This is a genomic window from Martinezella tropici (assembly GCF_003287875.1).
GTDB lineage: Bacteria > Pseudomonadota > Alphaproteobacteria > Rhizobiales > Rhizobiaceae > Rhizobium > Rhizobium tropici_C.
Window position 1 is genome coordinate 57,252 of the sequence record NZ_QMKK01000042.1, and the last position, 115,343, is coordinate 172,594.

The 115,343-nt window shown below is 58.7% G+C and carries 104 protein-coding genes, 4 pseudogenes and 1 riboswitch (2 of these 109 cut by a window edge); of the genes and pseudogenes, 47 read left to right on the forward strand and 61 right to left on the reverse strand.

Annotated elements, in window-relative coordinates; translation table 11 throughout:
* The 6 genes in view from trbJ to DQ393_RS16645 are tightly spaced (at most 10 nt apart) and all read right to left on the reverse strand, a layout consistent with a single transcriptional unit that may run on beyond the window.
* On the reverse strand, positions 1–455 hold the 5' portion of the coding sequence (gene trbJ / locus DQ393_RS16620; RefSeq protein WP_112342861.1) for a P-type conjugative transfer protein TrbJ. It extends 349 nt beyond the left edge of the window; the window shows 455 of its 804 coding nt (coding positions 1–455); its start codon is at positions 453–455; its stop codon lies off the left edge, out of view.
* On the reverse strand, positions 427–2,883 hold the full coding sequence (locus DQ393_RS16625) for a conjugal transfer protein TrbE (protein ID WP_112342862.1): 2,457 nt from the start codon (positions 2,881–2,883) through the stop codon (positions 427–429). The genes trbJ and DQ393_RS16625 overlap by 29 nt, the downstream gene beginning before the upstream one ends.
* 10 nt (positions 2,884–2,893) lie before the next feature.
* The gene (locus tag DQ393_RS16630; RefSeq protein WP_112342863.1) at positions 2,894–3,193 is read right to left on the reverse strand and encodes a conjugal transfer protein TrbD; all 300 of its coding nucleotides are present in this window, start codon (positions 3,191–3,193) and stop codon (positions 2,894–2,896) included.
* Entirely contained in the window at positions 3,186–3,569 is a 384-nt protein-coding gene (locus DQ393_RS16635; protein WP_112342864.1) for a TrbC/VirB2 family protein, read from the reverse strand. The genes DQ393_RS16630 and DQ393_RS16635 overlap by 8 nt, the downstream gene beginning before the upstream one ends.
* A complete protein-coding gene (trbB, locus tag DQ393_RS16640) occupies positions 3,559–4,536 on the reverse strand; it encodes a P-type conjugative transfer ATPase TrbB (protein ID WP_112342865.1) in 978 nt (325 codons plus the stop codon). The genes DQ393_RS16635 and trbB overlap by 11 nt, the downstream gene beginning before the upstream one ends.
* Before the next feature lie 10 nt (positions 4,537–4,546).
* On the reverse strand, positions 4,547–5,170 hold the full coding sequence (locus DQ393_RS16645; protein ID WP_112342866.1) for an acyl-homoserine-lactone synthase: 624 nt from the start codon (positions 5,168–5,170) through the stop codon (positions 4,547–4,549).
* A gap of 266 nt (positions 5,171–5,436) precedes the next feature.
* On the opposite strand from DQ393_RS16645, the pseudogene DQ393_RS33860 reads away from it, so the two are divergent.
* A pseudogene (locus DQ393_RS33860) lies at positions 5,437–5,660 on the forward strand (IS30 family transposase); the annotation flags it as partial.
* A 186-nt stretch (positions 5,661–5,846) separates the two neighbouring features.
* Here DQ393_RS33860 and DQ393_RS16655 read toward each other — a convergent pair.
* The gene (locus DQ393_RS16655; RefSeq protein ID WP_112343060.1) at positions 5,847–6,149 is read right to left on the reverse strand and encodes a hypothetical protein; all 303 of its coding nucleotides are present in this window, start codon (positions 6,147–6,149) and stop codon (positions 5,847–5,849) included.
* Positions 6,150–6,660: 511 nt separating this feature from the next.
* Between DQ393_RS16655 and DQ393_RS33865 the strand changes: the two are divergent.
* Both DQ393_RS33865 and DQ393_RS16670 read left to right on the forward strand, forming a co-directional pair.
* Positions 6,661–7,124 (forward strand): annotated as a pseudogene (locus DQ393_RS33865) (zincin-like metallopeptidase domain-containing protein); the annotation flags it as partial.
* Positions 7,125–7,760: 636 nt separating this feature from the next.
* Entirely contained in the window at positions 7,761–8,069 is a 309-nt protein-coding gene (locus DQ393_RS16670; RefSeq protein ID WP_112342867.1) for a DUF736 domain-containing protein, read from the forward strand.
* A 62-nt stretch (positions 8,070–8,131) separates the two neighbouring features.
* Here the strand turns inward: DQ393_RS16670 and DQ393_RS33480 are convergent, their stop codons facing one another.
* The 4 genes from DQ393_RS33480 to traC form a co-directional block, all read right to left on the reverse strand.
* Entirely contained in the window at positions 8,132–8,293 is a 162-nt protein-coding gene (locus tag DQ393_RS33480) for a hypothetical protein (RefSeq protein WP_181592384.1), read from the reverse strand.
* Between the two features lie 243 nt (positions 8,294–8,536).
* Positions 8,537–10,516 (reverse strand): Ti-type conjugative transfer system protein TraG, encoded by a 1,980-nt coding sequence (traG, locus tag DQ393_RS16675; RefSeq protein ID WP_112342868.1) that lies wholly within the window; start codon positions 10,514–10,516, stop codon positions 8,537–8,539.
* Complete coding sequence (traD, locus tag DQ393_RS16680; RefSeq protein WP_112342869.1) at positions 10,503–10,718, reverse strand: type IV conjugative transfer system coupling protein TraD; 216 nt, start codon at positions 10,716–10,718, stop codon at positions 10,503–10,505. The genes traG and traD overlap by 14 nt, the downstream gene beginning before the upstream one ends.
* 4 nt (positions 10,719–10,722) lie before the next feature.
* Entirely contained in the window at positions 10,723–11,031 is a 309-nt protein-coding gene (traC, locus tag DQ393_RS16685; RefSeq protein ID WP_112342870.1) for a conjugal transfer protein TraC, read from the reverse strand.
* A gap of 255 nt (positions 11,032–11,286) precedes the next feature.
* On the opposite strand from traC, the gene traA reads away from it, so the two are divergent.
* Genes traA through DQ393_RS16705 form a run of 4 tightly spaced genes read left to right on the forward strand, consistent with a single transcriptional unit; the run spans position 11,287 to position 16,945 of the window.
* Positions 11,287–14,610, forward strand: a complete 3,324-nt coding sequence (gene traA, locus DQ393_RS16690) for a Ti-type conjugative transfer relaxase TraA (RefSeq protein ID WP_112342871.1) — start codon at positions 11,287–11,289, stop codon at positions 14,608–14,610.
* Positions 14,607–15,173, forward strand: a complete 567-nt coding sequence (traF, locus tag DQ393_RS16695) for a conjugative transfer signal peptidase TraF (RefSeq protein ID WP_112342872.1) — start codon at positions 14,607–14,609, stop codon at positions 15,171–15,173. The genes traA and traF overlap by 4 nt, the downstream gene beginning before the upstream one ends.
* Complete coding sequence (locus DQ393_RS16700) at positions 15,163–16,326, forward strand: conjugal transfer protein TraB (protein ID WP_112342873.1); 1,164 nt, start codon at positions 15,163–15,165, stop codon at positions 16,324–16,326. The genes traF and DQ393_RS16700 overlap by 11 nt, the downstream gene beginning before the upstream one ends.
* A gap of 16 nt (positions 16,327–16,342) precedes the next feature.
* On the forward strand, positions 16,343–16,945 hold the full coding sequence (locus DQ393_RS16705) for a TraH family protein (RefSeq protein WP_112342874.1): 603 nt from the start codon (positions 16,343–16,345) through the stop codon (positions 16,943–16,945).
* Between the two features lie 2 nt (positions 16,946–16,947).
* Here the strand turns inward: DQ393_RS16705 and DQ393_RS16710 are convergent, their stop codons facing one another.
* The 3 genes from DQ393_RS16710 to DQ393_RS16720 all read right to left on the reverse strand — a co-directional run bounded on the left by DQ393_RS16710 (position 16,948) and on the right by DQ393_RS16720 (position 18,256).
* A complete protein-coding gene (locus tag DQ393_RS16710) occupies positions 16,948–17,322 on the reverse strand; it encodes a DUF5615 family PIN-like protein (RefSeq protein WP_112342875.1) in 375 nt (124 codons plus the stop codon).
* Positions 17,323–17,342: 20 nt separating this feature from the next.
* Complete coding sequence (locus DQ393_RS16715; protein WP_112342876.1) at positions 17,343–17,948, reverse strand: DUF433 domain-containing protein; 606 nt, start codon at positions 17,946–17,948, stop codon at positions 17,343–17,345.
* A gap of 86 nt (positions 17,949–18,034) precedes the next feature.
* On the reverse strand, positions 18,035–18,256 hold the full coding sequence (locus DQ393_RS16720; RefSeq protein ID WP_112342877.1) for a helix-turn-helix domain-containing protein: 222 nt from the start codon (positions 18,254–18,256) through the stop codon (positions 18,035–18,037).
* Positions 18,257–18,493: 237 nt separating this feature from the next.
* Between DQ393_RS16720 and DQ393_RS16725 the strand changes: the two genes are divergently transcribed.
* A complete protein-coding gene (locus tag DQ393_RS16725) occupies positions 18,494–18,814 on the forward strand; it encodes a transcriptional repressor TraM (protein WP_112342878.1) in 321 nt (106 codons plus the stop codon).
* Between the two features lie 3 nt (positions 18,815–18,817).
* Here the strand turns inward: DQ393_RS16725 and DQ393_RS16730 are convergent, their stop codons facing one another.
* Entirely contained in the window at positions 18,818–19,522 is a 705-nt protein-coding gene (locus DQ393_RS16730) for an autoinducer binding domain-containing protein (RefSeq protein WP_112342879.1), read from the reverse strand.
* A 575-nt stretch (positions 19,523–20,097) separates the two neighbouring features.
* Here DQ393_RS16730 and DQ393_RS16735 point away from each other — a divergent pair.
* The 4 genes from DQ393_RS16735 to DQ393_RS16750 all read left to right on the forward strand — a co-directional run bounded on the left by DQ393_RS16735 (position 20,098) and on the right by DQ393_RS16750 (position 24,096).
* On the forward strand, positions 20,098–20,817 hold the full coding sequence (locus tag DQ393_RS16735) for a LuxR family transcriptional regulator (protein WP_112343061.1): 720 nt from the start codon (positions 20,098–20,100) through the stop codon (positions 20,815–20,817).
* Positions 20,818–21,016: 199 nt separating this feature from the next.
* Positions 21,017–22,063, forward strand: a complete 1,047-nt coding sequence (locus DQ393_RS16740) for a class I SAM-dependent methyltransferase (protein WP_181592374.1) — start codon at positions 21,017–21,019, stop codon at positions 22,061–22,063.
* A 41-nt stretch (positions 22,064–22,104) separates the two neighbouring features.
* The gene (locus tag DQ393_RS16745) at positions 22,105–23,508 is read left to right on the forward strand and encodes a hypothetical protein (protein ID WP_112342880.1); all 1,404 of its coding nucleotides are present in this window, start codon (positions 22,105–22,107) and stop codon (positions 23,506–23,508) included.
* A gap of 69 nt (positions 23,509–23,577) precedes the next feature.
* A complete protein-coding gene (locus tag DQ393_RS16750; RefSeq protein WP_112342881.1) occupies positions 23,578–24,096 on the forward strand; it encodes a GNAT family N-acetyltransferase in 519 nt (172 codons plus the stop codon).
* A 132-nt stretch (positions 24,097–24,228) separates the two neighbouring features.
* Here DQ393_RS16750 and DQ393_RS16760 read toward each other — a convergent pair whose 3' ends face one another.
* Positions 24,229–24,702 (reverse strand): cupin domain-containing protein, encoded by a 474-nt coding sequence (locus DQ393_RS16760; RefSeq protein WP_112342882.1) that lies wholly within the window; start codon positions 24,700–24,702, stop codon positions 24,229–24,231.
* A gap of 474 nt (positions 24,703–25,176) precedes the next feature.
* Here DQ393_RS16760 and DQ393_RS16765 point away from each other — a divergent pair, with 474 nt between their 5' ends.
* A complete protein-coding gene (locus DQ393_RS16765; RefSeq protein ID WP_112342883.1) occupies positions 25,177–25,458 on the forward strand; it encodes a hypothetical protein in 282 nt (93 codons plus the stop codon).
* Positions 25,451–26,017, forward strand: coding sequence for a hypothetical protein (locus DQ393_RS16770; protein WP_112342884.1), 567 nt, complete (start codon positions 25,451–25,453; stop codon positions 26,015–26,017). The genes DQ393_RS16765 and DQ393_RS16770 overlap by 8 nt, the downstream gene beginning before the upstream one ends.
* Positions 26,018–27,914: 1,897 nt before the next feature.
* On the opposite strand, the gene DQ393_RS16785 is transcribed toward DQ393_RS16770, so the two are convergent.
* Positions 27,915–29,084: an FAD-dependent monooxygenase gene (locus tag DQ393_RS16785; RefSeq protein WP_181592375.1), complete on the reverse strand. Its 1,170-nt coding sequence runs from the start codon at positions 29,082–29,084 to the stop codon at positions 27,915–27,917.
* Between the two features lie 109 nt (positions 29,085–29,193).
* Between DQ393_RS16785 and DQ393_RS16790 the strand changes: the two genes are divergently transcribed.
* The gene (locus tag DQ393_RS16790; RefSeq protein ID WP_245430380.1) at positions 29,194–29,796 is read left to right on the forward strand and encodes a TetR/AcrR family transcriptional regulator; all 603 of its coding nucleotides are present in this window, start codon (positions 29,194–29,196) and stop codon (positions 29,794–29,796) included.
* A 199-nt stretch (positions 29,797–29,995) separates the two neighbouring features.
* On the opposite strand, the gene DQ393_RS16795 is transcribed toward DQ393_RS16790, so the two are convergent.
* Positions 29,996–30,289: a hypothetical protein gene (locus DQ393_RS16795; protein WP_112342889.1), complete on the reverse strand. Its 294-nt coding sequence runs from the start codon at positions 30,287–30,289 to the stop codon at positions 29,996–29,998.
* Complete coding sequence (locus tag DQ393_RS16800) at positions 30,270–30,638, reverse strand: winged helix-turn-helix transcriptional regulator (protein ID WP_112342890.1); 369 nt, start codon at positions 30,636–30,638, stop codon at positions 30,270–30,272. The genes DQ393_RS16795 and DQ393_RS16800 overlap by 20 nt, the downstream gene beginning before the upstream one ends.
* A gap of 126 nt (positions 30,639–30,764) precedes the next feature.
* Between DQ393_RS16800 and DQ393_RS16805 the strand changes: the two genes are divergently transcribed.
* Positions 30,765–31,349, forward strand: a complete 585-nt coding sequence (locus tag DQ393_RS16805; protein ID WP_112342891.1) for a glutathione S-transferase N-terminal domain-containing protein — start codon at positions 30,765–30,767, stop codon at positions 31,347–31,349.
* A 130-nt stretch (positions 31,350–31,479) separates the two neighbouring features.
* Here the strand turns inward: DQ393_RS16805 and DQ393_RS16810 are convergent, their stop codons facing one another.
* On the reverse strand, positions 31,480–33,105 hold the full coding sequence (locus DQ393_RS16810; protein ID WP_146758985.1) for a hypothetical protein: 1,626 nt from the start codon (positions 33,103–33,105) through the stop codon (positions 31,480–31,482).
* A gap of 490 nt (positions 33,106–33,595) precedes the next feature.
* Positions 33,596–33,844, reverse strand: a complete 249-nt coding sequence (locus DQ393_RS16820) for a helix-turn-helix transcriptional regulator (RefSeq protein ID WP_112342894.1) — start codon at positions 33,842–33,844, stop codon at positions 33,596–33,598.
* Between the two features lie 124 nt (positions 33,845–33,968).
* Here DQ393_RS16820 and DQ393_RS16825 point away from each other — a divergent pair, with 124 nt between their 5' ends.
* The 13 genes and pseudogenes from DQ393_RS16825 (at position 33,969) to DQ393_RS16885 (ending at position 50,525) form a co-directional block, all read left to right on the forward strand.
* On the forward strand, positions 33,969–34,544 hold the full coding sequence (locus DQ393_RS16825; protein ID WP_112342895.1) for a hypothetical protein: 576 nt from the start codon (positions 33,969–33,971) through the stop codon (positions 34,542–34,544).
* A 261-nt stretch (positions 34,545–34,805) separates the two neighbouring features.
* Positions 34,806–36,398 carry an ABC transporter substrate-binding protein gene (locus DQ393_RS16830; protein ID WP_112343062.1) on the forward strand — a complete coding sequence of 531 codons (1,593 nt, stop codon included), beginning with the start codon at positions 34,806–34,808 and terminating at the stop codon, positions 36,396–36,398.
* 5 nt (positions 36,399–36,403) lie between these two features.
* Positions 36,404–37,381 (forward strand): ABC transporter permease, encoded by a 978-nt coding sequence (locus tag DQ393_RS16835; RefSeq protein WP_112342896.1) that lies wholly within the window; start codon positions 36,404–36,406, stop codon positions 37,379–37,381.
* 11 nt (positions 37,382–37,392) lie between these two features.
* A complete protein-coding gene (locus tag DQ393_RS16840) occupies positions 37,393–38,268 on the forward strand; it encodes an ABC transporter permease (RefSeq protein WP_112342897.1) in 876 nt (291 codons plus the stop codon).
* Positions 38,265–39,938, forward strand: a complete 1,674-nt coding sequence (locus DQ393_RS16845) for a dipeptide ABC transporter ATP-binding protein (RefSeq protein WP_112342898.1) — start codon at positions 38,265–38,267, stop codon at positions 39,936–39,938. The genes DQ393_RS16840 and DQ393_RS16845 overlap by 4 nt, the downstream gene beginning before the upstream one ends.
* An 89-nt stretch (positions 39,939–40,027) precedes the next feature.
* Complete coding sequence (locus DQ393_RS16850) at positions 40,028–41,311, forward strand: CapA family protein (protein WP_112342899.1); 1,284 nt, start codon at positions 40,028–40,030, stop codon at positions 41,309–41,311.
* Positions 41,312–41,407: 96 nt separating this feature from the next.
* A complete protein-coding gene (gene pepT / locus DQ393_RS16855) occupies positions 41,408–42,652 on the forward strand; it encodes a peptidase T (RefSeq protein WP_112343063.1) in 1,245 nt (414 codons plus the stop codon).
* A gap of 580 nt (positions 42,653–43,232) precedes the next feature.
* Positions 43,233–44,216 (forward strand): LacI family DNA-binding transcriptional regulator, encoded by a 984-nt coding sequence (locus DQ393_RS16860; RefSeq protein WP_245430381.1) that lies wholly within the window; start codon positions 43,233–43,235, stop codon positions 44,214–44,216.
* A 24-nt stretch (positions 44,217–44,240) separates the two neighbouring features.
* Complete coding sequence (locus DQ393_RS16865; protein WP_112342901.1) at positions 44,241–45,560, forward strand: ABC transporter substrate-binding protein; 1,320 nt, start codon at positions 44,241–44,243, stop codon at positions 45,558–45,560.
* 51 nt (positions 45,561–45,611) lie between these two features.
* Entirely contained in the window at positions 45,612–46,457 is an 846-nt protein-coding gene (locus DQ393_RS16870; protein ID WP_112342902.1) for a carbohydrate ABC transporter permease, read from the forward strand.
* Entirely contained in the window at positions 46,454–47,287 is an 834-nt protein-coding gene (locus tag DQ393_RS16875; RefSeq protein WP_112342903.1) for a carbohydrate ABC transporter permease, read from the forward strand. The genes DQ393_RS16870 and DQ393_RS16875 overlap by 4 nt, the downstream gene beginning before the upstream one ends.
* A 28-nt stretch (positions 47,288–47,315) precedes the next feature.
* Positions 47,316–49,424, forward strand: a complete 2,109-nt coding sequence (locus tag DQ393_RS16880; RefSeq protein ID WP_112342904.1) for an ADP-ribosylglycohydrolase family protein — start codon at positions 47,316–47,318, stop codon at positions 49,422–49,424.
* Positions 49,424–50,525, forward strand: a pseudogene (locus DQ393_RS16885) (ABC transporter ATP-binding protein). The gene DQ393_RS16880 and the pseudogene DQ393_RS16885 overlap by 1 nt, the downstream one beginning before the upstream one ends.
* A gap of 493 nt (positions 50,526–51,018) precedes the next feature.
* On the opposite strand, the gene DQ393_RS16890 reads toward DQ393_RS16885, so the two are convergent.
* Positions 51,019–51,660, reverse strand: a complete 642-nt coding sequence (locus tag DQ393_RS16890) for an NrsF family protein (protein WP_112342905.1) — start codon at positions 51,658–51,660, stop codon at positions 51,019–51,021.
* On the reverse strand, positions 51,647–52,204 hold the full coding sequence (locus tag DQ393_RS16895; protein WP_112342906.1) for a sigma-70 family RNA polymerase sigma factor: 558 nt from the start codon (positions 52,202–52,204) through the stop codon (positions 51,647–51,649). Before DQ393_RS16895 ends, DQ393_RS16890 begins: the two co-directional genes overlap by 14 nt.
* A 261-nt stretch (positions 52,205–52,465) precedes the next feature.
* Between DQ393_RS16895 and DQ393_RS16900 the strand changes: the two genes are divergently transcribed.
* From DQ393_RS16900 to DQ393_RS16915, 4 genes are all read left to right on the forward strand, one after another.
* Positions 52,466–53,077: a hypothetical protein gene (locus DQ393_RS16900; protein WP_112342907.1), complete on the forward strand. Its 612-nt coding sequence runs from the start codon at positions 52,466–52,468 to the stop codon at positions 53,075–53,077.
* Between the two features lie 127 nt (positions 53,078–53,204).
* The gene (locus DQ393_RS16905; protein WP_112342908.1) at positions 53,205–54,065 is read left to right on the forward strand and encodes a cytochrome b/b6 domain-containing protein; all 861 of its coding nucleotides are present in this window, start codon (positions 53,205–53,207) and stop codon (positions 54,063–54,065) included.
* The gene (locus tag DQ393_RS16910; RefSeq protein WP_112342909.1) at positions 54,062–54,838 is read left to right on the forward strand and encodes a molybdopterin-dependent oxidoreductase; all 777 of its coding nucleotides are present in this window, start codon (positions 54,062–54,064) and stop codon (positions 54,836–54,838) included. Before DQ393_RS16905 ends, DQ393_RS16910 begins: the two co-directional genes overlap by 4 nt.
* 354 nt (positions 54,839–55,192) lie before the next feature.
* On the forward strand, positions 55,193–58,039 hold the full coding sequence (locus DQ393_RS16915) for an ATP-binding protein (RefSeq protein WP_181592376.1): 2,847 nt from the start codon (positions 55,193–55,195) through the stop codon (positions 58,037–58,039).
* Between the two features lie 252 nt (positions 58,040–58,291).
* Here DQ393_RS16915 and DQ393_RS16920 read toward each other — a convergent pair whose 3' ends face one another.
* From DQ393_RS16920 to DQ393_RS16930, 3 genes are all read right to left on the reverse strand, one after another.
* Entirely contained in the window at positions 58,292–59,527 is a 1,236-nt protein-coding gene (locus tag DQ393_RS16920) for an MFS transporter (protein ID WP_181592377.1), read from the reverse strand.
* A 351-nt stretch (positions 59,528–59,878) separates the two neighbouring features.
* On the reverse strand, positions 59,879–60,553 hold the full coding sequence (locus tag DQ393_RS16925; RefSeq protein WP_112342912.1) for a type 1 glutamine amidotransferase domain-containing protein: 675 nt from the start codon (positions 60,551–60,553) through the stop codon (positions 59,879–59,881).
* A gap of 99 nt (positions 60,554–60,652) precedes the next feature.
* On the reverse strand, positions 60,653–61,627 hold the full coding sequence (locus DQ393_RS16930) for an alpha/beta fold hydrolase (protein ID WP_112342913.1): 975 nt from the start codon (positions 61,625–61,627) through the stop codon (positions 60,653–60,655).
* Positions 61,628–62,238: 611 nt separating this feature from the next.
* Here DQ393_RS16930 and DQ393_RS16935 point away from each other — a divergent pair.
* The 3 genes from DQ393_RS16935 (at position 62,239) to DQ393_RS16945 (ending at position 65,618) form a co-directional block, all read left to right on the forward strand.
* The gene (locus DQ393_RS16935) at positions 62,239–63,705 is read left to right on the forward strand and encodes a mechanosensitive ion channel domain-containing protein (RefSeq protein WP_112342914.1); all 1,467 of its coding nucleotides are present in this window, start codon (positions 62,239–62,241) and stop codon (positions 63,703–63,705) included.
* Positions 63,706–63,929: 224 nt separating this feature from the next.
* Positions 63,930–64,679 (forward strand): alpha/beta fold hydrolase, encoded by a 750-nt coding sequence (locus DQ393_RS16940; protein WP_069610652.1) that lies wholly within the window; start codon positions 63,930–63,932, stop codon positions 64,677–64,679.
* Positions 64,680–64,703: 24 nt separating this feature from the next.
* Complete coding sequence (locus tag DQ393_RS16945; protein WP_112342915.1) at positions 64,704–65,618, forward strand: alpha/beta fold hydrolase; 915 nt, start codon at positions 64,704–64,706, stop codon at positions 65,616–65,618.
* Positions 65,619–66,176: 558 nt separating this feature from the next.
* On the opposite strand, the gene DQ393_RS16950 is transcribed toward DQ393_RS16945, so the two are convergent.
* From DQ393_RS16950 to DQ393_RS16995, 10 genes are all read right to left on the reverse strand, one after another.
* Positions 66,177–66,695 carry a Dps family protein gene (locus DQ393_RS16950; RefSeq protein ID WP_112342916.1) on the reverse strand — a complete coding sequence of 173 codons (519 nt, stop codon included), beginning with the start codon at positions 66,693–66,695 and terminating at the stop codon, positions 66,177–66,179.
* A 244-nt stretch (positions 66,696–66,939) separates the two neighbouring features.
* Positions 66,940–67,077, reverse strand: a complete 138-nt coding sequence (locus tag DQ393_RS34120) for a DUF2474 domain-containing protein (protein ID WP_281024015.1) — start codon at positions 67,075–67,077, stop codon at positions 66,940–66,942.
* Positions 67,074–68,087, reverse strand: a complete 1,014-nt coding sequence (gene cydB, locus DQ393_RS16960; RefSeq protein ID WP_112342917.1) for a cytochrome d ubiquinol oxidase subunit II — start codon at positions 68,085–68,087, stop codon at positions 67,074–67,076. Before cydB ends, DQ393_RS34120 begins: the two co-directional genes overlap by 4 nt.
* Entirely contained in the window at positions 68,088–69,524 is a 1,437-nt protein-coding gene (locus DQ393_RS16965) for a cytochrome ubiquinol oxidase subunit I (RefSeq protein ID WP_112342918.1), read from the reverse strand.
* A 100-nt stretch (positions 69,525–69,624) separates the two neighbouring features.
* On the reverse strand, positions 69,625–70,923 hold the full coding sequence (locus tag DQ393_RS16970) for a c-type cytochrome (protein ID WP_112342919.1): 1,299 nt from the start codon (positions 70,921–70,923) through the stop codon (positions 69,625–69,627).
* Positions 70,920–73,190 (reverse strand): xanthine dehydrogenase family protein molybdopterin-binding subunit, encoded by a 2,271-nt coding sequence (locus DQ393_RS16975; protein WP_112342920.1) that lies wholly within the window; start codon positions 73,188–73,190, stop codon positions 70,920–70,922. The genes DQ393_RS16970 and DQ393_RS16975 overlap by 4 nt, the downstream gene beginning before the upstream one ends.
* Before the next feature lies 1 nt (position 73,191).
* Complete coding sequence (locus DQ393_RS16980) at positions 73,192–73,635, reverse strand: (2Fe-2S)-binding protein (RefSeq protein WP_112342921.1); 444 nt, start codon at positions 73,633–73,635, stop codon at positions 73,192–73,194.
* Between the two features lie 223 nt (positions 73,636–73,858).
* Positions 73,859–74,620 carry a response regulator transcription factor gene (locus tag DQ393_RS16985; RefSeq protein WP_245430382.1) on the reverse strand — a complete coding sequence of 254 codons (762 nt, stop codon included), beginning with the start codon at positions 74,618–74,620 and terminating at the stop codon, positions 73,859–73,861.
* A gap of 296 nt (positions 74,621–74,916) precedes the next feature.
* Positions 74,917–76,293 carry an aldehyde dehydrogenase family protein gene (locus DQ393_RS16990; RefSeq protein WP_112342922.1) on the reverse strand — a complete coding sequence of 459 codons (1,377 nt, stop codon included), beginning with the start codon at positions 76,291–76,293 and terminating at the stop codon, positions 74,917–74,919.
* 145 nt (positions 76,294–76,438) lie between these two features.
* Entirely contained in the window at positions 76,439–79,315 is a 2,877-nt protein-coding gene (locus DQ393_RS16995; protein WP_112342923.1) for a winged helix-turn-helix domain-containing protein, read from the reverse strand.
* A gap of 303 nt (positions 79,316–79,618) precedes the next feature.
* Between DQ393_RS16995 and DQ393_RS17000 the strand changes: the two genes are divergently transcribed.
* The 3 genes from DQ393_RS17000 to DQ393_RS17010 all read left to right on the forward strand — a co-directional run bounded on the left by DQ393_RS17000 (position 79,619) and on the right by DQ393_RS17010 (position 82,451).
* Positions 79,619–79,918, forward strand: a complete 300-nt coding sequence (locus DQ393_RS17000) for a putative quinol monooxygenase (protein ID WP_112342924.1) — start codon at positions 79,619–79,621, stop codon at positions 79,916–79,918.
* A 123-nt stretch (positions 79,919–80,041) separates the two neighbouring features.
* Positions 80,042–81,271: an MFS transporter gene (locus DQ393_RS17005; protein WP_112342925.1), complete on the forward strand. Its 1,230-nt coding sequence runs from the start codon at positions 80,042–80,044 to the stop codon at positions 81,269–81,271.
* Positions 81,272–81,347: 76 nt separating this feature from the next.
* Complete coding sequence (locus DQ393_RS17010; RefSeq protein ID WP_112342926.1) at positions 81,348–82,451, forward strand: NADH:flavin oxidoreductase/NADH oxidase; 1,104 nt, start codon at positions 81,348–81,350, stop codon at positions 82,449–82,451.
* Positions 82,452–82,755: 304 nt separating this feature from the next.
* On the opposite strand, the pseudogene DQ393_RS33870 reads toward DQ393_RS17010, so the two are convergent.
* Positions 82,756–82,917: pseudogene (locus DQ393_RS33870) on the reverse strand (ATP-binding protein); the annotation flags it as partial.
* On the opposite strand from DQ393_RS33870, the gene DQ393_RS17020 reads away from it, so the two are divergent.
* Positions 82,908–83,090: a hypothetical protein gene (locus DQ393_RS17020; protein ID WP_112342927.1), complete on the forward strand. Its 183-nt coding sequence runs from the start codon at positions 82,908–82,910 to the stop codon at positions 83,088–83,090. The pseudogene DQ393_RS33870 and the gene DQ393_RS17020 overlap by 10 nt on opposite strands.
* A 111-nt stretch (positions 83,091–83,201) precedes the next feature.
* On the opposite strand, the gene DQ393_RS17025 is transcribed toward DQ393_RS17020, so the two are convergent.
* The 10 genes from DQ393_RS17025 to DQ393_RS17070 all read right to left on the reverse strand — a co-directional run bounded on the left by DQ393_RS17025 (position 83,202) and on the right by DQ393_RS17070 (position 94,260).
* A complete protein-coding gene (locus DQ393_RS17025; RefSeq protein WP_112342928.1) occupies positions 83,202–84,242 on the reverse strand; it encodes a 4-hydroxythreonine-4-phosphate dehydrogenase PdxA in 1,041 nt (346 codons plus the stop codon).
* Positions 84,239–85,354 (reverse strand): ABC transporter ATP-binding protein, encoded by a 1,116-nt coding sequence (locus DQ393_RS17030; RefSeq protein ID WP_112342929.1) that lies wholly within the window; start codon positions 85,352–85,354, stop codon positions 84,239–84,241. The genes DQ393_RS17025 and DQ393_RS17030 overlap by 4 nt, the downstream gene beginning before the upstream one ends.
* Complete coding sequence (locus DQ393_RS17035; protein ID WP_112342930.1) at positions 85,351–87,297, reverse strand: glycoside hydrolase family 127 protein; 1,947 nt, start codon at positions 87,295–87,297, stop codon at positions 85,351–85,353. Before DQ393_RS17035 ends, DQ393_RS17030 begins: the two co-directional genes overlap by 4 nt.
* A 32-nt stretch (positions 87,298–87,329) precedes the next feature.
* Positions 87,330–88,190: a carbohydrate ABC transporter permease gene (locus DQ393_RS17040; RefSeq protein ID WP_112342931.1), complete on the reverse strand. Its 861-nt coding sequence runs from the start codon at positions 88,188–88,190 to the stop codon at positions 87,330–87,332.
* Positions 88,190–89,116, reverse strand: coding sequence for a carbohydrate ABC transporter permease (locus DQ393_RS17045; protein ID WP_112343066.1), 927 nt, complete (start codon positions 89,114–89,116; stop codon positions 88,190–88,192). Before DQ393_RS17045 ends, DQ393_RS17040 begins: the two co-directional genes overlap by 1 nt.
* A 108-nt stretch (positions 89,117–89,224) precedes the next feature.
* The gene (locus tag DQ393_RS17050; protein WP_112342932.1) at positions 89,225–90,466 is read right to left on the reverse strand and encodes an ABC transporter substrate-binding protein; all 1,242 of its coding nucleotides are present in this window, start codon (positions 90,464–90,466) and stop codon (positions 89,225–89,227) included.
* Positions 90,467–90,535: 69 nt separating this feature from the next.
* On the reverse strand, positions 90,536–91,582 hold the full coding sequence (locus DQ393_RS17055) for a LacI family DNA-binding transcriptional regulator (RefSeq protein WP_112342933.1): 1,047 nt from the start codon (positions 91,580–91,582) through the stop codon (positions 90,536–90,538).
* Between the two features lie 294 nt (positions 91,583–91,876).
* A complete protein-coding gene (locus tag DQ393_RS17060; protein ID WP_112342934.1) occupies positions 91,877–92,650 on the reverse strand; it encodes an amino acid ABC transporter ATP-binding protein in 774 nt (257 codons plus the stop codon).
* An 87-nt stretch (positions 92,651–92,737) separates the two neighbouring features.
* Entirely contained in the window at positions 92,738–93,088 is a 351-nt protein-coding gene (locus tag DQ393_RS17065) for a RidA family protein (protein WP_112342935.1), read from the reverse strand.
* Entirely contained in the window at positions 93,088–94,260 is a 1,173-nt protein-coding gene (locus tag DQ393_RS17070; RefSeq protein ID WP_281024016.1) for an NAD(P)/FAD-dependent oxidoreductase, read from the reverse strand. The genes DQ393_RS17065 and DQ393_RS17070 overlap by 1 nt, the downstream gene beginning before the upstream one ends.
* A 238-nt stretch (positions 94,261–94,498) precedes the next feature.
* On the opposite strand from DQ393_RS17070, the gene DQ393_RS17075 reads away from it, so the two are divergent.
* Positions 94,499–95,500 carry an ornithine cyclodeaminase family protein gene (locus DQ393_RS17075; protein WP_112342937.1) on the forward strand — a complete coding sequence of 334 codons (1,002 nt, stop codon included), beginning with the start codon at positions 94,499–94,501 and terminating at the stop codon, positions 95,498–95,500.
* 8 nt (positions 95,501–95,508) lie between these two features.
* On the forward strand, positions 95,509–96,657 hold the full coding sequence (locus DQ393_RS17080; RefSeq protein ID WP_112342938.1) for an aminotransferase class V-fold PLP-dependent enzyme: 1,149 nt from the start codon (positions 95,509–95,511) through the stop codon (positions 96,655–96,657).
* Positions 96,658–96,667: 10 nt separating this feature from the next.
* Here the strand turns inward: DQ393_RS17080 and DQ393_RS17085 are convergent, their stop codons facing one another.
* The 5 genes from DQ393_RS17085 to DQ393_RS17105 all read right to left on the reverse strand — a co-directional run bounded on the left by DQ393_RS17085 (position 96,668) and on the right by DQ393_RS17105 (position 101,300).
* Positions 96,668–97,618: a LysR substrate-binding domain-containing protein gene (locus DQ393_RS17085; protein WP_245430384.1), complete on the reverse strand. Its 951-nt coding sequence runs from the start codon at positions 97,616–97,618 to the stop codon at positions 96,668–96,670.
* A gap of 39 nt (positions 97,619–97,657) precedes the next feature.
* Positions 97,658–98,344: an ABC transporter permease gene (locus DQ393_RS17090; RefSeq protein ID WP_112342940.1), complete on the reverse strand. Its 687-nt coding sequence runs from the start codon at positions 98,342–98,344 to the stop codon at positions 97,658–97,660.
* A 1-nt stretch (position 98,345) separates the two neighbouring features.
* Entirely contained in the window at positions 98,346–99,056 is a 711-nt protein-coding gene (locus DQ393_RS17095) for an ABC transporter permease (protein ID WP_245430385.1), read from the reverse strand.
* Between the two features lie 79 nt (positions 99,057–99,135).
* Positions 99,136–99,921 (reverse strand): transporter substrate-binding domain-containing protein, encoded by a 786-nt coding sequence (locus DQ393_RS17100; protein ID WP_112342942.1) that lies wholly within the window; start codon positions 99,919–99,921, stop codon positions 99,136–99,138.
* A 35-nt stretch (positions 99,922–99,956) separates the two neighbouring features.
* Positions 99,957–101,300, reverse strand: a complete 1,344-nt coding sequence (locus tag DQ393_RS17105; RefSeq protein ID WP_112342943.1) for an amidase — start codon at positions 101,298–101,300, stop codon at positions 99,957–99,959.
* Between the two features lie 315 nt (positions 101,301–101,615).
* Here DQ393_RS17105 and DQ393_RS17110 point away from each other — a divergent pair, with 315 nt between their 5' ends.
* Positions 101,616–101,870: a hypothetical protein gene (locus tag DQ393_RS17110; protein ID WP_112342944.1), complete on the forward strand. Its 255-nt coding sequence runs from the start codon at positions 101,616–101,618 to the stop codon at positions 101,868–101,870.
* A gap of 462 nt (positions 101,871–102,332) precedes the next feature.
* Here the strand turns inward: DQ393_RS17110 and ribB are convergent, their stop codons facing one another.
* From ribB to DQ393_RS17145, 7 genes are all read right to left on the reverse strand, one after another.
* A complete protein-coding gene (ribB, locus tag DQ393_RS17115) occupies positions 102,333–102,959 on the reverse strand; it encodes a 3,4-dihydroxy-2-butanone-4-phosphate synthase (RefSeq protein WP_112343067.1) in 627 nt (208 codons plus the stop codon).
* Positions 102,960–103,071: 112 nt separating this feature from the next.
* Positions 103,072–103,218: riboswitch (FMN riboswitch) on the reverse strand.
* A gap of 100 nt (positions 103,219–103,318) precedes the next feature.
* Entirely contained in the window at positions 103,319–104,101 is a 783-nt protein-coding gene (locus DQ393_RS17120; RefSeq protein ID WP_112342945.1) for a glucose 1-dehydrogenase, read from the reverse strand.
* Positions 104,102–104,178: 77 nt separating this feature from the next.
* A complete protein-coding gene (gene tpiA / locus DQ393_RS17125) occupies positions 104,179–104,916 on the reverse strand; it encodes a triose-phosphate isomerase (protein ID WP_112343068.1) in 738 nt (245 codons plus the stop codon).
* 4 nt (positions 104,917–104,920) lie between these two features.
* On the reverse strand, positions 104,921–105,709 hold the full coding sequence (locus DQ393_RS17130; RefSeq protein ID WP_112342946.1) for an SDR family oxidoreductase: 789 nt from the start codon (positions 105,707–105,709) through the stop codon (positions 104,921–104,923).
* A 20-nt stretch (positions 105,710–105,729) separates the two neighbouring features.
* Positions 105,730–107,208 (reverse strand): sugar ABC transporter ATP-binding protein, encoded by a 1,479-nt coding sequence (locus DQ393_RS17135; RefSeq protein ID WP_112342947.1) that lies wholly within the window; start codon positions 107,206–107,208, stop codon positions 105,730–105,732.
* A 28-nt stretch (positions 107,209–107,236) separates the two neighbouring features.
* A complete protein-coding gene (locus DQ393_RS17140; RefSeq protein ID WP_112342948.1) occupies positions 107,237–108,166 on the reverse strand; it encodes a sugar ABC transporter substrate-binding protein in 930 nt (309 codons plus the stop codon).
* A gap of 115 nt (positions 108,167–108,281) precedes the next feature.
* Entirely contained in the window at positions 108,282–109,262 is a 981-nt protein-coding gene (locus DQ393_RS17145) for an ABC transporter permease (RefSeq protein WP_112342949.1), read from the reverse strand.
* Positions 109,263–109,485: 223 nt separating this feature from the next.
* Here DQ393_RS17145 and DQ393_RS17150 point away from each other — a divergent pair, with 223 nt between their 5' ends.
* The 4 genes from DQ393_RS17150 to DQ393_RS17165 all read left to right on the forward strand — a co-directional run bounded on the left by DQ393_RS17150 (position 109,486) and on the right by DQ393_RS17165 (position 113,870).
* The gene (locus DQ393_RS17150) at positions 109,486–110,295 is read left to right on the forward strand and encodes a transketolase (protein ID WP_112342950.1); all 810 of its coding nucleotides are present in this window, start codon (positions 109,486–109,488) and stop codon (positions 110,293–110,295) included.
* Positions 110,295–111,251 carry a transketolase family protein gene (locus tag DQ393_RS17155; RefSeq protein WP_112342951.1) on the forward strand — a complete coding sequence of 319 codons (957 nt, stop codon included), beginning with the start codon at positions 110,295–110,297 and terminating at the stop codon, positions 111,249–111,251. Before DQ393_RS17150 ends, DQ393_RS17155 begins: the two co-directional genes overlap by 1 nt.
* A 177-nt stretch (positions 111,252–111,428) precedes the next feature.
* Complete coding sequence (locus tag DQ393_RS17160) at positions 111,429–112,895, forward strand: FGGY family carbohydrate kinase (RefSeq protein WP_112342952.1); 1,467 nt, start codon at positions 111,429–111,431, stop codon at positions 112,893–112,895.
* 21 nt (positions 112,896–112,916) lie between these two features.
* On the forward strand, positions 112,917–113,870 hold the full coding sequence (locus DQ393_RS17165) for a sugar-binding transcriptional regulator (protein ID WP_112342953.1): 954 nt from the start codon (positions 112,917–112,919) through the stop codon (positions 113,868–113,870).
* 228 nt (positions 113,871–114,098) lie between these two features.
* Here DQ393_RS17165 and DQ393_RS17170 read toward each other — a convergent pair whose 3' ends face one another.
* Entirely contained in the window at positions 114,099–115,205 is a 1,107-nt protein-coding gene (locus DQ393_RS17170) for an ABC transporter ATP-binding protein (RefSeq protein WP_112342954.1), read from the reverse strand.
* 9 nt (positions 115,206–115,214) lie between these two features.
* Positions 115,215–115,343: the 3' portion of a glycoside hydrolase family 127 protein gene (locus DQ393_RS17175; protein WP_112342955.1), read on the reverse strand. 1,815 nt of this gene lie beyond the right edge of the window; 129 of the gene's 1,944 nt are visible here — the last part of the coding sequence; the start codon falls outside the window, past its right edge; its stop codon occupies positions 115,215–115,217.

Sequence of the window (115,343 nt, forward strand, 5' to 3'; positions counted from 1 at the left end):
TGGTAGGTCGAGGAGAATGTGGCATTATCCGGCAAGTTGGTCTTGAGATCGGCATAGCTTTGAAAACGCTGCTGAAGAACGTCGTCGGCGTTGCCCATCGAAAACGCGATGCCCTGCCCCTGGTCGACGATACTGCGCAGCTGCTTGAGATCGCTTTCGACCTGTCCCCAGACATGACCAGGAAGCTGGGCCGTGTTTTGCAGCATGTTCTGGTAGATCTTAAGCTGGTTTTCGATCTGCTCAGCGAGCTGGCTGATCTGCGTCAGCTGATTGTCGACCTGGATGCCCGAACTCTTCATGAGGTCCACGAGTTGCGCATTGTTGGCGAGCTGCGTCCATTCCGTCGCAGCACCGGTGGCGGTCCCCGCCCGTGCTGAAGCGGCGGCTCCGATCGTCAGGGTAGCGACTGCCAGGCAGGCGAGCCAACTAATCGGACTTGAGTAGCGATTCGGCATCGTGAACTCCCCTCGTTTCAAGCCAGCGGATTGGCCAATCGCGGCCATGTTCGGATTTCAGTGCGCGGATGCGCTTCAGGTCTTCTTTGCCGGAGGCGCCGACGAAGCTCAGCGCGACCGGCCCAAGTGACATGTCGAAGAGGCGCCGGCCTTCCGGGGTTGCCACGTAATATTCGCGCTTGGCGATCGAGCCTGATACGATCTCGATCTGGCGCTCGTTGAAACCAAGCCGTTCATAAAACTCCCGCGTTCCCGGCTCACGAGCGGCCCCGTTCGGGAGGCAAATCTTGGTCGGGCACGACTCCTTCAGGACATCAATAATCCCGGAGCGCTCGGCGTCCGAGATGGATTGGGTCGCAAGGACCACTGCGCAGTTGGCCTTGCGCAGCACCTTCAGCCATTCGCGGATCTTGTTGCGGAACACGGGATGGCCGAGCATCAGCCAAGCCTCGTCGAGGACGATGAGACTGGGAGACCCGTCCAGGCGCTTCTCGATCCGGCGGAACAGGTAGGTCAGGACCGGGACGAGGTTCCGCTCGCCCATGTTCATGAGCTGCTCGATCTCGAAGGTCTGGAAGGCACCAAGGGTCAACCCGTCTTGCTCCGCATCGAGGAGCTGCCCCATCGGCCCATCGACGGTGTAGTGATGCAGTGCGTCCTTGATCTGGCGCAGCTGCAGGCCGCTCACGAAATCCGAAAGCGAACGACCGGAGGCACTCGCCATCAGTGCGATCTGACGGGAGATGGCGTTGCGATGATCGGGCGTGATGGTGACGCCCTGCAGGCCGACCAGCATCTCGATCCATTCCGTCGCCCAGGCCCGATCGGCGTCGCTTGCGAGTTCGGACAAGGGGCAGAAGGCTAAGGCCCTATCGTCTCCTTCGGCGTCGCCGCCAATCTCATAGTGATCGCCGCCAGCTGCGAGCGTCAGCGGCAAAAGCGAGCTTCCTTTGTCAAATGCAAAGGTCTGCGCTTGGCTGTATCGCCGGAACTGCGCAGCGATTAGCGCCAGAAGCGTTGACTTGCCGGAGCCGGTTGGTCCGAAAATCAGCGTATGGCCAACATCATCGACATGCAGGTTGAGCCGGAATGGAGTGGAGCCGCTGGCGACCTGCATCAATGGCGGCGAATTCGGTGGATAGAACGGGCATGGGGCGATCGGGTTTCCCGACCACACCGAGTTGAGCGGGATCAAATCCGCGAGGTTTCTCGTGTTGATCAGCGGTTCGCGTATATTGCAGTACCAATTGCCTGGCAGACTGCCGAGAAAGGCGTCGGTCGCGTTGAGCGTTTCGATCCGAGCGCCAAAGCCTTCAGCCTGAATCAGCCGGCGGATTGCTTCAGCCTTTTCCTGCAGCGCCTCGCGATCGCTGTCGAACAGCACGATGACCGGCGTGTAATAGCCGTAGGCAACCAGTTGCGATGAGGCCTGAGCGATGGCATCCTCCGTCTCGGCCACCATCGTCATGGCATCCTGGTCCATCGACCGGCTTTGCGTCTGGAATACCTGGTCGAAGAACGGCCGGACCTTCTGCTGCCATTTCTTGCGTGTACGCTCGAGCTTTTGCCGCGCCTCCTCCGCATCGAGAAAAATGAAGCGGGAGGACCATCTATAGGTCAGCGGCATGAGGTCGAGGCTATTCAGAATGCCTGGCCAGCTCTCCGCCGGCAGACCGTCGATCGCCACGACGCCAAGGCAGCGGTTTTCGACCTTCGGTGTCAGGCCGTGCTCAAGTTCGGCCGTCGCGATCCAGTCGACATACATGGGAATATTCGGAAGCCGGATTGGATGGTTCTCGCCGGTAATGCAGAAGCGGACGAACTGAAGCAGGTCGTCATAGCGGGCAACCCGCTCCCCTCCCCCCTCGATCGTCTCACGGGTTTCCATCCGTCTGATCGATAACGTGTTCGCGAAATACTGCTCGACTTCACGGACGGCGTTCTTGAAAACGAACAGCACCGTGTCCGCGTAGGATTTCTTCCGGCTCTCTTCATCCGAATAGATATATTTGCTGAGGGCGGTCTTCCTGGACTCAAGCGGCCGGTAGGTCAGGATGAGGGCGTGCTTGCTCTCGAAATGCCCCTGCTCGCGCTCGAAATGCGCCCGGCGTTCTGCATCGATCGCACGCGTGACCGGATCGGGGAAATGGCAACGATCTTCCGATGGATAGTCGACCGTCGGAATGCGGATGGCCTCGACCTGAATCATCCAGCCACTTCCAAGCTGCGACAGCACTGCATTGATCTGCCGCGACAGGTCGTTGCGTTCGAGGTCGGTTGCGCTTTCCGAATCCGGCCCGGCGAAGTACCAGCCGGCCATCAGGCTCCCGTCCTTCAGCAGGAGCACGCCATTGTCGACGAGGCCAGCATAGGGAACGAGGTCGGCGAAGGATGGACCGGTCGCGCGGAAGCGTTTGAGTGCTGCCATGGCCGTCTCCTCAATACCGGCGCCAAGGTGATGTGGTCGCCTTGTAATAGGGCCTGTAGGAAATATGCCTGATGTAGACCTGCCGCATGAACGGGTCGGACTTCGCCATCGTCCTGAGAAGTCCGACGACGACAATCCAAACTGCAACGCCGAAAAGCGCCGAATAAACGGTCAGCACCACGAAGATCAGGATGACTGCGGCCAGACCGGTGAGCAGCACCAGTTCGCGGTCGGCCCCCAGTAGGAGGTTCGGACGCGAAAGCGCACGGTGGATGCGGTTGCGCTGCAGGCTGGACAGGGAGTCAGCCATGAATCCTCTCCCCCTCTGAGGGCTGTCGGGTCGATGTGAACTGCCCATCAGGCAGTCCAATCGAAGCGCCGGTGGCGCCGAACAGGCCAACGATATTGGTGGCGCCGAGCAGGATGCCGGCGACGAGAACGACATAAACCAGTCGTCGCGCGAAATCGTTGAGCTCGCCGCCGAAGATCAGCATTCCGCCGGCGATGGCCACGGCGGCCAGTGCAATGGCGCCAGCGACCGGACCGGTGATCGATTCCTGGATTTGCTGCAATGGCCCCTCCCACGGCAGGCTGCCGCCGGAACTAGCGAACGCGGGCGCAACGGTGGCAAGAACGAAAGGCATGGCAAGCAGCGCAATGGTGAAACTCACGTTCTTAGGCGACATGGGGTGCTTCCTCTTTTTCGGTGAGCGGGTCGGATTCGATTTCGTATTGGCCGTTGGTGAAGCGCTCGACCTGGATGACGTCGCGAACGCGCCGTCCTCGCGGTGTCCGTTCGATGGAGATGACGAGATCGACTGCTTCGCCGATCACTTCCTGCATCGGCTGCTGGCTCATCTCGGCGGTGAGTTGCTCAAGCCGCCGCAACGCGGATATGGCCGTGTTTGAGTGAATGGTTGCCACGCCGCCCGGGTGGCCAGTGTTCCATGCTTTAAGCAATGTGAGAGCGGCACCGTCACGGACTTCTCCAACAACAATCCGATCGGGACGCAGGCGCATGGTGCTCTTCAAGAGCCTCGCCATGTCGACTGCGTCACTGGTATGAAGAAGAACGACATTCTCGGCCGTGCATTGGATCTCGGCGGTATCTTCCAGAACGACGAGCCGATCCTCCGGTGCGCTCTTGACGATTTCTTCGATCACCGCATTCGCGAGGGTTGTTTTGCCCGAGCCCGTGCCACCGGAAATGACGATGTTCAGCCTGGAGGAGATAGCGCTTCGGATCGTAGAGGCCTGATCCGGTGTCATCACGCCGGAGCGCACATAATCGTCGAGCGGGATCAGACGCGAGGCGCGCCGGCGAATCGTGAAGGCAGGCTTGGTCACCACCGGCGGCAGCAAACCTTCGAACCGATGACCGCCGATCGGGAGCTCGCCTGAGATGATCGGCTGTTGCGTGTCGACTTCCGATTGAAGTGCGTGGGCCACGGTGCCGATCACCATTTCAGCTGCTGCCGACGACATCTCGCCGGCCGGAGCGATACCGTGCCCCAGCCGCTCGATGAAAAGCTTTCCATCTGGATTGAGCATGATCTCGACGACGGTTGCGTCATCCAGCGCTACACAGAGCTGATCGCCGAGCGCTTCTTGAAGTTTGCGGACAAGCCGGGGGTGAGAACGAAGCTGGTTCACCGATTTCTCCTTACGCTGCCTGGCTGCTAGGGGTGAATTCCGAGCGGTAGCTGAAGGGGCGGAGCTTCTGAAACGTCCTGTCATTGGCAGGCAAGATACCGGCTACTGCCATGGTATCACCGATCTTCCTGGGTTCGTCCAAGCGTTGGAGCGGCCAACCGACACGAGCGAGTATTCGCTCGAAGCGGACATCGGTCACCGTAACGATTTCCGCGAAGTTGTTCGCCATGCACCATTCGATAATGCCTGCAAACATGGTCAGGGTCGCTTCATGCACTGAGCCCTCTCCCCTGCCCTCCTTAAGCGCAGTGTTGACGCAAAAGCGGGAGCTTTCGATCATTGCGTTATGCGCATTCAGCTGGCCGTTCGGGAGAAGCGAGGGAAAGACCTCCGTCACCATGGTCGGACCAAGCGCCGGGAGCAGCCTTGCACATCCCGCAACTTGGCCACCGTCAGAAATCGCGAGGACGTAAGTCGGCCCAAGAGCGTCGAATACATCTGACTCGCATCCCGCAGTTACCTTGACGTCCCAGCCTAAGCGACCGGAGAACACATGGGCACGAAGTTTGTGATGGCTGTGGAGGAGATGTGCCTCTTGGATCGTCCGGGGCGTTGAGAACGCGACAACTCGCATGAACTTCTCCGTCGTTGTTTCTTCTGCGGAGAAATCAGCACAGATTGGAATCGTGCGGCAGTTGTAGAATCCTACAATGCGGCGGTGCGATTCGCGGTCGCTGTATACTCGCGGAAAGTCGGTTCGAGTACGATTTGGCCTCTGATGTGAGCAGACTCTTGCAGGTAGCGTTTTCTGGCCAAAGTTGCCGCCGCCTTCAAACTGTTCCTCGCCACGCCTGCCACGCGGCGAGTAGGGCAGAATGGAGGCGTCAAGGCCGCTCCCAGCGACATGGTCAACGGCTTAGTCTGGAACTGAACATCCTGCGCCGCCCGGACGTCGTTGTGGATCACAAGCAGTTTGGCCATTGGAATGCGATCTAACCCAGTTCCGCAAGCATTTCGGAAAAACCAACATGACATTGCCTGTCGAGCGGGTCGCCACTTTGCGATCTTTGCGCAACGATGATCGGCAGTCCCGACCCGTGATGGATGACCTCGTCCAAGCCCTGCCCTACCACGTGGCGGTTAAACGCCCCTACCGTTCCCGGCGAGTCTTCTGGCTACGTCAGAGCTACCAATAACAAGTGCCGTCCAGCGGCAGACGAACGCGGACGGTCGTGAGGTTGAGACGATCCCGCCGGGCGACACCCTAGAAATGTTGGAAACAAACTCGTTCCGGGAGTGAGTAGCCGCGTTTACTGCGCCAACCACTGATATTCAGCGATCGAAGCCTTGCCTGATTTCTTGTCGTATAGGCAGATCATATTGACCATCTTCTTGGACTCCGGGTTCTTTTCGCGGAGCAGAATGGCAATCTTTCCGATGACATCATCGAAAACGACTGGTGCGGTCGCCTCGGGAGAGACCATGCGAGATTGACCGATGCAGGTGCCGTTCGCCTTAGCGAAGAGGGCATTCCAAGCGGCGTCGCTCGAGGCATTGGCAAGTGGAGCGAGAGCGAACATGCCAATTGCTGTGGCAATGGTGGTCTTCAGCATCGAGAAATTCCTCATGTCAATCCGAGTCATGCCGTATGCCGGCGATCCGTTGTTCATAACAAACGATGGCAACATGAGGGCTGCATCCTGCCGTCCTCGCTGGTCAGAGTAGCGAACCTGGGTTACATCCCATCCTAGATTCGGTCGAGGCCTCCGTCACCAGCGGAAGGCCGTTTTTATAGGTGTGCCGCAAGGGGATAAATCTATCCAACGCAGCGGTTTCGTCGCTGCGATCACCGCTGCTGCGGCCATATAACCAGTCGCTGAGCGCGATCCGTTCTCAAGCCGCGACATAGGCGGACCCGAAACGAGGGCGCTGGTGCTGAAGTTGCCTGACTTCGATGTCATCGGCATTGAGGGCTCGGCCACGGTCCTTCTCGTTGTTCGGGATTGGCATCGGACCCGTGCCGGACTGCCCTCCTTGTTCGCTGCGATCTGAACCGGCGGTCGGGCGTTTCAAGGCCTGTCGCGCCGAGTGGCGTCCGACCCAGCCTCTCTGCGCGAGGGCAGGCTCGAGCGGATCGCGAGCGCCGATTGCTTCTTCCCCGATATCGGCGCAGTCATTCGGCACGGCGGCAATCAGGCCCACTATCCCCGGTCATGGACTACATCCAGATGCCGCCCTTTGAGGCGTTTCGCGACGCTGCCGGATACACGGCCGTCCTCAGCCATGAGGCGACCCACTAGACGCCGACAGAACATCGCGTGGGACGTGACCTGTCGCGCTATGCCAAGGACCGGACGGAGCGGGCGCGGGAAGAACTCATCGCCGAACTTGGCAGTTGCTTCCTCTGCGCCGACCTCGGTGTCGCGCCGGAGCTCGAGCCGCGGCCGGATCATGCTTCTTATCTGCAGTAGTGGCTCTCGGAGTTGGCCAACGACAAGTGGGCGATCTTTCAGGCGGCAGCGCATGCGAAACGCGCTGTGAGCTTTCTGCATTCCCAGCAGCCGGAAGCGGATGTGAAGGCCGCGGCCTCCCGTTCAAGCGTGGTCGTCACCACCGGTGGCGGCCGCGTGGTCCATATCCGCTGCTCCTTGATACCTTGTGCGATGTTAGCACCAAGCCTTCCCAGATCGACGTTTTTGAAGCGTCGAGTTTAGGTTTACGGGACGGTTTGCGTTCAACGATGGACGGCTTGGTCTGCTGACGCATTGATCCTCCAGGTAGCGATTCGCGAGGGCAACGACATCGCACGAGGCGTGGTGGCAAGCCGGCCGATGTTTGCGAAGGGCCCGTTCCCCAATTGAAGCGTCTAACGACGACGGTGCAAGTGCGGCATGGCGCAGGCTAGCATCCCCACCCAAGGCAAATGCGGCGGAACGCCATTGCAATATCCCTTCCGTGAGAGTTTCCGGCAACCCATCTGCGGGCTCGATGAGGCATGTCTGACCGGAGACCGGCTGCGCCTCGATCGTCTTCCCGCAACGACAACTCGCCGATTTCTTACCCCGGAAGGCTGCACCTTCCTCCTCGCCCACTAACAAATCGGCGACTTGCCGCCCTCCATTTCATTGCGGCCCTATCGGGTGCGGTCCGATCGCCACCGGTCTTTGCGACAGCCATCGAGGCCGCGATGGGCGCGGCCCGATACACAAGAAAGGAATACGACAATGGCAACCATCGGTACCTTCACCTCCGCCGAAAACGGCTTCACCGGCTCCATTCGCACTCTCGCCCTCAACATCAAGGCCCGCATCGCCCGGATCGAGAACCCTTCCGACAAGGGCCCGCAGTTCCGCGTCTACGTCGGCAGCGTTGAACTCGGCGCCGCCTGGCAGAAGACCTCCGAGCAAGGCCGCGATTACCTCTCGGTCAAGCTGGACGATCCGAGCTTCCCGGCTCCGATCTACGCAACGCTTGCCGAGGTGGAAGGCGAAGACGGTCTCCAGCTCATCTGGTCCCGCCCAAACCGGGATTGATCGACGTAACGGGGCTCCGCCATCGGCGGAGCCTTTTCCCCTATCCGAATAGCAGCGCGCGATTAACGCGCGTCGAAGCTAGCGGGGATCTTGCGCAATTGCGCGTTCTGCTCGATGAGCTTCTTTGCAAGCTGACGCCGCAAGGTAGCGACTTCCGCATCGAGGTCGGCCATTTCATTCGTGAGTGATCTCGGGCCGGCAGCAGCGGCAGCAGCTTGCTTCAACGCTGTTGCCGTCGTTTCTCATTTGCGGTGGAAAAGGGATCATCCTTTTTCCGCGATGCGAGACGAGTTAGCGGAACGGCCGGCCAAACGGTGTGCGAGGCGCGGGGCGCAGTCGGTCCCGCCTCCCCTTCGGGTCACGATATCGAGGCTCCTGCGGCTGCCCTGTTCCCGCTCCTTGCACGACGAGAATTCCCGAAATCCCGCCCTGCGGGGCGGCGCTCACGCTGATTTCTCCGATACTCTTCATTGTCCCGGATCAGCCTTGCTCGCTGCGCGCACCGCCTCGATCACAGAGGCTTCCGACGGCTTTTCGACCTTATGAAACCTGTTCGTGCCCACGCAGGCTTTCATGTCGTCACGTCGGAACCAGATCGCGCGGCCGCATCGAAGCGGTGCGTTGCCCGCGGTGAACACGATCTGCTCATCGGCGCGCATGCGGAGAACCTCATGCGGCTGGATCAGTGGTCTGGCGGCAAGCTGTTTCGACCGTGTTCGCGACGATCCCTTCGACTGGAAACTGCGGCTGACCTGATCGATCTCGACCGTGGTCACGCCGCAGCGCTTCGAGATGTGGTCAGCGGTGTCCGGGTCGTTGATCGCGGCGAATGAGATCCAGCTCGCACTTTCGAACCACTTGCTTGCGGCATCGCGGCCGCCATAGGTTTCCCGCATCTGACCGATCGACTGGTAGATCATGACAAGCGTGATGCCGTACTTTCGGCCGGCATCGCGCGCGGTCTCCAGAATGCGCATGTAACCCAGCCGCGCCGCCTCATCGAGGAGGAAGAGCCCCCTGCCTTGAACCTCTCCGTCGCGATTGTAGATCGCGTTGAGGAACGAACCGATGATGACTCGCGCAAGGCCGGAATGCGTCTCCAATGTCTTTAGGTCGATGTTGATGAACACATCGGTCTTGCCGTTCGCAAGCGAGTCGGTCGAGAAGGTCGAGCCCGACACGAGCGCGGCATAGTTGGTGTAGGATAGCCAGTGCGTTTCCTTGACCGCATTGGCGTAAACGCCGGAGAAGGTTTCCGGCGTCATGTTGACGAACGCGGCGACATTTTCTTTCACGAAATCCGAATTCGAATTGTTGTATATGGATTGCAGCCGCTCGCGCAGTTTCGGCTCCGGCTCCGCCAGATTGGAACGAACCTGGCGCAAGGTCTGGTGCTCCTCATCGGTGTGACCAGACAGACAGACGTCGGCGATCAGCGCGGTCAACAGCTGAAGCGCCGACGCGCGAAAAAAGTCATCGCGGATACCACGTGGGCCGCCGCTGTCGGTCATGATCCATGATGCGACCGAGGCGATATCCTCCTCTTTGGTTGCGCCAAACCGGCCAATCCAGTCGAGCGCATTGAAACCGGTTTCAGGTTCCTTCGGATCGAGAATGCGGATGAAACGTGCGGCGGATTTGCGATGCCTATGTACCATTGGCGCGATCTCGCTCGAAGGGTCGAGCACAACAAGGCTGCCGGCCCATTTAAGGGCCGTTGGGATCGTCACCGACGTCGTCTTAAAGCCGCCCGAACCGGCAAACACGATACCGTGCGAAGAGCCGAACGAGGCGTCGAAACACAGCAGCGGTGACCTGCCGCCGGCGCCCCAGGTGTTGGAATCATCGGCGCGGAACGGGCGCGCCGCCGTGCTATCCTTGTCGACCCGATAGCGTTCGCCGATGACGATGCCGCCTGAGTCGGCAAAGAGCTTTGCCGCGTCCTGCATCTTCATCCAGTCGGCCTCCCCATGGAGTGCCCGTTGTCCTCGGATGCGTTTCGGCTCGGCGTGTGTGAAAGCCGCATTGCCAATCAGCGCGACGCGCAGCGCAAAGCCTCCCACCATCAGTGCGACCGCAGCGCCGATCATCGTGGCAGGATCGAGATATGATGCGACGGACCTGCCCACCCGTACCTGACCGGCAAGCGGCAGTAGGCGTGTTGTCTCGCGTATCGTAGCGATAAGGATCGTCGCCGTGCTTCCCGCAGCGACGCCCCAACCTGCGGACTTGATGCCGGTCGCGCCAGCGCTCGCGAGCAGGAAGATCACGCCGACGGCCGCTGAGGTGACATAGGGGATGGCGATTCCGGCCCGGCCGAATGTCAACCTGGAGGCCTCCGTCTTACCGAAGGCCGAAAGCCATTGCTCAATCCCGGTCATGCCGATGACGGCAAGCATCATCAGCACGATCGGCGCGGCGGCGAGAGCAAGCTTACTCATTGTCATCGCTGAACGCCTCCACGCCGATTGCGATCAACCGCGCCCGCTCGCCTTCGTCCGACTTCAGCCGCGCGCGGAGTTCGACCAGCGCTCCGAGCAGGAGCGCGCGTTTCTCGTATCGCAAGCCCGCCTTGACGATCAGGCCGCCGAGTTCGATTTTCTCGCGCGTGTCCTTCTTGCGGGCATCGGATGTCGTCGTTCTGGCCATACGCTCAAGCCTCGCCATTGCCGCTCTGAGCCGCGCCAGGCGGGACCATTGTGGTCGACACACCCGCGATGCCTCCTCCATCGCCTTTTTTCCCGCCGCTCGTGGCCCTGCTCGCGTCATCCTGGGCTCCTCGAAAGCGTTTCGCGATATTCTCGAAAACTGCCTGAAGTTCCGCCTCATCGATGTCGATTTCTCCGAGACCAGCCTTCAGCGCAATGCGGCCGATCCGCTCGGCCTCGCGGGTTTCCGCAGCCTTGAGCTGCTCCTGCAGCTTGGCGATTTCGTCGCGGATTTTCGAGGAAGGTCTCTTCATTTCCGATCGTCTCCTGGCTGAGAAAGCGTGTCTTTGAAAGCCAGTCTTTCGGATGAGAGAGCGAGACGCACTACGGTGAATCCTACAATCGCCAGAGGTGATGCTTTGGTGAATGATCCCGGCCGTTCCGAAGGAGCGGGTTCCAAGGGCGCAATTATACGTCGCTGATGCGACGTGTTGCTGAGAAACCCCCGGTAGGGCCGCCGCTCCCGACAAACGCGTCGATTTCATTCGCATTCGGGAGCTTATGCCGCCGTGGCCGTACCTCATTTCTCCGTCAGCGTCGTCGCCCGTGGCTCCGGCCGCAGCGCTGTGCTGTCGGCGGCCTATCGCCACTGCGCCAAGATGGACTACGAGCGGGAAGCGCGGACGATCGACTACACCCGCAAGCAAGGCCTCCTGCATGAGGAGTTCGTCATCCCCTCAGACGCACCCGAATGGTTGCGGTCGATGATCGCCGATCGTCCGGTCTCAGGTGCGTCGGAAGCCTTCTGGAACAAGGTCGAGGTTTTCGAGAAGCGATCCGATGCCCAACTCGCCAAGGATGTGACGATCGCGTTGCCCGTCGAACTGACGGCCGAGCAGAATATCGCGCTTGTTCGGGATTTCGTCGAGCGGCACATCACCGCTAACGGAATGGTCGCCGACTGGGTCTATCACGATGCACCGGGCAACCCGCATGTGCATCTGATGACGACGTTGAGGCCGCTCACTGAGGACGGGTTCGGTGCCAAGAAGGTTGCGGTTCGCGGCCTGGACGGAAACCCGATCCGCAACGACGCCGGCAAGATCGTCTACGAACTCTGGGCTGGCAGCCCCGACGACTTCAACATTCTTCGCGATGGCTGGTTCGCCTGCCAAAACCGGCATCTGGCGATGACCGGGCTCGATATTCGCGTCGATGGCCGGTCCTTCGAAAAACAGGGTGTCGACGTGGAGCCGACCATCCATGTCGGTGTCGGCGCGACGGCTATCGACCGGAAGGCCGAGCAGGCGAAGATCAAGTCGTCGGCAGGGCCGCCAAAGCTCGAACGGATCGAGCTGCAGGAGAAGCGGCGAAGCGAGAACGCACGACGCATACAGCGCCGGCCGGACATCGTCCTCGACCTGATCACCCGCGAGAAGAGCGTCTTCGATGTCCAAGACGTTGCGAAGATCCTGCATCGCTATATTGACGATGCCGTCCTTTTCCAAAACCTGATGGTTCGCGTCGTGCAGAGCCCTGAAGCGCTCCGTCTCGAGCGCGAGAGGATCTCGTTCGCGACCGGAACCCGAGTGCCGGCCAGGTACACGACGCGCGAGCTGATCCGGCTTGAAGCAGAGATGGCCAACGGTGCAATCTGGCTCTCAGGGCGATCTTCACATGGCGTTCGGGAAGCAGTGCTCGAGAGGACGTTCGCGCGCCATTCGCGCTTATCGGAGGAGCAGAGGACAGCGATCGAACATGTCGCTGGACCCGAACGGATCGCAGCGATCATAGGCCGTGCCGGCGCCGGCAAGACCACGATGATGACGGCAGCGCGTGAAGCGTGGGAAGCCGCGGGCTATCGTGTCGTGGGTGGCGCACTTGCCGGCAAGGCTGCCGAAGGGCTGGAGAAGGAAGCAGGGATCGCCTCGCGTACGCTTTCATCCTGGGAGCTTCGCTGGAGCCGCGGCCGAAACCAGCTTGACGCAAAGACGGTCTTCGTTCTCGACGAGGCCGGCATGGTGTCGTCGCGGCAGATGGCGCAGCTGGTCGAGACGGTGACCAAGGCCGGCGCCAAGCTTGTCCTGGTTGGTGATCCCGAACAGCTCCAGCCGATCGAAGCCGGCGCCGCGTTCCGGGCGATTGCCGACCGCATAGGTTACTCCGAACTCGAGACCATCTATCGCCAGCGCGAGCAATGGATGCGCGATGCGTCGCTCGACCTCGCCCGCGGCAACATCCGCAAGGCTATCGGTGCCTATACCGTTCATGGCCGAATGATCGGTTTGAGGCTGAAGGACGAGGCAGCCGATAGGCTTATCGCTGATTGGAGTCGGGACTTCGACCCGACGAAGACGACATTGATCCTTGCCCACCTCCGGCGCGATGTGCGAATGCTCAACGACATGGCGCGGGCCGAGCTCGTCACGCGTGGCATCCTTGGTGAAGGTTTTGCATTCCGCACGGAGGACGGGCACCGCAACTTCGCCATCGGCGACCAGATCGTCTTTCTGAAGAACGAAGGATCGCTCGGCGTCAAGAACGGCATGCTCGGCAAGGTCGTCGAAACCGCTCAAAACCGTATTGTCGCCGAGATAGGCGAGGGCGAGCACCGGCGACAGATTATCGTCGAACAGCGGTTCTACAACAATCTCGACCATGGTTATGCCACCACGATCCATAAGAGCCAGGGCGCTACCGTCGACCGAGTGAAGGTGCTCGCGTCACTCTCGCTTGATCGGCATTTGACCTATGTGGCCATGACCCGTCATCGCGAGGATCTCCGCGTCTATTACGGTACCCGATCCTTTGCTTTGGCCGGCGGCCTGGTCGAGATCCTGTCACGCAGACAAGCCAAGGAAACCACGCTCGACTACGAGAAGGGCAGTCTCTATCGCCAGGCACTGCGTTTTGCCGAAGCCCGCGGCCTCCATATCGTCAATGTCGCCCGAACGGTTGTCCGCGACCGGGTTGAATGGACGATCCGCCAGAAACAGAAACTCGCCGGTCTTGCCCACCGGCTCCTCGCCGTCGGCGTCCAACTCGGCCTCAGTGCCAGCCCCAAACCGACCCAATCCCCAAGCACCAATGAGGTCAGCCCAATGGTTGCCGGCATCACGATATCTACGAAAACGGTCGAGCAAGCGGTTGCCGAAAAGGTCGAAGCCGATCCCGGTCTCAAGAAGCAATGGGAAGACGTCTCGACCCGCTTCCATCTCGTCTATGCGCAGCCGGAAGCCGCCTTCAAGGCCGTCAACGTCGACGCCATGCTGAAGGATGGAGCGACCGCCAGATCGACACTGGCGAAGATCGCCGACGAGCCGGAAAGTTTTGGTACCCTCAAGGGGAAGACCGGCCTGCTCACAAGCCGCGCCGACAAGCAGGAACGCGAGTGGGCGGAAGGCAATGTGCCAACCCTGGTGCAGAGTCTCAGCGATTACCTGCGTCAGCGCAGACAGGCGGAACAGCGGTTTCAGGCTGATGAAATAGCGGCTCGTCGCAGGGTCGCAATCGACATTCCGGCGCTGTCGCCAGGTGCACGCCAGACGCTCGAGCGGGTGCGCGACGCCATTGATCGAAACGATCTTCCGTCGGCGCTCGAGTTCGCGCTTGCCGATAAAATGGTGAAGGCGGAGCTGGAGGGATTTGCCAAGGCGGTTGCCGAGCGTTTCGGTGAACGGACCCTCCTGCCCCTGGCCGCCAAAGAGGCGAACGGGGAAACCTTTAGGTCGGTCACGGCGGGCATGAACCCAGCTCAGAAGGCGGAGGTCCAATCGGCATGGAGCCTGATGCGTACAGTGCAGCAGCTGAACGCCAATGAGCGAACGGTCGAAGCCCTGAAACAGGCCGAGACGCTTCGCCTGAGCAGGACCGAGGGGCTGTCGCTGAAATGAACATTTTTCTTGTTGAAGCATCGTCGTTGAGGCGACCAGGAAAAGCTCTGCCTCTTATCTTGGCGGTAATCACTTCGGCACTTCTCGGCGCGATCACGGCCGCCTGGCTCGGTGGCTTTCGGCTCAATCTTACGCCCAGCGAGCCACTCGGTCTCTGGCGCATCGTCGAACTCGATCGCCCGGCGGCCGTTGGCGATCTGGTCTTCGTTTGCCCGCCTCGGACGCCACCCATGCAGGAGGCGCGCAGTCGCGGCTATCTGCGCTCCGGCTTGTGCCCAAGTGGGGTTGCACCTTTGATCAAGATGGTCATGGCCGTTGCGGGACAACGGGTCGACGTCGGCGCCAGTGTGACCGTGGATGGCCGCCCGGTTGCCTCCTCCACCATTGCACAGCGAGATGGTGAGGGACGGTCGCTGACGCCTTTCGGCGGAGGGATCGTGCCAGCGGGCTGCATCTTCCTTCATTCGGCTTTCGCTGGGTCCTTTGACTCCCGCTATTTCGGCCCTCTCCCCGCTTCCGGCATCCTGGGGCTCGCGCAACCGGTTTTGACCTATGCGCCATGATCGCTTCCAGCCGGTACCGCTTATCGCAGTTTCGATTGTCGCCGGAATAGTTGGATGGAGTGGTCATATCTTGCTGCTTCCGACCGCACTGGCGTTCCCGATTCTTTGGGCGCGGGCGCAAACGAGATGGGTGGCGGCGCTTGTTTCTGCCGGATACTTTCTTGCGGCGTCACGTGGTCTGCCGCAGGGCGTCGCAACTTTCTATTCGTCGGACCTTTGGCCCGGTCTGTTGCTATGGTTGTGTGCGTCTGTGAGTTTTGTTGGCGTGCATACGGCCCTCTGGACAAAGCGCTCCCGTGTTCGCCCATATCACTATCTTGCTGCGATGGTCCTCATGGCATTTCCACCCCTCGGTATCATCGGCTGGGCACATCCGGTGACGGCGGCCGGCATTCTGTTTCCGGGATGGGGATGGTGGGGACTGGCGGCAACGACAGCCGGCCTCATGGGCCTCGTAACCCGCATGTGGCCGGCTGTCATGATCGCCTTCGCAGGCTTTTGGCTTTGGTCCGCCGCTACCTGGACCGGGCCGCATCTACCCGATGGTTGGCAGGGCGTCGATCTCGAAATGGGGTCATCGCTCGGCCGTGACACCAGCATTCAACGCCACCGTGATCTGATTGCAACGGTGAAGGTTCATGGAGTTGGCGGCAGCCCAATGATCGTGCTGCCCGAGAGCGCCTTGGGCTTCTGGACGCCGTCGGTCGAACGGCTGTGGGTCAAGGCTCTTGAAGAAACGGACGTTACGGCGGTCACTGGGGCTACCACAGTGGATGCGGCTGGCTACGACAACGTGCTCGTTGCCATCTCCGCAACCGACGCCAGGGTCCTCTATCGCGAACGCATGCCGGTGCCGGGCTCGATGTGGCAGCCCTGGCGGACGTGGTTCGGCCAGAGCGGCGGAGCGAGAGCGCACTTCTTCGCAAATCCCATTGTCGATCTTGGGAGTGCGCGAGGCGCGCCGCTGATCTGCTACGAGCAACTGATCGTCTGGCCGGTGCTGCAATCGATGCTCGACGACCCCGACCTGATCATCGCCGTCGGCAACGGATGGTGGACCAGAGGGACGTCTATCGTTGCGATCCAGCACGCTAGCGCCATCGCCTGGGCAAAGCTCTTCGCAAAACCGCTCGTTTTTTCGTTCAACACCTGAAGCCCGAGGAGACGTCATGTTGGATCCTACGTTTATCAAGGAATGCGCCGATCCTTCACTCAGGCCCCCGGTCGTCGAGCAGTTCGTGGAAGCCGCAGGCTCGGAGGATCCCTTCGCCGTCACGGTCAAATCCGGCGGCCGGTTGGTCCTCGTGCCGAAGGCGAAGTCGGTCGACGAGGCAATGGCGATCGCGAGGCAATATGTCGGACAGGCCGTCGTTCGCGTCGGCCTGACGCAGCTCCCCGCTGGCGTCGGCTCCAAGGACGCTGCCGACTTGTTGCCGGACCTCGTGGAGCCTTGCGAAAACCTTCATAAAGGAACCGCACTGTTCGCCAAGGTTCTAAGGATCGTAGCCAGGTGGTACGGCAACCCCAAGAGCGAAGAGGTTTTCCCGCAGATTTTCGAAGATGCCGTTTATGCCTGGAAAACGGGCGAATTTGAAGGCGTAAGCGTATTCCACGCAGCGGATCCGGGAGGTGCCATAAAACTGCCGCGGCAAAGCCAAGTGAATTCGGTCGATGACGAGGCAGTGGCGACACCGGAAAAGCAATCGGATACGAATGAGGAGGTTGATCGGGCGGGAATTCGGATCGATCTCTCCCGCATTGGCGGAAATTGACGTTATTCCGGCAGCGCATAGCGCGTCAGGATAACCTCACCATCTTCGATGGCAATCTCCACCACTTCATTCACGATCTCTTGGGAATCGGCGAGTTCCTGCAGCACCGCCATGAATAAATCGCGCTGCAAACCTGGCAGGACCTGCGGTACGATGATCACCAAGCCGGCATGCAGCTCCTCTTTCGCGTAGAGTTTCCTAAAGTCGCGCGCGTTGTTCGTCACGAACGTGAAATCATGGGCGACAATGCGAGGCATCAGATCCCAATCAGTCTCGCCGCTAAGACCAAGCCAATTGACATGAAAGCAGTCGTGGCCGTGTTCTTGCGCCACAGCCACGAGCGAGGTGTGCAGGCATTCATCGATAAGGAATTTCAAGAAGCGGCGCCCGAGGATTTTCAGGAATCAACTTTGGCCAGCGGCAAACGCTTCACCGATTTCACCTTCAATCCCTGTTCCGACAGCTTTTTTGGGCGCCCTCTAGCAGGGTGAGCCGCCGCCCAAATTTCGGCGAGTTCCACCATCCGCGCTGTGACGGAAGGATAGCCCTCGACGATCTCTGCCGTACTGGCACCTTGCTGTCTCATAGCAGCGATCATGCGCACCGGAATTCGAGTTCCGGTGAACACCGGCTCGCCGCCCGCGACGCCCTTCACAGTCTGGATCTTCTGCTCGGCCTCTCGAAGGGCGTCTGCACGCGCGGCCAGCTGCTCCCTCGCCCGCGCTACGTCGACGATCAAATAGTCATCCGCCCTCACCGTATCGGCGTCGGGATTCCGGTCAATTGTCTCGAACAATCGTTTGCGGCGCTCGGCCGTGAGGATCGATCCGACGCCGTACCAGAGCTTGAGGCGCAATAGATCCTCGTCGGTAAGTTCCCGCCCTCCACGTCCTAAATGGGCAGCGATGATCCGCTTGTCGATTGCATTATGCACCGACTTTACTGCAATCTCGCTGAGCGCTGCAGCTTCGGTGGGCGTGTAAGCGCGAGTAGCGGTGGCCATAATCATTCTCCTTGTGGAGAATATATAGTTCAGGCGATATCTATCGTAAAGTCCTGCGACAATTTTCGTCAGTCAGGATCGCGGCTTCACTTCTTTTCCGGCCGCCGTTTCAGCAGATCAGACGCTTCTGTTTCTAAGACTTTTGCCAAGCGATCCACCACGTCGATACTGGCATTGTATATGCTGCGTTCCAGGGAGCTGATGTAGGTTCGGTCAATACCTGCTCGATGCGCGAGTTCTTCTTGCGACAAGCCTTTGGCCAGACGCGCAGCTTTCAAGTTTCGTGCAAGCACCTCTCGAATCTCCATGATCGAGAGAGCAACCGCTTGCAGAGTATTTCACCACGGAGTATACTCGACAAAGCTATTTTGTTCGCAAAATCAAGGCCATGTGGGACGCCAAAGGGTGCGCATGTTGGGCGATGACCCGCAAAAAATCAATTTCCCTTTCGACCTTCAGAAAGTTGGTAATCGACCGCAACCATGCGTGATGCCAGTAAGCCTCGGATATTGGCGACCGCAAAAATAAAGCAGGAGAAGACAGGGATGATTGAGGCCGGCTCATCCGAGGCAGACGAACAGGCCGCGCGTGAATCTCGCTACCGGTCGATGCCAGAGTCGAAGCTGGAAGCGTTGGCTGTTTCCGCAATCCTTGAACACCGCCGCCTTCTTGTCGCGGACGAGGCCGTTTATGAAGAATGGACCCGCGCGTCGGCGGACCCGTCGGTCTCCGACGATGTCCTCGCCAGTCTGCAGGACGAATATCTCGCGCGCCAGAAGAAATCCGAGGCACAACAGCAAGAGCTTTCGGAAATCATCGACATTCTCGGTTATGTCCCTGAGGTTCCGCTCGACGACGAGAAGTGAAGATTAGACCAATCCGTGATCCTTTGCGATTGCGACAAGTTGTGGAACCGTCGCAGCTTCGAGCTTGCGACGCGCGCTATCAAGATAATGCTGCACCGTCCTCGCATTGATCCCCGTCAGGGTGGCGGTTTCTGGAGCGGTTTTGCCTTTCGCGGCCCACATGACACACATGGCTTCCCGGGGAGAAAGCAATCGCTTTGGTGCAAAAATGGTAGAGGCGGCGATGATTTTCAGGCCGTAGTGGACCGCGAGAACTGCATGAATCGCCTTTTGCCGATCCTGAAGTTTCGAAATGTCTGCGGACTGTGCAGAGGACGCAAAGGTCAGCATCATCGTGGAGCCGAAGCTTCCTGCGACGGGTATCGTCACGCCGCTACGAATGCCATGCTTAATTGCCTGGTCTCGAAAGCGCCTGAGTTCAGAGGATCCCCGCGCCGGCCAGTCGTCGGCCCTCCAGCTAAACATGTCCATGCGACGTTTGGCTTCGGTGATAACTGGGTCGATTAACGAATACTGACTTTCGAAATAAACGCCCTGCCATTCCTCCGAATACGAATTGAATGTTCGGATTTGTAGGCCCTCGGTCCGCAGAAACGCGAAACGCTCGAAGCCACATGAATGAGTGAATGTCTTCAGAGCGCTCTTGACCATGCGTTCATCGTGGGCGGTCTCAGTCATGTCGATGAGAGAGCGAAGATCACTATCCATAAAGTTGTCTCCAGTCCGGTTGCGTCAGTCCTCCCTTTCGTCTGTTCGCAAAGTGCCGGGTTCCGCAACGCCAGACTATCTCAGCGACCACGGCCTCCCGCCGTGACTCGCATTTCCCGGTGTTTATGAACAATTTATGATAGCGTCATTCGCGCTTAACGGGTACTATTTTTTTTGTTTCGAGCAAGTTCGGCGGTGTCGGAATCAAACTTCGGTTTCGACGGTAGAACACAGAAAGCGGCCGCTCGCGGCTCGGCTCCTTGGCTACGAGGCTCCTTGCATGGTCCCAAGCAACATGAAGTTCAATGCTCGTAACTCCCTGGGGCGCCGGCCTTCCATGTTGCCGCCAGACTTGATGAATCCTCATATTGCTCATGTGTCATCGGCCGACAATTTTGGAGATCGCGTATTCTGACGGATTCGGATGGGGTGCATTCAGACCACAAGCACGTTCGGCCACCAGATCCGACAAGATTTCGAAGATGATCATTGGATAGTGGCGGGCTGGGAATGGGTTTCGTCAAACGCTGCACTGCCCGAGTAAAAGGCTGATGGCGCGGCCGCATGCAGAGGAAATGCGACTGTCATCTGTGCTGAACACACTGGAAAATGCGCGGCAGGCTGATGACTTGCAATTCGTTCTCTCGGAAATCCGCCGCGGATATGGCTTTGCACATGCAACTTTGCTTGTCGTTCGTGCCGGTATTTCTCCCCTTCCCTATCCCTTCTTCTGCACGACCTATCCGCCCGCATGGACGGATATCTATTTACGAAGAAACTATTTCGAAATTGATCCCGTCATCGAGATCAGCCGTACCGGCTTTCTCCCGGTGGACTGGCATGCGTTACGCGCGCAATCCCTAAAGGGCAAAGCCTTCTTGAGGGATGCAAGAGGGTTTGGCGTCGGCAGACATGGCCTCACCATGCCTGTGAGAGGGGCCAACGGAGAGCGTTCCCTTTTTTCGGTAACGTCGGCTGCGAACCGGTCGGACTGGCGGAGACTTCGTGATGCCAGCATCTGGGAACTGCAGGTTCTCTCCCATTATCTGCATGATAAGGCCGTACTTGTCTCCGGTCTTCGGGCAAGCGGCGCTCGCGATATGTTGTCTCGACGCGAGCGGGAGTGCCTGCAGCTTATCGCGCGCGGCGAGATCCCCAAGCAGATTGCCGCTAGACTACAGATTTCCGAAGGGACAATACGGCTTTATCTCCGCCTGGCCAGGCGCAAGCTCGGCGCCAGGACGCTTTACCAAGCGGTCGCCAGGGCGAGTTTCCTGGAGATCATTGATGTGTGAGCCAATGCCATTCGGTGCCAATCCGACAACCTCCGCTTGTCCGTCAATCTGATAAAATCGACCGATTGCAGCGCCATCCCTCTTCGATGACATCTGTGCATTCAAGGAGCCTGCGCTGCAGCAAGCCGTAGTCTTGTCTGGAACCGCGGTCCTATCGCGACGCGGCTGCTCCTTTCGGCCTTACAGGAAGGATTGGATCATGGTGGATAGGCAGACGATTGATGCTTGGCAAAAGGCGCCCCGCCTGAACGCGTTCGCGCCGTTTTTCGAGCGAACCGCACGCGGTCTTGGCGGAATGCCTGACCTTGGCACTCCCGAACCCGACTTATCGCTCCTGGAATTCGATCTCGACTCCATGGTGTTCTGGGACACGCACCGCCGCCTTTGGGGGAATTTCGACAATCATTATTTCGCAAGTATTCCCTATCGCCTGGAAGAGGAGTGCCGAATGGGTGCCGCAATGCTCGCCTTTGCTCTGGGCGCATGGGGACGGAGGCGGCAAGCCGCTGCCGTCTATACGCTCGGGGCGGGAGCTGGCACTCTTGCAAGAGCGCTGGCAAGACTGGGCGACGGAAGGCTGACAACCCTGTGCTGCAGTCCGACTGAAGGCAATCGCATCAGCTTCTTCGCGCAGCGGGGAAGTGAGCATGCCCATTTCCATCATGGTCCGTTTTTCGAACTCGACGACGAACGATATGCGACGGATGAAAATCTTCGACCGTTCCGAGACGGATATGACATCGTGCTGGAGGATACGACCTTCCAAATGTATGGCCGCGATCGGGAGGCACAGCTCTCCGTCATAGCTCCGCGGATTCGGGTTGGCGGATTGCTGATACAGGTTCAAAAGCTCATAGACCCGGACATCAAGGCCTATTTCGCTCGGGAGCGTCAAAAGGACGAAGACTTCAAGTCACGCTACTTTTCGCAGACGCAGATCGTCGCAAAGAAGCGCGAAGTTCTCGACACGATGGCGGATTATCAAGTCGATCTGGAAACCACGATTTCCGCTTTGAGGCCGTACTTCAGCTATTCCGTCGGCACCTGGAACAGCGGTAATTTCTACACGATCGTTTCGTCCAATTCGGCCGCTTCCCTGCGAGACTTCGTCAGCTCGATGGTGAAACCGGCGATTCCAGAGGAATTTTGCTACGAGCAACTGCCTCTCGTTTTCGCGCCCGAGACAGCGCCGCCGCTCGGTGAGCAGTGGGTGTGGCGGGCTGCCCGTCCCGCCGGCGGGTTCTGACATCGCGATATGAGGGTTCAAGACAAGGGGACCGGACGCATATGGCTGCTAGCGGCAACGCCTATCTGACCTTGGCGGACATGAAGAAGACCTTGTCCCACGTCATGCCTGGCATTGATCAGTTCTGGAGCCGCGAGCTCAAAGATTACGCGAGAGCTGTCTACGAGGTCGAGGGGCATCGCGCCGGTTGCGCTATCCGTGACGCTGCGATGAGCCGGCTGCAAGCCTGTGTCGAACGAGCGGCGCTGAGGTCAGGTGCGGATGGCACGCAGGCCCGGGAGGCCGCGGATCAACTGGCTGCGGCGCCGGTCATTCAAACCGGACCGCATTGCCATCTGTTGATAGAGCCTGATGCCTTTTACACACATCTGTTCAGCCTGCTTGGTCTCAGCGCTCATCGGCTTCGATGGCACATCTGGTACGGCGCCTCCACTGTCAAATTCATCGAGAAGGCGAAGAAGGGTCCCGGTTGGCTCACTCTTGATAACGAAACGATCAACGTCTTCGGCCTTTCGCGGAGCAGAATGGATGCCTACAGCTTATGCGGATCGAATGGCATCTACCGCTTCCTGTTGTCGGCAAGCGAAAGGGGCCAAGGGGCCAATCCATCGGAGGAAAGGCTGAAAACGATCCTGCCCGGCGAAGGCTTCGCATCGGCCGCCGAGGCGATCAAAGCCGGAAATCAGGCACTATGGGAGCGTTTTTTTCCCGGACAGGTCCGGCTGCTTCAGCTTGACGATATCGACATGGCGGACCTCGTGGCCGATCATCTCGAAGATGCGGACTCATGGCTTTCGAAGTGCACCGGTGGAGATGGCGCATGGGCCTCCGCCATCCTGCAGGCAATCGATGAACTTGACGCCGGGCCATGGGCAGGATGGATCCGCAGGACCACAGACCTCTTCTGGGGATTGGCTGAAGGCAAGATCTTTCCCTTGCGGTTGAAAAATGGCGTTCTTTCGGACGTCAAAGGATCCCGCCCCGACGTACGGTTCGAGCCGATGAGTATTGCCGCGGCGCTTCGGCAACGCACAATTGTGCCCAGCTTGTTTATGACGTTTCTGGTGATCTCCATCCTGCCTGGAACACGCGTTCTCGGTGGATGTCGTCAGGTCGTCTACTATCCCCTCATGCGTCATGTTCTTGCGACAGCGCTTCAGAAAACAGGTGAAACCAGTTTGTTGCACGCCCTCCGCGCCGACGTCCGTCCAGGCGTATGGGGACATCGCGTGCTGAAGCCGCATAATGGTTCCCCATTCGCGGACTTGGAGAATGAGACCGTGATGGATCTGCTCGAGCTCTACGGCAAGCAGACGCTTGCCGAGACATGCGGTGATCTCGCGAGTTTTACCGGCGATCCGATTTGGGCGGGGCTGACGGCGCGCATGAGAGAGGGGAAAATCCGCGTTCCGACTTCAGAGCGGCAGTGGGCACGGTCGTCGTAGCAACTTCTCTTGGGGAAAAGGAAACGTGCTGACCCTTCACCCGTTATAACCCGCCCTACCCCACTGGAGATGGACATGTCGCCAAACACACGAGGGATGTTGATCAGACGCCTGTCGATCGACGATGTCGAAATCTTCCGCCGCATTCGTCTGGAGGCGCTCTCTTGCGATCCGTCCTCATTTGCGAGCGTCCATGACGATTGGGTAGATCTTTCGGACGAGGAGTGGCGTAACCGGTTGAACGAGCCGGTTTTCGTCGCATTCATCAACGGGGAGCCTGTTGGGATGATGGGCCTGTCGCGTTATCGTCCGAGGAAAATGGCGCATCGCGCAACACTCGTGAGTGTCTATGTGCGAAAGAGTGCACGCGGAACCGGGATCGCTGCCGATCTTCTAGCCACCGTGTCGGATTATGCAAGAAGCCTTGGAATTACGCAGCTGGAACTCGCGGTCAACGCCAAGAACGCGGTCGCGGTGCAGTTCTATCGGCGCCATGGATTTGTCGAGGTCGGCCGAATTCCCGGCGGAGTGCTTGATGGAGGCAGGGAAGTCGACGACATTATCATGGTGTGGCGACTGGACGGATGAGCGGTTCCCACGCCCGTATCCCAAGTTAGCTACGAGCGATGAAGGCTGGTGCTGTCGAATTCCTGACGAAGCCAGTACGGCACCAGGACTTGCTGGGTGCGGTCACTGCGGCGATCGACAACCGGGTGTCCGCTACACCCTAGCGCCCAGCCCGAGTGCCCTCGTCATCTCGTTCATGATCCCCAGTCGCGCTTCGATTACGGCGATCTTCTCAGGTGTGTCGGCCTGAAGCGCCTCGATGTCGATGAACAATTGCTCGCAGCCGCCGGGAATGACGGTCCCGAACATCTGACCAGGTTCGTCGCTGATGTTTCTCCACGCATGCTGGACATGAGGTGGTAGGACGACCACCGTCCCCGGCGGCGCATCGAATATCTCGCCTCCGCATTCGAAGCGATATAGTCCCTTTATCACTCGGAAGATTTCGGTCTCCCGGGTATGGGTATGAGGCGCTGGCCCCTGTCCCGGTGGGGTGAACGTCTCCCACATGCCAAAGGCTCCCCCGGTCTCGGCGGCGGTGGCGTGGATTACGATCCTCGCTCCAAAAGGAGTCCTTGCTACCCGCGGCTTGTCGGGCAGCGAAATGATCGCCTTCCGAGATGACATCGGCGCTTCCCCCTTCGCTCTCGTCGGGCATCCCGTCCCCGACAGCGGCCCCACAATTAAGCTACTTAAACGTCACTAAGTCCACCCTGAACAAGTCGGCGCTGTTCGGTCGTTGCTGTCGCCAATCGACTGCGTGGCCCGTCGGTGCATGAAGATAAACGGGCTGCGAAATCCCAGCACCTTGACTTCTTCGTAGAACTTTATGCCGCTCTGACCGAGCAATCAGACATCAAGGATCACGCAGCGGATTCCGGCCAACTGCCCCGCAGACGAGAATTCGGCCGCGAAAGGAAGCGCCTACGTTGAACCTCGACCCGGATCTTTTCCTTGTTGCACGGCTCATGTAATTCTGCCCGATGCCAAGGCACCATTTCCTGCGCACCATCAGCTACGCGTCAACGGTGCTATTCTGGCCACCCGCCGCGGACTTGACTCTTCTCCAAAATGAGAACATTTATAGAACAAACAAGGCTGATGGCCTGGGTTTACACAAAATTCGAGGAAACGAACCGCCACGTCGGCGGAACGGAGACGCGCGTCATGCGAACGACCGGCTACACAATCACGCCCCACGATGCAGAGGTTTTCAGGGATCTCGTCGCATTCCTGGGCGAAGATGTTTTTGATCAGCGTCGGCGCGACGGAGCAGTCGCCAAGTCGGATGCGTTTCAGCGTCGGATTAGCGAGGCCAGGAGCGTGCTGAAAGGGCTTGGCGCCTATGACATGGCCAGATTGGAGGAGAACCGCCATGGGTGACGTGATCTATCTGGAAAATGATGACGATGATTGCAGTGACGGGCCAAAACCGAAAGCTGACATGATGACGATCAGCGGCAGCGATGCGTTGGCTCTCAGCGAATTTGTGCGTCATGTGAACATTCGTTGTTACGACGAACGCTTCAAGGATCGCGGGATGATGAAATCCCCTGCCCTACGCAGTCATCTCGATCGCGTGCAGCAAATCCTCGACACTCTGCTGGATTACCCCCGCATCGAGCCATTCTATTATTGGCCCCCTCCGAGCGAAATGCCCGCAGACCAGGTGGAACCAGAGCTGATATCGGCGGTGGCGGATCGGATGGAAGTCCACTTCCACTGTGTCGGCATCTACCTCGCTCCGGACGGCATTCATGTTGGTTCGCTGGAAGTCGCCATTGACGACGAGGCCGGCGAGGCCTGCGCAATAGTGAGCGTCAGAGGCATGACGAGCGCAGCAACATGGACGAAGGCCGGCGCAAGCCTCGATGAGACCATCGGCATCTTCGTCAACGCCATATCATTCAAAGAAGAGGGCGGCGCTGAGCCCAGCGCATGATAAATGCCCGAAAAAGCTCCGAGCCGGGTAGAGGTGCTGTCAGCGTCAACGCTGCGCGATTACGCGACAGGGGCCTACTACGTCAAAATCGACTGTGCGTTTTGCCAAGTGAAGCGCTTCTACGAGCCGGTGGATCTCCTGCAGCTATGCGGAAACATCTCGGTTCGGCAAATCGCAAAGCAGTTCCGATGCGAGCAATGCAAGAGGAAGGACTATCTGACCGCCGACCTGGTAAGCCCTCCATCGAGAGAGCTCGTCGGTATGAGCGTGCGACGGCTCACGGAGATCAGGATTATTCGCAAGCCGATATGGAAAGACGTGAAAATCTAGCACGTTCATCTCGGCTTTCGCGTTGCCTGCGACTGGCAAGCGGAGACTTCATGCTCATTTCAGGAAGGCCGCTTAGAGAATGACCGTGCGAACGGATCTGCCCAACCGGATCTTTGCATTCGAGGTTAATTGCTTAGCCTCACAGCCCTGCCTCAGACCCCCCGAGGCAGGGCTAATTGCTAACAAGCAATGGGCCGTCCACATCAGCATACAGGCTGCTTTTCAGAAATGGCGCCATCATCTCGAAGGCTATTCCCGGAAGACAATTCGGCCTCATCGAACGCGTGCCGACGCAATAGCGTGAAAATCGCTTCGTTTACGTCACGTCCGTCGAGGAGGTTGGGATTGTCGCATAGCACATCGATCGTCCGCTGAGCCACACGTCTTGCGATTGCCTCGGATCCGACAAACTGGCGAGCCCAACGCAATAATGCCTCGCGGAAATTGGGATCATTCGGAATAGATGTGAATTTCCGAAAGGGCATAATACCGCTTCCTCAGTCTTGGAGGCGAGAGCACGTATAAACCCTCAGTCGCCACCGCCTACTTATTCGGTTGGCAACGATACCTCATCTTACCCTTTGCAGACGACGAGTCCATCCATTCTGATGGTCGTCATGAACTCCAAGGCCTAAGTCTCCCCTTGGTCGGGACTTTGGTCGGTATCCGCCAGCAGAGCTCCTGACCGATTACATTTAAAGGTGGGTCGCCGCGCAGCAGCCTTATGCAAAACGGAATGGAACGACCCGCGCACAGCTATCATCGCCGGTGCTGGACAGAAAGGCGCTACGGCTATCGCCATCCTCATCGGGTGGTCGTCCGCGAAACCGTTTGCGAGTAGTCCGCGCGAAAGAACCTGGCTCTGGTTCCTCATGTCCGGCCTAGATATGAATGGTAGTATTCACAAACCTTGCGCACAATGATAGATTGAGTTGCGCAAGTTACTGGACTCCAGTTCACCCCCACTCGCGCGTTCAATAGTGCTCCTGTTGCTGCCCTGTCTGGCCCCACCAGGCAGGGCAATTCATTTCAGACCACTGGGGCCTTGATAGGGCGACAGTTTGATGCGTTCCCACCCGGCTCGACCCGACCTAACGTCCGGCTTTTTTTGCGAAGGCGGCTGTTAAGAGAACCCAGCCGAGACCCTCGTCTTGATCCGTCTTCCGCCTGGTCCTTCCTGCCCGGGGGATCCTGCAAAAATCCGTATCCTTGCGATCCCGGAACCACCCGTCCGGGCAGCTTCATTAAACCTTTGTAGATGTCATCCTGTCAGCCATCGGATTGGATGCCACCCCCGATCCGGTGAATGCAGGGTCCGACGGCGCTACCCCCAATCAAATGCGTCGTCGGACGCTTCAATGTGACCATCCGCCGTATGATGGCGGTCGCTATTGCCTGGATATCAAAGGGCGTCGCCCGACGACATTTGATGTTTGCCTGACCACTCCGAATACAGGCCCAGGACGCATTAAACAGCAGCTATACGCCTCCCCATTCCGGCGTTCAGCGACATTTACGCCTGGGCGCGCTGCTCACTGGACGGAACTTTTAAGGGTGGTGCTGAGTCTCACAGATTTATTATCCCCTCGCGGAGCTTGCGGTCGCGCTCCGCAACTTCGAGCTCATCCGCCGGAAACAGCAATGACATGCCATCGATGGCTGCTCTCTCCTGCACCTCTTCCACAAAGGGTCGCAGCTTGTCTTCGTATTCCTGGAACGCGGTGGCATGATCGCCCGGATGGCGCCGAAGAGCGTCGGCCAGCCGCGCCGCGCCGATCAGGGCCATTGATCCTCCCATGCCGGCGACGGGGGAAACGCAGTATCCCGCGTCACCAACTAGCGCCACCCGCCCCTTGGACCAGCGCTTCATCCTGATCTGGTTCGCCCGGTCGAAGTAGAAGTCGCCGTCCGTATCGACGTGAGCGAGCATGGCCGGTACCTTCCATCCGAGTCCGTCGAAGTGATCGTGGATGAGGCGGCGCTGCTGCTCCTTGTCGCGATAGTCGTAGTCGATCTGGCGATCGGAGCGAAACGCTAGGGCGATGTCGGTGCGATCCTCGTAACCATTCAGCATGGCCGTCAGGCCCGGCACGCTGAAGATCTGCGTCTTGTTCGCCGGAAGCATGCCGGTCTCCGGCACTACTCGCAGATAGAAGTAGCCACCCATGAAGTAGGACGATGAGTCGGAGTCTCCGAACACAAGCTCTCTGGTATTGGAGCGATTGCCGTCGCATCCAAGCACCAGCGCATAGTCGCCCCGCGAGCCATCGCTGAATGTAACCGCGACGCCTGCAGGCCCATCCTCCAATTGGCTCAAGGATCGTCCGAATAATATTTCGACGACGCCGTCGATCGACTCGAACAGGATGTCGAGCAGATCATTGCGATGGATCTCGTATCGTAGCCCCGATGGATCGTCGGGCCCGGAGGCTGCCGTCAGCCCGCCCAAGGTGGCATCCTCCTCGTCCTTGAATTCAAGGCCGCGCGGAGGAAGCGCTTTTGCGCGTACGGCTTCCATCATCCCCATGCGGGATAGGATCCCTATCGTCTCGCCCTCGATATCGACGGGGGTACCGCCTCGCCGCAAACCGCTAGCAAGTTCAATGACCGTCACGCGATAGCCGAGCGTTGTCATCCAATAGGCGGTTGCCAAACCGGCGAAGCTTGCGCCGCTGACCAGTACCGACGGGTGGTCAACATGGGTAGGGGAGAAGACGGAGGTTGACGGATTGACCAAGGAGCCCTCAATATCGAAGCTGTGTAAAATGTACTCGATACATAAATATACTGCGTATAGAAAGCAAGGCATGTCTAAGTCAGCTATCAAGCGGCGAACGCGAAAGCGCTTGGTAACGCGCCAAACCATCTCCGATGTTGCGACCCGCCTCTTCTTTGAGCGGGGCTTCGACCACGTGACGATCGACGAAATTGCCGCGGCTGCCGACGTCGGGCGAATGACGGTGTTCAACCACTTTCCCCGAAAGGAGGACATGTTCTTCGATCGGGAGCAGGAGATGAGGGATATCGCGTTCGCGGCCATCCAAACCCGTGATGCGGGCACCTCGCCCATTCAGGCATTAGGTGCTTTGGCGCATCGCTTGATCGAGCAGCCTCATCCTTCCTACCCGCTCTTTGGCGGCACATACCTGTTTGTGGAAACGGCGCTCGCCAGCGAATCGCTGAAGGCGCGTGCACGCCAGATGCGCGACGACTTTGTCCGCGCGCTGGCCGATGTCCTGGCCGATGCCGCCAACCGCTCGCGAGGCGATCCTGACGCGCATCTTGCCGCCGGCATGATCGCGTCTGTTTGGAGCGTAGCATTCATTCAGGCGCATGAGCTCTTTGGCCGCACGCGCGACACGAACGATGCGAACCGTATTTTCCTGGACCTGATTGATCGGGGGACGGTTGGGGTTGCGACGGCGCTCGCCGGTACCGCCTATGCCTGAACCGGCAATTGATCCTTTTCGGCTTCCGGCCGATCATTCCCGGTCGGGAGGCTGCTTAGCGCCTTCATTTCGGGCAGCCGGCAGTTCGCAGGACCGCCTGGAAGCTGCCATTCCCTTGGCCGTATCGCCTCGTCAGCGTCGGCTATAGGCCGACGCTGGGGGATGCTGCAGGCAGCCGGAATGAGCTGCCTGCGAGAGGTTACTCCTTCGCGCACCACAGAGCAAAGGTCTCCGGCTCATCTTCCAAGGGCGCTGCGTTTGCCAGATAGCGTGGTTTCCAAACGTCGCGGATGAACGCTTCCATCGTCGTCGGCAGTTGCGGGCGTTCCTCATGCTGTCCGTGGAATTTGACGAGGCCGCTGTTCAGGGCTTCGGTCGTCAGTCCGTCGTAATTCCATTCTTCCGGCGTCCCGAACCGCCGATGAATTCGGCTTTCACCTCTTCGCGCTTCTTGTCGATATAACGCTGTTTCATCAAGGCTCGCGAGCGTCATATCGAAGACGGTTGTCTTCGATTTCCCCTCGATGAGTTGCCGCCCAATCGGCGAGATGCCGTGCGGTCTCCGAGAGGGAATGCCCGAGCGGCGTCAGCGAGTATTCGACCTGGGGTGGGGTGCTGTGGCGAACCGTCCGTTCTACTATGCCGTCTCGCTCCAGTGTCTTCAGCGTTCTCGTCAGCATCTGTTGTGAAATGCCGCCGACCTTCCGCTTAATTCCGTTGAAACGCTGAGAACCCGAGCGAAGTGCGACAACCACCTGTATCGTCCATTTGTCGCCGACACGACTGAGGATTTCGCTCACAGCCCTGCAGTCGGTTCCTGCCGGCTTGGCGGTCACATCCATCTGACCTGCTCCTAAAAATATGCTTTTGACGGCTATTTTTAAGTCACATAAATGGCTGTGGTCAACATTGTGGACCTTGTCTCGGACCCGGAAAGGTGGAGATGGGGCCACCGCACGGAGACCACCATGAACCTCTTCTACTATCCCGCAGCGTGCAGCCTGGCCGATCACATCGCACTTATCGAGACCGGCCTGCCTTACAAGCTCCTCGGCATCACCCACGAGAAAAAGACCGAGGACGGCCGCGATTTCCTGTCTCTCAATCCGAAAGGCTATATCCCTGCCCTCGAACTGGATGACGGAACGATCCTTACGGAAAACCAAGTCATTCTGGCCTATATTGCGGAGCAGAGCGGCAAGCTTCTGCCTAAGGATGGCATTCTCAAGTGGCGGACGCTTGAGGCGCTCGCCTTCATGTCCTCCGAAATCCACGGAAACTATAACCCGTTCTTCAAGGACTTCCCGGAGCCGGAAAAAGTACGTGCGCGCGAAAAGCTCAAGAAGGCGTTCGCGCTCCTCGCCGACCAGATGGGCGACAAGGCATTCCTGGTGAATAACGAGATGACGATTGCCGATTGCTATCTCTTTTGGGTGCTGATGGCCACGCCAAGGAGCGGACTCGCGGTGCCGAAAAATTTGCAGGACTGCTTCGAGCGCATGAAGGCGATACCTTCTGTGATCCAGGCGCTCACCGAGGAGGGATTGATCTGAAAAGCTTCGAAGGAAGCGTGGGAAAACTCCCCGTGATCAGATGGACATTCATGGCTCCCCATGAGTGCCTAAGTTCGCGCGGACCGCTATGGGAGGCGCGTCTGCCGACCAATACGATCCCTGAGCCATTTCAGCCAGGCCAGAAAACAACCATCCTTTCCTCCAAAAGTGATTTCGGCGACGAGCCTACCCGACGGAATCTGGCGCCCCTTGCCTTGATCGCTTTTACGATTTCCGGTGCAGGATGCTTCCAATGCAAATGGATCGGCTGAGCGGCTGCTACCCAGAGCTCCGCATCGACCACGAAAAGCGATGGGTCAAAATTGCGTGCCGAGCCGTGATGGGGCAGCATAAAGGTAGCTATCCAGTCCATTTCGTCGCGATAGTGACGCCGGAATCTCTGTACGGCCAGCGGATCCTTGAAGTCTGCATCACCGGTTCCCATCCAACCGACGCGCGCACTTGCGGACATCCGGGAGTTGCGCGACACGGCGCCGGCGGTCTGCGGCTCAACCGGACCGGAATATAACGACAGGGAGGTCTCGTTCTTATCGCCAAACGTCCAGGCATACGCTCGAGAAACGGCGTTACGGTGCTTCGTCACCAAACCTCGCCTTTCCTTCTCGACCTTCACCTGGTCGTGGAAGCTACCTCTCGGCCATTGCAGGAGCACCTCCACTGCCACGCAAAAAGCTTCCCGATCCTGTTGTGACGCTCGCTTCACATGGGGCTTCAAGAGCCATCCGCCCTCGGTTCCAGCGGCAACATCAAATTCGATATGCTGCACGATGGTTGCTCCCTCAAGCGTCCGGCGCGCCGGAGGCGGGGCGCTGTGCCAACCCGTCTCCTTGGCCTTCCATGGCATACCATCCGGGCCGGAACGAGGAGGCTCCGCGGGAGGTAGCTCGAAGAAGCCCGAATCGCCCTCGTCCTCGTCTGTCGGCATTACCATGACGATCTGCCGCGGCCCGAACCGAGCCATGGTGCCGACGGGATCGACGACCACATCTTCATGGAAGCGTTCCGCACTGTGTTCGCCGGTTGTCGCAGCGCTTCTCCCGAACGCGATTATCCGGTCGATGTCATCCAGATATGGCATTACGATTGTATCGACTCGAAGCCCCCTTTTTTCGTGAAGAAGATGAGGGATGCCACAGATATGATCGCGATCGAAGTGCGAAACGAAAAGCATATCGAGCCGGCGCGATGGGCGTCGAGCCACGATTGACCGTACTGACTGAATTACACCGTCGATCGGATCCGAGCCGCAGTCGTAAACATAGATGAAGTCGGCCGAGGATATGGCATCGGAGGTTAGGGACGCCCGCCACAGTGCCTCGTTGCGCCCAAGATCCCGAAGGGTGCCGACGTTGAAGCCGCCCTGCCCGACCGGGAGCTGATATCGATGATGTCCCAGCACATGCTTCGCTTCCTCTCGCTTCCAGGCGCGCGAGTGGCTGGAAGGCAAGCGAGCCGTCCGAGCAGCATGGTGCGCAGCTTGCCGTTCACGCTCCGACAAGACCTGATTACAGCGTTGACGGAATTCTTCATCGTCAAAGGTTTGGCGCCTGAACTCCAGCGCCTGGTTGAAGAGTTGGTCGGATATTCGGCTTCGAAGATCATCGACAAAAGGGGCCAAAGACATTCTCAAGCCATAGCTCCGAGCTACGTCTGCACGGATATAGACATCGGCGCACAGGCACGCCAAGTTCCAGTTCTCATCGTCCGAACCAACATGCGGGATCGTGTTGTTCATTTATTGATCCAAGGACATCTTCTCTGTCGGTTTCGGAGAGGAACCCGAAACCGATGACTGTTTTCGTTTTTACACCCGACCACAACGGCAACCGTGCTGGAGGCGTGAGAGCGCAACTCATGGCCAACGAATACGACTCGTTCAATGACGCGGCTTTAGTAGAAGTTTTCCATGCGCACGTTAAGTAAGTCATTGGCGAATGCGCGAGCGACTAAAGCTTCGAATTTTCCAATCAACTGGTTAGGAACCTCACAGGCAGCGTTACAGTGGCTATCCACGTCATGTGGCGGAGCAGCCGGTTTCGTTATCGATCGCTGTCGCACTTGGGAAGCGCGGTACTTCACCCGGTTGTAGGGATGCGATGCGCGTTTGATGTTCTGTACTTTTCCTCGGTCCCGGTTGAAGGCGTTATACATCTCCTTTTAGAGAGACAGCCGCTGAGCTTTGCCGGCATAGATCACGCGACCCGAGAAGTCAGCCGTCCCCTGCCCTACGCCCCCGGATTCTTGAAACGAACACCAACTCCACCGCCATTTTCCGGGATGAACTCAATCCCGGCACCCTCAAAAGTTATCCTGATCAGCTTCAGGTTTGCTGCCGTAATCGAGGGTTGTCCGTCTTCTGCTTCGGCGCGACGTATCGTCGTGACGCCAACACTTGCTGCCTTCGCGAGATCTTCTGCGGACCATCGGAGCAGCGCTCTCGCTGCTCTAATTTGAGCTCCGGTTATTCCATTCATTTTTTCAATTTCTCATTGAAGACTTTACAACGAAGTGATATGAAAACGCCCATAGCGGCTGAAACCGGTGTTTCCACCACCGACTCCAGCCTGACCACAACCTAAGCTGTCAGGAGCTCGGATCATGGCTGATTCCGACAATAGCAGAACTTTGTCTACGGTCACGCATGGAGACTTCCATTCCTTCGTGGCGGCGTCTTTTCCCACACATCCTGAGCTTGCAGCCCGGCTCACGGGGCCGCTGGACATCCAGAATGACGATCTCGCCTTTGCTATTTGGAAGCAATGGTGCGCGGCGCGGCATCGATTGATCGAATCATGTCTACGGCAGCAGGGGCTCGAACAAAGGCTGTTCGAGATGGTTGGCACACCGTCCGATGCGCGGGAGGCTTGGAAGGCCGCCGACCGGGAGATCGGATACAGCGAGGCGCTCCAGGAAGAGGAACACGCGGCCGCCATTGAGGACGAGCTGGCCGAAAGGCTGTGGGATACGCCGGCGGAATCGATCTTAGGTGCGACTGTCAAGCTCGATGCCATGCTCTTCAGATGGCAACCATCCGCTTCGAGCGATGAGTATCCCTGGGCCCAGCTTCGCTCCGTCATCGCCGACTTGCTGAAGATCGATGCGGAGATATCGTCTCGTGGGAGCGTACGTCGTCAGGTGACGGCAGCGATGCAAGGAGCCCTTCACGGCGTTTAGCAACCGCGCATCTGCCGCAGGTCAGGTTCGCCGTTTCGATTCCTCTCCAGGATTCCGTCGATTTTCGTTCGCCTCCGCTGACGTGGTGATGCCTTTTGTGATCGGAGGATTGCGCTTCGGGGCTGCTTATCGGGAGGGCTGGCTAGGCCAAACGGTGCGAGCCGGATCCCTGAGGAAATCATCTCAACAGACATGCGTGGTGGGATCGCTTCCGCCGCGGCGGCGCCGGCCGCGCCAAAAATCAAAAAAGGGAACTTCATGATGACACTCGGAAATCCATTGCGTCGGCTCATCCTGTCCGCACCATTGATGCTGCTCGCGGCCTGGAGCGTGTTGGCCGCACCTGTGCAGGCCCAGGAGCTGCGGATCGCGACCTCGTACAAGCTGATGACGCTCGATCCGCATTACGCGAACCTCAACGAGAACACGTCGCTGCTGTCCCATATCTATGAGCGGCTGGTCTACCAGGATGAGCACCTTGAACTGAGGCCCGAGCTCGCGGTCTCCTGGCGCGCCGTCTCCGACACGCAATGGGAGTTCAAGCTTCGCGACAATGTGCGCTTTCACGATGGTTCGGCCTTCACGGCGGACGATGTCGTCTATACGATCGAGCGCATCCGCGATGTCCTGAAGCCACCGAGCGGCGGTTTTCGGTCCTATCTGACCGGGATCAAATCGGTTGCTGCAATTGACCCTCTCACCGTGGTCATCGACACGGACGGCAACCTCCCGAACCTGCCGCTGTCCTTCTCCTCGATCTTCGTCATGCACCGGCCGGCGCAAGGCGGCGTCCAGACCACCGAGGAACTCAATTCCGGCCGCCCTGTCGGCACGGGACCTTACACGTTCGAGAGCTGGAGCTCCGGCGAGACGCTGAAGCTTAGCAGGAATGATGACTATTGGGGCGGAAAGTCCGCCTGGTCCGCCGTGACGTTTCGGGTTATCGAAAGTCCCGCCGCACTTGTGGCGGCGCTCGCCACCGGCGACGTCGACGTGGCGGACGCCATTCCCGCGCGTGATGTCGCCTCCCTGAACAATCGAGGCGTCAGAATCGCCAGCATCGGCGCGGCGCGGATCAATTTCCTGCAGTTCGACGTGAGCAGAGATACGCTCCCGGGCGTCACGGGAAAGTCCGGCGAACCCATTCCCAATCCCTTCAAGGATCTGTCCGTTCGCCGGGCGCTCGCCATGGCGACCGATCGCGGGATCCTTGTCGACAAGATCCTCTCGGGCTATGGCACGGCCGCCGCGCAGGTCTTTCCGGCAGGCCTGCCAGGCACATCGGCCAGCCTGAAGCCGGAGGCTCCGAATTATGAGCAGGCGAAGGCACTGCTTGCGAAGGCAGGCTTTCCGAACGGCTTCAACGTCGTTCTCGCCGGACCCGCCGGCCGTTATCCGGGCGATGCCGAAAGCCTTCAAGCGATCGCGCAGAGCTGGGCGCGTATTGGCGTCAGCGTCCGGCCGATCGCCTCTCCGTTCTCGGTCTTCAATACCAAACGGGCGGCGGGCGAGTACGCCCTGTGGTATGGCGGCAGTTCAGGCGAAACGGTGGATGTCATCCTCGATGCGCTGCTTGCCTCCCCCAATCCCGGCCGTGGCACCGGAGCCCTGAACTTCGGGCATTATCGTAACGAGGCTTTCGACGCGATGCTCGCCAAGGCGGAAAGCATGCAGGGCGGGCCGGAGCGGAACAAGGCGCTTGCCGCGGCGACAGAATTCGTGATGGCCGACCAGCCGATCATTCCCCTCTATCACTTCCATCACATCGTCGGTTACGGGCCGCGGATCGCCTCCTACGTGATGCATCCCCGTGGCTGGACGACCGCCATGCAGGCGCTGGCAGCGACGGAGTAAGTATCATGGCCCTGGTTTCAGTCGCATTCGGAAGGCTTTCGCAAGCCCTCCTTCTCCTCCTCGCCATGTCGCTGATCGGCTTCATCGGGCTTCACAGCGTCGGCAATCCGGTCTTCAGCATCGTCAATATGGAAACCGCCACGCCCGAGGATATTCAGCGCGCGACGATCGCGCTCGGGCTCGATCAACCGATCTGGCGCCAGTATCTCCTCTTCCTGGACAATGTCGTGCGTGGAAACTTCGGCACGTCCTACATCTATCACCTGCCGGCTTTCGCGCTGATCATAGCGAAGCTTCCCGCGACGCTTGAGCTCGCCTGTGTGGCGATGCTCATCGCGGCTCCGGTCGGCACAGGAGTGGGGCTCCTTGCCGGCCGGAGGAAAGCTACGTCGCTCGATAAGACCATCTTGAGATCGAGCGTGTTCGCGCTGAGCATTCCCTCATTCTGGCTGAGCATGATGCTGATCCTCGTCGGCGCCATCCTGACGGGCTGGTTCCCATCCGGCGGCCGGGGTTCGACTGTGGCCATCCTGGGAGTGGAATGGAGTGTATTCACCGCAAGCGGCTTGTGGCATCTCGCCCTCCCCGCCCTGGCGCTTGCAATCCCGAATATCGCGCTGATCGCCAGGCTGTCGCGCGCGGGCACGATCGAGGTCGAAAACCTGGACTTCACGCGGTTCTGTCGCGCCAAAGGGCTTTCCGCGCGAAGAATACTGCTTCGCCATACGCTTCCCAACATCAGCGTGCCGATCGTGACGATCATAGGCCTGCAGTTCGGCGGCATGCTCGCCTTCGCGGTGGTCGTGGAATCGATTTTCGCATGGCCGGGCGTCGGTAAGCTGCTGATCGATTCCATCCAGCTTCTCGACCGACCGGTGGTGATGGCCACCCTGACCTTCATCGCGGTCGCCTTCGTCGTGCTGAATGCCCTTGTCGACCTGTTCCAGGCCGTGCTCGACCCGCGCGTGCGCCTGTCTTCATAAGGTGATCCATCATGAAAGCTGAAATTCTCAAGGCGTTGAAGAGGCGTTCGTATCCGCGGGTCCTGACCGCATCCAATATCCTTCTCGCTGTCTATGTCCTCGTCGCCCTCGTCGCCCCGGTTATCGCACCGCAAGATCCCTATGATCCGCTGCAGATCTACGGCTGGGAGGCGTCCTCTCCGCCGGGCACATCGGGCAGTGGCGGCTATCTTTACCTGCTCGGGACCGACGGGCTCGGCAGAGATATCGTCAGCTGCATCCTGTATGGGCTGCGCATCAGCCTCATCGTATCGGTCACCAGCGCCGCCATCGCGGCCCTGATCGGACTGACGGCTGGCGTCAGCGCGGCCTATTTCGGCAAGTGGGTTGATATCGCGATCATGCGGCTGGTCGACCTGCAGCTCAGCCTTCCGACGATCCTCATTGCCCTGATCGCCATCGTCACGCTCGGGCCTGGAATGGACCGGATCATCCTGGCCCTGATCATTGCTCAGTGGGCGACCTATGCGCGGCTGGCGCGCGGCATCGCGCTGAGTGAGGCGGGCAAGCCTTACATGGATGCCGCGCGCCTGCTGCGGATGCCGACCTCGCGGATCATCTTTCGCCACCTGCTGCCGAACAGCATCGCGCCGGCCGTGACCCTGATACCCATCGAGATCGGTCATGCCGTCGCGCTCGAAGCGACCCTGTCCTTTCTGGGCCTTGGAGTTCCGCTCGACAAGCCTTCCCTCGGCTCCACCGTCGCGAACGGGTTTCAGTATCTCCTGACCGGCCAATATTGGATCAGCCTTTTTCCCGGTCTCGCTTTGTTTGGCCTTATCGCCAGCATCAACCTGGTCGGCGAGGATATTCGCCGCCGTCTCGACCCAAGGAGCCGCTTGCCATGAGCGATGAAAACGTGAAGACACCCCTGCTGCGGGTGAGAAACCTTGGCCTGCGTCACCTTTCGGCCTTCGGGCCGGTGACAATCCTGACCAATGTGAGCTTCGAGCTCGATCGCGGTGAAATCCTCGGCATCATCGGCGAGTCGGGAGCGGGAAAATCTACGCTGGGCAATGCCGTACTCGGCCTGCTTGCACCGGACTTTCAGCAAACGGCCGGAACGATCGAATTCGATGGCAAATCCATCGGCGCCATGACGCCGGGCGAGCGCGATGCGCTTCGCGGGCGGCGGATATCGGCGATCTTTCAGGATCATACGTCCTCGCTCGATCCTCTGATGAGCGTCGGGATGCAGGTTGAGGAGACGATCCTGGCGGTGGACCGGTCGCTTCCAAAGCTTCAGGCGCGTGCACATGCCCTCGAACTCCTGGCCCGGGTTGGAATTCCCGACCCGGAACGACGATATGGCGATTACCCACATCAGTTCTCCGGTGGCCAAAGGCAGCGGATCGTCATCGCCATCGCGCTTGCCGGCTCTCCGGACATCATCATCGCCGACGAGCCGACATCGGCGCTGGATGCCACCGTCCAGAAACAGATCCTCGGGCTCCTTCGAACCCTCGTCGATGAGACCGACGTTTCGATCATCCTCGTCACGCACGATATGGGCGTCGTCTCCGAGATCACCGACCGGGTCCTGGTCATGAGGAAGGGTCAGGTGGTCGAGCAGGATCAGACAGTGGCAATCCTGGACGCTCCACGAAACGACTATACGCGAAATCTGCTCGCGGCGGTGCCACGGCTACGGATCTCCGCGCCAGCTGTGAATGCGGGCCATGGCGGGGGCCAGGACCCATCTTCCCAGATCAGCGACCACCGGGACATGTTTCTCGTCGTAGAAGATCTTTCGAAGACCTTCTCGCCGCCGGGCTTGGCGTGGTGGCTTGGCCAGAACAGCCCGAAGTTCGCGCTGCGTGATGTCAGTCTCCAGCTGCAGCGCGGCACGATCACCGGCATCGTCGGTGAGAGTGGGAGCGGCAAGACGACGCTTGGCCGCATCGTCGCTGGCCTGGACACGGGGTCGACGGGCAGGATCATCATCGGCGGAAGCGAGTACGACGTTTCGAAGAATGGCCGGCGCAGCGGTCTTCTCGGCCGCGTGCAAATGATTTTTCAGGATCCGGCCATGTCGCTCAATCCCAGGATGACAATCGAGGAGACACTGCGCGAAAGCGTCCGGTTTGGCGCGGTTTCATGTCACGATGGGGAGCATAACGATCTCGTGACGATGATGGATCGGCTCGGCCTCGCGCGAAACGTGCTAAGCCGGTATCCGCACCAGCTCTCAGGCGGCCAGAAGCAGCGCGCCTGCATCGCGCGAGCCCTGCTGGCAAGGCCGCAAATCATCGTGGCGGACGAACCGACATCGGCTCTCGACGTTTCCGTGCAGGCCGAGATCGTGAGGCTGCTGAAGGACACGATCAGCGAGCAGGACATAACGATGATCTTCATTTCCCATGATCTGGCCGTCGTGCAGCAGCTCTGTGATTCCCTTTACATCTTCAGGGATGGACGGGTGGAGGATGCCGGACCATGCGACGCCGTCTTCTCGCAATCCCGCAATCCTTACACGCAAACGCTCATCAGCGCCCGGCCTCACCGCTTCACGGCCTGAGCCTCGGTCGGCCGTGCCGGCTTGAGCATCGGCGCACTTCAACATCGGTTTTCGGAATTGGTGGCATTCGCCACTGCAAAAGGTGACACATGAACAACAGCTTCACATTGGCCGTCACCGGCCAATCGCTCATAAAGCATGACATCCGCGATATCAGCGCTCCCGCTTTTCAGCAGGTTCGCTCGCTGCTTCATGGAGCCGATCTTTCGTTCACCAACTTCGAAGGGACAATCCTTGGACATCACGGCGGTTGGCCGCTCAAGGGATCATTCTTCGGATGCAGTGAGCCGGCTGTCCTGGATGCTCTGCGGTCAATCGGCTTCGGGGCTCTTTCGCTGTCGAACAATCATGCCTTCGATCTTGGACCGCCAGGCGTGCTGTCGACGTTGGAAGAGGTGGAGAAGCGGGGTTTCCTTCACGCCGGTCTCGGCTGCAACGCTCAGGAGGCCTCGCGTCCGGGCGTGGGGACCATCAACGGCCGACGTGTCGCGATCGTCGCAATGGATGGCGGCCCCGGCCCGGATTTCATGTATGCAGCGGATGCGGACAACGGCCGTCCCGAACGCCCCGGCGTGAACCGGCTTGGCCTGTCACAGGTGATCGAAGTGGACGAAGACGCGTTCCGGCGGATCGGCGTGATCCGGGACCGGGTCGGCTACACGGCGATCGATCTTGCCAATGACAGCCAGCCAGACGATCCGCGCCGGCTGGCTCCAGACTGCGAGATCGGTATCGGGCGGGCGGTGTTTACGCGATCCAACAGGTTCGGCCGTGGCGTGAAGATCGATGAGCGCGACATGGCGAGAAATCTCGCGGCGATCGGCTCCGCCGCGGCGCACGGATCGCTGGTGGTCGCCTATCTGCACCACCATCACTGGGCCTCGGACTGGTACCAGATTCCTGAATGGGTTGGCGGTGTCGCCAGGCAATGCATCGATGCCGGCGCGGCCATGTTTGTCAGCCACGGCGCACCGGTTCTCCAGCCACTGGAGATCTATCGCGGCAAGCCGATCTTCTACAGCCTCGGCAACTTTATCTTCCATGTCCGCTCGGAGAATTCGACCTGGACGGCGCCGGAGGTTTGGGAGAGCGTGATCGGCTCGTGCTCTTTCGACCGGAACAACAATCTGACGGACATCAACCTTCATCCCGTCATCATCGGCGGCGACGAGGGACTGAAGGACGGTGTGCTGGAGCGTCGGCTGGTGCCACATCTGGCAATAGGGAAGAGCGCCGAGAGAATCTTGCGGCGGTTTTCCCAACAATCCGCCAGCCTCGGCGTCGATGTCGTGGTCGAGGACAATATCGGTGTCGTGCGGCTCCAGCCGGGGACATCAGGTTCAGAGGTCATGCGCGATCGCTTTGTGATCTGACACCCCGCTCGAATGCTATGATCGACGCGCCAAGAAATGGAAATGCCGCGAATGAAGGCGGCATCTTCTTGGGTCAACCTGGACGGGATGAAAAACATGCAAGTTCGAGACGAACTCGTCAGCCGATTTTTTCGCTATGCGGCGATCGAGAGCCAGAGCGACGGCCGTTCTCAATTGCTGCCCTCATCGCCTGGGCAGCTGAAGCTCGCCGACTTGCTAGCTGAGGAATTGCGAACGCTCGGGGTTGATGATGTCCTGGTCGACGAGCATGCCATTGTCACGGGCGTGAAGCGTGGGAACAGACCGAAGGCTCCAAAAGTAGGCTTCATAGCCCATCTCGACACCGTGGACGTGGGCCTGTCCCCGGTCGTCCGCCCGCAAGTTCTTCGCTACGAGGGCATGGATCTTTGCCTCAATCGTCAGGAAGACATTTGGCTGCGCGTCGCCGAACATCCGGAGATCCGCCCCTGGACAGGAGAGGAGATCATCTTCAGCGACGGCACCAGCGTCCTGGGCGCGGATAACAAGGCGGCGATCGCGGTCATAATGACGCTGGTTGCTCGGCTCGACGCACAAGGCGATCACGGAGACATTTTCGTCGCCTTCGTGCCGGACGAGGAAGTCGGGTTGCGGGGATCCAAGGCGCTCGATCTTTCCCGCTTCCCTTGCGATTTCGCCTATACGATCGACTGCTGCGGGCTTGGCGAGGTGGTTCTAGAGACGTTCAACGCCGCAACGTGCGAAATCGTCTTCACCGGTGTCAGCGTACACCCCATGTCGGCGAAGGGCACCCTCGTCAATCCGCTGCTGATGGCGATCGACTTCATCTCTCACTTCGACCGTTGGGACACACCTGAGCACACGCAGGATCGCGAGGGTTTTTTCTGGTTCAAGGATCTGATCGCAAACGATAGCGAGGCGACATTGACCGCCCTGATCCGGGACTTCGACGAGGTCGGCTTCAATGTCCGCAAACATCGGATCGTCGAGGTTGCGGATTTGATTAGATCGCGATATCCGACTTGCGCGGTTCGTTGCCAGTTGGCTGATACCTATCAAAATATCGCCAGCAGCCTTTCCGCTGATAATCGTGCCGCAACGCTACTTTTCGAGGCCCTCGGTGATCTCGGGATCGAAGGGAAGCTCTTGCCCATGCGTGGCGGCACCGATGGTGCCGTGCTTTCCGCTAGAGGAATACCGACACCTAACTTTTTTACTGGGGCCTATAACTTCCATTCCAGGTTCGAGTTTCTACCCATAAAAGCCTTCGAAAGATCGCTGGATGTTGCGGCGCGAATATGTCAGTTGGCCACCAGGGAAAAGATACCGGAGTGCCATTAAGAGGACATGACCCGCGACCTGTCGCTTTCGGAACCGTCCATGCTTCCGATGCGAAGTAGCTCAAGGCCAGTTTGTGGCAACTGGGCAGAGTAACTCACCGCGGCGACGGTTGCGGTGGGGTAATGGCGAATGTGGAGTTCACGGTGGGCACCAGCCTGCAGATTTCCGGCCCGATTGCCTAATGATCCAGAGCGGATGTCGGCAGGCCGTACAGCAGCAATTCATGCGCATCGAGAGCACGTGCCCGTGTCGAAATCGCGATGTTGAAAATGATAGAGAATTTGCGGCAAGAAGGATTTTTGATCGAGGAAATCGCGTTAGCTTTGGCCGACGCTTCGGAGGACTATGTTATCTTTCTCGCCAACGAGAAAGCCTCCACTAAAGTAAAGCCAATTTCGGTGCAGAGGCGCATGTGAAATCGCATCCTGAAGTTGGGACGATGAGAGGCCTGCACCTTGCAGGCCCGTCCTTGGCGTACGTGGCACGCTTGACACATTGAGAACGTCGTTTTATTGATACGTATCACTAATACGTATAAATTACATAAGCGATGACAACTGGACGGGCAACGCAAAAAGATGTGGCGAGGGCTGCGGGGGTCTCGCAGGCTACGGTTTCCATGGTGCTGAGCGGCGGCGGAGCATCCATTCCCGCGGAGACATGGGAGCGCATCACCAAGGCGGCAAAGGACCTTGGCTACGTACCAAACCGTTTTGCGCAAGCGCTCAAGACGAGCCGCACGATGACCATTGCCTGCATCGTGCCCGACATCACCAATCCGTTCTATCCGTCTTTGATCCGCGGCATTCAATCGGTCGCTGACGGTCAGAACTACGATGTGATCACGGTAAACACGGACGGGACGCCCGAGCGCGAACGTCATTTTCTCGATTGGGCCCGACAGGGTCGTGTCGATGGCGTAATCGGCGTCTTCTTCACGCTGAAGGCCAAGGATTTCAATCCCTTAGTCGAGGCCGGCGTTCCCATAGTGAGAATTGAATCATCCAAGAAGCGCGGTGGCGAAATCCCGATCGACGACATCTATGTCGACAGCAGGGCGGCGGCGCAGACGGTGACGGAATATCTGCTGGGCCTCGGTCATAAGCGCATCGCGCTGGTCGCCGGTCGCGGCGGTCCACAGGCCCACCGTATCGAGGGCTATCGTAAGGCACTCGCAGAGTTCGGCCATCCCGACCATGTTGTTACTGATGATGAATTTTCCGAGATGGGCGGTGTCCGAGCGGCTGAGAGCATCCTCGGCGGCGACTTCAGACCGACCGCCATCTTCGCCGCAAACGACCTGATGGCGATCGGAGTGATGCAGTCGCTGCGCGAGCGCGGCATCCGCATTCCCGAGGATATCGCCGTCGTCGGTTTCGACGATATTTCCGCCGCCAAGCTCGTCACCCCGACGCTGACGACGGTCGCGCAGTTTCAATGGAAAATGGGAGAACGTGCCGCGCAGATGCTGATGGAACGCCTGCGCGGAGAGAAGACCGGTGCTGGAACCGCCGTTGAAATGCCCTTCGATCTCATTGTCAGGGGTTCGACGAGCAACGAATAAAACCAAATCGGGAGGAGAAAACCGATGCACAGACGTACAGTTTTGAAAGCCGGCTTCGGCCTGGCTGCCCTGCCGCTTATGTCCCGCTTCACCTTCGCGGCGGATCAGAAGCCTGTATCCTTCTGGTACGAATCCGCTTCGCCGGAGAACCAGGATAACCTCAAGAACATTCTGATCGATCCGTTCAATGCGGCACATCCCGAAGACCTCCTGAGCATCGACTTCCGCGGCTCGGATCTCGACAAGCAGCTGCGCGTCGCGATGCTGGCCGGCACCGGCCCCGATGTCGTCTTCACGGCCGGCCCGAGTTATGTCGCGGCAATGGCACAGGCCGGTCAACTCATGCCGCTTGACGACTACGCCAAGAAATACGGATGGGACGAGCGTCTGCTGCCGCTCTTCCTCGATCTCGGCCGCTACAACGGCAAGCTCTACGCGCTCGCGAAGACATATGAAACACTCGGCCTCTTCTACAACAGGACCTTGTTCGAACAGAACAAATGGAACGTGCCAACGACGATATCTGATTTCGAGGCGCTTGCCGACGAGATGAAGGCCAAGGGCCTGACCCCATTCGGTGCCGGCAATGCCGACTGGCGCCCGGCCAACGAGCATTATGTCTCGATCGCCATCAATTCGATTGCCGGACCCGAGAATGTCTACAAAGCGCTGACGGGCGCCATTCCGTGGACCGATCCCGCCTTTGTCCACTCGATCGACAAGCTCGCGGAATGGTGGGACAGGGGATATTTTGGCGAAAACTACTTCTCGCTGACCCTGGAACAGGCCTTCGCGCAGATCGCCAGCGGCCAGGCCGGAATGGCACCGACGGGCACGTGGAATTTCACCAACGTCCAGACCTACTTTCCGCAGAACAACGCGGAGCCCGGCTTCGTCGGCTTCCCGAGCGAGAAGGGCGATCCGATCTTCGCACTTGGCATCGGCTCGACGCTGTCAATCAACGCCAAGTCAGGCAATGCCGATGGCGCCGCTGCCGTTCTCGATTACATGTTCACCGACGACTACTACAGCAAGATGAACTCGGTCTGGCAGGGCGAATGGAACCTGCCGCTGGCCGATCTCTCCAAGGTCAAGCTCTCCGATAAAGTCCTGCCTCTTTACGAGGACGCCATGAAGCAGCTGGCAGGCGCAGTCGCCGCCGGCAAATACGGTTACACGACCTGGACCTTCCTGCCGCCGGCCACAGACACATACCTGGTCAGCGGCATGGAAGAGGTCTGGCTCAAGAAAACGAAGTCGACCGACTTCCTGAAGAAACTTGACGAGACCTTCAAGCAGGAACGCGACGCCGGCAAGGCGCCGGCGGTCCCACCCCGCACCTGACAAGCCGCCGCAGGACGGCGTTGAAAGCGTCGTCCTCGTCCGGAGGATATTATGCACCGACTTTATCTCGTTCCGACGATGATCATTAATATCATCATCGTCCTCGTCCCCGCTTTGCTGACGGTGGCACTCGCCTTCTGCAATTGGGACGGCATTTCCCCGCCCACCTTTGCGGGCCTCGACAATTTTCGCGCGCTTGCCGGTGACCGCGTCTTCTGGCTGGCGCTCGGCAACAACATCATCTGGACCATCGTCTTCCTGACGGTGCCAATCCTCATGGGGCTGCTTGCCGCCTCGATGCTGCTGATCGTGCGCCGCGGCAGCAATTTCTTTCAGGTCGTCTATTTCCTGCCCGTCGTCATCGCGACCGCGATCACGGCCCGCATCTGGCAGGGTATGATCTATAGCCCCGTGACCGGTGTCTTCGGCCTCCTCAAAAAATACGGGCTGCCGATCCCCAATCCGCTGACCCAACCGCCGATCGCGCTGTTCGGCGTCGCGACCGTCGACCTCTGGCACTGGTGGGGCTTTCTCTGCGTCATTTTCTTCGCCGCACTCCGCCAGGTGCCGCAGGAACAGATCGAGGCGGCCCGCATCGAGGGCGCGACCTATGTCCAGATGATGCGCTATGTGCTGCTTCCCGGCATCCGGCCGACGATCACGCTGATGATGATCATGACCGTCATCTGGTCGTTCCTCGCCTTCGATTTCGTCTACATCCTCACCCAGGGCGGCCCAGCCTTCTCCAGCGAACTGCTTTCGACACTCGCCTATCGCAAGGCCTTTTATGATCTGAACGTCGGACAAGCGGCCGCCGCAGCCCTCGTCATCAGCCTGTTCGGGCTGATCGGCACCTTCTTTTACGTGCGCATCCAAACCAGGGAGGGCGAACAATGAGGCTCGTGGAAAGCCGCCTGACCCTCTGGATCTGCTACATCCTTCTCGGCATATTCGCCTTCATCGCCCTCTTCCCGATCGCGCTTCTGGTGCTGAACTCGCTGAAGCCGGCGGCTCAGATCGTGCAGAATCCGCTCGGCCTGCCACAACCGATCCGTTGGCAGAATTTTGCCAATGCCTGGAACCACGCGAAATTCTCAAAGACTTTCGTCAATTCGCTGATCGTCTCCGGCACGACGATCGCGCTCGTCTGCACGACATCGTCGCTGACGGCCTATGTCATCGCGCGCCGCAAGATCAAAAGCTGGAAGATCTTCACCTTCTATCTGCTGGCGACCACGACCGCACCGATCCAGCTCTATATCTTCCCGCTCTATTTCGGCTTCGCCAAGCTCGGGCTGATCAACAACATCTTCGGCGTGGCACTGATCTACACCGCGCTCTACAGCCCCTTTGCCGTGATGCTGCTCAGAACCTATTTTCTGGCGGTTCCAAAGGAGCTTGAGGAAGCAGCGATCGTCGACGGCGCTACGCATTGGCAGGTCTTCTGGCGGGTGATGCTGCCGATCGTCTCGCCGGGCATCCTCACCGTGGCGCTGATTATCGGATTGAACTCCTGGAACGAGTTCCTGATCGCCACGACCTTCCTGCAAAAGCAGGAGAACATGACCGCCGTCATCGCCTTCTTCCTGCTGTCCGGCCAGTACAGCTCCGATTGGGGGGAGATCATGGCCGCAGCGCTCATCATCGTCGTGCCTGTCGTCGCGCTTTTCGTCTTCATGCAGAAGCGCTTCATCGAGGGCATGGCTGGCGGCTCCGTCAAAGGCTGAACGAATTTATCGATAAATGGAGTAAGCAATGCAGCTTCCGAACGACTATCTCGAACGTGTCTATGCCGGTGTCCTGGGCAAGCTCATCGGCGTCTATCTCGGCCGCCCCTTCGAGGGATGGACCTACGAGAAGATCATGGAAGAACTCGGCCCTATCGAATATTACGTGCATGAACGCCTGAACCAGCCGCTCGTCGTCACCGACGACGATGTCGCCGGCACCTTCACCTTCATCCGCGCGCTGGAAGATTACGGCATCAAGCCGAACCTCTCCGCCGAAGAAATCGGCAAGGCCTGGCTCAATTACATCGTCGAGGAACGCACGATCCTCTGGTGGGGCGGCAACGGCAACTCCACCGAACACACCGCCTGGCTTAATCTCAAGAAGGGCGTGCCGGCCCCGCAGTCCGGTTCGATCACCACCAATGGCCAGGGCGTTGCCGAGCAGATCGGCGCCCAGATCTTCATCGATGGATGGGCGATGGTCGCCCCCGGTCAGCCGGAACTCGCGGCCAAGCTTGCAGAACAGGCCGGCAAGGTCAGCCATGATGGCGAATCCGTTTATGCCGCCATGCTCTGGGCAGCGATGGAAGCCGAGGCTTTCGTCACCTCCGACATCGACCATCTGATCGATACCGGGCTCAAGCAGATCCCAAGCGACAGCCAGATCGCCCGGCTGATTGCCGACATCAGGGCCTGGCACAAGGCGCATCCCGATTGGCGCGACACACGCCAGAAGATCCAGGACAATTACGGCTACGACAAATATCCCGGCAACTGCCATATCATGCCCAACCACGCGTTGATGATCATGACGGTGCTCTATGCGCCGCATGATTTCCAGAAGGCGCAGATGATCATCAATACATCGGGCTGGGATACCGATTGCAACGCCGGCAATGTCGGCTGCCTGCTCGGCATCGTGAACGGCCTTGATGGACTTGCCGAAGGCCCCGACTTTCGCGGCCCCATCGCCGACCGCATGCTGATCTCCTCAGCTGACGGCGGCAATTCTATCAACGATGCGGTGCGTCAGGCCTATTTCCTGACCAATCTCGGTCTCCAGCTTGCCGGGCAACTGTCGCTCGAGGCCCCGAAGAGCGGTGCGCAGTTTCACTTCTCACTTCCCGGCAGCCAGCAGGGCTTCCGCCCTCTGACAGGTCTCGGCGCGGCAAGCAGCGTGCGTGTCGGCAATACTGAATTCGAAAGCGGCCGCGCGCTGACGATCGACTACGAAGCCCTCGGACCGGCGCAAAGCGCCGTCGTGACGACGCCGACATTCTCGCCACGCGAAATGCTCGACATGCGCACCTACGACCTAATGGCGACACCACTCGTCTATCCGGGCCAGACGGTGAAGGCCCGCGTCAAGGCCGACGGCCAGAATCGCGGCATAATCGAAGCGCGTTTGCGCATCCGGGTCTATGATGGACGCGATCAGTTGAGCGACATCGACTCGGCGCTGGTTGTCATAGAGCCCGGCTCGGAAGCCATTCTCGAATGGACCCTTCCTGAGACCGACGGCCAGCCGATCGCCGAGATCGGCATCGCCGTAACCGGCACCGGCAGGCGCGCCGATGGCCGCGTGTTCGTGGATTATCTCCGCTGGGACGGCGCGCCCAAACTGACATTGAAGCGCCCGGCTGGCGATGGCGATTTCTGGCGCATGGCCTGGGTGAACGGCGCAAGCTTCTTCTCCAAGCGCTTCCCGGCCGCCTTCCGCATCGCGCAGAACCGAGGCGAAGGCATCATCATTCATGGCACGCGCCAATGGACCGATTACCAGGCCTCAGGCCAGGTTATGATCCATCTCGGCAATTACGGCGGCCTTGCCATCCGCGCTCAGGGCCTGCGCCGATACTACGGCGCGCGCGTGACGCGCGACGGCAAGATGCAGATCGTCAAGGTGCGTGACGAGGAAACCAAGGTTCTTGCCGAAACCGCCTTCAAGACCGAGTTCGACAAGCATATCGCCATGAAGATCTCGGCGCAGGGTGCGCGCATCACCTTCGAGGCCGACGGTGTTTCGGTGACGGCGGAAGATACCGCCGCCGATGCCTTCCGTGACGGCGGCGTCGGCCTTCTCATCCATGAAGGCGCCTTGTCGTCGAACGAGATCCGGATAGGAGGAGTATGATGGCAACGGTCACCATCGATAAGGCACGCAAGGCTTATGGCGCCGTGGAGGTTCTCCACGGCGTCTCGGCCGACATTGCCGACGGCGAATTCGTCGTCCTTGTAGGCCCCTCTGGCTGCGGCAAGTCAACCCTGCTCAGGATGATCGCCGGCCTTGAAGATATTACCGGCGGCACAATCGGCATCGGCGGACGCGTCGTGAACAACCTGCCGCCCAAGGAACGCGACATATCCATGGTCTTCCAGAACTATGCGCTCTACCCGCATATGACGGTCGCCGAAAACATGGCCTTCTCGCTGACACTTGCCGGAGCCGCGAAGGAAGAAAAGCAAAAGCGCGTGGCACATGCCGCGCAGATTCTCGGCCTCACCGATCTCCTCGGGCGCTATCCCCGCCAGCTCTCCGGCGGCCAGCGCCAGCGCGTCGCCATGGGCCGTTCGATCGTCCGCAATCCGCAAGTCTTCCTGTTCGACGAACCTCTGTCCAATCTGGACGCGAAGCTTCGCGTCGCCATGCGTGCCGAGATCAAGAGCCTGCACCGGCGCCTGGCAACGACGACCGTTTACGTCACCCACGACCAAGTTGAAGCCATGACCATGGCCGACCGCATCGTCGTCATGAACGGCGGCCATATCGAGCAGATCGGCAAGCCGCTCGAGCTTTACGACAATCCGCAAAGCACCTTCGTTGCCGCGTTCATCGGCTCGCCGGCCATGAACCTCCTGAATGGACGCTTCGACACTGGTGGCGGAAAGCCTGTCTTCAAGACCAATGAAGGCGTCCTGTTGCCCCTGCCCGACAACGCTCCCAGGGTTTCCGGTGTGGAAGGCGTCTACGGCATCCGACCGGAATATTTCACCCTCTCGCCTGCAAATATCGGCATTCCCGCGCGCGTGGTAGTCGTCGAGCCGCTCGGTTCCGAAACGCATATAACGGCGACCCTGGGCGGGCAGACAATCGTCATCGTCTTCCATGACCCTCGATATCGAACTGGAAGAGACGATCTGGCTGCAGCCCCGAACGGAACGGATCTGCCTGTTCGATGCCGGCGGACGCCGGCTGACCGACAAGGCCGTCGAGCGGGATCTGCAACATTCGTGACGCCAAAGCGCCGCTGTAAGGCGGCACGTCAACCCGCGCCATGTCGAATTGGCGGGATACCTGTTCGATCAGTTGATCGGGCCCACGACACAGGTCCTGACAGCCGATATCGGCAAGGCCGACATCGAGTGTTGCCGAATCGATCGACTGGCGCACCTTCAGCAACATATTGCCCAGGTCAGCCGCCTGATCGCAGGCGCCAGTATCGTGGCGAATACCTCAGGCTTTTCGCGGGCGCGGACAGAAAACATGGCACCACAAATGCATGCTATAAAAAACTCAGCTTCAAAGGAGGCGTATCTGTCAGAATAAGTAACCCCTCCGCGGCCCCCTCTCAAAAACCGATGTTAGCCATGTTGAAAGGTATCGGAAGAAAGCTGTGACTTCAACCGCCACACCTCAGCGTCTGATTGGTAGGATCAATGACTACCATTTATAAGGCGAGAATGCCCGATCGTCTCCGGCCGCTCGCCCTCTGCACGTCAAAACGAAGCTACCAGCGCAGGCTGACTTTCCCGAACAGGCTTCCGACCAGCCCGCCCAGCACGATGCCGAACGTGTACCATATCGCGATGAATGGGATACCGTTTTCGACACAGGCCCAGGAATATACCCAGCCGCCGACGCCCCCGGCGCAAGCACCCGCGACAAAGCCGGCAAGTGCCGGGCGCGTGGGGGCTGCACGCCTGAGAAACCACATGTTGGCGCAGAAAGCGGGAATGCCGAAAGCCACGATCAGGAACGGGCAAAAGAACGCTGAATATCCGATGATCAAACCTGGATAGGATGAAGCCGGCGACAGCGCGAGTTGAGCGATGGCCAGAAGCGCGACAATGCTGAATGCCACGACCGGAACCCGAACCATACTTCCAATCGAACCCTCTGGGCGCGCAACCCGTTCAAGAGCCACGATCGTCGCGCTCATTAGTACGGCTGTATATAAAAACTTCACCAAAAACGCCGCCACCGTCACGTGGTGCAGATGCGGGCGAAAGCTGAGCGATATCAGCAGTGCGATGGCCGCGCCGGTCACGCCGACAATGATTGTAAGCCCAAGCCTCACTCGCAGCGCATGATGGCGAACCGGAGTGAGATCGCGTACCAGAACCTCGATGAATTCATCATTTTTCGTCATTGGCAAAACCCAGCGTGCGTCCAATCGCGCGCATCCCTCGATGAATGCTGACGCGAACCATTGCTTCCGACTGGCCGCTCTCGCTCGCGGCTTCAGCAGTGGTTTTTCCTGCAATCTTTACCTGCCGCAGAAGCTCCCTCTGTTTGGCAGGCAATTGGTCGAGAAGACGGTCGATATCGAGGTGAGCAAAGAGTGTCTCCTCTCGAAATTCAGCCGCGATCTCATCTCCCAAAGCAATTTCCACGCCTCTTTTGCTGCCATTTACCCTGAAGTGGTCGATCAGCTTGTATTTCGCGATTTGAAAAAACCACGCGGTGAACGGCCGTTCCCGATCATAGGTAATGCGCCGGCTATGCACCGCCAAAAGCACCTCCTGAACTAGATCCTCGGCGTCACGGTCTGCATTCGATCCAAGCCTCCTTCGATAAAATGCCAAAAGCAGATCTCGCAAAATGACGAGCAAACGCCTGTACGCAGCCTCATCGCCGTCAAGCGAGAGAAGCATCAAGCCTTTCAGGACCTGTTCCGATACCGATTTCGTCATTCGCGTGCAGTCATTCGTTGATCGGCGCTATTTGTTACATCCTGAACCGGATTTTTTGTCGCCCTTCTTGCGATCACAACGACGTGATCGCTGTAACGCATTCGCACAAGCGCCGAATGAGGGGGGCGGAATTGAGGGACAATCGGTTGTCGCTGGCAAGATGCCATCGCCGCCGTGCCTCATTTCCAGAACGATCGCCCTACCCGCTCGAGATAGCCGGATGGGTATCATATCGAAAAGATGAAAGATATGGAGAGCAGAATGTCGCTCACGAAGTTGAAGATCATGGGTATGGTGCTGGCGCTTGGTGCCGTGACCACACTATCCGCACAGGCTGCCGACAAGGCACGCGTTCGCGGCGTCGTGGAAAGCCTCAGCGGCGATACGCTGATGGTCAAATCGCGCGAAGGCAAGGACGTGACGATCAAGCTGAAATCCGGCTGGGCCGTCAACGGCATCGTCAACGCCTCCGTGACAGACATCAAGCCTGGGGATTTCGTCGGCATCGCGTCCGTTCCGACCGACAGCGGCATCAACGGGGCGCTCGAAGTCTTGATCTTCCCCGCCGCGATGAAAGGCACCGGCGAAGGCGATTACGGCTGGGATCTGAAGCCGAAGAGCTCGATGACCAATGCGACGGTTGCCAGCGCCGTCACCTCGGTCAATGGTCCCACCCTGTCGCTCACCTACAAGGGCGGCGAGAAGAAGATCTCGATCCCTCCAGGCACGCCGGTCGTCACCTTCGGCAAGGCGACGAAGGACGACATCAAGCCCGGCGCAGGAGTCATCATCAACGGCACGACCGATGGAGACAATACGGTTGAATCCGACCGTGTCGTGGTCGGCATAAACGGCGTCATCCCGCCAATGTGACGCATCGATGCCGACATCACGGGGCTGCCCGGTTGCCAATCGCATCCGGGCAGCTCAATGAGCGCGATAGCGTCGCACCATATGATTTCGTACACCGCCGTCCGGCGGCACGTCAGGAGAATTGTCCATGACAAGCATCGAGCAGATCGGCACCGCGCCGCCACCGCCCCCAGCCAAGATCTTCATTCGCCGTCATTCGGCTCTTACGCGGATAACGCACTGGATCAATGTGCTGTGTCTGACCTTGCTGCTGATGAGTGGCATGCAGATCTTCAATGCAGATCCACAATTGCATTGGGGAAATTACGGCGCAGTTGAAGATCCGTCATGGTTCGAAATCGCCAGCAATCAGGATGGCGACAACATCACGGGAATAGTGCGTATCGGCCGTCTCTCGATCACCACAACCGGCATACTCGGTGCTTCCACGGCCGACGGCGAAATGATGCCGCGCGCATTCCCGGCCTGGGCGACGATACCCAGCTACCAGGATCTTGCAACTGGCCGGCGCTGGCATTTCTTCTTTGCCTGGCTGTTCGTCATCAATGGGCTCGTTTACATGGCCTATGGTCTGATCGGCGGTCATTTCCGCCGCGATCTCGCACCGACGGCTCGAGATATCGCGCCAAGAAATATATGGCATGAAATCAAGGACCACGCCCGGCTGCGCTTCCCGCAGGGCGAAAAGGCGCGGCGCTACAATGCGTTGCAGAAGCTGACCTATCTCATCGTAATTTTCGTCCTGCTGCCGCTGATGATCGGTTCGGGATTGACCATGTCACCCGCGATAGACGCCGGTTACCCCTTCCTGCTCGATATTTTTGGTGGTCGCCAATCGGCCCGCTCCATTCATTTCATCACCGCCTGGAGCCTGGTGGCCTTCGTCGTCGTGCATATCGCGATGGTCATTCTCTCCGGCCTTTGGAACAACATGCGTTCGATGGTGACCGGCCGCTACGCGATCATCAACGAGGAGACCGACCGATGAGCTCCATCTTCACCCGCCGCCGTTTTCTCATCGGCTCGGCCGCCAGCCTGGGCGCCGTAGGCCTGACCGGCTGCGATGACATTTCTCAGAGCCATCACGTCCAGAAGGTACTCGCTCTGGCTGAGCGGCTGACCATGGGCACACAGCGGCTCATCGTCTCTCCGCAAACGCTTGCCCGAGAATATACCGACGCGGACATTTCACCGAGCTTTCATCCGAATGGATCAACTCAGCCCAACAGCGCTGAATATATCCAGATGGTCGAAACCCAATTTGCCGAGTGGCGGCTCAAGATCGACGGCATGGTCAATAGGCCGATGGAATTTTCGTTGGCCGATCTGAAGAAGCTGCCTTCTCGCACCCAGATCACCCGCCACGACTGTGTCGAAGGCTGGAGCGCCATCGGTAAATGGCAGGGCGTTCCTCTCGGGTTAATCCTGCAGACTGCCGGATTGAAGCCCGGTGCTCGCTACGCCGTCTTCTATTGCGCAGATGAACTGGAACAAACACTCGATGGCAGCGGCCGCTACTACGAGAGTATTGACCTGATCGACGCCTTTCATCCGCAGTCGATCCTCGCCTATTCGCTTAACGGGAAGGATCTGGAAGTCGAACACGGCGCCCCCTTGCGCCTGCGAGTCGAGCGTCATCTTGGCTACAAACATGCCAAATACGTCATGCGCATCGAAATCCGTGATCGGTTTGATGATCTCTGGGGCGGTAACGGCGGGTTCTGGGAGGATCGTGGCTACGAATGGTATGCCGGCATCTGAGATGTCGTGCCAGACGTCACTGATTGGCCGCAGCGACCACAGACGAGATCAGTGGCATAGGCGTAAGGTGCGGTTTTGATACCGCGTCTCCTTCCCATTGCAAGAAACCTTTTCCGTCATGAAGGCTCGACATGCGTGGCAAACACACGCATAGGTGACGTTTGCGCAAAATGCAGCTAGATTCGCTCATACGTGCCAAGCTTTAGATTTGAGCCTTGGATACGCTCGGCCGAATGAAGTTCGGCGCAAATCAGAACAGCACGTTCATGGCGGAGTCATTTGAGGTGCATGGAACCGGACGGCAAAACATATTGCTTTGGTGATTATCGGTTCATTCCGGACCGGCAACTGCTGATGCTTGGGGACAAGCCGGTACGCGTGGGAAGCCGGGCTCTCGATTTGCTCCACAAGCTCATCAGTCACTCGGGGGAGGTCGTCGGCAAGAACGAGCTTATGAGCTTCGCTTGGCCGGACATCTTTGTTCATGAGAGCAACCTGAAAGTCAACATCGCCGCGCTGCGCCGTGCCCTATCAAGGGACGCTTCAGGCCTGTCGTACATCGCCACCGTGACGGGGCGCGGCTACCGCTTCGTTGCGCCCGTGCGCACCTACGGTGGAGACCGGAGGCAACACTCCTTCGATCCGGTGAAGGCTTCCACCCGTGAATTGCCTCGCCTGCCGCATCTCGTCGGTCGCGACGACATCGTTGCGGAGCTCGGTGCGAGGCTTCCGAAAAGACGCCTGTTAACGGTTGTCGGACAGGCGGGGGTTGGAAAGACGACTGTTGCCGTCGCCGTGGCAAAAAGCCTCCTGGACCACTATCGGGAGGGTGTTTGTTTCGTGGATCTTGCCGTCATCGGCGATCCTCAGCTTGTCGACGTGACGATAGCGGCCGCGCTCGGAATCGGCGGCAAATGGTCAAATACGCTTGCCGGAATCGTCGAGGCATTGCAGGGGCACGAAATGCTGCTCGTGCTCGACAACTGCGAGCATGTTCTCAGCACCGCTTCGGCGATCGCGGAACACCTTACGCTCGCCCTTCCCGGTCTTCATATTATCGCCACGAGCCGCGAGCCGCTTCGATCGCGGTCGGAGAGCGTCTATCGCTTGTCTCCGCTGGCATATCCAGATGAGCGCAGCGGAAAAGACCGGACCGCGGCCCTAACCTTCCCCGCCGTGCAGCTCTTTGTTCAACGCGCAAACGAGGCCTACGGGTACCAACTTGATGACGCCAGCGCACCCGTGGTGGCGGCCATCTGCCGACGTCTTGACGGAATTGCGCTTGCAATCGAACTTGCCGCATCGCAGCTTCCGGTTTTGAAACCGACAACGCTGCTCATTCTTCTCGAACACAGTTTCGAGCCACTTGTCGCCAGTTCCGCCGGTACTCCGCCACGGCACCAGACCTTGCTCGCGACCTTGGACTGGAGCTATCAGCTTCTATCCAAGGACGAAGCCCAGCTTCTGCGTCTTCTGTCGGTTTTCTCAGCAAGCTTTTCTTTCTCCGATGTCATCGGAGTCGCGGGTGACCTCGGCCGAAGCATAGAGGACATCGTGATTTGCACGGAAAGCCTCGCGGCCAAATCGCTCTTGTCGGCCGCGCACGACGCCGAGGGGCTACGCTATCGCCTGCTCGATAGCACCCGGAGTTTCGCCGCCGAGCGGCTGGACAGGAGTGGAGAAGCTGCCCACGTCCGATCGAGCCACGCGCGGTATCTTCTCCGACTGTTCGAGCAAGCCGAGGCGGAGTGGCTTTGGAGACCGAGGAGCGATTGGACCGCTCGCTACGCACAGCGAACGAACGATTTGCGCGAGGCGATCAACTGGGCTCTCGGCGACGGCGCACACCCAGAGGTCGGCGTACGCCTCACCGCGGCCGCAATCCCGCTGTGGGACGAATTGTCAACCGTCGCCGAAAGCCGGCGACGTGTCGAGCGGGCGCTGCAATGTGCGGATGCCCTGTCGCGCTGCGACGCCGCTGTCAACATGAAACTCATCGCGTCTTATGCGTCAGGCCTCAATTTCTCGGATCATTTCGGTCCCGAAGCCGACGCGGCGTGGATGGAGGCCAACAGGCTGGCGCGGGAGATCGGGAATGTCGATTATCAGCTTCGCACCTTGTGGGGTTACGGCATATTGCAAACTTTCACCGGGCGGCATCGGCAGGCGATCGCGACGCTTGAAGAGTTCGCCCAACTGGCCGGCCGAGAGGATGAACGGCTGGCTGTCGCGGAGGGAGAACGGGTCAGGTTGACGGCCCTCTTCTATTGCGGCGATGTCCGGCGTGCGCATAATGACCTGAAGCGGCTTGCACGCGATCACGCAACCACCGCGAAGCGCTCCGGCGTCGCCCGCTTCCAGATGGACCGGTTCGTGTCGATCCGCGTGGCCCTGGCGATGACGGCCTGGGTAGCGGGAGATCGCAGCGAGGCGACGGCGGCACTAAAGGATGCTCTCGACCACAGTCTCGCGCTCGACCATGTGGTCTCTCATTCCAACGCTCTGGCGCAGGCGGCCCTACCGATCGCCCTGTGGTCAGGGGAGACGAGGATCGCGCGCCTACATGTCGACGCGCTTGCACGCAATCTTGCTCTACGTGAGATCGCGATCTGGAACCCAGTCTGTCGCTTCTACGATGGCGCCGTTGCGAGCATGGACGGCGACCCCGAAGGGGTTGACGCCATGCACCTCGCCATCGAGCAGCTCATCACCAACAACTTCCTCGTTCGGGTGCCGTTCTATCTCACCACCCTCGCCGAAGCCGCGTTGCGCAGCGGACGCATCGCGCTTGCCCGTGACAGCCTTGGCGCCGCCTTCGACCGCGCCGACCGGCAAGGCGAGCACTGGTCCCGGCCGGAACTGCTGCGCGTGCGCGGAATGCTGCAGCGATTGGATGGCGATTTGTCCGGTGCCTCTGACACCCTGCTGCTCGCCGCAGAGACGGCAAGGGAAAGCGGTGCGCTCTTCTTCCGGCTTCGGGCGTCGACGGCACTAGCGGAGCTATGGGCGGAAGCCGATCGGCATGCGGCGGCGGCCGAGTTGCTGTCGCCCGTCTGCGCCCAGTTCGATGACGTGTTGCCCTGCGTGAGCGTGATGAAGGCGCGTCAACTTCTCGAAGCCTGCCGGCAAAACCCTCGGGGCACCAGAGCGTCGGACATTCAGATTGAACCGTTTGGGATTCCTGTCGATGGCATTTCGTGATCCGCTTCGTTCGGCGGTGATTTGCGATGACCAAAGCCTATTCACTTGATCCTGCGGGAGCGCATTGCCCGCTTTATTGACAATGGTCAGTCACGACATGCGGCGGCTACCCATTTTAGCGCTGCATTGGATCGCGGACCGAAGTCGGCCATCTGAGGAACTTCGCAGACGATATCGTGGCGACAGCGGGTCGGCTGGTTGACAACCTAAAAACGGAACTGAGCCACAACGATCGGGATCGGCCCGGCGGCGCTACGCGAATCTCTGGATTTTCCTGATAGGATAAGGCCCCAGAAAGAGAACCGTTGTTGCGCCACCGATAAGCAACAGCGCACAGGCTTTCAGGATACCTGTATAGGTGCCCGTACGGTCGAATACGTAGCCAAACAGGCTTGGCCCCACGAAGGCGCCCACCACGAATATTCCGTATAGTATTGCGTAGATGGTGGCGTAGCTGCGCATCCCGAGATAGCGGGAAACCAGATAAGCCATTAGGTCGAATTCCACTCCTGAAACGAGGCCGAGCAATAAAACGGCGATGCAAGCCATGAAGAAGTTTGCATCGTCCAGCGAAAGGATAAAGCAGGCGACCGCGCCGAGCGCCAATATGACCATGCCGACCGCAGGCGCCCAGAATCTGTCGACCAGAACGCCGCCAAGAAGCCGACCGGCTACGGCCGCTATTCCGACAAGCGAGGCGAGCTGGACGATCTCACCTGGCGACAGGCGCAACGAACGAAGTATGTTTTCGATATTGGGAAGCGGCGCCGCGACGGCGAACGACATCGGGATGAAAACGACGGCCAGAAGCCAGAAGGAGCGCGAGCGAAAGGCCTCGCGTACGGTCATGCCTTCCGAAGCATTCACTCGCACTGGTCCCGCATCAACGTTCCTGGCGCGCAATCCGGCGAAGCCCCAAAGAACCATCGGACACGCTATGAGTATCGGCATTGCGCCGACTAGGACGATTGCGACACGCCAACCGCCGGTCTCGATCAATAATTGAGCGAGCGGCTTCACCACAAAGGCAAATAAACCGGGGCCGGACAAGGTGAGGCCAAGGGCAAGGCCCCGCCGCTCCTCAAACGCACTGTTGATCACCCGTGTGAAAACGACCGGCGTCGCCCCCAGGCCGAAGATCGCAATAGCCAGCCACGAGAGATAATATTGTCCGACCGAGCCGTTCGATGCCGCGAGCGTCATATAGCTCAAGCCCAGGCACGGCAGAGAGGCCGATGCCACCAGGCGCGCTCCGAACTTGTCGATCAGCATCGCGAAAAATGGCCCAATAATAAGAACTGAAGCGGCGAGCAGCGACAGACCGCCAAAAATTGTTGCGAACGACCAGCCGAATTCTCTCGCGAAAATCGGCGCGAAAACGCCGATTGTGTAGAACGGAATGGCAGGCAGGCCGAAAGCCGTTCCAAGAAGGCCGGCCAAAACGATCCGCCAGCCGTTCCTAAACTCGGAAAAGTCCGTTTCTTTCACCAAAGACTTCCCTTCATCGAAACCAAGAGTTCGGCAACCATGATGCGCAACGTATCTCCGTCAGCAGCTTATGCAAGAGGTTACGGGTGCCGCTGCGAGGCAACGGTTGCCGAGCCGGCGTGAAACGGCAATTGCCGAAGCAAGAGGTCGTGGCATCGAGCGCCTTAGCCCTTGCAACATCCCCTGTGCTGCGACCGTAAAAGACGATGAGTCCGCAGCGCTCGCTCCGACGGTAAGCGGCCCTTTGAATGAGTTTCGGCTCCACGAGAAGCCTCCACCAGGCCCCCCTACGGCGGCTCGGGAAAATCCGTGACGCCCGAGCTCGGACAGGGGCGAAAGCTAGCGTTTCGATCACCCCTGCTTTTTGAGGGCCGCAAGCAACTCCTGCGCCAGGGGGCCAGCTGAAGCCGGATTCTGGCCGGTGATGAGGCGACCATCGACGACGACATGGGGCTCCCAGTTCGCCGCAGAGGAATAGACAGCTCCCTCACCCGTCAGGGCATCCTCAAGCTCAAACGGTACATCTTCGCGGGCGTAGTCGTATTCTTCTTTTTTCGAGAAGCCCGTAACCTTTTTGCCGCGTACGAACGGTGCCCCGTCGCCAAGATCAACGCCAAGCAGGGAGCACGGTCCATGGCAGACCGCGCTGACAATCTTATTCGTCGTCCAGGCGCGCACGATCGAACTCTGGACCTGAGGATTGCGCTGAATGTCGACCATCGGCCCCAGGCCTCCTGGAATGAGGATCGCGTCATAATCCGCGGCATCCACTTCGGACAGCCGCCGACTGCGGTTCAGTCGGCGGAAAGCCTTGCTCTCGCGAAACTCTTTCTGCGCGGCGTCTTTCTCGTCATAGGCGTCAAACGGAGTCCATCCGCCAGCCGGTGACGCGAACTCGACGGCGACGCCCGCCTTGTCGAGGACGTCGAACGGGTGGGCGACTTCCGCGAAGAAGAACCCAGTGGGGCGATTGTGCGGACCGATCACCGCTGCGTTAGAGACGATGAATAGGACGTGCTTTGTCATTGTCTTCTCCTTGTTGATAGTTGAGTATGCGGGATCTTGATCGTCGGCAGACGCCATACGCGAGCTTAAAGCGACAGGACCGGCTCGTCTGGGCCTCATCTATGGTTTGGCTAATTCACGATCCAGAAAGCCGCGAATTAGCGGAACCATTTCATCCAACTTGTCTTCGAGCGCGAAGTGTCCGCTATCGAGCAAGTGGATTTCGGCTTTTGGCAGATCCCGAAGATAGGCATGCGCTCCTTCCTCGGAAAAGACTTTATCATTCTTTCCCCAGACGATTAGCGTCGGCGGCTGATAGTCGCGGAAGTATTTCTGAAATGCCGGATAGAGCGGGAGATTGGTGCGGTGGTCATAGAAGAGATCCATTTGGATATCTTTGTTACCGGGCCGGTCCAGCAGCGCTTGGTCCTGAACCCAATTGTCTGGACTTATGCGGCTGACGTCCGACATCCCGTCGATATATAGGAACTTGGTCGCCTCGAGAGTCACCAGGCCGGACAGCGCGTCCCGGTGTGCACTTGATCCGTCTGCCCAGTAGGCCTTGATGGGATCCCAGGCACCTCGCAGGCCCTCATCATAGGCGTTTCCATTTTGAATAATCAACGCGGTGACGCGATCGGGATGCTTCAGTGCAAGCCTGTAACCGACAGGTGCGCCGTAGTCCATCACGTACATCGCGTAACTCTTGACGCCGATACTGGACAGCAGTTCGTCGACGATGTCGGCATACGGGCCGAAGCCGTATTTGAAATCCTTGTGATCCGGAGCGTCGGATTGCCCAAAGCCGGGATAATCGGGGGCGATAACGTGATATCGATCCGCCAGTTGGGGAATGAGATTTCGGAACATGTGTGAAGAGCTCGGGAACCCGTGAAGCAGGAGCACGACGGGGGCGTCCGCCGGTCCGGCCTCCCGGTAGAAAATGTTCAAGCCCTGCATTTTGGCTGACCGGTAGTGCACGGTGACGATGGGAGCGTGCATCTCTGGGGCCCGCTGCGCGGCGGCATCCGCAGCCCGAGCAATAGGTGGCGCTGAGATGATAGCGAGCAGCAAAGCCAAGACAAAAGAGCGCATGCACGTTCTTCCTTCTTACGATCGTAAAGTGCTTTATTAATCGTTGGATATTGCCTGACCGCAGAACCGCGAACGAGTTAATCCTCGTAAATCCCAGGGAAACGAGTATCGTTCGCGCTGGATTGAGTGCTGGTTCAGCGAGGATGCTCAAGCGCGGCAAGCGGATTGCAACAATCGAACCGCAGTCCCCTAATCGACGAGTTACAGGCTGTTAGAACTGAAGTACGGCTCGACCGATGATTTCACCCGCCCTTGAAAGCTCGAGTTGCTCATTGATCTGCTCGAGCGTCTCTTCCAGCATCGGTAAAACTCCCGCATCTTGAGGCTCAGTGACCATAAAGCGATACCGGCTGTAAGCGATATGGCAGGCCGGGATGTGGCAGACCGGGATGTGGAGGCTGCACGATACCAGCGCGGGCCGAGAGCGGGTGCTAAAGGTCGTCAAATAGCGAAAAAGTTTCAACGCCGACACTTGCGAGGTGGGCAGGTTTTACGAGGTTTCACATGATTTCACCTGCTTGCCACTCAAAGGTATCGTATCGCTTTGATATCTTGCGAACAGCCGCGACGTCGGAGCACGGCAGCCATTCAAGTTCCGCCGGGAGTTATGAATGCCATCCGTACTCACCGATATCTGGATACAGTTCGGCGTGCTGTTTGCGGCCCGAGGCGCCGCACATATTGTGTTCCCTGCACCTGGGACTCGCCGCCTGATCATCGATTGCGTCTTCTTCGCTGCGTTGACCACGTTGTTGCTGTGGAACAACATTCCGCCATACTCGATCGAAGGCGTCGATCCTGGGGTTACGCTGCGTCTCGTGCGTGGTGTTCTCAAGACCGTCTGGTGGCTCGCGGGCGCAATGGTGCTGGCCAATTGCGCCCGGGTATTTCTGATACTCGAACACAAGCCCCGCGAAGGAAGACTTCTTCAGGATCTCGTTGTCGCGATTATCTATGTTAGTGCTGCGTTATGCATCATCGCCTATGTTTTCAGCCTGCCGGTCGGGACAATCATAGCGACGTCGGGAGTATTCGCCATCGTGCTTGGCCTTGCTCTTCAAAGCACGTTGAACGACGTGTTCTCCGGTATAGCTCTCAATCTCAACCGGCTCCTTTCCGTGGGTGATTGGGTTGTTCTGGACCATGATGTCCAGGGAAAAGTCGTAGAGACGAATTGGAGATCCACGCAGTTCCTCAACAAAACCGGTGATCTGGTGGTTGTCCCGAACAGCATGCTGGCGAAGAGCCGCATTACGAACCTGAGCGTTCCCGACATGTCGCACGGAGCGAGTCTAACGGTAAAAATGCAGGCAAACTCGCAACCGAGCCTCATCGAGAGCACGATGCAACAGGTCCTCCTCAGCAGTAGCGAAATCCTGAGAACACCGAGCCCATCTGTTTCGATATTAGGGCTGAGCCGGGATTGCATCGAGGTGGAGCTGTCGTTCCGCGTCCCCACTCTTCTGTCCGTCACGAAGGCGAAAAACGAGATCTTCGACTTGGTCTATCGCCATACGATGGCTGCGGGATTTGCCCTCGCTTCAGACCCTCCAGGAGAGCACCCGGAGAGCGCTGACGGTCCACCCAACATTGTGAGGCGCCTCGTAAACATGGCTCCGATTTTTGCCAATCTCTCTGATGACGAGAGGAATGCATTGGTCGCCGCGGCGGAGCGCCTGATGATGAAGCAGGGTGCGGTTATTGCGAAGAAGGGCTCGACCACGACGTCCCTGATGATCTTGGCGCGCGGAGTGGCGATCGTTGAAGACGGCAGTGAAGAAGGCAGGATCGAGTTCGCCCGTCTCGCGCCTGGCGACCTTCTCGGAGAGCGTGGCGTTCTCCTCGGTGGTAAGGAAGTCGCTGATACGAAGTGTCTCACGGACGTTATCCTCTATCAGATAAGCAAGGCGAAGATTGCCGACCTGCTTCGAGAACGCCCGACTATCGCAGAGGACCTCGCAGCCCTTCTCTCGGTGCGGACCAAGGCCGAGGAAGCGTTGCACCAAGCCGGACTTAATCACGCTTCAAAGACAGTACCTGACTTGAGGATGCGAATTCTACGACTCTTCCATCTCTAGCATTTCGCGAGCTTTTTCAGGAATTAACGCGAAATCCGAGGTGCCGTGTTCTAGCCTGGGTGCAATGGAAGCGTCCCGCACGGGAGGCTCCCAGAGTACGCGGCGGGCCAATGCGGCCAATCCCTCACTCCGCGCATCTCATTTGGACACGGATCGGGCCTACCGGAAAAGCTCGACAATCGATCAACTCTCAAGCTCGCCTACTCGGCAACAAGGAGACTGACATGATGAAGATATTGCCACTCGCCGCAGTTCTGATTTCAAATTTGGCATCGACCGCGGTGTTGGCTGCGGATGCGCCAGCCAAAACCGTCGTCCTCGTGCACGGAGCCTTCGCCGACGGCACCTCGTGGCAGAAGGTTATCCCACACCTGGAAAAGGCCGGCCTCAAGGTGATAGCCGTCCAGAACCCTCTCGACTCGCTGGACAATGATGTCAGCGCCGCCAAGCGCGCCATCAAGAACGCCGAGGGGCCGGTGGTTCTTGTCGGGCATTCCTGGGCGGGCGTCGTCATAACGGAAGCCGGGGCAGATCCCAAGGTGAAGTCTCTGGTCTATGTGGCAGCCTATGCGCCCGACAAGGGGCAGTCGTTGGAGGACATCACGTCAAAATACCCCGTGCTGGAAAGCCGTAAGGAGTACATGAAGGATGACGACGGCTTCCTGAGAATCAGCGACCAGGGAATCAAGAAGTACTTCGCCGCCGATCTCGATCCTGAATCAAAGGCTGTCGTCGCTGCAACGCAAGGCCCCTTTCACATCAGGTGCCTGAGCGCGAAGGTCACTGCAGCCGCCTGGCGTGAAAAGCCGACCTTTATGGTGGTAGCAACCAAGGACCAGATCATTCCGCCGCAACTGGAAAAGGATCAGGTGAAGGCTGCCAATGCGAAGGCGATCGAGATACCTTCCAGCCACGTCGCGATGCTGTCGCATCCCAAGGAGGTGTCGGATTTGATCATCGAGGCAGCAAAGTAGAATGCAATTGGAGAAGGCGCGGCAATGACATCGAGCTACCATGAAATCGCCCATCGCCGGCTCGCCGTCGGCGACATGGAGATCTTCTATCGGGAAACCCACCCGAAAGATGTAGCATCGCCTTCCCCTCCCATCTTATTGCTGCACGGGTTCCCGTCGACCTCCCACCAATACAGAGCGCTCATGGAGCGAATTGGCGGAAACGTCCGAATGATCGCCCCCGATTACCCGGGGTTCGGTCAAAGCACGGCTTCCGTCAGCAAGAACGACGGAGGGACGTTCGAATACACGTTCGAAAACCTCTCACGCGCCATCGAAGCGTTCATAGATGATCTGGGTCTTACCCGCGTAATCCTCTACATCTTCGACTTTGGGGTCCCCGTAGGCATGAGGATCGCTTCCAGAAGACCCGAACTCATAGCCGGCCTGATCATCCAAAACGGAAATTGCTACGACGCCGGGTTGTCGGAAGCAGCAAGGAGGCTGATGTCCGCTCGTCCAGATGACGCCGCGGTCACCGCAGAACTGGAAGGCCTCCTGACCGCCGAGGGAGTACGCTTCCAGTACTTGACCGGGGCGTCGCGACCGGAACGCATAGCGCCGGATAACTACGAACTGGACTTCCATTATATCGAGCAGGCCGGCCGTAAACAGCCGCAACTCGATTTGCTTTTCGACTACAGGAGCAACCTGCCGCTTTACCCGCAATGGCAGGAATGGCTGAGAGCCAACGTGCCGCCTGCGCTGATCGTCTGGGGTAAGAACGACCCATTCTTTACTCCCGCAGGAGCGCAGGCGTACCTAGAAGATCTCCCTCGCGCCCATCTACAATTCCTCGATACCGGACACTTCGCGCTGGAGGAATGCCTCCCTCAGGTCGCGTCACTGATCGATCATTTTCTGGCCGGTTTCAACACTCGTAGCGCCCACCATACGTGAAGGTGAGCGTGCGATATCCGCGAACACAGACGCCATGCAGAAAGCTGTTGCCTTGGTATCCGACGGCAGACTGAAGTTCCAGTCGATCGCGGCATGCAAAGTCTCAGGGCGATCGGGTGCATCCGGTCCGGCGCTTCCTATGCGAAAATCGAGAAACCAATCGGGCGTAGCTAGCACTGTGGCCGGAGTCGTTTGCTCCAAGTTTGCTGCAGCCAGATCGAGAACAAGGGAGGCCGTCCGGACACGCTCGACGGAATCCGAACGGGTTCCCGGCTTGCGAGAAGCAGCTTGCACTGGCTTTTTTCAGTGCGGAACTTCGAACAAAATATGTCCGGCGTGCGGATAACTAAATCTATACCCCGGCTCAATTTTGTACGTTCTACGGTTGAGGTAACATCATCTCCGTCGCCCTCCTCCTAAGGCAATCGAAGACCAAGGCTTGGTGGTCCCCCTTCCCACCGCAGCCTAAGATCGCGGTCCAGGAGAGCCGCCCCTCTCGCCGGGGGCGGCTCGCCTTCTAGTTTATCGACACGGATTTCGGCCGCCTTTCTCGAGGCGCTACAGATCGAGACGCGTTGCCTCGAACAGGAACCACACTCTGCGTTCCGCCTCGTCGATCCAGTTCTCGGTGAGGCTCGTGGTCGCATGGTCGTTATACGAAGAGGTCAACTCATGTAGCTGACGTAAGATACCGGCAAGCTGCTTGTTGTCATCACGAAGCTCGGACAACATGTCCTGCGGCGTCACGAAATCCGCGTCGTTGTCGAGAATGCGTTGCAGTCGCGAGATATGACCGACCGATTTCAGCGTAGGCCCGCCGACCTTTCGTGCACGCTCGGCGATATCGTCCGTCATCGCGAAAATCTCGGCACCTTGCTCATCAAGCATCAGATGATAATCGCGAAAATGCGGTCCGGACAAATGCCAGTGGAAGTTCTTGGTCTTGAGGTAGAGTGCGAAGACATCCGCTAGCAGAGCCGTAAGCGCTGCCGCAATATCACGCGTGGCTTCCTCCCCCAAGTCTGTTGGCGTGGAGAGTGGCAGGCTGCGGTGTTGATGCGCTACTTTTTTGTCCATGGCGTTTTCCTTTGAGAGGGAGGAGGGTCAACAGAGCCAGCGCAAGCTTACCGGCTGGAGCGTCCGCAGAGAAATTCTCGATGGTTTAAGTACACGTATTCTCGAGTACAATTGCAGGCATGAAGCAACATCGGCAAATTCGCATTTCGCGCCTCTTGTTCGAGCAAACGGATGCGCCCATAGCAGATCTCATACCTACCGACATCCAGCTTTCCTCGCTTCGTCTTCTACCTAAAAGCTCTCGCTATGAGGTCATGCCGGCGGCCGACATCAGAATTCGTAAAAGCCCAGCCAACACCGCAAGTGTCGACACCGAGAGGGTCCAGATCACCCCCATCCAAAGGATCTGTCTTGATAGCCGAAAAACCGACCGGGATCTCACTCGTGATACCGCGCTTCCGGCTCGGATTTACCCCGGAACACATAGTATGACCAGGTCGTGTAGACCAGGATTACAGGGATGATCAGGAGCGTTCCGACAAGAGCGAAGCCCATACTTTCAGGCGGTGCAGATGCCGTCCAAATCGAGATCGATGGCGGGATAATGTGGGGCCACATACTGATGGCAAGGCCACTGTAACCTAGGAACATCAGGACGAGCGCCAGCACGAAAGGTCGCGCTCCCGGTTCATCTCGTCTCAATGCCCACACCTGGAGACCGGTCGCCACGACAACAAGCAGCGGTACGGGTGCGAAAATCAGGAGATTTGGTAAAACGAACCAGCGAGCAGCAACGCTGTTGTGAACAAGCGGCGTCCAAATGCTGACTATCACGATCATGAGGAAAAGTGCGACTGATGTGCACTGCCCAAGCATGCGCATTCTATTGTGCAGATCGCCCGTCGTGCGCATCACCAGCCAGGTTGATCCGAGCATCATATAGGCAGCTATCAGCGCCAATCCCGTGAAGACGCTGAACGGTGTCAGCCAATCGAATTGGCCGCCGACATAGGTTGTGCCGTCGAGCTGGAACCCGTTGATGAAAGCACCCAATGCAACGCCCTGCGCGAATGTCGCGAGGTAGGAACCGACAGAGAAGGCAGCGTCCCACAATGGCTTTCTTCTGTCGCCTGCCTTGAACCGGAATTCGAATGAGACGCCGCGCCAGATGAGCCCGGCAAGCATAAGCATCATCGGGAAATAGAGGGCGCTGAGTATCGTCGAATAGGCCAACGGAAACGCGGCAAAAAGAGCCGCCCCGCCAAGAACGAGCCATGTCTCGTTGCCGTCCCAAACAGGGGCGACGGTGTTTACCATTACATCCCTCTCGACCCGCTTGGGAATGAAGGGAAAGAGAAGGCCGATACCGAGGTCGAACCCGTCCAGGATAACGTACATCATGACGCCGACAGCAATTATCGTTGCCCACACAACGGGTAGATCGATGCCCATTTAAACGTCCTCCCTTTCGAGCCGCGGCGCAGGATCGATATCATCAGGCGTAGCGGAAAGTGGTCGCGCTGGCCTTCGGACCTGCCCTGGCTCCTGCGGTGGCTTCTCCGTGCCGTACTTGTCCGGACCTCGAGCTACCATCTTGAGCATGAAGCTGATCCCTATACCGAAAACAAAGAAGTAGATGAGGATGAACGCAACGAGAGTCACGCTGAGTGCGATCACCGATTGGCCCGACACCGCGTCCTTCGTCCGCATGATGCCATAAACAACCCAAGGCTGCCGTCCGATCTCGGTGGTCATCCAACCTGCCAGGACCGCGATCAACCCCGCCGGCCCCATGAGTACGGAAAAAATCAAGAAAGGCCGATAGGTGAAGAGCCGCCCGCGCCACCGTAACAACAGTCCCCCTGCCCCAAGCAGAAGCATTGCCATGCCCAGACCGACCATCACCCGGAACGTGAAGAAGATTATCGTCGAGTTGGGCCGGTCCTCAGGTGCGAATTCCTTCAATCCGGGTATCTTTCCGCGGAGCGTGTGGGTCAAGATCAAACTTCCGAGATAGGGAATCTCGATCGAGTACTTCGTCTCTTCGGCCTGCATATCCGGAATTCCGAAGGCGATGAGGGGCAAGCTGGTCTCCTTTGGATCATTCTCCCAATGGCCTTCGATAGCGGCGATTTTCGCCGGCTGATGTTTCAAAGTGTTCAGGCCATGGGCGTCGCCAACTACGATTTGTAGTGGAGCAACGAAAAGGAGCAGCCACAACGCCATTGAGAACATCTTCCGGACCGCAGGCGTGTCGTTGCCTCGCAATAGATGAAAAGCGCCTGACGCGCTGACGAAGAGCGCTGTGGAAAGGTACGCCGCCAGCGTCATATGGACCAGTCTATAAGGAAATGACGGGTTGAAGATCACCGCGAGCCAGTCCGTGGGAACGATACGGCCGTCAACGATTGCGTAGCCCTGCGGTGTTTGCATCCAGCTGTTGGAGGCCAGTATCCATGTCGTCGAAATTAAGGTACCGACAGCGACCATCGTCGTTGCGAACATGTGCAAGCTGGGTCCGACCTTGTTCCAGCCGAATAACATCACTCCCAGAAATCCCGCCTCAAGGAAGAACGCCGTCAGAACCTCGTAGGTCAAAAGCGGGCCGGTAACGCCGCCGGCAAATTTGGAGAACCCGCTCCAGTTCGTTCCGAACTCGTAGGCCATTACAATCCCGGAAACGACCCCCATTGCGAAGTTGACCGCAAAGATCTTCGACCAGAAATGATAGAGCTTCTGATACACGTCGTTTCTGCGGGCGAGCCATAGTGCCTCAAGAACAACAAGATAGCTTGCGAGCCCGATGGTGATCGTCGGGAAGATAATGTGAAATCCAACCGTGAACGCGAACTGTATGCGAGCGAGTTCAAGTGCGGTGAAATCGAACATCACGAACCTCCCGTGTGGCTTGAGCCAAATGGATCCTCTGCGGCAGACCGGGGCCCTCCATCGGGAGCAAGGCATCTGGACGCACTATCAGCCGAATCCGTCATCGAGCCTTCTCCACGTCGTTCGGCGTTACGCTTCCTCTCTTTCCTCCGAAATGCCCGATGACATAGTTGGCGAGTGCAGCAATTTCCGCGTCCGACAGAGATCTTGCGAAACCAGGCATGGCCGTCGCCGCCGAGCCGTTCGGATCCGAGGTGCCTTTCAGGATCACTTGCACCAGATTTGCGCCGGTCTCGTCAGCCACAGAATGTGAGCCTGTTAACGCCGCTCGCGCGCTGTTTTGTCCACTTCCGTCCCAGCCGTGGCAACTTGCGCATGCTCCGGCGAATATCTTGCGACCCAAACCGCCAGGCCCATCGACCGGCTTCCATGGTTCGGAGGCCGATGCCGGCGTGGCGCCAGCGGTGATGATGCTGCTTGCATAGCTGCTTTTCCGCGGCTCGACTGATCTCAAGTAAGTGACGATTGCATCGATATCCGTTTCCGGCAGATGGCTTAGGCTGAGATCTATGGCCTGTCGCATAGCTCCTGCGGCAGGCCCGCGGCCATGTGCGAACCCTTTCCAAATATACGATTTGATCTGTTCGTCAGACCAGCTTCCGATGCCCGTTTCAAGGTCGGGCGTGATGTTCCAGGCAGTCCACCCCTCGAGACTGCCGCCCGACAACGCACTCCCCTGCTTCCTTTGAAACATCAGGCCGCGCGGAGTGTGGCATTCGCCACAATGAGCCAAAGCCTCGACTAGGTAAGCGCCGTTATTCCAGGCTTCACTCTTGCCGGCGTCTGTCTTGAACGGAGCCGAGGGCACGAACAACAGCTTCCATCCCCGCATCACGTAACGCTGGTTGAAAGGGAAAAGCAGCTCGTTCTCTGGAGGACTGCTATTCACCGGAGCAAGGGTGTCGAGGTAGGCTTTGATCGCGAGTAAATCATCCGTCGCCAACAGTGCGTAAGAGGTGTACGGAAACGCGGGATAAAGATCCTCGCCATGCTTACCCACGCCGGATCGCACCGCCCGGACAAATTCGGCATCTGTCCATGTCCCAATACCCGTCTGATCGTCAGGCGTGATGTTCGGCGAATAGAGTATTCCGAACGGAAGCTCGAACCCGAGCCCACCAGCGAATGGCTTGCCTCCTGGCGCGGTGTGACACGCCTCACAATCGGCGGCGGTCGTAAGATATTTCCCCCTTGCGATAAGGTCCGGCCCCTTGGGCTGCGAAATGCTCGCGGCAACCTGCGGGAGCCCGTGAGGCCAGAAAAAGAAGGCGGCCGCCCCCACTGCTACAATGAGTGCGATGGATAGAAGCCCAATCACAACTTTCTTGAGTCCGCTCATGGCCGCCCCGCTCGATCGAGGCTGGTCAATGCGATTGTCTCGGGGACCCGGTCGCGGTTGCCCTTCCTGGCCAAGCTCGACTTGTCGATCGGTGTCGAACGCAATCGAACGCCGGTGGCCGCAAAAATCGCATTCGTCAGCGCGGGTGCAGCGGCAGCCGTACCCACCTCTCCAATGCCGCCGGGAGCTTCGGTGCTCGGCATCACAAAAACCTCGAAAGCCGGAACCTCGTTCAGGCGGATTTGCCGGTAGTCATGGAAGTTACTCTGCTCGACCTTGCCGTCTTTGAAAGTAACGCCGTTGAAAAGCGCAGCCGACAAGCCGAACAGCACGCCGCCCTGCATCTGCGCAGCGATGATGTCGGGGTTAATCGGAACGCCACAGTCGACCGCGGCAGTCGCCCGGCGAAGATAGACTTCGCCGTACTCATCGACCTCAACCTGTACGACAAGCCCCATGTATGAACCGAAGCACTGATGGAGCGAAACGCCGCGGCCGTGACCTTGTGGAAGCGGCTCGCCCCAATTCGAGGCGCGAGCTACCTTGTCCAGGACGGCCCTGGCGCGTGGATTGTCGCTTAGAAGTGCTCTGCGATATGCCACTGGATCGAAACCGGCAGCTGAGGCGAGTTCATCGATGAAGCCTTCCACGACGAACACGTTATGTCCTTCCCCGACGCCGCGCCACCAGTTCACGGCCACAGGGCTATCCTGTCGAAGCCACTCCCACTTCGCTGCGGGAATGCGATAAGGCTGGCTGACGGAACCCGCGACCAGATCCGGATCCAGTTGACCTTCAGGCCAACCTTTTCGCGTGAAATATTGGAGGACCGTCGATCCCGTTGTGCGGTGATGGAACGCTTTGGGAAAGCGCGTCTTCTCGTCCAGCGTTGCGACTACGCGATCGCAATAGGCGGGTCTGAACCGGTCGTGCTGGATATCCTGCTCTCGGGTCCAGATTATCTTGAGCGGGTAATCTGCCAGCTTTGCGAACCGCGCCGCTTGCTGGATCGTGTCTACAGCCAGACGTCGGCCGAAGCCCCCGCCGATGAGATAGGAGTGAATATTTACTTGCTCGGCCCGAAGGCCGAGGATCTCGGCCGTGACAGTCTGAGCATCAACTGGCACCTGTGTGCTGACCCAAACATCGCATGCGTCCGCTCTCGCATGTATGGTCGTATTGATTGGCTCAAGGGCTGCATGTGCGAGAAAGGGCAATTCATATGTGGCTTCGATGCGAATTCCACTGGCAAGCTCTTCGTCGGGATTCCCCTGGACTTTGGCGACGATTGGCGTCGCCTTGCAGGTCCGCAGCTCGTGCCATAGATCGGCGGACGACAATGTTGCATGCGGCCCGGGCTCCCATTCGACCTCTAAAACGTCAAGGCCCTTCTTTGCCGCCCAGTAATGCTCTCCGACAACCGCTACCGCGTCCTCAATTTCAAGGATATCGAGTACGCCGGGCAAAGCTCGGGTTTCGCGATCGTTTATCGATTTGACTTTTCCGCCGATGGTGGGACAGATCTTGATCGCGGCATAGCGCATACCCGCCACTGCGACGTCTATCCCGAACTTAGCCGTTCCGTTGACCTTTTCGGGCGTGTCGACGCGCCTCAAAGGCTTCCCGATCAACTTAAATTCGGACGGCTTCTTCAACGTCATTTCCGTGGGGACAGGCTGTGCCCGGGCGAGTTCAACGAGCGATGCATAGGGCGCGCTGCGCCCACTCGATTGATGTAGGACAGTCGCCCGGGAGGCACGGCATTCCGATGCCGCGACCTGCCACTGCTCCGCAGCTGCGTTCACCAGCATAGTCCGTGCTGCCGCACCTGCCTTTCTGAGCGGATCAAAAAAAGCACGCACCGATGTCGATCCACCCGTGATCTGGTTCTTGAGAATCGACTGCCCATATGCTCCAAGATCTGCCGGAGCCAGGGCGACCTCGATTTGGTCCATACCGACTTCCAGCTCCTCTGCCAGCAACATCGCTTCGGTTGTCGCGATCCCCTGTCCCATCTCGGAACTCGGTACGACGAGCACGATGCGGCCGTCTCCTCCGATGCGAATAAAGCCGTCGGGGACAAACCCGTCGAACCCAGAGGCGGCCGCATCAGTCGCGCCTGCCGCCAGCAGCCCTTTTTCATCCACCATCGCGCTGGCCCTCTTCGGGAAGGCAAAGCCCAGAAGAAGCGCTGCACTTGCGAACAGAAATTCCCTGCGGCTGGCCAGGAGTGGGGATGTTGCGTCGAGTACGCCGATCGATTGCATGTCAGGCATCCTTGATCGCAGCGCGTATTCTGACGTAGGTGCAGCACCGGCATATATTGCCGGACATGGCAGCGTCGATTTCCGCATCGTCGGGTGCCGAGTCTCGTGACAAAAGGGCAGCGGCGGCCATAATCTGGCCCGACTGACAGTACCCACACTGGACGACCTCGTGTCTCAACCATGCGTCCTGGATACGCCGACCGGCCTCTGTCTCGGCCACGCCTTCAATCGTGGTTATGTTTCCCTGGATGTCGCCGATCGGAAGCACGCAAGAGCGTACCGGCTTTCCGTCGAGGTGGACGGTGCACGCTCCACATTGCCCCACACCACATCCGAATTTAGTTCCCGTCATCCCCAGAAGGTCGCGTAGCGCCCACAGCAGCGGCATATCCGAAGGACCATCCAGTTCAATGCGCTTGCCGTTTATGGTGGCTGGTATTGACATACTCGGTTCCTCTTGAGCGCAACTCAACGCCTGCGATTGTTAATTCTCCATGCTGATTTATGTAGAGATACGCGAGGCTAAGAGGCTTTATACCGCGGTATAGTCCTGGCTTGGGCCAACCGCGCGGACGCGTGGTATCGAAGACCTCGTACAGCCACACTGTTATCGAAACGACATCCGCTCAGCTGGTTTTAGCGACGTTCTATCGGAACAATACCCGCATTCAGGCAAAGGTCGGCATCACGACGCTCCGAGTATCGGCAGTCCACCCCCGGGGTTCGTTGAAGCCGCCGTCGTCCGCGTTCGCGAGAGTTTGGGACCGTTCGAACGACAGGTGCAGCGAGACGTCCCTTATCAAATCTACCAGGGTCCTCGCCTGCATCTTTTTCATCAAGTTTGCACGGTGCACTTTCACGGTGATTTCGGAAATTCCAAGTATGGCGGCGATCTGCTTGTTCAAAAGTCCGTCGACAACGCCCTCCAAGACCTCGCGCTCTCGTGACGTCAAGGAGTGAAAACGCCGGTCAATCGCGGCCTTGGTACGATTGATGCCGGCACGGTGCCTATACGCCAGATCAGCGGCGCAAACGGCGTCGAGGACTTCCTGCTCCCGGAACGGTTTTTGGAGGAAGTCGAATGCGCCGGCCTTCATCGCGCGCACGCTCATGCTCACGTCCGCGAAACCGGTCATGAACACGATCAGGGACTGCGAGCCTCGATGCGACAGGCGCTGCTGGAGATCAAGGCCACTCATCCCCTGCAGCCTTACGTCCAGCAAAATACAGCTGGGTTCGACCGTAAGTGGAGATGAGAGAAACTCGAGGGCTCCTGCGAACCTCACGACCGAAAACCCCACATTCTCGATCAGATCCGCTACCAGCATGCGAGTATCCGGATCATCCTCGATGACTGCAACGCAGCCCAGTTTATGAAGATCATCGTTCAGAGTGGAACTCGTTGCTCGCCTTGATGCAGAAATCATCATTGGGCTTCCCCTCTCGCGCTTCGACACAAGTCAAGCTTACGCGTGTTTCCCCAAGACAAAAGTTGAAGTCAGTGAAATCGTGTCAAACGGTGCAAAAGCGGAGGCAAACCCCGCTTTGACAATTGTCCGCCGGCGTCTTTCCCACCACGGCGGTACGCCGGGATGAAAGCTTGCACTGTCGACGCAAGATCAGCAACGGCACTGGTCCAGTCATCGCCGGAGCAAGGCGAGCTAGTTTTCAGGACTTATCGACCAGCCGCAGCCATCCAGCGATGGCCGTGGCGCCGTTCGTACCGTCAGGTGTGGAAGACGACCATCTTTTCGGACGACATCTCGTCCATGGTGTACGGAATACCGCCAATACCGTAGCCTGACTCGCGCCGGCCCGCGAAGGGCATCCAATCCGTCCGGAAGGCGGTATGATCGTTGATCATCACAGCGGATGCATCGAGGCGTTCGGCCGCGTCCAGAGCCGTCGAGAGGTTTTGGGTAAAAATGCTCGATTGGAACGCAACCGGTAGAGAGTTCGCCTCCGTAATTGCATCGTCGAGGCTGTCAAAACCGTAAACGCATGTGAGCGGGCCAAAAACCTCGTGCGTCGAGACCTTCGCGGTCTTGGGTGGCTCAACCAGGATGCAGGGCTTCAGGGTCGTCGGCGACAGTTGCTCGCCCCCGAATTTCTGGGCGCCGCCTGTCACGGCTTCCGCGATCCAGGTCGCCACGCGGTCAACCTCTCTTGGTTTAATCAGCGGGCCGACCTCCGTCTCCGGCAAGAGCGGATCCCCAACGATAAGCCGATCGACCCGCTCCCGAAAGAGCTTTGTGAACTCATTCATGATCGATCGGTGGGCATAGATCCGCTGAACAGACACGCAGACTTGGCCTGCGTGATAATAGCCGCCCTTCGCCAGCGGCTCTATCAGTTTCTCGATGTCGGCCGAACGATCGATGATAACTGGCGCTACGCCACCATGCTCCAGTGCACAGCGGGCGCCGGCCGCGAGTTTGGACCGGAGGCTCCATCCAACTGCCGCCGATCCGATGAAGCTAAGAAAGGCGATGCGCGAGTCTGTTGCGAACACCTGCGCCAGCCCGTTTTCTTCCGGCAAAAATGTCTGCACCCATTCGTGAGGCATTCCAGTTTCGTGAACGAGCTTCACGAACTCGATGCAATTGAGTGACGTTGCGGTGGCCGGCTTGATAATGATTGGGCAGCCAGTTGCAATTGCCGGGGCTATCTGGTGGACTACAAGATTCAAAGGGTGGTTGAACGCCGAGATGGCGGCAACGACACCGATCGGCTCGACGAGCGTCCAGGCACGCCGATTGTCGCTAGCCGCAGTCAACCCCATGGGGATTTCCCGCCCACCCCTGGTGCGGAGATAGTCCGCAGCTGCTCGCACGCCATCGATTGCTCTGCCGGTTTCGATCAGCGCGTCGGTTAGAGGCTTGCCTCCTTCCTGCGCGATCAGACGACCGAATTTTTCCCTCCGTTCTTGCATCAGCGCCGCAAGCCTATGCAAGATATCCAAACGCTGATGCGGCTTCAGCCAGCTGCTACGATCCTTGAAAAGTTTGAATGCGCTGGAGAGCTTCTTCTCCAGGGCGGCTGCGTCGTCGCTCTGAACATCTGCAAGGTGCTTCCTGTCATAAGCTTGAACGATCTCGATCATGGTTCTATCCTGCTTCGAGAGTTTCTTTCGCATCGGCACCAAAGCCGAGGCAGGTGATCGGCGGCAGCGATGGCCCTTGGCGTAAGGCTAGCGGCTGCTTCGGGCTTCGGCGAGTTAAGGCTGGTTATTTCGTGGGAAATCATGTTCAGCTTACGAGCGCCATATCTACCCGCTGTCGCAGCAGCGAGTTGGCCGCTCGTAGGTCGGCGGTCTCGAAACCGTCCTGAAAACTCCGCACGACTTCCGCAAGGTTGCTGAAACCTTCTTCGGTCGTTTTGAGACCCATCGACCTGTCGGCGTTTATCCGGGCAAGATGCAGTCGAAGCTCCCACCCCAGCGCCGAGGTTCTTCGCGCAATTGCCGTACCATCGTTTAAAAGGCGATGTACCGCATTGAAGTTCGAGTGTGGCGACGAAAGAAGGATCATAGCCTTCGTTCGTAAAAGCTCCGGCAGGAGGTAGGTTCCCCCAGCGCGTTCGCATAGACCCAATGCAGTATCGATGGCCGAAATCGCTTCGGTATGCTCGCCGGCGATGGAAAGTCCCTCTGCAAGGGCACGAAGGGACCCGAATATCATACTCTGAAAGCCAATCGAACTCACGGATCGCAGCTTCCCTCGCAACAGATCAATACTCTGCTCCGCTTCGCCACGAAGGACAAGAAGTTGGCCGCGCACCGCCATGCCAGCGTCATGGTATCCGGACAGATTGCCATTTGTTGCCGTCAGTTCAGCCAGTTCATCGGTCAGGATATCTGCTCGATCTAGCTCGCCGCTGTACAGGAAAATGAATATGCCCATAAGCAGGCTCAAACATAAGGCGGCCGGTTGGCTTCTTGCCTCCCCGATAGCACTTTCGGCCATCTGCAACGCTGTTTCCGGGGAGCCTCGGAGCCAGGTCACGCGCGCTTGGGCGATCTTCGCTAGCGCAAGATGGGCCTGCTCGAAGTACCCCAATCTCGACGGAGAAAATCCGGTGGTTCGCGCGAGGCTATAATTGTAAGTGGCTGCAGCCTCCAATTGCTCTCCGAGCATATGGTACACTGTTCCCAGCATCCAGCCCGCCACAATATTGTCGTTCGAACCACCGTGACGATCAAGCTTGTGAGCGTAAGCTTCTGCAACGTTGAAGCCAGAACGGAAATCGCCCTGCTTCAGATGGTACAACCCCAATCCCGCCAGCAGATGAGCTTCTATACGATAGTTTTTGAGACGACGACTGAGCTCCAGTCCGACATCGAATAAGCTTGCAACCCCCGTATCGCCGCCATGCCCAAAGAGCGTTGCGATCGCAAGGCTCTCCAGAAGCTTAAGGTGCAGCTCCGTGTTTTGATGTTTGGGCGGCAAAAGCTCTAACGCGCGTTGGCACCATCTTCTACACTCATCGAACTGCATCGAATCCTGGAAGGTTTCGAGCAGGAGACAGCATGTCTCTGCTCCGATCTCGGCGTCTCCGCCTTCGGAGAAGGCCCACTCGAGCGCAGCGCGTACATTTCCAATGTCGAAGTCGTGAAGCGACGTGTTTTTATCCGATCCGCTCTCGCGAGCCCGCATTCTTCTTAGGTAAAAAAGGGCATGCCTTCGCTGGGTTTCGTGCCGCTTGGGTTCGTGCGCCAGCTTGAAGGCCGCGTATGTTCTGACCATCTCCCGGAGTTTCAGCGCGCTGGTTGTCTGATCCACTCCCGCCGACGACACCATGGATTTGTCGACCAGCTCACTTATCGCCACTGAAACGTCCGCATCACTTATTCCGGATCCAGCAACGACATCCGTCGTCGCATCTATCGTGAATTCGCCGGCGAACACAGATAGCCTGTTCAAAACGGTTTGCGTTTGCTTCGACAGCAGAACATAGCTCCAGTCGAGCAGTGATTGAACGGTTTGGTGCCGAGGTGTCGCGTCCCTGTCGCCACGCCAACGGAGCGTCAATTGATTATCCAACAGCTCCAATACTCCGTCCAATCCATAAATACCAACGCGGCTGGCCACCAGTTCTATCGCGAGGGGATTGCCGTCCAACCGCCGGCAGATTGCAGCGACGATGGCTGCCTCCTCGTCAGCGAGAGCCGCTTTATGGCCACCGTCTACGGCCCGGCTCATGAAAAGCTCAACCGATGGCCACGCCAGAGCGTGGTTCGCGGTCATCCGTCCCGTATTGGGAGGAGTTCCCAGGGGCCGCAATAGATACACCGCCTCCCCCGTGACCCGCAGTGCCTCGATGCTCGTCGCAAGCACATGCGTCGAAAGTGAATGTTTGAGAACGAACGAAACCGCATCGGCAACCCCGTTGATGACATGCTCACAGTTGTCGACGATCAAAAGGCTTCGCCTTTTAGAAAGCCATGTAACCGCGTCACGAAGCGGATCTCTGCTTCGCACACTTGGATTGACCGATGATGCGATAGCGGCCGCGACTAGAGCATCGTCCGTGATAACACTGAGATCCACGAACCTGATCTCATCGAAGTTCGGGAGGCTGCGTGCCAAGACTGTGGCAAGGGTGGTTTTACCGACCCCACCAGGTCCAACTACCGTGATTAATCGGCGCTCCTGGACTGCACGCTCCAGCTCTTCAAGATTGGAAGCACGACCCAAGAACTTGTCCGAGCGAAACGCGATCGGAACCTTGATCTCGGGTCGGATAACGGCGGAATCGCCGAAAGCTGCTTCATCGGAAATATCGTCGGAATGCGCAGAGGATACGTCCTGTTGCATTTCGACAGGCATCACGAAGCTGTAGCCCCTGCCCGCGATGCTGGCAATATATCGGTCGCCGTTGACGCCGCAACCTAACTTACGGCGAAGGTGGGCCATCTGGACACGTACATTGGAGTCTTCAACGCTCAGACCGGCCCAAGCACGAGCCATCAGTTCGCGTCTCGAAAGGATCTCACCTTGTTTGTTGACGAGCGCGACCAACATATCGAAAGCACGGCTGCCGATGGGCAGCTCACACCCGTCCCGCTCGAGTATCCGCGAGATCGGATTAAGGCTGAAAGGGCCGAATTTGAAAACGCCGTTCACGACACGCCCCCTTGTGTGACCGCAATCGCTTGGCGATCGAGGCCCTGCACACTTGTCCGGTGTCGGCAGTCTACAGGATGTGAGAAAGGCGGGGGGTAAAAACAGGTAAATAATAGTAGCCGCTACCGCCGTGAGAACTAAATGCCGTCGGTCGGAAGGTAACTTTCCCTGCGTGGACACGATTTCGCCTGTTTAACGCTCTTTTACCGTGTTTTACGCACGTCTTCCAAGGCAACCTGATAATTTGTCTGTCGGTGATCGTCCCGTTCGTGATCGGTAGGCTGTTAGATCAGAGGACACGATATGACAAAGGTTAAGGTTTACGCGGTTCTCACGGCAAAACCGGGAAAAGAGTTAGAATTGGAAGACTTGCTAAGAGGCATGGCTGCACCTTCGCGGGTAGAGAAAGGTAACTTGCGCTACGATCTTTGGCGAGACACCGCGGAGCCGAGGCGTTTCATCCTGGACGAGATGTACGTCGACGCGGAGGCTAACTCCTCTCACCGTGAAACTCCTCATTTTCAAAACTACGTGGGCAAGATCAGCGAACTCGCGGATCGATCCGTTTATACCGTGATAGCCGTCGACGTGATTGACGTATGAGCGTGAGATTCACTGCTTTTTACAACGCTTAATTACTCTCGATCGAGATACGGCGTGAAGATGACGCATCCATCGACAGATACGGGTCCGAAACATTTTTCCACTCCATTAAGGATGCGACCGATGCTCGACAAAGCCTATCACGCTCAATGCGCCGCGGTTAACGTTCATTCCTCCGATCCCGTGGAACGCGGGCGGTGCCGCCTGACACTGCTGTCGCTGGCTTTGGGCAGTTTCTGCATTGGCACCTCCGAATTCGCCAGCATGGGTATCCTCCAACTGTTTTCCGAAAGCCTTGGGATAAGCATTCCTACTGCGACGAACGCCGTGACTGCCTACGCATTCGGAGTGGTCATCGGCGCTCCGCTTGTCACGCTGGCGGCTGCACGATTGAACCGTCGCACCCTGCTTCTCATGCTTATGGCGCAGTTCGTATTGGGGAATGTCCTGTCCGGATTGGCGGCCAACTTGGAGATGTTCGCACTCGCTCGATTCATCAGCGGCATGCCGCAAGGTGCTTATTTCGGGGCGGGAGCCGTTGTAGCCACCTACGTCTACGGCCCTGGCCATACCGGCAAGGCTTTTGCTCTGGTGATGATGGGACTGACCATAGCGACCATCGTCGGCTCGCCGCTCGCGACGCTCCTCGGCCAGACGGTCGGCTGGCGAAACACCTACTTTACAGTGTCGGGCCTCGGCGTGCTATCGTTCCTGGCCCTCATGGCGTTCGTGCCGAAAACTGCCGCTCTCAACGGCAGCTCGGTCATACAGGAGCTTAGCGCTCTGCGTAAGGGAACAGTATGGATGACCATGTTTGTCGCCGCTCTCGGCGTGGCGAGCATATTTGCGATCTACACTTTCGTAGGACCGTTGATCACGGATGTCGCCATGCTGGAAGCAGGATGGATCCCGATCGCACTTGCAGTTTTTGGAATCGGAATGACTGCAGGCAACTTTCTCGGCGGTCGTCTCGCCGACGCGTATCCCGCACGTGGTCTACTGCTCGGATTCGGCGTAGCGGTCGTCGTACTCGCAGCACTGGCCACGTTCGGGTTCAAGCTTCCCATCCTATTCGCCGGCTTTTTCCTGGTCGGCGCAACGATGTTCACCGCGATACCGACTATCCAGGTCAGACTGACTAAATTCGCTCCCGAAGCGCCCACCCTTGTCGGCGCGATGAATTTGGCGGCACTTAACCTGTCCAATGCGATCGGGGCATGGTCGGGCGGCCTCGCGATTGCGAGCGGCTTCGGCATTCTCTCCGCTGCTTGGGCGGGTTTTTGCCTCACGCTCGCCGGTCTCGTCGTCTTCACCGTGACGTTGACTCACCGCCCACGTCTGGCAACCGCTTAGACCATTACACATCGCGGTACTTCGGTGCGTAGGGGCAAACGTACGGCAAGAGGAAGCCGTGTTGGGAGCAGCAACAATGTCCAAACCAAAGCTTTTCACGCCGATAAAGATAAAGGGCCTCATACTGGCCAATCGGATTGTCATTGCGCCAATGTGTCAGTACTCCGCCGAAGAAGGGAACATGAACGAATGGCACCTGATACATCTGGGCAAGCTTTCCCTGTCTGGCGCGGCGCTCTTGACGATCGAAGCGACTGCCGTTCTCCCGGAGGGCAGGATTACCTATGGAGATCTCGGCCTCTACAACGATCAGAATTACGCGGCTATGAGTTTAACCCTCGAAAGCATCCGGCGATGGTCGGACATGCCTATCGCAATTCAGCTCAGTCACGCCGGCAGGAAGGCGTCGACCGAGGTACCCTGGAAAGGTGGCAGCCAGTTTGCGCCAACTGACGGACTCGGCTGGCAAACATATGGCCCATCGGCGATATCCTACAACGCTGACCAGCTGCCACCCGTCGCTTTGGATAAAGAGCGACTGAAACGCGTTCGCGATGCATTTGGAACTGCCGCGGCGCGAGCCGACAAACTCGGCATCGACATCGTGCAACTTCATGCCGCACATGGCTATCTGCTTCATCAGTTTTTGTCACCGTTAGCCAATCAACGCACTGACGAATACGGCGGGAGCGTCGAGAACCGCATGCGCTTTCCCTTAGAAGTTTTCGATACGGTCAGGGCGGCATTCAATCAGAAGCCGGTTTCAGTGCGCATCTCTGCGACGGATTGGGTTCAGGGAGGCCTGACGCTTGAAGAGTCACTCGTGTTCGCACAAGAACTCGAAAAGCACGGCGCTGGGGCGATACATGTGTCCAGTGGAGGCCTCCATCCCGCGCAGAAGATCGCGGTAGGGCCTAGCTACCAGGTCCCGTTGGCACGCGAGGTACGGAAGGCCATTGGCATCCCCGTCGTCGCGGTCGGCTTGATAACCGGCTACGATCAGGCCGAAGCAATCGTCGGCACTGGTGATGCCGACATGGTGGCGCTGGCGAGAACCATTTTGTTCGATCCGAACTGGCCATGGCATGCTGCTGCGGAGCTAGGGGGTAAAGTTCGTGTGCCAAAGCAGTATCTTCGCTCGCAGCCCAATCGCTATCGCGAGCTTTTCGAGACGGAATGACACTTTGACGTTGGGAAATGCCGCTCCCGGGGGCTTGACGGCCGTGATTGATTTGCCGTCGCCCGATGCGATCAATGCCTTATGGCAGGCCGAAGTAGCCTCCAAGGCTTCGTAATAGATCCGCGGCGGCTATTCCTTCGAGTTGCCGTCTCCATAGCAGCGGATTTCGCTCGGGAACACGACGAAGCACAATTACGTTGTTTACCGCAGTTGATTGGGAATCGAACCGGAAATTCATTTTTATCGAAACGGTCGACGCTTCAAGAATATTCATGTCTGGAGACTGAAGAGAAATTCCCACGCGCTAACGCCACAATGCCGAAATTGGCACGGCGGATAGGCGTTCCCCGAAGGGGGTCACCTTGTCATGATCATACAGGACAATGCCTGAAACGAACCTCGCTCCACATGCCTCGGCCAACATTCGCAATCCGGAAAAATCGGAAGTCGAGACGGATGTCGCTGCATATCTCCATCACACCGCCAGGCGACCAGCATTTTAACGAGCGGAAAGAATCCAAGCTCTTGAAATGGTTCGAACCAACAACCTTTCCTGAAATTTATCTAACCTGGAGCGACGAACAGCGAAGACGATTATTCGCACTCGAGGATGATGGCCTGTGGGCATCAATGAATTGATCCGTTAATTTTCTGCAGCGACAGCAACAGACTGTCGAGATCGAGGGACTTTCAACACAGGAGCCGGGCTCGAGGAGCGACAGGATACGGGAATCTTGATGATGACATTCCTCATGATGCATCAATCCTCTTCCTTTGTGACGATATCGCCATGCGTGCGGCAAGCAACAACGCCTCTTCGCTGGCGCGCGGATTGGCAGCGCCTTGTCCGACAATGTCATATGCCGTGCCATGGGCGGGCGTGCAGACGGGAAAGAGCAACCCGCCGAGCATGGTGACGCCGCGATCGAAGCCCATCAGCTTCATCGCGATCTGTCCCTGGTCGTGATACATGGTAAGCACCGCGTGGTAGCCGCCCTTGAGCGCGGTCAGGAAGACCGTGTCTGCGGGAAAGGGGCCGGCAACATCGAAGCCGGCAATCGCGGCTGCTTGGACGGCCGGACCGATGATCTCGATTTCTTCCATGCCGAAGCTGCCTCCGTCACCGGCATGCGGATTTAGACCCGCAACAAGCAGCCGCGGGCTCTCGACGCCCGACCTTCTCAGGCATTCCGACGTCAAAGCGATTTCATCCAGGATAGCCTGTTGCGACAGGTTTGCCGACACATCCTTCAGCGGAATGTGCGACGTGACCCGGGCGTTCCAGATCTGATCGAGGACGTTGAATTCCTTGACCCGGCTTGTCAAATTCAGAATTTCGGCAATGAAGCTGCTCTCGTCGTCATAGCCCGGATGGGCAAGCCGCATCGCTTTCTTGTTAAAGGGTGTGTAGCAGACCGCATCCACCTTGCCGGCTTCTGCAAGCTTCAGGGCATGGACGAAATTGTCGATTGCAAAACGTCCCCCCGACTGGGTCGCCTCCCCAGCCAGTACATGGGCCGGATCGAGATTTTGCAGATCAATCATGACGGATCTGTTCGCAGGACCAATGTCATCGTCCTCGACTGTATCGATATTGAGGGCAAGTCTCGCTTGGCGCGCGCCGAGCGCAAGCACACGTTGGTCGCCGACGACCACCAAACGGGCCACAGCTGCGACCGCCGGCGAGTGGATGAGCTTGGCGGTCAATTCCGGACTTATACCCGCGGGGTCGCCGATCGCAAGCGCGATGAGTGGTCGCTCCCCTGACGAAAGGTTAGCCCCGATCGTCATTGTGTCGCAACCATTTCCCGGGTCGCCGCACGCAGCCTGCTGCCCACGGATGAGAACAACCTCACCCGCGCGACATCGAAGTTCAGCCACACCTCTTCACCGGATGAAAGGTCCGCGCCGCTGCGCTGCTCAATTGTCAGGCTCTCGCCAGTCGGCAGCATGGAGTATAAGTAGCGGGTGCTGCCAAGATACTCCGCGAAATCGACTTTCACCTTCAGGGAATTTTCCGATATCTGGCCGAGTGTCAGATGCTCGGGGCGGATGCCAAATTTGACTTTCTCACCCCCGGCGACGCCGGCCAGGGGATGACCAAGGGAAATTGTGGTGCCAGCCACGGTGACGCGACCGTCTCCGAGGTAGATCGCATCGATGATGTTCATCCTGGGCGAGCCGATAAAGCCCGCCACGAAGAGGTTGTTAGGATCCTCATAGATCTCGTGCGGCGTTCCGACCTGTTCGATGCGGCCATCACGAAGAACCACGATTCGATCGGCAAGCGTCATGGCTTCCGTCTGGTCATGGGTCACATAGATCATCGTATTTCCGAGCTCTCGGTGTAACCTTGCAATTTCGATACGCATGCTAACCCGCAGTTCGGCGTCAAGGTTGCTGAGAGGTTCATCAAACAGGAACGCGAGAGGCTTACGCACGATAGCGCGGCCGATCGCGACGCGCTGACGTTGGCCTCCGGAAAGCTGTCCGGGACGTCGCTCCAGGAGCGCGCCGATCTTCAGGATCTCGGCGGCTGACTGGACTTGGCGCTCGATCTCGTCGGCGGGCGTTTTCGCCATTTCGAGTCCGAAGGCGAGATTCTGGCGAACGCTCATGTGCGGATAAAGGGCATAGGATTGAAAGACCATCGCGATGCCGCGCTTGGATGGATCGACTTCGGTCACGTCGCGCCCAGCGATCAATATATCGCCCGCGGTAACGTCCTCGAGGCCGGCGATCATCCGCAGCAAGGTGGATTTTCCACAGCCTGACGGACCGACGAAAACAACGAATTCCCCGCCTTCGATTGTCAGATCGAGACCATGGACCACAGTCAGGGCGCCGAACGCCTTGCGAACGCCGCGAAGCTCGATCGTCGCCTTTTCAGCCGCCTGCGTCATCTCTGTGTCCTCACCCAAACAAGCATTTCCCCGGGATCGCGATTGTCCCAAAGGTGATAGGGAACGAAGCGCGCCGTCGTGTCCTCCAGCGACGGCGTGTCGGTGCTGTAAAGCTTGCCGGCCCAGTCATTCCATCGTTCGCGTTTCGCTGGTACGTCGATTGCAATGACGGCCTGACCCAGCGAATGAATGGACACCGTCCTTGCCTTCGCGACATCATCGACAAGCACCAGGCTGTTGAGGTCCGCCTTATTGTCGGCTTCCTCGACACAGTAGATCATCGGACCTCTGGCAAGAGCCGTCCGACCCAGGTCTGCCTTGACTGCGGGATTGGCGCGCAGCGCGCGCACATCCATGGGCAGGTCAAGGTGGAGCGTCTCTCCGCCCTTCCATAGCCGGTCGATCCGCAGATAGCCCTTGTCTTCCACGGAGGCGATGTCGACCGCTTCCCCTTCGATCGATAACGACGCATTCCGGCACCATCCAGGAATCCGCAATGCCAGCTTGAAGGATGCCGGAGCATCGACATCGATCGTGATGGCGATACGCCCGTCCCAGGGATATTCCGTGCGCTGCGTCAGTGTCACCGGAACTGCGCCGAGCTGCAGGCGGGCTGTGCTTTCCCCATAGAGATGAATGGCCGCCTCATCGACAGAAACGCCATACATATAACTACCGATAGAAGCCACGGTTCTGGCAATATTCGGCGGGCAGCATGGGCAACGGTGCCAGACCCAGCGGTGATGGTTTCCGCGGCTTTCCAGAGGATTGTCGTAGAAAAACGTCGCTCCGTCGGTCGCAAGTCCCGACAGCGCACCGTTGTAAAGAGCCTGTTCCATGATATCGGCATACTGCCTGTCCGGGCCGCGCCCGAGCATGCGGTTAGCCCACATGATCAGGCCAACAGACGCGCAGGTCTCCGCATAGGCACTTTCATTCGGCAGATCGTAATAGTCAGTGAAGCCCTCATTGCTTTCAGCCGGTCCGATGCCGCCGGTAACATACATCTGCTTGGTGGTCAGATCGTCCCAAAGGATCCTCAACGCTTCGGTCAGGCTGTCGTCGCCGAATTCGGTCGCAACGTCAGCCATGCCGGAATACAGATACATGGCGCGGACAGCGTGTCCGGTAACCTTCGTCTGCTCTCGCACGGGCAGATGCGACTGATTGTACTCATAGGTGCGGTGGCGAAATTGTTTCGGATCGGCGCCACGTTCGGCGGCTTCGATATCGAAATAATGTGGCTGCTGCCCGCGCTGTTCGATGAAGTAACGGGCTAGTTCGAGGTACTTCTTCTCGCCAGTGGCACGGGCGAGCCGTACCAGCGCAAGCTCGATTTCCTCATGGCCGCAGTAGCCGGGCCTCTGTCCCGGCCGCGGACCGAACATCCGATCGATATGATCGGCGTAGCGGCACATGACGTCAAGCAGCCGGCGCTTGCCGGTCGCGTAGAAATAAGCGACCGCAGCCTCCATCAGATGGCCCGCGCAATAAAGTTCGTGACAATCGCGTAGATTGGTCCAGCGCTGGCCTGGCTGCATGCGGATGAACCATGAGTTCAGATAGCCATCCGGCTGCTGCAAGTTGTAGAACATGTCGATGATGGAATCCATCTTCTCTTCAAGTTCCGGATTGCGCTTGCGATGGAGGACATAGGCTGCCGCTTCGATCACTTTGGCGACGTCCGAGTCCCAGAACATCTGAACGTTGGCAGTGTCGGGCGAGCCGTCCGGACGGGTGTGGAACGGCAGCCGAAGTTCCGGCACCGGACGGTCGGGATCGATCTGGTCGAACATTCCGGCAGCGACGCAGCGTTCGTACAGGATCATTACGGTCTTATCGGCAACCGCCTCGATACGGTCACCCCAGAAGCCACGCACATCGACTTCATGAACAGCGGGTGGCCGGAAGCCGCTTGTCTTCGGTGTATTCAAGATGGTCATATCGATCTACCCATTCGGTTCGTGGATTGGAATTATTTGACGGCGCCCGCGGTCAAGCCGCGAATGTAATAGCGCTGCAGAAGAAGGAAGATGACGAGGCAGGGCGCCATCATGAGCGTCACACCGGATTGGACAGCCCCCCAGTCGATCGTCCCAAACTGGCCGGAGCGGACGGCAGCCATGAGCACCGGAAGCGTATATTTGTTCTGGTCTGTAAGCAGGATCAGGGCGGCCAGGAATTCATTCCATGAGGCAAGGAAGGCAAAGATCGCCACCGTTGCGACACCCGGCAGAACCAATGGCAACATGATGCGATGGAGGACCGCAAATATCGATGCGCCGTCCACCCGCGCGGCGTCCTCGATCTCCTTTGGCACCGCATCGAAGGCGTTGCGCATCATGAAGATCGAAAAGGGCATCTGCAGCGTCACGTAGACCAAGACGATGCCCGTCAGCGTGTTCTGGAGCTTCAGTTTTGTGAGGATGAGGAAGAGCGGCGTCAGGATCGACTGGAACGGGATCATGACCGTCGAGATGATCAGGACGAACAGAACGTTCTTGAAGGGAAACTGAAATCGCGAGAAGCCGTAGCCCGCAAGCAGACTGATCAACACGGAGGCGGCGACCGTTGCCAGGGAGACGGTGAGACTGTTTCCGGTATAGGTCCAGATTCCAGCGCCATACTGTGCAAGATTCTCGTAGTTCTGTAAGCTGAACCCGCCGGTGGGCCACGGCGGAATTGGCGGCTGCCTTGCCTCAATGGAGGGCTTGAAGCTTACAAGTACACTCCAGACAAGCGGCGCGACGAAGAGCAGTGCGGCGACAATCCCCACAACGTTGTAGCGCGCAGTTCCAAGCAAACGCCGAGCAGCTGACATGCGGCTGTGGGCCATCACATACCCTCCGGGTTGCGCAGGAGTCTGAGCTGCAGGACGCTGATGAAAACGAGAATCGCAAGAAGAACCATGGAAAGCGCGGCACCGTAGCCGAGATGGAACGACCCGAAGGACTGGCTGAAGATCCAATAGACCGCCGTCACCGTCCTGTTCTGTGGCCCGCCGTCAGCGATGATGTAGAACTGGTCGAATGCCAGCATCGATCCGGAGACGGAGAGAATGAGCGCCAGAGCAATCGTGCGCCGCATCAGCGGAAGGGTGATGCGGCGGAAACGCCGCCAGGATGATGCGCCGTCCATGCGGGCCGCCTCCTGAACCTCGGTTGAGATACCCTGGAGGCCGGTCAGCAGGATTATCATGTTGAAGCCGGCTGTCTTCCAAACCACCATGGCAATGATCGACCAGAAGGTAGTGTCGAAGCTCGCCAACAGGTTGAAGCGGCTCGCCGTCAATCCAAGATATTGCGCGGCAGGAGAAAAAAGACCCGAGTCGACGTCCAGCAGCCATGCCCACAAAAGGCTCGCTGACCCGAAGCCCACGACAACGGGCAGGAAGAATGCCGTTCGGAAAAGCTTGGTGAGCCGGCGTGACTTCTCTGCAAAGAGAGCCATCGGGAAAGCGACCGCGAAGATCGCCACCGTCACCACGAGGGTGTAATACACCGTGAACCGCAATGACGACCAGAATTGAGCGTCGCTCGCCAGTCTCGCATAATTGTCGAACCAGATGAAGCGCGGTTTGCCGAGAAGCGGCCAGTTGTGCAGAGACATCCAGAACGCCATTCCGAGAGGAATAATAAAAAATATCAATACAAGGACGAGAGCCGGCGCAACGAAGGCAAGGCCGGCCAGCTGTTTACGCCGCAGCCGTGTGTTGCGCCTTGGGGTTGGTTCACCGTTGTGAATTTGCTTCTGGTGGATCATTGCCTTTGGCCTTTTGCCCATTGCACGCGCCTCGCTCGGCCCGGACGGAAGAAGACCGTCCGGGCCAGCTTCCGAGGTAGAGAGAAGGAATCCCGGTTGCAGTTGCCGTCAGTTCGCAGAGTCGAGGATCGATTGCATCGCCTCTTGGGCCTTGGCGACGGATCCCTTCACGTCATCGCCGAAGAAGACCTCGTTCAACATCTGCTTCCAGGGGCCGGTGCTGCTGTTGATGATGTCATTGTAGACCGGCGAGGAAGGCGTGCGCCCAATCTTCATGGCCTCGGTCGCGACCTTGTAGCGCTCATCCAGCGATTTGATTGCCTCATCCGCCACGTCGGACCGCGTCGGCAGGCTGCCGCCCTTGGCGAGCAGCGTCTGTCCTTCGATGGAATAGACAAATTCGAGGAACTCCTTGGCCGCCTTTAGGTTATCGCGGCCGGCGGTAACCACAAAGTCGTCGCCGCCGGCGAAGGACGCCTTGCCGCCATCCTTACCCGGAATGAAGGTCACCCCGAATTCGACGCTCGGATAGTTTTTGACCAGATTGCCGATGGCGAAGGCGCCGATCGGCGACAGACCGATCTTGTCAGTCGCAAAGCCACCGAAGAAGTTCTTGCCCGAATCTGTCTTGGCGCTTTCCGGTACGAAACCCTTCGCGACCATGTCGCGATAGAAGTTGATCGCGTCATGCATCTGCGGAGTATCGATAGTGGCGCGCTTACCGTCATCAACGAGAATGTCGCCGCCGGACGCCCAGATCAACGGCATGAAGGTAAAGGCGTTGCAGCCGCCGCAGGCACCGGAGAAGTAAAACCCTTTGATGTCCCCGCCGAGCGCGTTGACCTTGGCTGCATCGGCTTCAATTTCTGCCCAGGTGGTCGGTGCCTTTTCCGGATCGAGGCCTGCCTGCCTGAACAGCTTCTTGTTCCAAAGAAGAACCGAGGCGTCTGCCGACATTGGCAGGGCATAGATCCGGCCTTCGTAGGTACCGGTTCCGACGTGAGCCTTTGACAGTTTGTCGAAATAGGGCAGACCCTTGGCGAGATCAGTCAGATCCTCAAGCGCCCCTGACTTGGCGAAGGCGGCAGCGTAGACGAGATCGAGGGAGACAAAATCAGGCGCCGACCCGCCCGCGGCAGCAGTGGCGTATTTCTGAACCATTTCCGTATTAGGTACGATCTGCAGCTCGATCTGCGTTTCGTGCGATTCATTGAAGGCCTTGATCAAGGTCGGCATAAAGGCCTCGCTCGCACTGCGTGCCCACATCGTAAGTTTTTGTTCCGCGAGCGCCGTAGATGACAACGCGACGAGCGTCGTCGCGGCAACAGCCATAACTCTCAGCATTTTCATGATCGGGTCTCCTCCCCTGTGATCGTTGTTACAGTTTTGAGCCAAGCCTCCAGCTCGTTTGCGAAGTCGTCATGAGCCGCGGACCACGAGCGTGCATGGCAACTTCCACAGTCCCTTTTCAACCTGATCGCCATTCACGAGGCGCACGAGCACCTGACCGGCCTGCCGTCCAAGTTCCTTGAGATTCATGTCGATGGTGGTGAGCGGCGGCCGGGTTTGCTCGGCGACGATCTCCCAATTGTCGAAGCCGACGATGGACACATCCACCGGCACCCTGACCTGACGCTCCCTAAGCGCATCGACCACGCCTCGCGCAATTTGATCGTTACCACAGAAAATGCCGTCCGGACGTCCACCGGCGTCCCACAGCTGCTCGATGGCCTGATGACCCCAAAGCTCGGACCAACTCCCATGTTTCACCTCCGGCACCGGAAGTCCCGCGGACTTCAGCGTCTCGGTAAATGCCGCGGCGCGTTCCTGCACAACCCTGAAGCTTGCAGGGCCGGTGATATGAGCAATCCGCTTGCGGCCCGTCGCGATGAGATGTACGACCGCCTCCCGCGCGCCCTGCCAGTCGTCTGGCACCAGCGTGACGGCATCATCGGGTCCCGCGGTTAGCGCGTAGACGATGGGAACCGGAAGATTGGAAAGGTCCACCGGCAGCTGCTTGTCGACGCGTTTGCCGGTTGCGATGATACCGTCGACCCGTTTGTCCAACATGGCATCGAGATGTACCTTGGCAAGTTCGGGATTGTCTTCCATGGTGCACAAGAAGACCGAGACGCCGTGATCAATCAGACCTTCCGAAATTCCGGCCATGACCGGCAGCGTGAAGCGTCCATAGGTATCGTTCGTAAGCAGTCCGACGGTGAAAGATCGCTTGCTCGTCAAACTGCGCGCGAGTGAATTGGGACGGAAGCCGAGCTCTTGAGCAATCTCCCTGATCCGGATGCGTGTTTCGGCCGAGATGCGGCCGGTATCGTTCAACGCCTTCGATGCCGTTGCTATGCTCACGCCCGCTGCGGTCGCGACGTCGTATATAGTGATCCGCTCAGATAACTCGCCGGGCAAGGTTTCCTCCCTTGAGAAAGCGCTTTCCCACGACGTATAGTCCATTTTTCGGTCAGGGAAAAGGCTTTCCCTGAAATATTTTTGTCGCGCGCTCATTTGCCGCTCGGCAGCAGACGCTCTTAAAGTTTGCTGAAAGAAAGAAATCGAGTAATGAAAGTTACGCACCGTCGGCCGATGGTCTAGCGAAGCACGGCGGGATGTCGTGGGGCCCCTTAGACAAGCTGATCAAGCCGTCGTGCACAACACGCGAGTCGAACAATGGAGGAAATTATCCAGATTCTGGGCTAGCTGACGCAGAAGACGAGGCCGATCATTTGCTTCGGCAGCCTCATAAGCCAGTCAGTCCAAGATCTGGCTGAGGAACAGCTTGGTGCGCTCATGCTGCGGATTGTCGAAGAATTCCTTCGGCGAATTCTGTTCGACGATCTGGCCCTGGTCCATGAAGATGACGCGATTGGCGACCTGACGGGCAAAGCCCATTTCGTGGGTCACGCACAGCATGGTCATGCCTTCTTCGGCAAGGCCGACCATGGTGTCGAGCACTTCCTTGATCATTTCCGGATCGAGCGCAGAGGTCGGCTCGTCGAACAGCATGATCTTCGGGTTCATGCAGAGCGAGCGGGCGATTGCCACACGCTGCTGCTGACCGCCGGAAAGCTGGCCGGGATATTTCTTGGCCTGTTCGGGGATCTTGACGCGCTTGAGGAAGTGCATGGCGATCTCTTCCGCCTGCTTCTTCGGCATCTTGCGCACCCAGATCGGCGCCAGCGTGCAGTTTTCCAGAATGGTCAGGTGCCGGAAAAGGTTGAAGTGCTGGAACACCATGCCGACTTCGCGGCGCACTTCGTCGATCTTCTTCAGATCGTTGATCAGCTCGACGCCGTCGACGATGATCTGGCCTTTCTGATGCTCTTCCAGGCGGTTGATGCAGCAGATCATCGTCGATTTGCCGGAGCCAGAAGGGCCGGCGATGACGATGCGCTCGCCGCGCATGACCTTCAGGTTGATATCGCGCAGCACGTGGAAGTCGCCATACCACTTGTTCATGTTGATCATGTCGACCGCGACCTCCGTCTCGGAGACGGTCATTTTCTTCGATTGCGCTTCAACCATTGTCTGGTCCCTTTTTTGACGAAAAGCGTAGCTGGGTACACCCCTCTCCGCCTTGGTAATCCTTCCAACTGACCGGAAACCAACCGCTTACGGCAGAGCAACCGTAAACTGGATCTCGACCCTGATATCAGGCAATCCGAGAACAGCCTGAACAGTCGCACGCGCCGGCGGCTCGTCCTTGTCGATCCATGCCGTCCAGGCACTGTTCATCGCATCGAAATCTTCGATGTCGCGCAGCCAGATCGTGGCACTGAGAATCAGTGCCCGGTTCGATCCAATCTTTTCGAGAAAGGCATCGGCCTTCGCGAGAATCTGCTCGGTCTGACCGATCGTATCCTGGCTCTTGTCATCCGCAGTCAGGCCCGAGAAGTAGGCAACCTTCTCGTGAACAACCACCCGGCTCAGGCGCTCTGTCTTTGCAACACGTGTGATGTTCATTATCGTCCGCTCATCCCATTCTTCGCCGCCAGAAACCGGTCAGGGCGGAAGTCGTGAAGGCTCTCATGTGCATGCCCGCGTACAACTTCCTGTGCGACAGCCTTGCCGAGATGCGGCGCGATCGACACGCCGCTATGGGTTACAGCGACATAGTAGCCCTCGACACCCGGGATCCAGCCGCTGCATGTAAGGTTGTCGCTGGGGATTGGGCGGATCACAGTGCGGATTGACTCCATGTCGATCGCCTGAATCGCCGGTAGCACCTTACGGACAGCGTCGAGCAGATGCTTGGCTTCCCGACCTGCAGTATCCAGAGGCTGCATCTCAGTCACGAGCGCGTCGGCCGAGATTTTATGGATCATCAGCCGCCCAGCGCCATCCGGACGCACGTCGAGATCGTCCATGTGGAATTGGCGGCGAAGTGTGGTTGCCAGCGGGAATGTGAAGCCAATGATGCCCATGGTCGACGCCATCGGGATCGCAGGCACACCGTCCAGCACGTGAGCAGCCCAGCCGCCCGTGCAGTTGATGATCGCATCGGCTTCATAGACCGCCCCATCGACGGTCTTGACCGCTTTAGCGACACCGTTGCGGACATCGACGGACTTGACGCCCTGATATGGACGGATATCAGCGTTCCATTTTTCCTTGGCTGCCCGTAGAAGCCAGGCCGCATAAAGTGCAGGCTGTATCCAGCCCTCTTCCGGATAATAGACGATAGGTGAGTCGCCGATTGCGGACAGGTCGATTTCCGGCTCGAGTTCGGCCACACGTGCTTTGCTGATCCACTCGACGCCATAGCCCCAATCGCGAACCTCGTTAGCATTTTGCAGCTGTGCTGACCAGTCGGCTTCATTTGCGTACCATTCGATGCTGCCGGTCTGATGGAACCATGGTGCATGACCAAATTCGCGGGCAAGATCCAGATGCGCCCGCATGCCTGCAACATTGAGCGCGTAATAGGAGTGTGGGCGCTTGCCTGTCGCGTTTGTCCAGGCAAAGCTGGTGGTCGATGCTCCGCCAGCTATTCTGCCGGCCTCGAGCACGGTTACCTGAGCTCCGGCCTTGGCCGCCTCGTAGGCCACGGAACTCCCTACGATCCCGGCCCCTATCACTACGACGCGCATGTTCTTCTCCTGTTGACATCGGTTCGACCGGTTGACGCCTTCCAAACGGAAGTCGGCAGCTGCGGCGATGCCTCACTGTATGGGTGACGGAGGCTCCAGGGGTCAAACAACCGGAGGGGGCCGGTTTATAAGCAATAGTTATGAAGGTGACGCCCGCTTCCTGTCTCTGGCGCCGTCATGAGAAATTGGCAGGAGCTCGCGGGCCCAGGTTATTAACTTTGCGGACTTGGGCTCATTCTTTGATGATATCTCTTGTCTCGTCTGCCATCAGCTTGAGGCTCGAATGTCTTCATCGCCGTCACACGGGATACTGGTCATTGATGGACCAACCGCCGAGAAACTCGTCAGCATTGAAGATGGGATAGCGCTGGCTGAAAAAGCTCTCCGCAGCACATCCGATGGAACCGCGCAGCAGGACATCCGACGCACCCTGACGCTTCCCGGAATGACTGGAACCTGTCTCTCGGTCATGTACGGGTCGGCGGCGGAGACGGAGCCGTTCGGCGCAAAAGTTCAGTCGGTCTTTCCGCAGAATTTCGAGCACGGGCTTCCCTCGCACCAGGGCGGCATTCTGCTATTCGATCGCGAAAGTGGCAGACCCACTGCCCTGATCAACGCCAGCGCCGTCACCGGCATGAGAACGCCTGCGGCATCTGCGGTCGCCACCCGCGCGCTTGCCCGGCCTGAAGCAAGTGAACTTGCGCTCATTGGCTACGGTGAACAGGCCGCCCGGCATATCGAGACGATCAGTGCCGTCCGACCAATATCCCGCGTTCGCGTATGGGGTCGAAATCCGGACAAGGCCAAGGCCTTCGCCGAAGCCCAAACCAGCAAGGACATTCCAACTCTTGCCTACGAGACAGCGCGCAAGGCGGTCGAAGGCGCCGACATCGTCTGTACCGTGACGGCGGCCAAGCTGCCTGTTTTGATGGGTGAATGGCTGACGCCAGGCACGCACATCAATGCCGTCGGCGCCAGCGTGGCAGCGCTTCAGGAAATCGATCTGGAATGTGTGAAGCGCTCACGTATCTGGGTCGACTATATGCCGATGGCAATGGCCGCAGCGTCCGATATCTTTGAACCGCTGCAAAAGGGTCTCATCGGATCCACCCAGCTGATCGGTGAGATTGGTGCGGCACTGAACGGCGCGATTCCAGGGCGAATGAACCCCTCCGAGATCACCCTTTATCGCTCACTCGGTGTGCCTGCTCAGGACATCGTCCTTGCAAACTTCATTTTCCAGACGGCGAGAGACCATGGTCTCGGCGTCGAAGTATCCTTGTGAGGTCAAAAATGCTTCCCAGCCAAAGACATCTGTTTTCGATTCCCGATGACGTGACATATCTCGATGCGGCCTATATGTCGCCGATCCCGAATGGTGCCGCTGAGGCCGGACGCGACGGCGTTCTCGTCAAGGCAGCTCCGTGGGACATGACAATCAACGCCTATTATGACGGACCTGAACGGGCGCGAGAACTGGCGGCGTCCTTTATCGGCGCATCCATTGATGACGTCGGCGTTATCCCCGCCACCAGCTATGGGATCGCTGTCGCCGCGGTAAACGTTCCCGTTGCACCGGGCTCCGTCATCATCATGATGGACAACGAGCATACCTCGCATCGCTATGCCTGGTATGAGCTGGCAAGGAAGAAGGGCGCCACCGTGGTCACAGTACCGCGGAAGGCCGACGAGGACTGGGGCTATGCTCTTGCCTCAGCCATCAGGAACTCGCCGGCGCCCGTCGCGGTCGTCGCCGGCACGATCGTCCATTGGTTCGAGGGCATGAGCGTCGATATCGAGGCTGTCGCGGGCGCCGCGCATGCCGTAGGTGCTGCCCTCGTCATGGACGGGACGCAGTGGGTGGGTGCGGTCCCCTTCGATGTCGCGAAGGTTCGGCCGGACTTTCTGTCCTTCGCCACCTACAAGTTCCTGCTCGGGCCCTACCGCCTGGCATTTCTCTATGCCGACAAGAAGTGGCAGGAGGCAGGAAGCCCGATCGAATTCCATTCCTGGAACCGCAAGGGCGGTGAACGATCGGACTTTTATCTCGAGACAATGCCTGACTACCTGGCGGGAGGACGCCGCTTTGACATGGGCGAGCGCTCCGACTTTGCCGTGCTACCAATCGCCATCAGCGCACTTGAGTTGCTGCAGAGCTGGGGCGCGCAGCCCGTGTACGAGCGTCTGGTGCATCTGAACAAGCTAATCTGGCAGGAGGCAGAAGCTCGTGGCTTCGGCGGCCCGCCGGCAAATTTGCGAGCACCGCACATCTCCGTTGTCGAGCTCGGGGAGCGGTTCAGTTCGGATCTGGCGAAGAACCTCAAGGACAACAAGGCTTTCGTCACGGTCCGCGGCACGAAAATGCGTATCACTCCGCATGTCTACAATGAAGAGCGGGACATCAGCCGGCTCTTCGAGCTCGTTGATACGTTAACACGCTGAGCCTTCTGGCTCAGCACTCGGTGAGTGCTTTTATCTCCCGGTCGATGACATTCATGTAGTCGCGCGTCGACTCGACAAGGTGCTCGATAAAAGTATCAGCTGCCGATGAGGCGATCGTGCCCCACGGGCGGTAGACACCAAGATTGATGTCCAGATGCGGCTGGAAGTCGCGGATTTCGATTGGCAGATCCCTTGCCATCCAGGCCGACAGACGATCAACCACCGTGACGCCAACACCGTTCGCCACCAGATTAATGCAGGTGTTGGATAATGCTGCCTCGACCTTGAGCGACCTGTTGATGCCCCTGCTCTCGCAGAGTTCGTCCAATTGCCTGCGCATCGGATCACCGACGCCGAGCGAGACAAAGTTCGAGCCGTCGAGATCGTCCGCCTGAATGACGGGAAGTTTGCTCAAAGGATGGCCTTTCGGCATCACGCAAACCGGGGGTGTCGCGACGAGAGTCCGTCTTACAACGGATGGCGTATCGTCGTTGACTTCTGCCGCTACGCCAATATCGAGCTGGTTCCGGCCTGCCCGCTGTATGATGGTCGATGAGCTTCTAATATCCAGGGTTACAGAAACATCGGGATACCGTCTGGTGAAACTGGCGATGATCGACGGCAGCAGAGTCAATCCGAAAGCCGGCAAGGCCGAGATATTGAGACGGCCGCTCCGCAGTTCTCGGATTTCCTTGGCAATTTGGGATATGCCGCGGACCGTTTCGAAAAGACGCTTGACCTCCGCATAGAGCATATGAGCTTCCGGGGTCGGGATCAGTCGCTGACGGTGGTTGCGAAACAGCGGGAAGCCGGCCTTGTTCGTCAGCTGCAACAGGATCTTGCTGACCGCCGGTTGCGTGATATCGAGGGCATCGGCTGCCTTCGTCGTCGTTCCATGCGACATGACGGCCGCGAAGACCTCGACCTCACGAGCGGTGAAATCCGCCTCACCTGGGATCAAAAGCGCCTCCATCAACGCGAAACAACAAAGACATCCCGATTAGTATCGGGAAGCCATGCGTGTTTCCACATATTTGAAGCCGGAAGTGATGATGAAGGCCAGGACGAAGTAGACGAGCGCTGCCGCAAGCAGCGGCTCATAGGTCCGGAAGGTCTGGGCCCGCACCAGATTGGCGGCCGCCATGGTCTCGAAAACGGTGATCGCGGCCGTCAGCGCCGTTCCTTTCAACAGAAGGATGTTCTGTCCGCCGATTGCCGGCAAGGCCAGGCGAAATGCCTGCGGAAGTAGGACGGATCGAAAGATGCGGCGCTTGGACAGACCAAGCGAGCGACCCGCCTCCGCCTGCCCGGTCGGGACACCAAGGATGGCGCCTCGCCATATCTCGGCGCAATAGGCGGCCGTATTCAGCGTAAGCACGACGAATGCATAGCCGTTCGCACTTCGAAACAGCGGCCAGAACACGCTGTAGCGGATCGCCGGAATGGTTGCGAACACCTGACCTATGCCGAAGTAGAAGATGTAGAGCTGGACGAGCAGCGGTGTTCCGCGAAAGGCCAGCATGAAGGCCATCGCCGGGTATCTGAGCCAGCCTCGGGTCGAGATCCTCGCCACTGCCACCGGGAGCGCTAGAAGATTGCCGCTGATGGCACAGGCGATGAACAGGACGATCGTGGTCTGCAACCCAGAGAACAGTTCGCCTGTGAGATAGTAACCGAAATCAGGCATCCTATTTGCGCCTCCAGGCGTGAGAAGCCTTCACTTCGAAATAGTGGAATACGATGGAGGATATCCCCGACATGACGAGGAACACCACGCCGACTGCCGCATAGAAGAGCAAGTAGTGTCGCGTGGCACCGGCGGCCATCTTGCCGACGAGCACCAGTTCTGTGAAGCCGATCAGGCTGACCAGCGAGCTTTCCTTCAGAACGATGAGCCACAGATTGCCGAGACCCGGCAGGGCCAGGGGGAGCATCTGCGGGATGATCACGAGGAAAAATGACTGCTTGCGCGTCAGTCCCACGGCAAAGGCGGCTTCCGACTGCCCGCGCGGAACAGCAACGATCGCGCCACGAAGCACTTCCGTACTATAGCCGCCCTGCACGACACCAAGCGAAATCGCGGCGGCGACAAAGCCGTCGAGATGAAACTGCATGGCGAGCCCCGTCATGCCGAGCAGGTAACTGAGGGCATCCGTCGCGGTGTAGTAGATCAGGAAGATCACGAGGATGTCGGGGACGGAGCGGATGACCGTCGTATAGGTGCTGGCCAGGGATCTGGCGACGACGCTCTTTGATTGCTTGGCAATTGCACCAAGCAGACCGAGCAGAAGGCCGATGGCGTAGGCACTCAGAGAAATCTCGATACTGAGCCATGCCCCTCGCAAGAGCTCGTCGGTCCAGCCCTGATCACCAAAGCTGAGTAGATTAAACCAGGACATATATGCATCCATGCCGCTTTGTTCGTCGAATAGGTCTGGAGCCGACCACGATGGCCGGCGCCGATCCTAAAGTCGCCCATCATTCGCCATAGATGTCGAAGTTGAAATAGCGCTTGGTAATCGTGTCGTACTCGCCGCTGGCATGCACGGCCTTGAGCGCCGTGTTGAGCTTATCCTTCAGCGCAACGTCTTCCTTGCGCAGGCCGCCGCCGTCGCCGTAGCCGAACATGGTTTCGTGCGGCAGGGTCACCTTGATCTCGTAGTCCTTGCCTTCGGGCTTGTTGAGGAAATCCTGGATCTGGATGCCGGCTGCAGCCATCAGATCGACACGACCAGCCTGCATGTCGGCAATCTCGTCATCAAGGGTCGGGTAGAGCTTAAGCTCGGAGATGCCGTTGAACTTCTGCTGCATGTAGGTCGCCTGCAAGCTCGAACTCTGAGCAGCGACCGTGATGCCCTTGAAAGTGTCGGGTTTGGTAACGTCAAAGGACCGCGTATCGGCCTTCGGGCCGACGAGGACATTTGGCGAGTAGTAGTACTTGTCGGTGAAGTCGATGACCTTCTTGCGCTCGTCGGTAATCGACATCGAACTCCAGATGACGTCGAATTTCTTCGCAAGCAAGGCGGGGATGATGCCGTCCCAGGCGACGTCGACGACTTCGCACTTGGCTTTCATCTCCCTGCAGACGGCATTCATCAGGTCGATTTCCCAGCCCTGCCACTTGCCGCTGGCATCCTTCACCGAGAAGGGCGCATAGGGCTCGGCGGCAACGCCGAAGCGAATGACGTCATCGGCTGCCGGGGAGGTCTTGGCGACGCCAATCGTGGCGGCGATGACGGAGAGTAAAATTGCGATCTTCTTCATGTTTTAGTTCCCCTTTTTTGTGGATGTTGGATTGACTATGCTGGTCCGGTCTCCAATCGGCTCAGCGTATTGCAGACGGAAAACAGATAGTTTTCCGTATATTTGGGCGTTGTGATCTGGATAGATGCCGGGAGGCTACCTTCAATAGGCAGGGGCATTGCAAGGGTTGGGACGCCGAAAAAGTTAGCCCATCGACGGAAATGTCCCCCAGCCAGACCGTAGGGCACGAACTCCGGTCCAACGGCGGTCATCTCGTCGGATAGCCTTGGGGCGAGACCTGGAACGACGGGCGTCGCGAGCACATTGATTTCCGAAAAGAGCCGGTCGAATTCGCTTTCGGTCGCAGCTCGATATGAGATGGCTGACTTATAGGCTCGTTCTGAGATTTCCGCTCCCTTAGACAGAAAAGCATGAACCGCGGCCCCCACTCTGTCGGGATTGGCTTCCACAAGGTTTCGGTATCGCTGCGTGAACTCGTACATCAGGATCGTCAGTCCTGCCTCGCGGATCTCGGCGGCATGCCGGAACGGAACCATACGAAGATGGGCTCCAGCCCTTTCCACCGTCCGCAGGAAGCTCTCCTGCACAGCCGCTACTACCGGATCGACCGCAGCTTGGTAGAGATCGCGACAAATGCCGATGGTTATATCGGCAACCCTGATGTCGACCGGCCGTGGCTCGGCGACACCCAGCATGGCGTAATGCACCGTACGCGCGTCTGCAACGCTGGAGGCGATGGGACCGATGGCGTCAAAACTCGGCGCCGTCGGCAATGCGCCATCGGCATCGATAACACCTTGCGTAGGTTTGAAGCCGACCAGACCCGTCGCCGCGGCGACCGATCGATTGGACCCGCCGGTGTCTGTGCCAACAGCCGCGACACAGAAGCCGGCAGCAACTGCCGCCGCCGAGCCGCTGCTCGTTCCCCCGGTACCCCGCTCCGGATCGAGAGGGTTCACGACCTTGCCATGCCAGGGATTGTCGTGACTGCCGGCCGTCAACTCGTGCAGGTTAGTTTTGCCGATGATGATTGCGCCGGCCGCTCGAAGGTTTGCCACACAGACGGCGTCCCGCTCGGCGACCGTCGCCTCGAACAAGCGGGTGCCCGCTGTCGTCGGCCATCCCCTGACGTCGATGACATCCTTGACCGCGATCGGGATGCCGTGAAGCGGTCCAAGATGCTTCCCCACCCGCATCGCTGCGTCGGCCGCGCGGGCGGCTTCCAAGGCCTCTTCCTCGGCAACATAGATCAGCGCCCGAATTGCCTCGTTTTGCCCTGTAATCCGCTGCAGGCAGTCTTCGACCACATTCACAGGCGACAAACCATCAGCGAAGCTGCCGTGTATCTGGGCAATCGTCTGAGGAAGGGTCTTCGCCATCAGGTCTGATCGCTCTCGCGTCGCTGTTTGCACTGCAAGAACGCTAACAGGTCGGCTTGAAGCTTCCTAATTCCTGCGGACGGTCGGTTGATTACCAATAGTTATAACTCTATGGCGATCGATGTTCGATATTCGGTCATTGGCGTCAGTAGATTCAACAACTTGAGCCCGACCGTGTAGATTATCAAGGAAGCGGTTCTTCGGCCTCTCTCGCGGGACAGTCGAGTTGAACATCACCGATGAATCCGATACGGCCAAGCTCGCGGCAGCGCATTCTGTGGCGCTCTTCGCGCTCCTAAAAACCAGCGAGATAAGATGTGTTCCGGAAATCGAGAATCGAGACCGCTTGCAGGTATCGCCCTTGTCTGCATCGGCTACGCGTGCTTCGCGATGCAGGATGCGATCGCAAAATGGCTGGTGGCCGACTACGACGTTCCGGAAATCCTGTTCATGCGGAGCTTCGTCATCGTCGCCGTCAGCGGCTTTCTAGTGAAATACCGCAAGCACCCATCGATCTTCAAAGCCCTCACCGGTCGTCCTTCGCGCTGCCCTCAGCAGGACATGCCCTAGAAAGCGCTCTTAATCTGCGCACGCGTCGCCCATTGCTCGCTTGATCCGTTTGCGGGTGCGTTTCCTCTGACCGCCCGCTTTTTGGCCCGGCCGGTTTTGCCGGGCCATTTTTCCATCATCGTCTCACAGGCGATACAGTCCGAGCTTACTCAATGGTCCCGTTTTGATCCGCAAGGCATTGTGTTGCTGGCAACCTCAAAGCAATTGAAGCTCTTGATGAGAATCGAACCGCTGTTTTCGTGTCGCATCCCATATTATCAATGGCTTAGGCATCCGATCCGGCATAGTCGGATTTATGGAACCGGCGTGCACCTTGGACTCGGTTGAAGGATCGGAGCCCGCTGTAAACCTCCAGGAATATGACGATTGAAGCACATTATACCTGGGCATCGCGGTCTTTCAGATTCGTTCCCTGCGCTTTGGCGATGGGCGCTCAGCCTGCTGGCGGAAAGCCCCGACAGATCAGGCCGCTTTCTCAGGCATGTTCGCCAATCGATAGGCGATCAGGTCCTCGATGGTGATCAAGTGAAGATGGTGACGTTCGGCAAAGATCTCGAGTTCCGGAAGTCGGGCCATCGTGCCGTCGTCGTTCGCTACTTCGCAGATGACGCCGGCCGGCGAAAGGCCTGCAATCCGAGCCAAATCCACGGCTGCTTCCGTGTGCCCCGGACGCGACAAGACGCCATTTGGATGGGCGCGAAGAGGGAAAATATGACCAGGACGGGCAAATTCCTCCGGGCGTACACCATCCCTGACGAGAGCTTGGACGGTTGCTGCTCTGTCAGCGGCGGATATTCCGGTGGTCGTTCCGGGGATGTAGTCGACCGAAACGGTGAAGGCGGTCTTGAGGACTTCGGTGTTGCGCGGCACCATCAACGGAATGTCGAGTTCGTCGAGCCTCTCACCCTCCATCGGAACGCAGATGAGACCGCGGGCATGGTTCATCATGAAGGCGATCGCCTGCGGTGTGACCGCTTCCGCAGCAATCACCAGATCGCCTTCGTTTTCGCGGTCGCGATCATCCACAACTACGATGATCTCGCCCCGCGCAATCGCAGCGATCGCATCTTCAATTTTCGAAATTGCCATTTTCCTGCCTTTCAAGGGTTGCCGTTCGAAACGGCGTGCATGGCCGGTCAAAGCCACCATTTTCCCTTGGGCGAACAAGCATGTGAACGCCGCCACGACGCGGCGTCTCCTGCGTTGCTCTCTTCCATCCGGACTATACCGTCGGCTCCGGCATCTCACCGGATCTGCTGACCCTTCCGAGGGCTCGGAAGGCGCTCGCGGGCTCGAGGAAACTCCCCATACCGCCGGTGGGGAATTACACCCCGCCCTGAGAACAATTGAAAGATAAGGGATCAATGCCTCATTCCGCAAGAGGCTTTGATCGCCAAATCGTCGAGAATCCGATCCGCCCAATGAACGCACCGTTCCTCATTGTCGAACTACGACATGATCAAGCCGCCATCGACATTGATCGTCTGGCCGGTGATATAGGCCGCATCGTCGCTGGCAAGGAAAGTGACGAGACCGGCGACGTCCTCTCCAGATCCGGCCCGTTTCATCGGAATGCCCTCGACCCATTCCTTCATGAGTTCGCCGGGGCCGTAATTGCCCAAGAGCTTGCCCCAAGCCTGGTCGTTATAGGCCCACATGTCGGTTTCGATGATGCCGGGGCAAAAGGCGTTCACGGTAATGCCGTCTGTCGCGACCTCCTTTGCAAGGCTCTGGGTGATGCCGACCACGCCCATCTTCGATGCCGCGTAATGCGGTGTGTAGATGAAGCCGTCCCGCGCCTGGCCGGAAGCGGTATTGATGATGCGGCCGCCGCGGCCATGTTTGCGCATGCGGGCAATCGCCTCCTGGGCGCAGAGGAAGACGCCCTTGGTGTTGACCGCCATGACCTTGTCCCATTCGCCCTCGGTCATGTCCTCGATGCGGGCAATGGTGATGACGCCGGCATTCTGGATGGAAACATCGACGGCGCCGAAGGCTGTCTCGGCCGCCTCGTAGAGACCCTTCACACTGGCCTTGTCGGTCACGTCACCGACGAAGGAAATCGCCTTTCCGCCGTCAGCCCTGATCGCATCGGCGACCGTATGGACGGAATCCTCATTGGCCGAGACTACGAGATTGGCGCCCTCGCGCGCGAACCGTCTGGCTATCGCGGCCCCGATGCCGCGGCTTGCGCCGGTGATGACGACAGTCTTGTTTTCGAAGCGTTGCATTCTCTATTCCTTTCGCGATGACAGCCACGCCAGGCGCCGGCTCAAGGGGCCGATCGCCCTGCCTGTTGCTGGCGATTTCAAGCGGCCGCCGTAATAATCCCGGCAAACTCCGATGCCTTCAGCGACGCGCCTCCGACGAGAGCGCCATCGACGTTGGAAACGCCGAAGATCGCCTTTGCATTCGACGCCTTGACCGAGCCGCCATAGAGGATTCTGACACCCAGCCCATTTTCTCCCAGCCGCTTTTCAAGCGCCTGGCGGATAGACGAATGCATCTCCTCGATCTGCTCGAGAGTCGGAACCAGTCCTGTTCCGATCGCCCATACAGGTTCATAGGCGATCACCGTGTTCGAACTGGTTGCGGTGTTGGGAATTGATGCTTCTAGCTGGGCACAAACCACTTCGATCGCCCTGCCCTCGTCCCGTTCCGCACGTGTCTCCCCGACGCAAATGATGCTCGTCAGCCCGGCCTGATGGACCGCGATAGCCTTGGCCGCAACTGCGGCATCCGTCTCCCTATAGGCCGAGCGCCGCTCGGAATGTCCCAGAATTACGAAACGAGCACCGATTTCGGCGAGCATCTCGGCGGAAACATCTCCGGTATAGGCGCCTGAGGGCTGCGCGTGGCAATCCTGTGCCCCAATGGCAATCCTTGACCCTCCCACCCGTTCGGCTGCTTTCTCGACCAGCGTGAGAGGCGGGCAGACGACGATGTCACATGCCGCCTCGCCCGTAATTCCCTTCAGCGCCTCGATCTCAGCTAGGGAGGAAGCGAGACCGTTCATTTTCCAGTTGCCGGCAATCAGTTTCTTCATCACATCACCAGCAGCAGAAGCCACCATCGACGAGGAGATCGACGCCCGTTACGAAGCTCGCGGCATTCGAAAGCAGGAAGACGGCGGGGCCGACCATCTCATCGACCGTTGCCATGCGCTGCATCGGCGTCTGCTCTTCGAAAAGTTTGGTCTGGTGAACCATTTCCGGACGCGTGTTCATCGGCGTCGCCGTATATCCCGGCGAGATGGTGTTGACGCGGATGCCGCGACCGACCCACTCCATCGCCAGCGACTTCGACATGTGGATCACACCGGCTTTTGAGGCGTTGTAATGGGCCTGGCTCAGGCCGCGATTGACAATGACGCCGGACATGGAGGCAATATTGACGATCGATCCGCGTCCATTTTTCAGCATGGCGCGCGCTTCTGCCTGGCAGGACAGGAAGACGCCCTTCAGGTTGATGTCCATCAGCGTCTGGTATTGGTCCTCTTCCATCTCCTCCGCAGGGTTGGCGTTGGCGATACCGGCGGCGTTGACGGCAAGCGTCAAGGCGCCAAGCTCCGCCTCTGTGCGGGCAATCGCATCCGCAAGAGAAGATTTGCTGGTGACATCAGCCGCGATCTGGATGGAATGGCGACCGGCCGCTTCGATATGCGAAGCCGTGTTCGCTAGACCATCGTCGGATCGACGGTCCAGAAGCGCGACGTTGGCGCCGCACTGCGCAAGGCCGATTGCGATGCGCTGCCCAATCCCGCTTCCAGCGCCGGTCACAAGCGCGACCTGTCCACTAAGATCGAAAAGCTTCGGGGCATTCAGAGTGATGTCGGACACCGCTCTTCCTTTCTGTTTGTCTAGATTGTCGCGAGTTCCATGACAGAGACGTCATTGGCCTCGTCGCGGTTCAAGATACCTGCCTGCTTGCCCTGGGCGAGCACGAGAATGCGGTTTGATACACCGAGAACCTCTTCGAGATCGGAGCTGACGACGATGACGGCCACCCCCTGCTTTGCGAGGTTGACGATGATGTCGTAGATGCTGGCGCGCGCGCCGACATCGATGCCTCGGGTCGGCTCATCGAGGACGACAACTTTGGGATCGCGCATCAGCCACTTTGCGATAACGACCTTCTGCTGGTTGCCGCCTGACAGGTCCGAGGCATATTGCTCGGCCCGACCTTTGACGCCGAACTTCGCCACAGCCTTCTCGGCGAAAGCACGCTTGATGCGTGATGTGATCCAACGCCCACCGAGCTTGTCGAGATTGGCATAGATGATGTTCTCGCTGATGCGATGGCCGACGACGAGGCCCTGCTCCTTACGATCCTCGGGCACCATGACGATGCCCTTGGCGATCGCATCCGCCGGATCGCGAAGCTTGAGCTCTTCGCCCTCCAGTTTGATCGAACCGGCGCTGATCGGGTCCGCACCGGAAATGGCCCGAACAAGCTCCGTACGACCGGCACCCACAAGACCGGCGATGCCGAGGATCTCGCCGGCGCGAACATCGAACGTTACGTTTCGGAAGGAGTCATCAGGCGAGCTCAGTCCTCTGACCTGCAGAACAGGGCGATCCGTCGGTTCGGGAAGAGCCGGGAACATCCGGTCCAGCGAACGGCCGACCATGCTTTCGACGATCGTGCGAACGGGTGTGGCACTGTCGGCGAACTCCTGGACGCGCTCGCCATCGCGCAGGACGACGATGCGATCGGTGATCTGCTTGATCTCCTCCATGCGATGGGAGATGTAGATGATACCGACACCTTCCGAGCGGAGCTTCCTCACCTGCTCGAACAAGGCCTCGGTCTCCGCCCCGCCAAGTGCAGCGGTTGGTTCATCGAGGATCAGCAGCTTGGCATTGAGCGCCAGCGCCTTGGCGATTTCGATGAGCTGCTGATTGGCCGTCGACAGGCCCGCGACCTTGCGCGTCGCTGGAATATGCAGGTTCAGGCGAGCAAGTTGTTCCTGCGCACGCCGAACCATCTGGGGGCGATCGACAGCCCCGTTCTTCATCGGCCATCGACCGATGAAGACATTTTCGGCGATCGAAAGATGCGGCAGGAGCTGCAGTTCCTGATGGATCAGGACGAGGCCCTTGTCGATCGCCTCGCGTGGAGTGGCTGGGGCATAGGGCTGCCCCAGCCATGTCATTGTTCCCTCCGAGGGTGCGCGCGAGCCGGCGATAATGCCCGACAAGGTCGACTTGCCGGCCCCGTTTTCGCCGAGAAGCGCGACCACCTCACCTGGATAGATATCAAGGCTGACATTCTTCAGCACCTGAAGCGGTCCATAGCGCTTGGATATGCCTCTCAGGGAAAGAACGGGCTCGGTCACGGCGCACCTCCGCAAGATTTCAGGACCATTACGGATGGTTGGCGATGAAGCCGGCCACGTTTTCCTTGGTCGTCAGCGTCGCGTCCATCAATTGCACCGCAGGCACCTTCTCGCCGGCGACGAGCTTGACGGCATTGGCGACCGCATCGCGGCCCATCTTCTGCGTCTGCTGGGTCGCAGTGACGTCGAAGACACCCTTGCTGAGCGCTTCCAGAGCTGCCGTATCGCCATCGAAGCCGCCAACGACGATCTTCTGGGACGGGTTTGCGACCTTGATCGCCTGTGCGGCGCCAAGTGCAAGTGCATCGGCCTGAGCAAACACGATCGATACATCCGGATTTGCCTGCAGCATGTTCTGCATGATCTGGAAGCCCTCGTCCTGGGCCCACATGTTGGAATATTGCTCGGCAACCACCTTCACGCCGGGATTTGCCTTTAGCGATTCAGCGCAACCCTTGCTGCGGTCGACCTCAGGCGTCGTGCCCTTCTGACCGTGAATGATCACCATCTTGCCCTTACCGCCGGCCTGCTTGAGGATGTAGTCGCAAACGGCCTTGGCCGACGCGACGGAATCCGTTGCAAGGAAGGTGTCGCCAGGCGCGCCGTCGGCATTGCGGTCGACGTTGACGACGGGAATACCGGCATTCTTAGCGAGCTTTACGGGAATACTCGCCGCCGCAGCACCAGCCGGAATGTAGATCAGGGCATCGATATTCTGGGTGAGCAGATCCTGAATCTGGTTGATCTGCGTCGGACCATCCCCCTTGGCATCCACCGTTACGACCTGAATGCCACGCTTCTTGGCTTCATCCTCGACGGACTGCTTGATTTGGTTGAAGAAGTTTGCCTGCAGGTTTGCGACGGCAAGGCCGATCTTCTTGGTGTCTTTTGCCTGAACAGAACCCAACGACATCGCCAGCACGGCGGCCGAGGCCAGAAGAATGCGCGCAAGTTTCATTTCATTTCCTCCTTTTTTGTGAACCCTTGGGCATATCCTCCCCCTCGGGCAAATGATCCGCTCCAAACCTCTCGGAGAGGAAATCGCTGGGATCCGCCGAACGCGGACCCGAATGTCAGGCCCGTCGCCTGCGGATCGTCTCGGCACCGACCGCAAGCACGATGACGATGCCGATGATAACCTGCTGCAGGAATGGCGAGACGTTGAGCAGATTGAGGCCATTGCGCAGGACACCGATGATCAGGACGCCGATCAGCGTGCCGCCGATACCGCCCGATCCACCGGAAAGCGAAGTGCCGCCAATCACGACAGCCGCAATCGTATCGAGCTCATATCCAAAGCCGCTGGACGGCTGAACGGAGTCGAGACGAGCCGCCAGCACGATGCCGGCCAGACCGGCAAGGACTGCGCTTGCGACATAGACCGCAATCGTCACGAGCTGAACATTGATGCCGGCAAGACGAGCCACTTCCGGATTGCCGCCCACGGCATAAAGCATGCGACCTTCCGAGCGGAAGTGAAGGAACACCCAGGCCACGGCGACGACCGCCAGCATCAGGAAGACCGTTGCCGTCAGCACGCCGAAATGGCGATCGATCGCGAGCATCATGAACCAGTCGGGAAATCCGACGATCTGCTGCCCGTCCGTAATCATGTTCGCGACGCCGCGCGCGGCTGACATCATCGCCAATGTCGCGATAAAAGCCGGGACCCTGAAGAGGGTGACGAGAAATCCGACGATCAGCCCGCTGACCGCGGAGGCGACGAGCGCGACGGCAATCCCTGCGACAAGCGGCAGGCCGGCGATATTTGCCGTCCAGCCCATGACCATCATGGACAGCGCAAGAACCGAACCGACGGAAAGGTCGATGCCGCCGATCAGGATGACGAAGGTCATGCCGACGGCCATGATCCCAAGCACAGTGATCTGATCGAGAATGTTGAGGCCGTTGCGGAGCGAAAGAAACGCATCGGTGCTGAGGCTCAAGAAAACGCAAAGAGCGAGCAATCCGACAAGCGGTCCGGTAGCGCCGGTGAGCTTTTTCAGCCATGTCACGGACGGACGCTTTTCTTCGCTGACGTTGATCGCCACCATCATTCCTCCCAGAGACCTGAGGCTAGCGGCCATGCCTGGCGGCTAGGTTTTCAAACTAGAATATTTATTCACACATGCTGGAAAATGCATTACCAACTCACCTTGGCGCTGTCAACCGAGTCTTTTCGGCCTGTTTTGACAACAACTCATCCACGGGGGCTTGACTAACGACCCTCCTGTGCAAAAATATAAATAGATGAATATTTATGCACAAGAGGAAATGATGGAGCCTTCCGAACTTGAACGCGTTGCTCGGCAGATACGTCTGCGAGACCTCCAGGCAGTCTACGAGGCAGGGGCCGGACATATCGGCGGCGAGATGTCCGTAATCGATCTCCTGACCGCGCTGTATTTCCGCGTGCTGCGTATCTGGCCGGATCAGCCGAAACATCCCGATCGGGACAGGTTTGTGCTTTCGAAGGGGCATACTGCATGCGCGCTCTATGTCACTCTGGCGAAACGCGGCTTCATTCCGGAAGACGAGATTTCAACGTTCCTGAAGCCGCATTCGCGGCTCAATGGCCACCCCAATTGCAACAAGGTGCCGGGCGTCGAAACCAATACTGGTCCTCTCGGGCACGGCCTGCCGGTTGCGGTTGGCATGGCCAAGGCGGCGAAACTATCGGGCGCCGGCTACCATACCTACGTGATCACCGGCGACGGCGAGATGCAGGAGGGCTCCAACTGGGAGGCGATCATGGCCGCGGCGCAGTTCCGGCTTGATAACCTCACCCTGATCGTCGACCACAACCGTTTCCAGCAGGGAGCGGCACTTTCGGATACGAACGACATCGCGCCGCTTCGCCCGAAGCTCGAAGCCTTTGGCTGGGACGTCAGCGAAATCGACGGCAACAACATGCATGAGGTCGTCCCGGCGCTCGAGCGCCGAAGCGATCGTCCCCACTGCATTGTGGCCCACACCAACAAGGGACACGGAATCTCTTTCATGCAGGACCGCGTCGACTGGCACCACAAGGTTCCGAACAAGGAACAGTACGAAGTCGCATTGGCAGAATTGTCGGAGGCACTTTAATGAACGCGCCCGTGAATGCACCCAAGCTCCATGACTGCCGCGACGCTTTCGCATCGACGCTCGAACGCCTTGCCGCCGAGAACGAAACGATCGTCGCGGTCTGCAACGATTCGGTCGGCTCTTCGAAGCTCGGCGGCTTCAAGTCGAAGTTTCCCGACCGCCTGGTCAATGTCGGCATTGCCGAGCAAAACATGGTCGGCGTCGGCGCGGGCCTCGCCAATGGCGGACGCCTCCCCTATGTCTGCGGCGCCTCGCCATTCCTCACAGGTAGATCGTTAGAGCAGATCAAGGCCGACATCTCCTACTCGAATGCCAACGTCAAGCTCGTCGGTATTTCCTCCGGCATGGCCTATGGGGAGCTCGGCCCGACCCATCACTCCATCGAGGATTTCGCCTGGACGCGCGTTCTGCCCAACCTTCCCGTGATCGCGCCATGCGATCGCATCGAGACGGCGGCTGCGGTGGAATGGGCGGCAAACTACAATGGCCCGTGCTTCCTGCGCCTGTCGCGGGTCGGCGTGCCCGACCTTCTGCCGGAAGGGCACAAGTTCGAACTTGGAAAGGCCAATCTCCTGCGTGAAGGTTCCGATGTCACGCTCATCGCAAACGGAACGCTGACCCATCGGATGATGAAAGCAGCAGATATTCTCGCGCAGCGCGGCATCAAGGCCAGGGTGCTCAATCTCGCCACGGTTCGCCCGATCGACGAGGATACCATCATTGCGGCCGCGAAAGAAACCGGCGCGATCGTGACGGCGGAAGAGCATTCGATCTTTGGTGGGCTGGGATCGGCAGTGGCTGAGGTCGTCGTTGACAATGCCCCGGTCCCGATGGCGCGCCTCGGCGTTCCCGGCATCTATGCGCCGACCGGCTCGGCCGAATTCCTGCTCGACGAATTCGGCATGGCTCCGTCAGCTATTGCAGATGCGGCGCAAGCCCTTATCAAGCGCAAATAGACGAACAGCACGCATTGGAACCGAGGCGGATTGCCGCCCGTCCCTGTCATTAGAGCCGGATGATTTTAGCTCGAATCGAGCTAAAATCTGAACCCGCTCTGAAATCAAAGAAGTAGACCATGATGTCGTCCGAAAGCCGCTCAGACTTTTCGGCACCATGCTCCGGTGGAGGATATGATGCGGGCCATTCTGGCAATCGACCAGGGAACCACCAATTCGAAGGCGGTACTGGTCTCCGAGAACGGAGACATCATTGCCAGAGGCTCGGCTCCGGTAGGCATCTCCTATCCGCAGCCCGGCTGGGTCGAGCAGGATCCCGATCGGATTTACGCATCCGTCTGTGAAGCGATCGCACTATGCCTGCAAGTCGCGCCTGGCGCGACAATCGAAGCGATAGCGATCTCCAACCAGCGAGAATCCGTCACCATTTGGGATGCCGAAACGGGCAAGGCGCTCGGACCGGTCTTGAGCTGGCAATGCCGGCGCACGGCGCCGGACTGCGAGCGTCTCATCGCCGATGGACATTTCAAGCGCGTCGAGGCGCTGACCGGCCTCCCCCTTGATCCTATGTTTCCCGGCCCGAAATTCCGATGGCTTCTCGATCGGGTGGCGCATAGGAAAAAGGTCCGCATCGGCACGATTGACAGCTGGCTTATTCATTGTCTTACCGGTGGCCGCAAGCATGTCTGCGACGCCTCGAACGCCGCGCGAAGCCAGTTGTTCGACCTTGAGGCCCAAGCCTGGAGCGAAGAACTGGGCGCGATTTTCGGGGTCGATATCCGGCTCCTTCCGGACGTGCTCGACAGCTCCTCGGACTTCGGAACCACACGTGACCTTCCCGGCCTTCCGGACGGCACGCCGATCAGATCGGCCGTCGGGGACAGTCATGCGGCTTTGTTTGGCCACGGAGCCTTCAAGCCAGGCGATGGCAAGGCGACCTTCGGAACGGGGTCTTCGGTCATGACCACCCTTCCGCGCTTCATTGCGCCGCGCAACGGCATCACCACGACCGTCGCCTGGCGCATCGCCGGACAACCGACCTTCGCATTCGAAGGCAATATCCTCGTATGCGCTGCGAGCCTGCCATGGATGGCCGGCATCCTGGGTCTTCCGGACGTTGGCTCCCTTGTAGACCTAGCGGCAACCGCCGAGCCCGATGGCCCGGGCTTCGTGCCCGCTTTCGTAGGTTTGGGCGCACCTTACTGGAATTCCGACGCCCGCGCCCTTTTCTCGCAGATCAACTTCAGCACAACTCGCGCGCAGATGGCGCGCTCGGTTACCGACTCGGTCGCTTTCCAGGTTCATGACGTGATTGCGGCGATGCGGGCACAGAGCGGTGGTGATCTCGGCACGCTTTATGTCGACGGCGGCCCTAGCCAGAACCGCTTTCTCATGCAGTGCGTGTCAAACCTGGTGAAGCACGCTGTCATCCAGTGCGAGGCACCGGAAGCATCGGCGCTCGGAGCGGCTTATCTTGCAGGCCTTTCGATCGGCCTGTGGCCGGATCTCGATGCCATCGCGGCGCTTCCGAGAAACAATACGATCATCGAGCCGGAGAGCATCGACGGTCCAGCCCTTCTGAACAGGTGGAATGATGCGCTGGCCCGCTCGACGTTGCGCACAACTCCGGTTAAAGGTGAATAAAAATTCACCCCGGGATCAACGATGGCTCGCCTTAACGAACTCCGCCTCATCTCAAGAGTTGCCCAGATGTACCACATAGAGGGCAAGCGGCAGGCGGACATCGCGCAGCACCTTCGCCTGTCGCAGGCAACCGTGTCGCGAATGCTGAAGCGGGCCGAGGCGGAGGACATCGTGCGCACGAGCGTGATCCCGCCCGTGGGCACCTATAGCGAACTCGAAGGAGCCTTGCGCGCGAAGTACGGTCTTCCGGAAGCCATCGTCGTCGAATGCACCGAGGACCGCGACGGCGCCATCATGGCGCGGATCGGCGAAGCTGCTGCTCATCTTCTGGAAGTGACACTTGCACCCGGCGAGATCATCGGCGTCTCCAGCTGGAGCCAAACCATTTTCAAGATGGTGGAAAACATCCATCCCCAGAAGAGCGCCCAGGCCAAATATGTCGTCCAGACGCTTGGCGGGATGGGCGACCCGTCGGTCCAGACGCATGCCACCCAGCTGACCACTCGCCTTGCACGGCTGACCGGCGCCGAGCCGAAGCTTCTTCCGGTACAAGGTGTTACGACCTCACGCGAGGCCAAGCTTTTGATGCAAGCAGATCCGTTCGTACGGGAGACCATGGATCTTTTCGGCAGCATCACCCTCGCCATCGTCGGTATCGGCGCCGTCGAGCCATCGGAACTGCTGGCAAGATCCGGCAATATCTTCTCGTCGCGAGAGCTCGCCGATCTTGCCGAGGCAGGGGCAGTCGGCGATATATCGCTGCGGTTCTTCAACAAGGACGGCAAACCTGTCAAAACGCCGCTCGACGAGCGCGTGATCGGCTTCCCGCTAGAAGATCTCGAACGGGTCGATCGGGTCATCGCGCTTGCCGGCGGAGCGAAGAAGACCGCAGCAATCGCCGGCGCCCTAAGGATCGGAGTTATCGATACGCTGATAACGGACAAATTCAGCGCCGAGCGCCTGATCGAACTCTAGGCAACGACCGACAGATTGGGCTATCTCATTCTACTGATCCCATGCTGGGAGGCCCCCGCGTGCCGATCCCGAGGAGAAGCGAGGGCCTGCGAGCGACGTCAAACTACCGAGAAGCCGAAAGCTCAAAAGCGCTTGACTTCAACACGCCGAATAGAGAAGAGCCACAATTCTCGCGTTGCAAAAATTGTCACGACGCATGCCGCATCGACGACGCGTTCGACCACCTGGTCATACCTTTGCAACCAACAAAGCCGCTCCTGTTTCCACATCGAACAAATGCATCTGGTTCATGTTGAACGACAGCGGCATCGTCGTCTGTGGTTTAGGTTTGCTCTCCGGGTCGATGCAGGCGCATAGATTGGCATCGCCGATGGAAAAATAAACCATAGTTTCCGGACCAAGGGGTTCGACCAGATTAATCCTAGCCTCAACGTCTGCCAAACCTGGGCGCTGCTGACGATCGCAGATTGATTCCGGCCTTATGCCGAACACAACCGACTTCCCGGCATGGCGGGCGCACTCGTTGACGCGCGCGTCTGGAACGGCCAGCGAAGTACCATCTTCCAGAACGACCACAAGTCCGCGGCCCCTCGACGCCAATAGCGCCGGAAGGAAGTTCATCGCTGGCGAACCGATAAAACCAGCAACAAATTGGCTAACCGGACGATGATAGAGTTCCTGCGGAGGTCCCGCCTGCTCGATCAGGCCGCCATTCATCACGACGACACGATCAGCCATCGTCATTGCTTCCACCTGATCATGGGTGACATAGACCGTCGTCGTCGGCAGCAACTGATGCAAGCGTTTGATTTCCGTGCGCATCTGAACGCGCAATTTCGCATCGAGGTTGGAGAGCGGTTCGTCGAAGAGAAAGACCTTGGGATTGCGCACGATGGCGCGACCCATCGCGACGCGCTGGCGCTGTCCACCTGAAAGCTGGCCTGGCCGGCGGTCGAGGAGTTCGTGAATATGCAACGTCTCGGCCGCACGCTGGATGCGGGTGTCGATCTCGCCCTTGGCGAGCTTCTGCTGCTCAAGGCAAAAGGAGATGTTTTCCCTGACGGTCATATGCGGATAGAGCGCATAGTTCTGGAACACCATGGCGATATCGCGCTTGCCGGGACCAAGACGGTTCACGACCTGATCGCCGATGACGATATCGCCGGAGGTGATATGCTCCAGGCCTGCGATCATGCGCAGTGTCGTCGACTTGCCGCAGCCGGACGGACCGACGAAGACAACGAATTCATTGTCTTCGATTTCCAGGTTGATACCACGAACGGCTTCATAGATGCCGTATGATTTGACGAGGTTTTTCAGCTCCAGTCGTGCCATGATGCGCTCCTATATTTCCTGCAGCCAGATCGCCATCGCGCCGGCCTCGCGATTGGCCCAGAGATGATACGGGATTGCCCGGAAAGGCCTCGCCTTCAGCGCTGGTGGCAAGATCCGGTAAAGAGAATTGGCCCAATC

Excerpts from the sequence above, each read along its gene's own strand:
- DQ393_RS16625 (WP_112342862.1), bottom strand. The coding sequence starts at position 2,883 with ATGGCAGCACTCAAACGCTTCCGCGCGACCGGTCCATCCTTCGCCGAC.
- DQ393_RS16630 (WP_112342863.1), bottom strand. The coding sequence starts at position 3,193 with ATGGCTGACTCCCTGTCCAGCCTGCAGCGCAACCGCATCCACCGTGCG.
- DQ393_RS16635 (WP_112342864.1), bottom strand. The coding sequence starts at position 3,569 with ATGTCGCCTAAGAACGTGAGTTTCACCATTGCGCTGCTTGCCATGCCT.
- DQ393_RS16645 (WP_112342866.1), bottom strand. The coding sequence starts at position 5,170 with ATGCGAGTTGTCGCGTTCTCAACGCCCCGGACGATCCAAGAGGCACAT.
- DQ393_RS16655 (WP_112343060.1), bottom strand. The coding sequence starts at position 6,149 with ATGCTGAAGACCACCATTGCCACAGCAATTGGCATGTTCGCTCTCGCT.
- DQ393_RS16670 (WP_112342867.1), top strand. The coding sequence starts at position 7,761 with ATGGCAACCATCGGTACCTTCACCTCCGCCGAAAACGGCTTCACCGGC.
- traG (WP_112342868.1), bottom strand. The coding sequence starts at position 10,516 with ATGACAATGAGTAAGCTTGCTCTCGCCGCCGCGCCGATCGTGCTGATG.
- traD (WP_112342869.1), bottom strand. The coding sequence starts at position 10,718 with ATGGCCAGAACGACGACATCCGATGCCCGCAAGAAGGACACGCGCGAG.
- traC (WP_112342870.1), bottom strand. The coding sequence starts at position 11,031 with ATGAAGAGACCTTCCTCGAAAATCCGCGACGAAATCGCCAAGCTGCAG.
- traF (WP_112342872.1), top strand. The coding sequence starts at position 14,607 with ATGAACATTTTTCTTGTTGAAGCATCGTCGTTGAGGCGACCAGGAAAA.
- DQ393_RS16700 (WP_112342873.1), top strand. The coding sequence starts at position 15,163 with ATGCGCCATGATCGCTTCCAGCCGGTACCGCTTATCGCAGTTTCGATT.
- DQ393_RS16705 (WP_112342874.1), top strand. The coding sequence starts at position 16,343 with ATGTTGGATCCTACGTTTATCAAGGAATGCGCCGATCCTTCACTCAGG.
- DQ393_RS16715 (WP_112342876.1), bottom strand. The coding sequence starts at position 17,948 with ATGGCCACCGCTACTCGCGCTTACACGCCCACCGAAGCTGCAGCGCTC.
- DQ393_RS16720 (WP_112342877.1), bottom strand. The coding sequence starts at position 18,256 with ATGGAGATTCGAGAGGTGCTTGCACGAAACTTGAAAGCTGCGCGTCTG.
- DQ393_RS16725 (WP_112342878.1), top strand. The coding sequence starts at position 18,494 with ATGATTGAGGCCGGCTCATCCGAGGCAGACGAACAGGCCGCGCGTGAA.
- DQ393_RS16730 (WP_112342879.1), bottom strand. The coding sequence starts at position 19,522 with ATGGATAGTGATCTTCGCTCTCTCATCGACATGACTGAGACCGCCCAC.
- DQ393_RS16735 (WP_112343061.1), top strand. The coding sequence starts at position 20,098 with ATGCGACTGTCATCTGTGCTGAACACACTGGAAAATGCGCGGCAGGCT.
- DQ393_RS16740 (WP_181592374.1), top strand. The coding sequence starts at position 21,017 with ATGGTGGATAGGCAGACGATTGATGCTTGGCAAAAGGCGCCCCGCCTG.
- DQ393_RS16745 (WP_112342880.1), top strand. The coding sequence starts at position 22,105 with ATGGCTGCTAGCGGCAACGCCTATCTGACCTTGGCGGACATGAAGAAG.
- DQ393_RS16750 (WP_112342881.1), top strand. The coding sequence starts at position 23,578 with ATGGACATGTCGCCAAACACACGAGGGATGTTGATCAGACGCCTGTCG.
- DQ393_RS16760 (WP_112342882.1), bottom strand. The coding sequence starts at position 24,702 with ATGTCATCTCGGAAGGCGATCATTTCGCTGCCCGACAAGCCGCGGGTA.
- DQ393_RS16765 (WP_112342883.1), top strand. The coding sequence starts at position 25,177 with ATGGCCTGGGTTTACACAAAATTCGAGGAAACGAACCGCCACGTCGGC.
- DQ393_RS16770 (WP_112342884.1), top strand. The coding sequence starts at position 25,451 with ATGGGTGACGTGATCTATCTGGAAAATGATGACGATGATTGCAGTGAC.
- DQ393_RS16795 (WP_112342889.1), bottom strand. The coding sequence starts at position 30,289 with ATGACGCTCGCGAGCCTTGATGAAACAGCGTTATATCGACAAGAAGCG.
- DQ393_RS16800 (WP_112342890.1), bottom strand. The coding sequence starts at position 30,638 with ATGGATGTGACCGCCAAGCCGGCAGGAACCGACTGCAGGGCTGTGAGC.
- DQ393_RS16805 (WP_112342891.1), top strand. The coding sequence starts at position 30,765 with ATGAACCTCTTCTACTATCCCGCAGCGTGCAGCCTGGCCGATCACATC.
- DQ393_RS16810 (WP_146758985.1), bottom strand. The coding sequence starts at position 33,105 with ATGAACAACACGATCCCGCATGTTGGTTCGGACGATGAGAACTGGAAC.
- DQ393_RS16820 (WP_112342894.1), bottom strand. The coding sequence starts at position 33,844 with ATGAATGGAATAACCGGAGCTCAAATTAGAGCAGCGAGAGCGCTGCTC.
- DQ393_RS16825 (WP_112342895.1), top strand. The coding sequence starts at position 33,969 with ATGGCTGATTCCGACAATAGCAGAACTTTGTCTACGGTCACGCATGGA.
- DQ393_RS16830 (WP_112343062.1), top strand. The coding sequence starts at position 34,806 with ATGACACTCGGAAATCCATTGCGTCGGCTCATCCTGTCCGCACCATTG.
- DQ393_RS16835 (WP_112342896.1), top strand. The coding sequence starts at position 36,404 with ATGGCCCTGGTTTCAGTCGCATTCGGAAGGCTTTCGCAAGCCCTCCTT.
- DQ393_RS16840 (WP_112342897.1), top strand. The coding sequence starts at position 37,393 with ATGAAAGCTGAAATTCTCAAGGCGTTGAAGAGGCGTTCGTATCCGCGG.
- DQ393_RS16845 (WP_112342898.1), top strand. The coding sequence starts at position 38,265 with ATGAGCGATGAAAACGTGAAGACACCCCTGCTGCGGGTGAGAAACCTT.
- DQ393_RS16850 (WP_112342899.1), top strand. The coding sequence starts at position 40,028 with ATGAACAACAGCTTCACATTGGCCGTCACCGGCCAATCGCTCATAAAG.
- pepT (WP_112343063.1), top strand. The coding sequence starts at position 41,408 with ATGCAAGTTCGAGACGAACTCGTCAGCCGATTTTTTCGCTATGCGGCG.
- DQ393_RS16865 (WP_112342901.1), top strand. The coding sequence starts at position 44,241 with ATGCACAGACGTACAGTTTTGAAAGCCGGCTTCGGCCTGGCTGCCCTG.
- DQ393_RS16870 (WP_112342902.1), top strand. The coding sequence starts at position 45,612 with ATGCACCGACTTTATCTCGTTCCGACGATGATCATTAATATCATCATC.
- DQ393_RS16875 (WP_112342903.1), top strand. The coding sequence starts at position 46,454 with ATGAGGCTCGTGGAAAGCCGCCTGACCCTCTGGATCTGCTACATCCTT.
- DQ393_RS16880 (WP_112342904.1), top strand. The coding sequence starts at position 47,316 with ATGCAGCTTCCGAACGACTATCTCGAACGTGTCTATGCCGGTGTCCTG.
- DQ393_RS16890 (WP_112342905.1), bottom strand. The coding sequence starts at position 51,660 with ATGACGAAAAATGATGAATTCATCGAGGTTCTGGTACGCGATCTCACT.
- DQ393_RS16895 (WP_112342906.1), bottom strand. The coding sequence starts at position 52,204 with ATGACGAAATCGGTATCGGAACAGGTCCTGAAAGGCTTGATGCTTCTC.
- DQ393_RS16900 (WP_112342907.1), top strand. The coding sequence starts at position 52,466 with ATGTCGCTCACGAAGTTGAAGATCATGGGTATGGTGCTGGCGCTTGGT.
- DQ393_RS16905 (WP_112342908.1), top strand. The coding sequence starts at position 53,205 with ATGACAAGCATCGAGCAGATCGGCACCGCGCCGCCACCGCCCCCAGCC.
- DQ393_RS16910 (WP_112342909.1), top strand. The coding sequence starts at position 54,062 with ATGAGCTCCATCTTCACCCGCCGCCGTTTTCTCATCGGCTCGGCCGCC.
- DQ393_RS16915 (WP_181592376.1), top strand. The coding sequence starts at position 55,193 with ATGCTTGGGGACAAGCCGGTACGCGTGGGAAGCCGGGCTCTCGATTTG.
- DQ393_RS16925 (WP_112342912.1), bottom strand. The coding sequence starts at position 60,553 with ATGACAAAGCACGTCCTATTCATCGTCTCTAACGCAGCGGTGATCGGT.
- DQ393_RS16930 (WP_112342913.1), bottom strand. The coding sequence starts at position 61,627 with ATGCGCTCTTTTGTCTTGGCTTTGCTGCTCGCTATCATCTCAGCGCCA.
- DQ393_RS16935 (WP_112342914.1), top strand. The coding sequence starts at position 62,239 with ATGCCATCCGTACTCACCGATATCTGGATACAGTTCGGCGTGCTGTTT.
- DQ393_RS16940 (WP_069610652.1), top strand. The coding sequence starts at position 63,930 with ATGATGAAGATATTGCCACTCGCCGCAGTTCTGATTTCAAATTTGGCA.
- DQ393_RS16945 (WP_112342915.1), top strand. The coding sequence starts at position 64,704 with ATGACATCGAGCTACCATGAAATCGCCCATCGCCGGCTCGCCGTCGGC.
- DQ393_RS16950 (WP_112342916.1), bottom strand. The coding sequence starts at position 66,695 with ATGGACAAAAAAGTAGCGCATCAACACCGCAGCCTGCCACTCTCCACG.
- cydB (WP_112342917.1), bottom strand. The coding sequence starts at position 68,087 with ATGGGCATCGATCTACCCGTTGTGTGGGCAACGATAATTGCTGTCGGC.
- DQ393_RS16965 (WP_112342918.1), bottom strand. The coding sequence starts at position 69,524 with ATGTTCGATTTCACCGCACTTGAACTCGCTCGCATACAGTTCGCGTTC.
- DQ393_RS16970 (WP_112342919.1), bottom strand. The coding sequence starts at position 70,923 with ATGAGCGGACTCAAGAAAGTTGTGATTGGGCTTCTATCCATCGCACTC.
- DQ393_RS16975 (WP_112342920.1), bottom strand. The coding sequence starts at position 73,190 with ATGCAATCGATCGGCGTACTCGACGCAACATCCCCACTCCTGGCCAGC.
- DQ393_RS16980 (WP_112342921.1), bottom strand. The coding sequence starts at position 73,635 with ATGTCAATACCAGCCACCATAAACGGCAAGCGCATTGAACTGGATGGT.
- DQ393_RS16985 (WP_245430382.1), bottom strand. The coding sequence starts at position 74,620 with ATGATGATTTCTGCATCAAGGCGAGCAACGAGTTCCACTCTGAACGAT.
- DQ393_RS16990 (WP_112342922.1), bottom strand. The coding sequence starts at position 76,293 with ATGATCGAGATCGTTCAAGCTTATGACAGGAAGCACCTTGCAGATGTT.
- DQ393_RS17000 (WP_112342924.1), top strand. The coding sequence starts at position 79,619 with ATGACAAAGGTTAAGGTTTACGCGGTTCTCACGGCAAAACCGGGAAAA.
- DQ393_RS17005 (WP_112342925.1), top strand. The coding sequence starts at position 80,042 with ATGCTCGACAAAGCCTATCACGCTCAATGCGCCGCGGTTAACGTTCAT.
- DQ393_RS17010 (WP_112342926.1), top strand. The coding sequence starts at position 81,348 with ATGTCCAAACCAAAGCTTTTCACGCCGATAAAGATAAAGGGCCTCATA.
- DQ393_RS17020 (WP_112342927.1), top strand. The coding sequence starts at position 82,908 with ATGTCGCTGCATATCTCCATCACACCGCCAGGCGACCAGCATTTTAAC.
- DQ393_RS17025 (WP_112342928.1), bottom strand. The coding sequence starts at position 84,242 with ATGACGATCGGGGCTAACCTTTCGTCAGGGGAGCGACCACTCATCGCG.
- DQ393_RS17030 (WP_112342929.1), bottom strand. The coding sequence starts at position 85,354 with ATGACGCAGGCGGCTGAAAAGGCGACGATCGAGCTTCGCGGCGTTCGC.
- DQ393_RS17035 (WP_112342930.1), bottom strand. The coding sequence starts at position 87,297 with ATGACCATCTTGAATACACCGAAGACAAGCGGCTTCCGGCCACCCGCT.
- DQ393_RS17040 (WP_112342931.1), bottom strand. The coding sequence starts at position 88,190 with ATGGCCCACAGCCGCATGTCAGCTGCTCGGCGTTTGCTTGGAACTGCG.
- DQ393_RS17045 (WP_112343066.1), bottom strand. The coding sequence starts at position 89,116 with ATGATCCACCAGAAGCAAATTCACAACGGTGAACCAACCCCAAGGCGC.
- DQ393_RS17050 (WP_112342932.1), bottom strand. The coding sequence starts at position 90,466 with ATGAAAATGCTGAGAGTTATGGCTGTTGCCGCGACGACGCTCGTCGCG.
- DQ393_RS17055 (WP_112342933.1), bottom strand. The coding sequence starts at position 91,582 with ATGGACTATACGTCGTGGGAAAGCGCTTTCTCAAGGGAGGAAACCTTG.
- DQ393_RS17060 (WP_112342934.1), bottom strand. The coding sequence starts at position 92,650 with ATGGTTGAAGCGCAATCGAAGAAAATGACCGTCTCCGAGACGGAGGTC.
- DQ393_RS17065 (WP_112342935.1), bottom strand. The coding sequence starts at position 93,088 with ATGAACATCACACGTGTTGCAAAGACAGAGCGCCTGAGCCGGGTGGTT.
- DQ393_RS17075 (WP_112342937.1), top strand. The coding sequence starts at position 94,499 with ATGTCTTCATCGCCGTCACACGGGATACTGGTCATTGATGGACCAACC.
- DQ393_RS17080 (WP_112342938.1), top strand. The coding sequence starts at position 95,509 with ATGCTTCCCAGCCAAAGACATCTGTTTTCGATTCCCGATGACGTGACA.
- DQ393_RS17090 (WP_112342940.1), bottom strand. The coding sequence starts at position 98,344 with ATGCCTGATTTCGGTTACTATCTCACAGGCGAACTGTTCTCTGGGTTG.
- DQ393_RS17095 (WP_245430385.1), bottom strand. The coding sequence starts at position 99,056 with ATGTCCTGGTTTAATCTACTCAGCTTTGGTGATCAGGGCTGGACCGAC.
- DQ393_RS17100 (WP_112342942.1), bottom strand. The coding sequence starts at position 99,921 with ATGAAGAAGATCGCAATTTTACTCTCCGTCATCGCCGCCACGATTGGC.
- DQ393_RS17105 (WP_112342943.1), bottom strand. The coding sequence starts at position 101,300 with ATGGCGAAGACCCTTCCTCAGACGATTGCCCAGATACACGGCAGCTTC.
- DQ393_RS17110 (WP_112342944.1), top strand. The coding sequence starts at position 101,616 with ATGTGTTCCGGAAATCGAGAATCGAGACCGCTTGCAGGTATCGCCCTT.
- ribB (WP_112343067.1), bottom strand. The coding sequence starts at position 102,959 with ATGGCAATTTCGAAAATTGAAGATGCGATCGCTGCGATTGCGCGGGGC.
- DQ393_RS17120 (WP_112342945.1), bottom strand. The coding sequence starts at position 104,101 with ATGCAACGCTTCGAAAACAAGACTGTCGTCATCACCGGCGCAAGCCGC.
- tpiA (WP_112343068.1), bottom strand. The coding sequence starts at position 104,916 with ATGAAGAAACTGATTGCCGGCAACTGGAAAATGAACGGTCTCGCTTCC.
- DQ393_RS17140 (WP_112342948.1), bottom strand. The coding sequence starts at position 108,166 with ATGAAACTTGCGCGCATTCTTCTGGCCTCGGCCGCCGTGCTGGCGATG.
- DQ393_RS17145 (WP_112342949.1), bottom strand. The coding sequence starts at position 109,262 with ATGGTGGCGATCAACGTCAGCGAAGAAAAGCGTCCGTCCGTGACATGG.
- DQ393_RS17150 (WP_112342950.1), top strand. The coding sequence starts at position 109,486 with ATGGAGCCTTCCGAACTTGAACGCGTTGCTCGGCAGATACGTCTGCGA.
- DQ393_RS17155 (WP_112342951.1), top strand. The coding sequence starts at position 110,295 with ATGAACGCGCCCGTGAATGCACCCAAGCTCCATGACTGCCGCGACGCT.
- DQ393_RS17160 (WP_112342952.1), top strand. The coding sequence starts at position 111,429 with ATGCGGGCCATTCTGGCAATCGACCAGGGAACCACCAATTCGAAGGCG.
- DQ393_RS17165 (WP_112342953.1), top strand. The coding sequence starts at position 112,917 with ATGGCTCGCCTTAACGAACTCCGCCTCATCTCAAGAGTTGCCCAGATG.
- DQ393_RS17170 (WP_112342954.1), bottom strand. The coding sequence starts at position 115,205 with ATGGCACGACTGGAGCTGAAAAACCTCGTCAAATCATACGGCATCTAT.